This window comes from Ruegeria sp. HKCCA5426, assembly GCF_013034585.1.
Taxonomy (GTDB): Bacteria; Pseudomonadota; Alphaproteobacteria; order Rhodobacterales; family Rhodobacteraceae; genus Ruegeria.
This window is the reverse complement of record NZ_WQGH01000013.1, coordinates 1-96,486: the sequence shown is the minus strand read 5'-3', so window position 1 is coordinate 96,486 and position 96,486 is coordinate 1. Positions and strand designations below refer to the sequence as shown.

The following is a 96,486-nucleotide window of genomic DNA, read 5'->3' as shown; positions in this document are numbered from 1 at the left end:
GTTGCCCCGGCTGTCAAGAATTTCACGGGCGTGGATGTCGATGATTGTGCTCATTAGGCCGATCCCTGTGGCTGCATTCAGTTGCACGCCTCATAGCATCACGGATTCAAAAGTAAACCGGACCCGTTATCGCTAACACCCGTATTTCCACAGGTTTAGGGCTAACAGCCAATTGTTTGGGCTAACGTGCGACGATCCGTCAGGCGGCAACGGCCAATTCGCGCGCCAAACGACGCTCACGGATAAAAGTATACATGCCAGACAGGATAATCAGAGAGGCCCCGGCAAGTGTCATTACGTCAGGACGTTCGCCGAACATCAGCATCCCCGCAGCAATCGAAAAGACAAGGCGCGTATAGCGGAACGGTGTCAGCGCCGAGGCCTCTCCGATCCGCATTGCCGTTACGATGGCGTAATACGCCAAAACGCCAAAGCCGATCGCACCCAGATAAGGTCCAACTTGTCCGGTCTGCAGCGGAGCGACGGGTTGCGCCGACAAGACCATAAGGGCTGCACCCGCCAGCGCGATCGCCACATAAGCCTGCAACGCCACAACGGACGACGCCACACGCGCATCAAGCTTGCGCGTAATCAAATCGCGCGCAGCGATTGCGACAACGGTTGCCACAACGAAAAGCGATTCGGGCTGAAACCCCGCCAAACCAGGGCGAATAATCATCAGGATGCCGACAAAACCAATTCCGATTGCACTCCACCGCCGCCAGCCGACATGTTCCCCCAGAAACAGCGCGGCCCCCATGGTTACCGCCAAAGGCATGGCCTGAAAGACCGCAGCGACTGTTGACAGTTCCACCAGCGACAATGCCGTGACAAAAGTCACCGCCCCGAATGCCTCGGCCCCTGCCCGCGCCATCGGCAACGGTTGCCATGCCAGCGGATCAAATATGCGCTTTCGGGTTACCAGCGACATACCTGTAAACAGGAACCCGCAGCTTACCCCCAGAACAATCATGATCTGACCGGTAGGAACACTGGTCGACAGGTGCTTGATGAACATATCCTCAAGCGCAAAGGCCGCCATCGACCCGATGATCAGCAAAATGCCGTGTACGTTGTTCATGCGCGTTTCCAAAGAAAGGGGCAGGTAAATGCCAAGCCCTCAGATCAGGAAAACCGTAACATCCCAAACGCCGCAAGCGATATTGCGACGTGTTTCATGAAATCGCGTGCGACTGCCAATCGCGTTTCGTGATGGGTCAGTCCTGTTCCAGCGGAACACCGTACAGTTCTAGCCGGTGCCCTTTCAGCTTGTATCCCAGCTTTGCCGCGATCTTCTCTTGCAGCGCTTCGATGTCGGGGTCTACGAATTCGATGACTTTGCCCGACTGCATGTCGATGAGGTGGTCATGATGATCCCTCTCAGCGTCCTCATAGCGCGCGCGGCCGTCGCCAAATTCCAGACGTTCCAGAATTCCCGCCTCTTCGAACAGTTTCACGGTGCGGTACACGGTAGCTATCGAGATCCCCGAATCCACCTCTGACGCGCGCGCATACAGCTCTTCGACATCTGGGTGATCCTCACTTTGCTGCAGCACATGTGCAATGGTACGGCGCTGACCTGTCATGCGCAGGCCCTTGGCCTCACAACGGGCGATGATCGTATCGGACATGAGTGACCCTCGGGGCTTTTTCGGTTCTCTGTCTTAATACGTCTGTGCGGCTGGCGCCACAGGGGATTTGCATTCTATGCGGCGCGCCGAAGATCAGCCCATATCGGTAAATGATCCGAAGCGATATGCGCTGGCCGAGCGTCATGGACACCATGCAGGATGGCCTCTAACCCGTCGCCCAGCGCAATCCTGTCCAACGCGCCCAGCGGCTGCGCGGCGGGAAAGCTGGGAACTGGTGGCAGAAACCGCATGTCCGGCGCCAGATGATCCAACACCGGCTGCCGCGACCATTCGTTGAAATCGCCTGCCCAGACCGTCGGCATCTGATCGAGATCATCATCGAACCGCCGCAGATGAGTGATCTGCTGACGTCTGGACGCAGGCAACAGGCCCAGATGCATCCCCATAACCCGCAGTGGGCCGATTTGGGTATCAAACTCGACCCGTACCGCGCCCCTAGGCTCTAACCCCGGCAGGTCGTGGTGACCTTTCTGGCGTTCCTGAATTTTATCGCCACGCCAGATGACAGCGTTGCCGTGCCAGCCCAGACTGCCCGCACCGCCCAGATCAACGATCTGCCAACCCGCTTCATCCAACATAAAATGAGGCAGAGCCGCCGGTCGTGGAGGCAGGCGTTTGTCAGCCTCTTGCAACACCACGATATCGGCTTCCATGCTTTCGATCACCTGCAGGATGCGCTGAGGCTGGCGACGAAAATCAAGCCCGACGCATTTCTGGATATTGTAACTCGCAATGCGCAGGGTTGAATGAGTTTGCATTTGGACCTGATCAAACATGTGGACCAAGAGTGCCACGATGGTTGTCAGGTGCAACCCCCCGACGCCCGAATGATGCGCTTATACAGAATTTTGAAGGCGGCCTCGTTCAACAGCCCAAGATTTCCGCGTTTCAAGGCCGGAGATGGACCGACGTAAATGTTCCACTTGATCCTCAGCCAACGTTCCCTCTATCCCGACAACAGGCCAGTGTTGCTTGCCGATTTCCGAGGACGTTTATGACTTCCAACTCAGTTCACACGGACAATACCACTCGCGCCAGCGTCATCCTTGTCATTGGCGGAATGATGTGGGGACTGTATTGGATTCCGGTCCGGTTCTTCTATGACCTTGGCTTGACAGGTCCGTGGCCGGGTATCGCGATGTATAGCTCGGCCCTGCTTGTTTTGATCCCTCTGGTTTGGCGCGAGCGTCTGGCGCTGGCCTTACAATGGCGCAATCTCGCCCTTAGCGGGATGTTCACCGGGGCAGCGTTCAGCCTGTATTCCCTGAGTCTTGTCTACACGGACGTCGTCCGCTCGATCCTTCTGTTCTATTTGACGCCAATCTGGGGGACGATGCTTGGGCTGGCTTTCCTGGGCGAGCGTCTAAGCTGGGGTCGCTTTGCCGGGCTGGTCTGCGGGATCGCAGGGTTGTTCGTTGTGCTGGGCGGCGACGGCTTTGTGCCATGGCCGCAAAACGCAGGCGACTGGCTGGCGCTGGCGTCGGGCATCTGTTGGGCGCTGGGGACCCTTGGGCTGTATCGGGCCAGCAGTATTTCCGTTTCCGGGCAGGTGTTTGCCTTTGTGTTGGGCGCACTGATCCTGTCTTTTCTCAGCCTCGCCCTTATTCGCGGCCCGGTTCTGCCCGCCCTCGCCCAAGGCGACTATCTTTGGGTCCTTCAACTTGCCCTTCTGTCCGCCCTATACACGCTGCCCATGGTCTATATGACGATCTGGCCCGCGACCAAGCTGTCGCCCGCGCGGGTCGGCATCCTGTTGATGAGCGAGGTTGTGGTCGGTATCGCTTCGGCTGCTGCATTTTCGGGCGAACCCTTTGGCTTGCGCGAACTGTTGGGTGCCGTCCTGATCGTCAGCGCAGCAGTCTTGGAAATCGTGCGCAAATAACAACGAACGTTTACGTCCCACAGAATGTCGCATGCACCACTTCGCTCTGAGTCGGCGGGCGTTTGAGGTCGGCCTCATCGGGTTGTTCCTTAAACGGCTGCGCCAGAACCCGGTTCAAGCGATGGAACGGGCCATAGTCACCCTGCACAGCCGCCTCAATCATTTGCTCAACCCTATGGTTACGTGGAATGAGGGCGGGGTTCGCCGCGGCCATGACCGGGATTGGATCGTCTTCCCGCCGTAACCGAGCCTTCCAACCCTCAGCCCATGTGTCAAACGCAGCCGGGTCCGTGAATTGATCGCGGGCTGTATCGCTGCCCAGCGCACGGAACGTATTGGTGAAGTCGGCCTGATTTTGCGCCATTCGTACTAAGAGATCGGTAATCAACCCCTCATCGCCCTCTTCCGAGGTCGACAGTCCCAACTTGGTCCGAAAGCGCGCTTGCCAGTTCTCTTGCAGCAAGTCCGGCATGGCATGAACGATCTCGGTCGCCTCTTCTACTGCGGCCTGCTTGTCCTCGACCTGCTGGATCAGGGCGGTGGCAAGCTGCGCGGCATTCCAAACGGCAATCTCAGGCTGGTTGGAATAGGCGTAGCGGCCCATACGGTCGATTGAGCTGTAGACCGTATTCGGGTGATAGGTGTCCATAAAGGCGCAGGGTCCATAATCTATGGTCTCGCCCGCGATCGAGCTGTTGTCGGTGTTCATAACGCCGTGAATGAAGCCCACGCTCATCCATGCGGCGATCAGTTCGGATTGTTTCTGGACAACGGCGCGCAACAGACCCATTGGCCCTTTGGCCTGAGGGTAGTGCCGTTGAATCGCGTAGTCCGTCAGTTGGCGCAGGCTGTCAAACTGGCCGCGCGACGCAAAGACTTGAAACGTCCCCACACGCAGATGGCTTTGCGCAACCCTTGTAAGCACAGCGCCGGGCATAGGCCCTTCGCGCAGGACAACTTCACCGGTTTCAACCGCAGCCAGCGCCCGCGTCGTTGGAATGCCCAGCGCGTGCATCGCCTCGGACACAACGTATTCCCGCAAGACCGGACCCAGCCAGGCCCGTCCGTCGCCCTGTCGGGAAAACGGTGTTGGGCCCGAGCCTTTGAGCTGAATGTCCCGGCGCACCCCGTCGTTTCCAACGGTCTCCCCCAACAGCACGGCGCGACCGTCACCAAGTTGAGGGTTGTAGTTTCCGAACTGGTGCCCAGAATAAAGCTGCGCGATCGGCTCTGACCCATCGGGCAGCGTGTTTCCCGCAAACGCCTCGGCCATTTCATGCACATCGCCCGGAGTGACGCGCAAAACACGCGCAAGGTCTTCGTTGAACGCGATCAGTTGCGGCGCGCGTACGGGGATCGGAGCCTGCCGTGCATAAAAGCTGTTGGGAAGCCGGGCATAGGTGTTGTCGAACGGGATCATCAGGGTCATGCGGCAAACATATTCCTGATCCGGCCGAATACCATAGCGGATCACGCAAACCCGTGCATAATCATTCGCAACCACGAGGCACCAATGACTGCACAAGACATCATCGACCACCTGAAACTGCAACAACACCCCGAAGGTGGCTGGTTTCGCGAAACCTGGCGCGCGGAAAACGAAGGCCGCGCCACGGGCACCTGCATCTATTTCTTATTGGCAGAGGGCGAGCGCAGCCACTGGCACCGCGTCGACGCGACCGAGATTTGGCTATTCCACGCTGGTGCGCCGCTTATCCTGTCCATCAGCGATACAGATACCGGGCCTGCCGTGGATCACGTGCTGACCCCTGACCTTTCCAAAGGCGCGCCCCAACTGATTGTGCCAAAAGGCCATTGGCAAGCCGCCCTGTCCACCGGGGCTTACACCTTGGTCAGTTGCACCGTGTCACCGGGGTTTGAGTTTGACGGTTTTGAACTGGCCGCCCCCGGCTTTGACATTCCCCGAGGTTGAAGAATGGATCACCGAGCCCTCATAGCCTCGATTCCGCCAGAGGAAAAAGACCGCCTGCAAGAGCGTTCGAACATCGCAGGATTGCGGCACCTTTCCCTATATGTCCTGCTGCTTTTGGTTACGAGTTTAGGCATTGCCTTACGGGTCCCGCTCTGGCCACTTCTGCTGCTGCCTCAGGGTCTGCTTCTGGTGTTTCTGTTTACACTCAGCCACGAGTGCACGCATAAGACGCCCTTTCGCACCGGCTGGCTGAACGACGCGGTTGGTCACCTTGTTTCGGTGCCTACTGCCCTGCCCTTCACGTGGTTTCGGTACTTTCATCTGGCCCACCACAAATGGACCAATGACCCGGACAAAGACCCGGAACTGGACGGCAAACCCAGACCGGAGCGCTGGCCTGACCTTATGATCTACCTCAGTGGCTGGCCGTACTGGAAAGGCATGGCGCTCGTTCTCTTTCGCAACGCGACCGGAAAGATCGACGCGCCCTACCTACCCCAGCGACAGCATCGCGCCATACGGATTGAGGCAGTTATGTTGCTGGGCCTCTATACGCTTGCTGGCATCAGCCTGATCTTCACACCGATCCTGTTCTGGCTATGGCTGCTTCCGGTCCTAATGGGCCAACCATTTCTGCGCCTGTATCTTTTGGCAGAACACGGCCTCTGCCCACCGGTCGCCAATATGCTTGAGAATTCACGCACCACCTTCACCAACCGGATAATCCGGTTTTTGGCGTGGAACATGCCCTTTCACGCGGAACATCATGCGTTTCCGAATGTGCCTTTTCACCAATTACCGTCCCTGCACGGCTGGACGAAAGCCCATCTGCAATCCACCTCGGACGGATATTCTGAGTTTACGGCAGACTACGTGCACGCGCTGGAGCGCTGATCATACCACCGCCAACAAGCGCCCTGACTCCGGTCGTTCCCGGGCACGAGGTCGGCAAACCCTTGGCCACGCGGACGGCGAGATAGGCGAAGGCCTGCGCTTCCAGCATGTCTCCGTCCAGACCCACGGCTTCGACCGGTTCGACCGCGCAGTCGAGGCCCGCGCGCAGCATTTCCATCAAGACCGGATTGCGGCGGCCTCCGCCCGTGACCAGCACGCGCGCGGGGGGCTTGGGGCAATGCTCCATCCCCTGCATCACGCCTGCGGCGCACATGCCCGTCAAGGTTGCCACGGCATCGGAGTCGGACAGTTCCTGCACCAAACCGATCATTTCCGCGAAATCGTTCCGGTCCAGCGATTTGGGCGGCACCTTGTTAAAGAACGGCTCGGCCAGAAACAATTCAAGCGCACCCATCTCAACCGTTCCGCCGCGCGCAACTGCGCCATCCCGGTCCATCGGCAAACCAAGCCGTGTTTGCATTAGGTCATCGACCGGCGCGTTGGCCGGACCGGTATCAAAGGCCAGCAGCGCGCCGGGGGCTTCGGGGCCATCAAAACTGGGGTCCACGTAAGTCAGGTTCCCCACCCCGCCGAGGTTCAGAAAACACAGAGGTTCCTTAGCTCCGATCCATTTGGCACAGGCGAAGTGAAAGAACGGCGCGAGCGGTGCGCCCTCACCCCCCATCGCCACGTCGTCACTGCGGAAATCCCACACGACGGGAACACCCAACGCCTGAGTCAAACCGTCTCCGTCGCCCACCTGCAAGGTTCCCCGCCCACCCGGTTCATGTGCAAGGGTCTGGCCATGAAAGCCGATCAGATCGATCTCATCGAATTCAGACAATGCTTCGGCATGGGCGATGGTCACCAGTTCAGCGGCGGCATCGACTTCGGGACCATGCCAATGGCCCAGCGCAGACCTGAGTGTGGCACGTTCTTCGTCGGAATAAGCGCGATAGCCGCTGGGACCGAACCCCATGATGCGCACCCCGTCGGTTTCGACCACGGCTGCGTCCACGCCATCCAAAGACGTGCCCGACATTGCGCCCAGTGCTTTGACCGTATCCGTCTTGCCTATTACCCGGCTCATGCCTTACCTCTTGCGTCTTTCGCGCCCGTTGGATCAGCGCGTTGGCCACAACCTGCACGGTAACGTAAACACAACGCAAGCCACATAAGGCGCACCGCGTGCATTTCCTGCAAAAGGTGCCTTTTCCTTGCCACCCCCACCGCCTATACACTGCCCCGCAACACAAACCCAAAGGGCACGGATATGACCTACCACCCCAAATCGGATTTCATCGCCACGATGATCGAGCGCGGCTTTCTTGCCGACTGCACCGATTATCAAGGCCTTGACGACGCGCTGATCAGTGGGGTGCAAACAGCCTATATCGGTTATGACGCAACCGCGCAGTCGCTGCATGTCGGTCACCTGATGAACATTATGGTTCTGCGCTGGCTGCAAAAGACCGGTCACAAGCCGATCACCCTGATGGGCGGCGGCACCACCAAGGTGGGTGACCCCTCATTCCGGTCGGACGAACGCCCCCTGCTGGGCCCCGAACAGATCGACGCCAACATCGCCGGGATGCAGAAGGTTTTCGCCAAGTACCTGTCCTATGATGACGGCGACACCAGCGCGTTGATGCTGAACAATGCAGAATGGCTGGACAGCCTGAACTACCTCGATTTCCTGCGCGATATCGGACGGCATTTCTCGGTCAACCGGATGCTGTCCTTTGAATCCGTAAAATCCCGTCTGGACCGCGAACAATCGCTGTCTTTCCTCGAATTTAACTACATGATCCTGCAGGCCTATGACTTCCTTGAGCTGAACCGTCGCTATGGCTGTGTTCTGCAGATGGGTGGCAGCGACCAGTGGGGCAACATCGTCAACGGGATCGACCTGACGCGCCGGGTTCTGGATCAGGAGATTTATGGCCTGACGACGCCTCTGCTGACCACCAGTGATGGCCGCAAGATGGGCAAATCACAGGGCGGAGCGATCTGGCTGAACGGAGATATGCTGTCGCCTTATGAGTTCTGGCAGTTCTGGCGCAACACCACCGACGCCGACGTTGGCCGCTTTCTGAAGATTTTCACAGAACTGCCCGTGGACGAATGCGACTGTCTGGCCGCGCTGCAAGGGTCCGAAATCAACGAGGCCAAAATCCGCCTCGCCAACGAGGTCACCACCCTGCTGCACGGGTCCGAGGCCGCCGCGACCGCGGAAGCCACAGCGCGCGAAGTGTTCGAGAAAGGCGGCGTGGGTGACGATCTTCCGACCCTGACCATCGGTGCGGATGAATTGCCTGCCTCAATCGTGCAGTTGATCGTTAAGTCCGGCCTCGCCAAATCCGGCAAGGAAGCCAAGCGCCTGATCGCCGAAAACGGAGCCAAACTGGACGACGCACCACTGACCGACGCGGGATTGATGATCGACGCAGGTGCGCTGTCATCGCCGATCAAGCTGAGCGCAGGAAAAAAGCGGCACGCGCTGGTGCAACTGGGCTGAACGCTCGATTGAACCGATAGGCAACACAAGAAAACGGCCACCCTATTGGGCGGCCGTAATTTTTTGGAAAGCTGGTTTTGAGGCCTCAGCGTTTCCCGCCGTTGCCGTTTCCGCCACCATTGCCGTTTCCACCGCCTTGGCCGTTGTTGCTACCGCCGTTACCGGTCCCGGGGCCTGAGCCTCCGGTGTTTCCACCGCCATTACCAGAGTTGCCGCTGTTCCCGTTTCCATTTCCGGGGCCACCGTTGCTACCGCCGTTGCCGTTTCCGCCGCCCTGGCCGCCGCCATTGCTGCCACCGTTGCCGTTTCCGCCGCCTTGGCCGTTGTTGCTGCCGCCGTTACCGGTTCCGGGTCCCGAGCCTCCGGTGTTACCACCACCGTTACCAGGATTGCCGCCGTTGCCGTTGCCGTTGCCGGGGCCGCCGTTGTTTCCACCGTTGCCGCCGCCGTCGTTGTTGCCGCCGCCGCCGTCATTGTTGCCGCCGCCGCCGTCGTTGTTGCCGCCGCCGTCATTGTTGCCGCCGCCGTCATTGTTCCCGCCGCCGCCGTCATTGTTCCCGCCGCCGCCGTCATTGTTCCCGCCGCCGCCGTCATTGTTCCCGCCGCCGCCGTCGTTGTTGCCGCCGCCGCCGTCGTTGTTTCCGCCGCCGTTATTGCCACCCGGACCAGATCCCGCTTGATTCCCTTGATCGTCGTTCGGGTTTTCACCCGAATTGGAAGTTGCCCCAATCGACGCCGTCGAGAAATCTGTCAACAATGCGGCCAAAGCGGGGCATTGCTCGCCTGTGACGGCTAAAGTTGCTTCGAAATCCGACCGCCGCTGCAGGCGCTCTATGAAGCTTGGCGTCACTTGCGTACAATCACACAGGGCTTGATAGTCGCCCGCGTTGGCCGCGATCCGTGCCGTTCTTGCGTTGCAAACTTCTGTCGAAGCCTGCGCAGTTGTTGCCATCAACACCCCGACGAACGGGGACACCACCAAGGCTGAAACGCTTGATTTCAGTCTTATCCGCATCATTAATCTCCTTGCGCCCTAAAAACCCAAGTCCTTCAGGATCTTCGATTACAAAGTGGAAGCCGCAGATGAAGCGCGGTTAAGCGCATGCTGAAAATGCGTTAACAAAGGGCTCGCCACCACTCATCACACTCGACCAGAACACCAGTTGTGACGGTTATGGCGCATGGATATACAATATGTACCTGCGCCACCAATCAAATGTGGTCACAATGTGTCAAAATTAAGGAGAGGTTACCGAAATGCAACTACCCTCAACCGGCGCCATAGTCACAGGCGGCGCATCCGGGCTTGGAGAGGCAACCGCTCGGTACTTTGCCGAAAACGGAGCACAGGTCACTATTCTGGATCGTGACGCCGAGCGCGGAAATGAGGTTGCGGCCGAAATCGGCGGGCACTTTGTCGAGACGGATGTGACGGATGAGGCGTCGGTCGCCGCTGCGGTTGATTATGCCGCAGACAAGATGGGCCGGATCACCGCTGCGGTGAACTGTGCTGGCATAGCCGTAGGCATCAAGACGGTTGGGAAAGAGGGCCCTCACCCACTGGACCCATTTCAACGCACGATCGACATTAATCTGGTTGGAACTTTCAATGTTTCGCGTCTTGCAGCCGAACAGATGGCAAAGAACGCACCCGAGTCGGACGGCGCACGGGGCGTGATCATCAACACGGCGTCGATTGCGGCGTTCGATGGTCAGAAAGGCCAAACCGCCTATGCCGCATCCAAGGGTGGCATTGTGGGTATGACGTTGCCCATGGCCCGTGACCTGGCCTCATCCGGTATCCGCGTGATGGCCATTGCACCGGGAATTTTCATGACGCCCATGCTCGCTGGCCTGCCGGAAGAAGTGCAACAGCAACTGGCGGCGGATGTCCCGAACCCTGCCCGCCTTGGCGACCCGCGTGAATTCGGGCGGTTGGCCGGGTTCATCGTCGAAATGGGCTATCTGAACGGTGAAGTGATCCGTATCGACGGCGCCCTGCGGATGAGGTGACCGTCAGACGCCTTCGGCCTTTTCTTCCAGCATCAGCCATTCTTCTTCGGCTGCTGCTAGCTTCTCTTGCCGTTCAACCAGCGCCTCGGTCGCTTTCTGGAACTTGACCGGCTCGCGGGTGAACAAGTCGGGATCGGACATGAGCTCTTCGAGCTTACCGATCTCGGCCTCAAGCCGTTCCATTTCAGCAGGCAGCTTCTCCAGACGGTGTTTTTCGGAAAACGACAGGCCCGATTTGGGCTGATTTTCCTGCTTTACTTTAGGTTTTGAAGGCTTTGTTTTATCGGCCTTCTTTTCAAATACATCACCGCGCTGCGCAATATAGTCGGACCACCCGCCCGCATAGACTGTGGCGCGGCCATTGCCCTCCATCGCGATGGTGGTCGTGGCGACGCGGTCCAGAAAATCCCGGTCGTGACTGACCAACAGAACGGTCCCGTCATAATCGTCCAGCAGTTCCTGCAGCAGGTCTAGCGTTTCCACATCCAGATCGTTGGTCGGTTCGTCCAGCACCAGCAGGTTCGAGGACTTTGCCATCAGCTTGGCCAACAAAAGCCGCGCTTTTTCTCCACCTGACAAGGACTTGACGGCAGCCCTTGCCTGCCGTTCGTCGAAAAGGAATTCCTTGAGGTAGCCGACAACATGCTTGGGCTGGCCGCCCACCATCACCTGATCAGCTTTGCCGGAAACGCGCATCTCGGGGTCACCAGTCAGGCTGTCCCACAGGGTCATTTCCGGATCCAACTGCGCGCGGGTCTGATCAAAAACGGCAACCTCAAGGTTGGTTCCAAGCGACACAGAGCCTTCGTCCGGTTGCTCCTGCCCCAGCAGCATTTTCAGCAGGGTCGTCTTCCCCACTCCGTTGGGGCCGACAAAGGCCACTCTGTCCCCGCGCTGCACCAACAGATCAAAGTTCCGAACGATCTGCTGCGCCCCGAAAGATTTGGCCAGCCCCTTAGCCTCGATCACTTTTCTGCCTGACTTGGGTCCGGCTTCCAGCGTCATCGCAGCCGAGCCCTGACGCTTGATCTGCGCTGCTTTCTCGGCCCGCAGCGCCTGCAACGCGCGAACCCGACCCTGATTGCGCTTACGCCTCGCACTGATGCCTTCGACGGCCCATTTCGCCTCGGATTTGATCAGGCGGTTCAGTTTGTGACGCTGCTGATCTTCTTCTTCCCAGACTTTGTCGCGCCACGCCTCGAATGCTTCAAAGCCCTGTTCTTGCCGCCGAACAACCCCACGGTCGATCCACAGGGTCGCGCGGGTCAAAGCGCGCAGAAATGCACGGTCGTGCGAGATCAGGACATAAGCCGCACGGGTCGACCCCAACTCGCGTTCCAACCAAGCAATCGCCTCGATATCCAGATGGTTAGTCGGCTCATCCAACAGCATCAGGTCGGGCGCTTCGGCCATCAGCTTGGCCAGCGCTGCACGGCGGCGTTCACCGCCCGAGGCTGTCTCAACAGCGCGCGACGGATCAAATTTCAAACCCTCACCCGCGCGTTCGACCTTGTAAAGCTCTCCGGGCTCCAACCCGCTGGAGGCATAATCGCCAAGCGTGGCAAACCCCTCCATCCCCGGGTCCTGCTCCATATAACCCACAGATTTTCCAGGGGGGATGACGATGTCGCCTTGATCGGCCTCAACCAGCCCCGCCATCACTTTCATTAGTGTCGACTTACCGGACCCGTTCCGCCCGACCAGCGCAACGCGGTCGCCCGGCTGAACCACCAGATCCAGCCCCGAAAACACCGGGTCGCCCCCAAAGGTCAGGGAAATACCGGCCATCTGCAACAAAGGAATTCTCGCCATGCCCGCCAGCTAAACCGGCAGGGCCAAGGCGTCAACGGCGATTACCCGACAACCGCGCGCAACAGCCGCTTTCGCGCCGGAGGGATCGCCCTGATCTCAAGCCCGGTAAAGACGTGGAGCGTATTCATGTGGCGATCGACGACAGCGTGATCGCTGACCCAGCCGCCCATCATCAGATAAGTGCGCAGCAACGGCGGCATCCGCAGCATTGCCTTCTTGGCATCGGGCCTGCGTCGCAGCCTTGCGGCAAAGCGGAACACATCGGGCGCCTTCACGCGCGGCAACCAGCGCTTTGGGGCCAGGTGGCGATGTTTCAGCATGGCAAACGCGTCCAGATATTCGGAAGTTTCTGTCCCGGCAAACGATGAACAACCGAACAGCATTTCCACATTGTTTTCGTCCACATAGGCGGTCATTGCCCCCCATGCGACGCGCAGGATATCGGGGTCAGTCCAGTCAGGGTGAACGCAGAATCGCCCCATCTCGACCATACGTCCGGTGAATCCTTCAAGCGCCGAGAGGTCATAGAACTGGGCGGAATAGCTGCGGCTGATCTCGGACCCCTGATCCATCGTTAGCATCCGAAAGCAGCAAACCAATTGCCCCTCGGCGCGCGTATCCTCGACCAGAATATGTGCGCAGAGGGGATCGAAACCGTCCTGATCCACCTGTTCTGTTCCAAAGGCCAGCGTCCGCAGTCCCTGCGCCGCCGCAATATCCTGCGGCGTTCGCGCCAGACGCGCGCGATACCGGCCCTTGCCGAGCAATAGTGCCATGGTCGCACCTCCGCGGTTGCAGACCCGTTTCTTCCTGCTGCGTGACTATCACACTATGTGTGACCATCGTGTGACTGCGACAAGAACTGGCTTCAAATTAATTGGTCGCGCCGGGAATGTTCGCAGGGTTGAAGTTGCCAATGTTGCCAAGCAGTTGACGCAGGAAGCCCCGACCCTCGATACTGGAATCGGTCACGCGGCGATCCAACTGAACGACAACTCCGTCCTCAAGCCCGTAGCGCTCGATGTTGCGGACGACGCCGCGCTGATCAAAGCTGATCGCGACCAGTTGACGTTCGACGACTTCGGGGCGTTTAGGGCCGTAGTGACGGACTTTGGAACGCACATAGTAATAACCGGAATCCCGCACCACGCCGGACGACGTTGGCGCGCCGACGGCTTCGACCACGCTGTCGCGGGTGTCTACGCCGACTTTGATCTCGGCCAGTTCTTCTGGTGTGGGGACATACCCGTGATTCTCGAAAACAGGCGTACACGCACCAGCGACAACCAGACACGCCCCAAATACAAGCGCTTTGGACGCTGGTTTCAACCTGTTCACAACCTTCAACATTCACACCCTCTTGCCTTGGCCCCTTGCGGACCCTATCCGATTACATCAAACCGCAGCCCCGGTTCAACACAGGAAAGGGTCACGAATGAGCAACCAGACTTCTCTGCGGGTCGCAGACCTGCCCCAGAACACGCCAACCGCCTTTGATCTGCGCCCGGATGCCAGATGGCTGGACGTGATCAAAGAGGATCTTGGCCTGCTCGGATTGCGCAAACTCAGCTTCGTGGGCGAACTGCGCGCGCAGGGCAAACGGGACTGGGTCTTGACCGGTAAATTGGGTGCAACGGTCATTCAGCCGTGCGTCGTGACATTGGAACCGGTCACGACTAGGATCGACACGCCAGTATCCCGCATGTTTCTGGCAGATTGGTCAGACCCGGACGAAGAAGAGTTCGAGATTCCCGAAGGCGACGACTCGGAACCTTTGGGAGCAGAGATCGACCCGGCGCAGGTCATGATCGAGGCGCTGTCGCTGGCGCTGCCGCAATACCCGCGCAAGGACGGTGCGGAACTGGAACAAGCCGACTATACTGAACCGGGCAAACAGGCGATGACAGATGAAGACGTCAAACCCTTTGCCGGGCTTGCCAGTTTGCGCGATGCGATGAAAAAAGACGAGTGACACCGCGCAGATTTCCTGTCATAGCACGCCCTCAGAAAAATCGCTTGAACATGTCGAGAATCGCAGTATTTTCGCGCGCTCATCGGAATTTGGGTTGGACATTGCGGGGCTCGTCCCCTAAACGCGCGTCAAACCACGAGAAAAACGAACAATGAAACCCGGCCCACAGCGAATCTGTTGGCCCTTAGTAGACAAAGGTTGAGACCATGGCTGTCCAACAGAACAAAGTTTCCAAGTCGCGCCGCAACAACCGCCGCGCACATGACGCTCTGGTTGCTGCAAACCCGAACGAATGCCCCAACTGTGGTGAGCTGAAGCGCCCGCACCACGTCTGTGCGTCCTGCGGCCACTATGATGACCGTGAAGTCGTCGCTCAGGCCGACGAAATCGACCTGGACGAAGACGCGGCCTAAGCCTTTCTTAGTGCAGGCCAAGGCATGACAGATAAGCCCAAGCACGCCGGACGGATTACCATTTCGGTTGACGCAATGGGCGGAGATTCGGGGCCTGCCACAGTTGTGGCAGGCATTGCGCAATCAGCGAACAAGAACCCCGACATTGCCTTCATCCTGCACGGGCCCGAAGCCCTACTGCGCAAACTTGTCGCCAAACGACGTGTCCTGAATGGGCGCGTCGTTTTTCGTGATTGCCCCGATGTGGTCACGATGGAAGACAAGCCTAGTCAGGTTGTTCGCAACGGCAAGCAGACCTCGATGTGGTCGACGCTGGAATCGGTCCGTCAGGGTGAGGCGCATGGCGCCGTGTCCTGCGGCAATACCGGCGCGCTTATGGCCCTATCCATGATGCGGCTTCGCAAACTGCCGGGCGTGAACCGTCCGGCGATTGCGATTCTGTGGCCTTCTCGCAACCCGCAGGGCTTTAACGTGATGCTGGATGTCGGCGCAGATGTACGCGCCGACGCCAAGGACCTGCTGCAATACGCGCTGATGGGCGCGTCCTATGCCCGCAACGGCATGGCGTTGGAACGACCACGCATCGGATTGCTCAACGTCGGAACGGAAGAGCACAAAGGCCGCGCCGAATTGAAAGAAGCGCATTCGATGATCGCGGACTTCGCGGATCAGGCCAGCTTTGACTTTGTGGGCTTTGTCGAGGGCAGTGACATCCCCGGAGATAAGGCGGATGTCGTTGTAACCGATGGGTTTACCGGCAACGTCGCCATCAAAACCGGAGAAGGTACCGCAAGCCTAATCGGTGACCTGCTGCGCGAGGCGTTCAAGTACTCTCCGTTGTCCCGCCTGGCCTCTGTGCTTGCAATCACTTCGCTGAATCGCCTCAAAAAGCGTATCGACCCGCGCCGTGTGAATGGCGGAGTTTTTCTGGGTCTGAACGGGACAGTGGTCAAGTCACATGGCGGCGCTGACGCGACAGGGGTATCAGCGGCGGTAAAACTGGCCTTCACCTTGGCCCAATCGGGCTTTGCTGAAAAATTGGCGGCACGGGTTGCATCCACAGCCGAGCTTGCACAAGATGCCGCGCACGCACCGCCGAAAGCGGGCGAATAACAAAAAAGGCAGTACCTCAGGATGGCAGGCCGTTCAGTTGTAGTTGGTGTCGGACATTATTTGCCAGAGCGCATTGTTCCGAATTCCGAGTTTGAAAAGACGCTCGATACGACGGATGAGTGGATCAGAACCCGCTCGGGTATCGAACGGCGCCACTTTGCCGCAGACGATGAAACAACGTCGGATATGGCAACCAAGGCCGCCGAAGCCGCGCTGGCAGATGCTGGCCTGACGGCTGACGACATTGATGCCATCGTTCTGGCAACTTCGACGTCGGACCTAACCTTCCCTTCTGCCGCCACCATGGTGCAGTCGCGGCTGGGTATGACCAGGGGTTTCGCCTTTGACGTTCAGGCCGTGTGCGCCGGGTTTGTCTATGCCCTGACCAACGCCAATGCCCTGATTCTTTCGGAACAGGCCAAGCGCGTGCTGGTCATCGGGGCCGAGACATTTTCGCGCATCATGGACTGGACTGATCGGTCGACCTGCGTGTTGTTTGGCGACGGTGCAGGCGCGCTGATCCTGGAGCGTCAGGAAGGCAAGGGAACCTCGGACGACCGGGGCATTCTGGCCACCGATCTAAACTCTGACGGGCGCTACAAGGACCTGCTTTATGTCGATGGCGGTGTTTCCACTCAAACCACCGGCTTTCTGCGGATGAAGGGTAACCAGCTATTCCGCCAAGCTGTTGAACGTTTGACGTCAACTGCCGAAAATTGCTTGGAAAAAGCCGGTTTAGGTCATGAGGATGTGGACTGGATCGTCCCTCATCAGGCAAATATCCGCATCATTCAGGGCACCGCCAAGAAGCTGGGCGTTCCGATGGATCATGTCGTTGTTACGCTTCAGGACCACGGCAATACTTCGGCCGCTTCGATTCCGCTTGCGATGTCAGTGGCAAAGCAACGCGGTCAGTTCAAACCGGGCGATCTGCTTGTGACTGAGGCAATCGGTGGTGGATTGGCATGGGGTTCAGTCATCCTGCGGTGGTAACAGGCGCAAAACGGCTTACACACACGACTGCAATTCATTGATATTGACAGTGAATTTGCCCTGACTCTATGCTTTACCATCAATAGGGGAATAGGCATGGGCGACAAAACACTGACCCGAATGGATCTGAGCGAGGCCGTCTTTCGAGAAGTTGGCCTTTCACGCAACGAAAGCGCGCAACTGGTTGAAAGCGTTCTAAACCATATGTCCGACGCGCTTGTGCGTGGTGAGCAGGTCAAGATTTCGTCGTTCGGCACGTTCAGTGTGCGCGACAAAACTGCCCGTATCGGCCGCAACCCCAAAACCGGTGAAGAAGTTCCAATTCAGCCTCGCCGCGTGCTGACCTTCCGCCCGTCGCACCTGATGAAGGATCGCGTCGCCGCAGGAAACCGTAAATAAGATCAGGACAGCAGGGTCATGAGCAAGTCCCCAGACGCCTTTCGCACAATCAGTGAAGTTGCGGATTGGCTGGGTGTGCAAGCTCATGTGCTGCGATTCTGGGAAAGCCGTTTCAGCCAGGTAAAACCGGTAAAGCGCGCGGGCGGGCGTCGGTACTATCGTCCGAATGACATGCGGCTGCTTGGTGGTATCAAGAAACTGCTGCATGAGGATGGCATTACCATCAAAGGCGTTCAGCGCATCCTTCGGGAACAGGGTATAGCGCATGTCGCTTCGCTGTCGCAGGGTCTCGACGAAACGGCACAACCCGATCCGATCGCTGACAACAACGTTGTTGTTCCATTTGCAACCAAGCCAGCCCCTGCCCAAGAGCAGATTACGCTGGATCTGGAGGCGGCCAAGCCACCTGAACCTGCGCGACCGGAACCGGCTCCGGTCGTCGAAACATCACAAAATGACGCCCCTCAACAATCCGAACCAGAATATCTGGATGAAGCACCACTGATGGGGGGCATTGCGACTCAGGCGTGGAACAGAACGGATTTCGACGACAGTCTGTTGCGCCAAATCGCACCGGTCGCCAAAGAGCTGCGGGCCGTGCTGGATCGAATTGAAAACCGATCGGCGGGATAAGAAAAAAGGCGATGATTTCCTCTTGCCCCTGCCGGGAAAGTCTTTATGAACACCCCAACGTCGGGCTATGGCGCAGCCTGGTAGCGCGTCCGTCTGGGGGACGGAAGGTCGCAGGTTCGAGTCCTGCTAGCCCGACCAAATCACACCGACGTTTATGGCAGACAGGCCAGATCCCGCTCTGGCAACAGGGGGGATCGGAATGACAGGCGTATGTCCAAACCAGCAGATCGAAGGCATGATTGCGCGCGGTGAGATTACCGCCGAGCCCGCGATCATCGACCCGCAGGTGCAGCCGGCCAGCCTGGACTTGCGCCTGGGAACAGTGGCTTACCGCGTACGCGCATCCTTTCTGGCGGGCGAAGGACGCTCAGTCGCCGACCGTTTGGCCGAGTTCGAGATGCACCGGATTGATATCAGCCATGGTGCAGTTCTGGAAAAGGGCTGCGTTTATCTTGTTCCGTTGATGGAATCACTTGCCCTGCCCGACAGCATAACCGCAGTCGCCAATGCCAAAAGCTCGACCGGGCGACTGGACTTGTTGACCCGCACCATCACCGATGGCGGGACCGAGTTTGACCGGGTGCCCGCAGGGTATTCTGGCCCCTTGTATGCCGAAATCTGCCCCCGCTCGTTCTCGGTTCTTGTGCGGCCGGGTATGCGGCTGAATCAGATTCGCTTCCGCGAGGGTCAAGCGGTGCTGAGCGACGCGGAACTGACTGCGCTGCACAATGACTCGCCACTTGTCGATGGGCCTGCCGTCATTCAGGACGGGTTGGGTTTTTCGGTCGATCTGCAACTGCCGGACACCGATCTGGTCGGCTATCGCGCCAAACCGCATACTGGTGTGATCGACCTTGACCGGATTGGAGAATACGACCCACAGGAATACTGGGAGGAGGTGCGTACCACCGATGGCCGCATCATCCTTGATCCCGGTGCGTTCTACATTCTGGTCAGCCGCGAGGCGGTTCATATTCCGCCCATGTACGCTGCGGAAATGGCCCCCTATCTGGCCATGGTTGGCGAATTCCGCGTGCATTATGCTGGTTTCTTCGATCCCGGGTTCGGACATGCCGCTGCTGGCGGCGCGGGATCGCGCGGCGTTCTGGAAGTGCGCTGCCACGAAGCCCCCTTCGTGCTGGAGCACGGGCAGGTTGTCGGACGGCTGGTGTATGAGAAAATGGCCGAAATGCCCACTCAGCTTTATGGAGCGGGTATCGCCTCAAACTATCAGGGACAGGGCCTGAAACTGTCCAAGCATTTCAAAGCAGTCAGCTAGAACTTTATGAAACGGCGCATCTGACGGGTCATCCGCTGCGCCTGCTTCATATTCTGTTTCTGCCGATTGGCGTTCTGTTGCATGTGACGCTCAGCCGTTGGGTCAGCTTTGGCGTTTGGCTGTTTTCCGGATCGGCGCCCCATACGACCTGCCATGTCAAAGCCTTTGTCCACACCCTTACTGACAAGGCGGCGCATAACCTGACGCACAATCATGTCGATCAGTCGATTGGCATTCATCGCTTAACTCCGTCTTCCAGATCCGAACATAATCCTTTGGCGCCGCGACAAAAGGGACGCTCGATCACTCTTCCTCGAACAGTTCGGTCTGATCTTCGTCATCTTCGCCATCCTGCCCTTCCCCCAAGGGCATTGCACCCGGTGGTGGTCGGTTTTCCAGAAGGCCCGCAGCGCGCAATTCCTTGAGCCCTGGCAGATCGCGCGCATTCTCCAGACCGAAGTGGTCCAAGAATTGCGGGGTCACAACAAAGGTCACCGGACGCCCGGGGGTCATGCGGCGACGGCCCAGCCTGATCCACTCCATCTCGAGCAACTGATCAATGGTGCCGCGTGAAACGGAAACACCACGGATTTCCTCAATCTCGGCCCGTGTACAGGGTTGATGATACGCGACAATCGCCAATGTCTCGATTGCGGCACGGCTGAGTTTCCGCGTCTCGACCGTTTCCTTTTGCATCAGGAAACCCAAGTCGGGCGCTGTGCGAATCGCCCAAGCCTCGCCCACACGGACCACGCGGACGCCGCGCCCTTCGTATCGTTTATGCAGCAGTTCAACAGCTTGCGCCGCGTCGCTGCCATGGGGCATCCGGGCCTCAAGATCGGCAATCGTCACCGGTTCGGCGCTCGCGAACAGCACAGCCTCGACCATCCGCTCCTGTTCGGCCAACGGCGGGGCCTCGAACAGGGTGCCGGTGCCTTCGTCTTCGGGGGCGTCAGTCACGTGTTTCGGTCCTCTTACGCAGGTGGATCGGAGCAAAAGTCTCGCTTTGCTTGATCTCCATATGTCCTTCTTTCACCAGCTCCAGCGAGGCCGCAAAGGTCGCAGCCGTGGCCGAGCGTCGGCGCACTGGATCCGCATCCCAGCCATCGGGCAGGTAAGTCTCCATATCCGTCCATGTCCCGGCAAAACCGATCAGCGGGCGCATCCGTTCCAGCGCCTGCTCCATCGTGAAGACGGCGTCGCGGTCCATGACAAAGGGGCGGAACTCATCCCGGGTGCGGATACGGGCATAACCCTGCATCAGATCCAACAGCGTGGCCGAGTACGTCACGGTACGGATACGCGTGATATCCTCGCCCTGCCCGCGTTTGAAGAAATCGCGCCCCAGTTGGTCCCGCGCCATCAGACGGGCGGCGGCGTCGCGCATCGCTTGCAGGCGTTCCAGTTGGAAAGCCAGATGGGCGGCCAGTTCCTCGCCCGACGGTCCTTCGTCATCCGGGTCGGGTGGCAGTAAAAGGCGGGATTTCAGAAAGGCCAGCCACGCGGCCATGACCAGATAGTCCGCCGCCAGCTCGATACGCAGCGCACGCGCCTTTTCGACAAAGGCCAAGTACTGCTGCGCAAGAGCCAGAACCGAGATCTTCCGAAGATCAACCTTTTGCGTCCGCGACAGGGTCAGCAAGACATCCAACGGGCCTTCAAACCCGTCGACATCAACGATCAGGGCTTCGGCCGCAAGGCGATCCGCGACCGAGACCCGGTCTTCGCTGAAAAGGTTATCGTTCATACACCTGCCCGCCCATTAGGGCAGATAGTTCAGCCTCAGCCGCAGGGATGTCAAGTTCCGCTGGCTTCTGCCGCATCGACAGCGCCTTTTCCGCTCGGGATTGTGCCCGGTCGGTCATGTCTCCGGCGGCCTCCAGTACGCGTGCCCGGGCGTCGAACGATCCGTTACAATGCAGAACGACGTCACACCCGGCGTCCAGCGCCTGACGCGCGATATCCTCTGGCGCGCCGCTCAGAGCTTTCATCGAGATGTCGTCAGTCATGATCAGCCCGTCAAAGCCAATTCGGTCGCGGATCAGTTGGATCATCACGGATGAAATCGTCGCTGGCTGGGGATCAATCTGATCATAGACCAAATGAGCGGTCATACCCATCGGCAGGTCGTTCAAAGCGCGAAACGGGGCAAAGTCGTCGCGGTCCAACGCATCCAAAGGCAAATCCACGTGGGGCAGATCATGATGGCTGTCCATGGTTGAAAGACCATGGCCGGGCATATGCTTGATCACTGGAAGCACACCACCATCAAGATGCCCTTTGGCGACGGCGCGCCCAATTCTGGAAACCTGATCCGGATCGGAACCATAGCAGCGGTTTTGCAGGAAAGGATGAGTATCCTCGCGCGCCAGATCGACCATAGGGGCACAGTTGCTGTCGATCCCCAGCTCGAATAATTCCTGCGCGATCAGCCGATACCGCAGATACATTGCACGCTCAGCCTGTTCGCCAGAACGTGTGGTGTGATCCAGTGGCGGCATCCATTCGCGGGCGATTGGGCTTCGAAGGCGCTGCACGCGGCCACCTTCCTGATCAATGGTAATAGGACAATTGCGGCCCACCGCCTCTCGGAAGTCGTCACATAGGGCGCGTACCTGATCAGCCGTGTCGATATTGCGGGCGAACAAAATGAACCCAAACGGGTTCATCTCGCGGAACAGGCTTTTTTCTTCATCCGACAGGCGCAGGCCTTCTGCGTCAGTGATTGCAGCGCCAAACGTCAACGGGCGGCAACCGGGATGCAGTCAGCGCCTTCCGCCTGGAGGGCCGCGCAGAATTGACGCGAGTCGCTCAGGTCATCGAACCCCAATACACGAAGCCGGTAAAAGGTGCGCCCACCGCTTGAGGTTTTCTGTATAACACGCTGTTTTCCTGCCATATATTCGCCAAATCGGCCGTTCAGACGATCCCATTCGGTGCGGGCCACATCAGAACTTTCATATGCACCAAGCTGGGCAAGGCGCGTTCCCTTTGACAGTGCGTCGGGGTCCACATCCAGACCAACCGCCGCTTTGACGGCTGTGTTGATTGCGTTCTCGGTTGTACTGTTCGGTGTAATCGCCGCCGGTGTCGTCCGCGCCGGGCGCGTAATCGGGCGCAGCGAACGCCGGACGCCGGGCAAGGCCGCCAATTCCGGGTCGGGTAGCTGCGCCGCCAGATCGGCGGGGTCAATCGCAGGCTCTTCTTCCGGGATAACCAGCGATGCCAGTTGCACGCCCTGCTCTGCCGGGGTGTCGGTTGCAGTATTTTCATCTGCAAGTTCTGCAACCAACGCGTCCACCGCGCTCTGGCGCATTTGGGCAGCTTCCTGATCAGAAATCTCTTCCTCAACCAGATGCACGGCTTTGGTCGGCTTCAACGCTTCGACCGGTGTGTCTTCATCAGCAAGCGAAACCGGGCGCGGAGCAAGGATCAGTCGATCCGCAGGCGGTGCAGCCGTTCCAACCGCAGCAACAGCATTGACGGCCAATCCCTGATGATCCGCCGGAGTTCCGCCGGGGTTTTCCGGCTGAATTCTCATCGGCCCTTCCAGAGCGCGCACAACGGGCACACCACTCACGTCCCGCATTACAAGCTTGTAACCCCAGATGCCGATACCTGCGACCAAAGCCAGCGACGCGACTGCGCCCAGCGTATTTACGATACGCCCCAACCCCGCTGTCTGCGGTGCCGCTTCATATTCCAGCATGTCATCGGAATATTCGGACCCATCCTGAGGATGCGGTTGATTCGTGTAATGCATCTGCTCGGGGCGCATTTGCCCCGAGTAATCGTAATTCGCCATGTCCGCCTCACTGCCCGTTTCGCGCCAGAAAGTAAGGCGCGCGGGTCATTTCTTGCCTACCTCGTACCGGCGGTTCGGGCGATATTTGTTACCGCATCTCCTGCGCCGGAGTAACGCCAAGAATACCCAAGCCCGCTGAAATCACAACAGAAACGGACCGAGCGAGTGCGATTTTTGACTGACTTGTGTCAACATCGCCATCCTGAATGAACCGAAGCTGAGTTTCGTCGTTCCCCTTGTTCCACAAAGCGTGAAAATCCCCAGCTAATTCATACAGATAGAAGGCAACGCGGTGCGGTTCGTTGGTTCGCGCGGCAATTTCGACCAGACGTGGCCATTCGGCCAGCTTCTTGGCAACAGTCAATTCCGAAGCATGATCAATCTTGCTCAGGTCCGCGCCTGCAAGGGCGGTATCATCGGCGTCAATCCCGGCCTCAGCCGCGCGACGCAGAACGCTCATGACGCGGGCATGGGCATATTGCACGTAGAACACAGGGTTCTCTCGGCTTTGCTCCAGCACCTTGTCGAAATCGAAATCCAAAGGCGCGTCGTTCTTGCGGGTCAGCATGACAAACCGGGTCACATCCGGCCCTACCTGATCGACCACGTCGCGCAGGGTCACAAAATTCCCTGCCCGTTTGGACATCTTGAACGGCTCGCCATTCTTCCACAGCTTCACCAACTGCGTCAGCTTGATATCCAGCGGTACCTTGCCATCGGACAGCGCTGAAACGGCGGCCTTCATACGTTTGACATAGCCGCCGTGATCCGCGCCAAACACGTCGATCAGCGCGTCGAAACCGCGGGTTACCTTGTCATAGTGATAGGCGATATCGGGCGCGAAATAGGTCCACGCGCCATCGGATTTCTTGACCGGACGGTCGACGTCATCGCCATGCTCGGTCGATTTGAAGAGGGTTTGCTCGCGCGGTTCCCAATCCTCGGGCTTTTTACCCTTGGGCGGCTCCAGAACGCCTTCATAGATCAGGCCCTTGTCGGTCAGCGCTTGCAGCGCAGATTCAATCCGGCCCGTGCCATAGAGCGACTTTTCCGAGAAGAACACGTCCATCTCAACGCCCAGCGCCTTCAGGTCTTCGCGGATCAGGTCCATCATCGCGTCGGTGGCAAAGTTGCGCAGATCGTCCAGCCATTCGCTCTCGGGCTTGTCGATCAGGCTGTCGCCGTATTTCTCTTTCAGCGCTTCACCGATCGGGATCAGATAGTCACCGGGGTATAGCCCCTCGGCGATCTCGGGGCTCAGGCCATTGGCCTCGCGATACCGCTCATAAGCGGACCGTGCCAGCACATCCACCTGCGCCCCGCCATCGTTGATGTAATACTCGCGCGTCACGTCGTGGCCGGAATAGGCCAGCAGGCTTGCCAAAGCATCACCGAACACAGCCCCCCGCGTATGGCCCACATGCAGCGGGCCGGTCGGGTTGGCCGAGACATATTCTACGTTCACCTTCTGCCCGGCCCCCATGGTCGAGCGGCCATAGTCAACACCCTTTTCAAGCACAGCAGCAAGCACGCCCTGCCAAACCGAAGATGCAAGCCGCAGGTTCAGGAAACCCGGCCCGGCCACCTCGGCACTGGTGATCCGATCGTCGGCTGCCAGTTTCCCGGCCAACACCTCGGCAATGTCGCGCGGCTTCATCTTGGCCGGTTTCGCCAGCACCATCGCCGCGTTCGTGGCCATATCGCCATGCGCCGCATCACGCGGAGGTTCAACCGCCACGTTGTCGAAGTTCAACCCCTCGGGCAGAGCACCTTCGGACTGCATCTGCGCCAGCGCGTCCAACACAAGGCCGCGGATCTCGGAAAACAGGTTCATTTCGGATGTCCTTTTGCTTGCCCGGCGGTTTATCACGCAACACAGCAAGGTCAATGGATGCCTAAAGTTTGACCTTGGTTTGGACGCAATCCTCGCTACAGTCGGCCCGAAACGTCCAATCGGAGTCCATTCATGCGCCTTGCATTGCCCCTGACCCTGCTTTTGTCCTCAGCTCTGCCCGCCTTGGCCGAGATGCCAGCACCCCAAGGTCATGTGCTGGTGACACTGGGCGGCGCAGTAAGCGTAACAAACCTGCCCGCCCGGGGCGAAAACGACGGCGGCCTTCTTGGGTTTCTTGAAGTGACCCATGATGGGGCTGCAGGCTTTGATGCCGCCTTGCTGGACAGCCTGCCTCAGGTCAAGATCTCCATCCCCTACGGCCCGCCCGAACATCAGCGCGACTTTACCTTCAGTGGCCCCCTGTTGTCAGAGGTCATGACAATGGCTGGGGCCGAAGGCAAAACCGCACGCCCCATGGCGATGGACGGGTATCAGGCGGAAATCCCGTGGGACAGCATTTCGACTTACCAACCCATATTGGCCACCCACGCCGATGGCGCACCGATGGGCATTGGCGGATACGGCCCCACCATGATCGTATTCCCGCCTTCACAGAACCAGGACGTCGCCGACGAGCAAGCCGGTCAACAGGTCTGGGCATTGGCTTACATCGAGGTTGAGTGAGCCGCAGTCAAAGGTTTACCCGTCAGCCGTGCATGATCCTGAATCGCAAACCGGTCCGTCATTCCTGCGATGTAATCTGACACGATCCGCGCCAGAGAGGTCTCATCAGCCGCAGCCTCGATATCTGCATGCCATCGTTCGGGCATCTGCTTGGGGTCGTTCAGGTAAATTGGGAACAGTTCTTCTACAATCCGGCTGACTTCGGCGCGCACCTCCATCACCGAAGGCGCTCGATACATTCGGGTGAACAAAAACGCCCGGATTTCTTTCAACTGCGCCCATAGCCCGTCCGAGAACCGGACAACTGGGCGGCCCAGATCGCGAATTTCTTCCACGGACTGCGCCCCTGACTCGGCGATCAGCATCGCAGAGGTGTCGATGACGTCCGACACCATCACGCCAAACACACGCCGCAAAGCCTCATGCCTGCGCCGGTAGGGATCAAGCGTTGGGTATTTGCGATCGACCCCGGCATAACACTCACCCACGATTGGCAGGCATTGTATTTCCTCATCGGTGAACAAGTCAGCCCGCAGGCCATCCAACAGGTCATGGTTGTTATAGGCGATATCGTCCGAAAGGGCGGCTACTTGTGCCTCGGCGCTGGCGTGGGTGTGCAGTTCCAGATCGAACGCCTCAGTGCATTCAGCCAACGCCCAGGGCAACGCGCCCGATACGGGGCCGTTGTGCTTTGCGATCCCCTCCAACGTCTCCCACGTCAGGTTACAACCATCGAACTCGGCATAATGCCGTTCCAATTTGGTGACGATCCGAATGGCCTGCGCATTGTGATCAAACCCGCCATAAGGCTGCATGATCGCGTGCAATGCGTCCTCACCCGTGTGCCCAAACGGAGTGTGACCCAGATCATGGGCCAAAGCCACTGCTTCGGTCAGTTCCGGGTTCAACGCCAAAGCCCCGGCAATGGTCCGCGCCACCTGCGCGACTTCAATGGAATGCGTCAATCGCGTGCGATAGCTATCCCCTTCATGCTCAACGAAAACCTGCGTTTTGTGTTTGAGCCGTCGAAACGCGCTAGCGTGAATGATCCTGTCCCGATCCCGCTGAAAGCATGAACGGAAACTGCTTTCTTCCTCTGGCACCAGACGCCCTCGTGCGCGCGCTGGGTCAGATGCAAAACCTGCTCTTTCCAAAGGTCTTGTCCTTGTCGCCTGCCATTGCGTTTTCTATATGGTAGAGTGAGAAAGAAATAAACCTTTGGAGTGCGGCATGAATCTGCCCCCAACAGTCACTGAACGCGCCTTTGAACGTCTGGCCGAAATCGGCGCCGCCGATCAAGGACAAGCTTTACGCGTCGCGGTGGAAGGCGGCGGCTGTTCCGGGTTCCAATACGAAATTGCACTGGATGAGCCGAAGGATGACGACCTCATCCTTGAAGGCAAAGGTCAGAAGGTCATCGTTGATTCTGTTTCTCTGCCGTTTCTGGAAAACGCCGTCATAGATTTTACCCAGGAACTGATCGGCGCGCGGTTTGTAATCGACAATCCCAACGCCACTTCATCATGTGGCTGTGGTACGTCTTTTTCGATGTAATCGCCGGTGGGGGCTTTGCCCCCACACCCCCAGGATATTTTCAGCCAGATGAAGCAGGGATCCGCTCTCCGACCCTTCCGCCGGAGAGCTTCACCTGGCGCGGCCATCGGCGTCCCCGCCTGTTCCGCACGGCACTAATCGCAGAAATTGGTTAACGATCCGTTTCTTCATCTGGCTTAAAATATCCCGGAGCGCGAGGCAGAGCCTCGCATCCCTCGCCCTCCGACTTGCCGATGGGTTCATTCTGCGCAATAGGTTGCCAAAGGCTTCGGAGGATCGCGTATGAAAATCGCCACGTTCAACATCAACGGCATAAAGGCGCGGGCCGAAGCTCTTCCACGCTGGTTGGATGACGCTCAACCAGACGTTGTGCTGCTGCAAGAGATCAAATCTATTGACGAAAACTTCCCGCGCGAAATGTTCGAGGATCGCGGCTACAACGTCGAAACCCACGGCCAGAAAGGCTTTAATGGCGTTGCGATCCTATCCAAATTCCCTCTGGAAGATGTGACTCGCGGATTACCCGGTGATAACACCGATGAGCAGGCCCGTTGGATAGAGGCCACGGTTGTCGGGAAGAAAGCGTTACGCATCTGTGGGCTGTACCTGCCGAATGGAAACCCTGCCCCCGGGCCAAAATACGAGTATAAACTGGCTTGGATGGAACGCCTTTACCACCGGGCGCAAGAACTGATTGCCAGTGAAGAACCCGCGTTGATGGCAGGTGATTACAATATTATTCCGCAAGCTGAGGACGCAGCACGCCCCGATGCCTGGCGTGAGGATGCCCTGTTTCGACCCGAAAGCCGTGAGGCATTTCGAAAAATCTTGAACCTTGGATTTACCGAGGCGTTCCGTGCGCGAACTCAAGGCCCAGGACATTATTCATTTTGGGATTATCAGGCAGGCGCGTGGAACCGGAATGACGGAATACGCATCGACCACTTTCTACTGACGCCCCAAGCAGCCGATCTGATGCGGGATTGTCAGATCGACTCGGACATTCGTGGGCACGAGAAACCATCTGACCACGTTCCGGTGTGGGTAGAACTCGACCTCTGAAGGGCTAGCTGGTCGCGTCGTAGCTGTAAATCCATTCATATTTGCGGGCCAGTTTTGGACCCGCAACCTTCAACGCCATTTGCGCGGCCAACCGCATTGGTCCGCGCAAATGAAAGTTTCGAGCGTTGGAACCGGCCGCTGCAACGACCTTGCGCGCTCTGGACCGGCGTAGCGTCTCATAGGCCTGCAGCGCCTGCGACACGTCGGATTGTTCGTCGAATGACCGGGCTAATATCCAAGCATCCTCTAAGGCCAGACACGCCCCTTGTGCCATGAACGGCAGCGTTGGATGCGCAGCGTCGCCCAACAGAGTCAGACGTCCGTCTTGCCAATTTTCGGCAACAGGGCGTAGGAACAAGGCCCACAGATGGGTTTCTGTCACCTTCTCGAATAGATCGCGAACGCCGCCCCCAAAATCCGAAAAACGCGCACGCAAGTCTTCTGGGTCGCCTTGCAGCCGCCATCCTTCCTGCTGCCAGTCCGACCGCTCTTCGACTGCAACGATGTTCATCAGGGACTGATCCCGCAATGGATAGATCACCACGTGACGCCCCGGCCCCATCGTCAAAGACGCGCGCGGAACGTTGTCTTGTGAGGACCACGGGATCGTTGCGCGCCAGGCGACTTGGCCCGTGAATTGCGGTATTTCGGCCCCGTTCAGGATCGGGCGGAGAATACTGCGGCCTCCATCACTTGCTATAGCGCACTCGCATCGCAGGCGCTCGCCATCGTTCAGTACGACTTCAGCCTCGGCCGGGTGCTTTGTGACGCTCGAAACCCGAGCGCCCAATCTTATCCTCACGCCAGCACGCACCGCTTCGCTGTGCAGAATGTCCAGAAGATCAGCGCGGTGAAAATAATAAGTTGGACCCGATGCCGGGCCCGGAAGGTGGCTGATCACGCGGCCGTTTCGATAGTCCCTAAGGGTTGTGCCTTGCGACAACTGCCCGATCTCCAGCGATTTGCCTGCAACACCCAGTGCACGCAGAACGGCCACGCCATTGGCGCTGATCTGAAGCCCCGCGCCGACCTCTGTCAGCGCTGGCGCCTGCTCAAGCACCGTAACATCTGCCCCGCGCTGCCGCAGCGCCAATGCACTGGCCAGGCCGCCTATTCCGCCGCCGATCACAACAAAACTGAGACCGTCAATATTCATGTTCAACGCTTAACGCAAAAACGCCGGAGCGACAGGCCCCGGCGTCTGAGATTATTGAATTCTTCAGCGATTAATCGTCGCGGTGGACTTTCTCGCGTCGCTCATGACGCTCCTGCGCTTCCAGCGTCATTGTTGCAATCGGACGCGCATCCAGACGCTTCAACGAGATCGGATCACCGGTCATCTCACAATAGCCATACTCGCCTTCGTCAATCCGGCGCAGGGCCGAGTCGATCTTGGCAACCAGCTTGCGCTGGCGGTCACGGGTACGCAGCTCCAGCGCGCGGTCGGTTTCCTCGCTTGCGCGGTCGGCAACATCAGGGATGTTTCGGGTGTTGTCTTGCAGCCCCTCAATGGTATCACGGCTGCCTGCCAAAAGTTCGCTTTTCCAGTCCAGCAACTTACGGCGAAAATACTCCAGTTGCTTGTCGTTCATAAATGGTTCGTCTTCGGCTGGACGATAATCTTCGGGCAGAAATACTTCCTGCTTCATTTTTGCTCCCTCGGTGTGGCCTGCAACGCCGAGTGCTCTCTCTTCACCAGACATGAGGCATTCCCTTCTGCGGAGCGTTTATCTGACGGCGCGAGGATTGTCACTATGCAAACGTGTCGGCGGCGCCGTGTGACCCTGTGTCGTCTAAATATGAGACATAAAACAACAAAACGTTGTTTTTCTGTGAAACTCACCGGGCGACTTCGTGGCGTAAGTTAAAAATTTTCCACGACCTGAAAGGCACCGAATCGTGCCAAGCATTTAAGTTGCTTGGAAATTTGGCGGCACGCGACGCTGCGACCTGCCTTGTCAAAATTCCTGTGCCGCGATAACCCCATGTTGCAATTACCGCGCGACACTTGATGAGGGGCCGATGACCGCACGATTCCAAGGAACAGCAGAATATGTTGCCACTGACGACCTAACGATTGCGGTGAACGCCGCCGTGACGCTGGAACGTCCGCTGCTGGTCAAGGGCGAGCCGGGCACAGGCAAGACTGAACTGGCCAAACAAGTCGCCGGGGCGTTGGGCCTGAAGATGATCGAGTGGAACGTTAAATCGACCACGCGGGCGCAGCAGGGTCTGTACGAATACGATGCGGTAAGCCGTCTGCGCGACAGCCAGTTGGGTGACGAGCGGGTTCACGACGTGTCCAACTATATCCGCAAGGGCAAACTGTGGCAGGCGTTTGAAGCCGATGAAAAGGTCGTGCTGCTGATTGATGAAATCGACAAGGCCGATATCGAATTTCCCAACGACCTGCTGCAGGAACTCGACAAAATGGAGTTCCACGTCTACGAGACTGGCGAAACGATCCGGGCCAAGAACCGCCCTATCGTGATCATCACCTCGAATAACGAAAAGGAACTGCCCGATGCGTTCCTGCGCCGCTGTTTTTTCCACTACATCCGGTTCCCCGACGAAACCACGATGCGCCGTATCGTCGAAGTGCACCATCCCGGTATCAAAGACGGGCTGCTGACCACCGCCCTGACACAGTTCTACGAAATCCGTGAAACGCAGGGGCTGAAGAAAAAGCCGTCGACCTCCGAGGTACTGGACTGGCTCAAGCTGCTTCTGGCCGAGGATCTGACGGCCGAGGACCTCAAGCGTGACGGTGCCAACGCTCTGCCCAAGCTACACGGCGCGCTGCTGAAAAATGAGCAGGACGTGCATTTGTTCGAACGTCTGGCGTTCATGGCCCGCAGCAAACGCTGAGAGATGTGAAGTTCCGCTGATCGACGCTTGCCTTATAGAAGGCCGGGTGTCAGCATCAGCGCAGAGGCGCCCGGGTCTGTCCGGGCGCTTGCTCACGTTACGAATGGGACATGTTGCTTGCCTGATACTCTTACAATTCGCGCATTGCGGCACGAAGATCTCCCGGAATGGCAAGAGATGTGGCACGACTATCTGGCGTTCTATGAAACAACTGTTTCAGCCGAGATTTACGACAGCACCTTTGCACGTCTGCTGGCGGACGATCCGCACGATTTTTCCTGTTTCGTCGCCGAAAAAGACGGCCACCTGTTGGGCCTAACCCACTACCTTTTTCACCGCCACGCGTGGAAAGTGGAAAGCGTATGTTATCTGCAGGACCTCTTTGCCCGACCAGAGGCGCGTGGGACAGGTGTGGGACGGGCCCTGATTCAGGCCGTTTATGACGAGGCCGACAGAGAGGGTGCTCCGTCCGTTTACTGGCTGACACAGGAATTCAACCATACGGCGCGCAAGCTGTATGACCGTATCGGCAAGGAAACGCCCTTTATCCGGTATCAACGCCCATGATGCGATGGGCGGTAATCCTTTTTGGGCTTGCCCTGGTCGGGTGTACTGCGGTTCCCCCGCCCCAACCGCCGACACGTGTGAACGCGGTTGAAGAAATCCTACCGCCGGTCAAGGCCTTCACGGCGTCGTACCCCACCGCCCCATCGCGGTCGAACACCAATATCGCGTCGGACTTCATCAACCTGCATTTCGCGTTGGAAAGCGGCACCCCGCTGCCCGTGTTGACGCGGTTCGAAGGACCGGTAACGCTGCGTTTGACGGGCACACCGACCCCGTCCATGCAGCGTGATCTGACCCGGCTTCTGACCCGTCTGCAACGCGAGGCCAGGATTGACATCCGCCAGATTTCAGAGGGTCAGGCCAACATCACGGTCGAGGCCGTCAGTCAGGACCAGATTCACGATATTCTGCCGAACGCGGCCTGTTTCGTTGTCCCCAACTCATCCAGCTTTGAAGAGTACAGCCGCGATCGCCGCAAACGGAAAAGTAGTTGGACCGCCTTGCGCAACCGGGAACGGATAGGAATTTTCATACCATACGACGTCAGCCCGCAGGAAAAACGGGATTGCCTGCATGAAGAGATCGCGCAAGCACTGGGGCCGCTGAACGACCTGTATCACCTGCCAGATTCCGTCTTTAACGACGACAACATCCACACCGTTCTGACCGGTTTCGACATGTTGATCCTGCGCGCAACTTATGCCCCCGAACTGCAAAGCGGCATGACGCGTGAACAGGTCGAGGCCGCCATCCCCGGTATCCTGTCGCGGCTGAACCCGCGCGGGGATGCGATCCAACCGCAACCCATCACTGAAACCCCGCGCGAGTGGGTCAACGCCATTCAAAAATCCGTCGGTCCGGGGCCCGGATCGCGCAAACGCTTTCGCGCCGCGCAAAAGGCTGCGCTGATTGGTCAGGAACAAGGATGGACGGACCACCGCCGCGCCTTCCCCTATTACCTGATGGGACGCATGGTGCAGTTCGACGATCCGCAGCAGGCTTTGCTGCACTATGACGTCGCCCTGCAATTTCTCCGCGCCAACCCGGGCACCGAGGTACACCGCGCCTATGTCACGACCCAAACCGCCTCTTACGCGCTGGCGCAGGGGAAGGGTTCCGAGGTTCTGCCCGAGTTGGACAAGGCCATCGACGTGATGACACGCGCTGAGAATGCTTCGCAACTGGCCACTTTGTTGCTGCTGAAGTCAGAAGCGCTCAGTCAGACTGGGCGGCTTACGCAGGCACGCTCCGTCAGGCTGGACAGTCTGGGATGGGCGCGCTACGGCTTCGGCTCAGAAATCGTGGTCAGGTCGCTGGTGCAGGACGTTGCCGAAGCCCCTGCAAACAACAAAGGCGGGTAACGCATGGTAGTGGTTCTGGGCATGGCAATCCTTGGGGCTATCCTTGGGGCATTGACCGCGCGCAAGCGCAACGGCAGCACGGCGGATATTGCCCAATACGCATCAGGTTACGGCATTGCCTTTGCCTTGGTCGGCCTTGTACTTTCCCTCATCCTTGTTCGTTTGGTGGTTTGAGCCATGTTCCTGCCCTTCTTCGAAAATCTCCGCAAAGCCGGTATTCCCGTTTCACTCCGCGAGTACCTCACTTTTCTGGAGGGTATGAAAAAGGGCCTCGCGACCTATGACGTCGAGGCGTTCTATTATCTTGCCCGCGTGTCGATGGTGAAAGACGAACGCAACATCGACAAATTCGACCAGGCATTTGCCGCAAGTTTCAAAGGGCTGGAAGAAATCAGTTTTGATCAGGTTTTGGAAGCCGTCGACATCCCGGCCGAGTGGTTGGCGAAGATGGCCGAAAAGCACCTGTCAGACGAAGAAAAGGCCGAGATCGAGGCACTTGGCGGGTTTGACAAGCTGATGGAAAAGCTGCGCGAGCGGCTCAAGGATCAGGAAGGCCGCCATCAGGGCGGCAACAAGTGGATCGGCACCGCAGGAACATCACCGTTCGGGGCCTATGGCTATAACCCCGAGGGCGTGCGTATCGGCCAGAAGGAAAGCCGCCACCAGCGTGCGGTCAAGGTCTGGGACAAGCGTGAATTCAAGAACCTGGATGACACGGTTGAACTGGGAACTCGCAATATCAAGGTGGCCCTGAAGCGCCTGCGCCGTTGGGTCCGCGAAGGTGCGGCGGATGAGCTGGACTTGGACGGCACCATCCGCGCCACGGCCGAGCACGGCTATCTGGACGTCAAAACCCGGCCCGAGCGTCACAATGCAGTCAAAGTCCTACTGTTTCTGGACGTAGGCGGATCAATGGACCCGCATATCAAGGTGGTCGAAGAACTGTTCTCGGCTGCGCGGACCGAGTTCAAACATCTGGAATACTACTACTTCCACAATTGCCTGTACGAAGGCGTCTGGCGGGACAATGTACGTCGTTGGGACCAACAAACCCCGACCCACGAGGTGCTGCGGACCTATGGCCCGGACTACAAGTGCATCTTTGTCGGGGATGCATCCATGAGCCCGTATGAGATCGCCTATCCTGGCGGCGCGAGCGAGCACTGGAATCAAGAACCCGGTCAGGTCTGGCTGCAACGGGCCCGCGAACAGTGGGCATCGCATCTTTGGATCAATCCGGTGCCCGAAAAGTATTGGCAGTACACCCACTCGATCAATATGGTCCGCGAGATATTCGAAGACCGCATGGTGCCAATGACATTGGCCGGGCTGGAACAGGGAATGAAGGAACTGACACGATAGGTCTTTTGGACTTTCGTTCCCAGCCGATGCGGTTTCTAATCCCGAAACAATACGGCAAATTCCAGGAAAAAATCCGGAAATCGCAGCCCCTGTAGAAACAATCCCCCTTAGTCCGGCCAGGATTCCCAAATCCGTGGTATATTGCGAAGTGGTTAAGGCTGGGGGGCTAAAATGACCAAGTTTCGTTTCCGCGCATTTCTTACGACCATTGTTACATCCGCTTCTTTGATCCTGACATCTGGGGCCGTTGCCACGTTTGCACTTGCCCCAGACGCTGCATTTGCCAAAAGCGACAAGGCAAAAGGCGCAGGGAAAGGTCGCGGCAAAGGCAGCGGAAAAGGAAAAGCTGGAAAAGGCAACAAAAACAGCAAGACAAGCGAATACGGGAAAAGCCGGGATAAAGCCCGAAAGAACAATTCCTTTCAGAACTTGTTCAAAAAGAACAACGGCTCGAATAAAGCCAAAAGCAAGCCTAAAAACGGAACCACGCAAAGGGTTTCGTTTTCAGAATTCGGACGCGAGTTCAAACGGGACGTAGAAGAATTGTTTGGAACGCGCTCAAGCTCTCGGTCGAATCGCGGTTCGAAACCGGTCAAAAAGTCATACCGACAAGCCTCGATAGACCCGGTAGATCGGTCGCCGCGCCCGGTGGCACGGTCCACGGGGGCATATACATGGCATCAGGATGACGGGGATCTGAAACCGCCAAAACGGCGCAAGCGCGATCCTCTTGTTGCGTCGATTACTGATCCGTATGGCTCGGACAAGTTGCGCAACTTGAACGCTTCAAATGCGGCAGCGCCTGCTTTCCGAAATGCGTCACCGAACAGTAATGTCGGAAAGATCGCGACCTATCAGGCCGAAGCAACCGAGTATTACGATCTGCGCGCCGACCTATACGAGGCGCGCCGTGATTTGCGCGACCTCAACGAAGGATATGATGGCCGTTCGAGCTATGAAATTGCTGATGACATCGCCGGGCTTGATCCAAGTGACCCGGACTATGATGAGCAACTAGATGAGCTGGAGGCTGAACTGCGCGAAGCTGAATTGTACGAGGAAACACGCGACGACCTTCGGCAGGATGTCAAAGACTTGTCATACGAGACCAAGGATGCGTTGGCCGACGCAGAATCCGCCTTTTTCGAAGCATCAAAAGGGCGCACTCTGACCCGCAGCGCGTTGGGTGAGTTTCACGAAAATCTTGATCTGCCACAACCAATAGATCGCCTTCAGGACGACGTGACGATTCAGCCGGTGCCCTACGACCCTGACTATCACCGCTATTCTGATAACCATGCGTATTTTGCCAAAGACGCCGCTTATATTCTGCGCTACGACGACGTCGAATACCCGCACAAAAAGGGCTGGAACCGTTACAAACGCGATCCGCTTGTCGCCGCGATCACGGACCCTTACGGATCGGACAAGTTGCGGAACCTGAACGCCTCAAACGCGGCGGCTCCTGCGTTCCAGAATGCGGCACCCAACAGTAACGTCGGAAAGATTGCGTCCTACCAGTTTGAGGCATCCGAGTATTACGAACTGCGGGCTGAGCTATACGAAACAAGGCGCAACTTGCGGGCATTGAACGAAAACTACGGCGGTCGCAGCAGCGATGAGATTGCAGACGACATTGCCAATCTCGACCTTGGTGATCCGAATTATGACGACAAGCTGGATACTCTGGAACGAGAGTTGCTTGAAGCGGAGGCGTATGAGGAAATTCGGGACAATCTGCGTGCTGATCTCAAAGACCTGCGGGTCGATACATTGGTCGCGCAGAAAGAGGCCGAGTATGCATTCTTTCAGGCGTCCAAGGGCGAGGCGTTGACCACAGACACTCTTTCCGACCTGCATGATAACCTAGACCTACCCACGCCCGTCGAGTGATCGGACACACAGCTATGGTCCCAAACCGGCAAAGCAGGAACTTGTGGCTTGTCTAGTTCGCGCGCGCGGCCCATATCTGAACTATGCTTCGCCTAACCCCAATATTGCTGGCAATCGCCTATGCCGTTGTCATGTATCGAATTTCCGTCTGGCGCACCCACCGGGAACTGGACGCCAAGTCAACCGAACTGGCCGACCCCGCTCTCAAACGCATGACGGATCGGCTTGCGGCGGCGCTGGGGATCGACCGCGTGCCGGTTTATATCTACGAGATTGACCCGGTGAACGGGCTTGCCGCACCGGATGGGCGAATTTTCATAACACGCGGATTCTACCGTAAATTCAGCAATGGTGAGGTTTCGGCCGAAGAAATGGCCAGCGTGATTGCGCATGAACTTGGCCATGTTGCGCTAGGTCATGCCCGGCGCCGCATGATTGATTTCTCGGGGCAGAATGCGCTTCGGGCGGCGTTGATGATGTTGCTGAACCGTTTCATCCCATTCATTGGAGCGTGGATCGCAAACATGCTCACCCATCTTCTGGCATCACGACTGTCGCGGGGGGACGAGTATGAGGCCGATGAATACGCCGCCGCATTGCTGACCAAGGCCGGAATCGGGATCGAGCCGCAAAAGTCCCTGTTTCACAAACTCGAAGATCTGACGCAACAACGCGCAGGTGTGACCCCCGCTTGGCTGATGAGCCATCCCAAAACCGATGAGCGTATTGCGGCGCTTGAAGTGCTTGAACAGCGTTGGGGCGCGGGCGGATAGGCTGGATCCTTATCTAGTTTGCGAGCGCCTTGCCCAGACGCGGAAGGCGGGCTTTTTTCATCAGGGCACGGAGGTTCCATTGGTCGCCCGACAGACGGTTGGCTTCGGCCAGAACCCTGTCGGCGAGCTCTGCCATGTCGACCGGATTTTCCGACCAGAACCCGTGAAGCAGCGCGTCGGGATCGCGGCGCTCAAGCCCTTCTTCCGAAAGGACGTTTCTTGGGAAATCCCTTGCGTTCACGGTAACGATGACATCCGCAGACGAGGAAACAGCCGTCGCCAGAACATGAATATCCGCCGGGTCGGGCAACCAAAGTCTCTGCGCTAGCCCTGGGTTCTCCGCGTGTTCGGCTTTTGGCCAGTTTGCCTGTGTCAAAGCAATTTCAGCGCGAGCTTGCGCCTCACCTTCCGGACCGAGTTTACGGGCCGCGCGCGCCCATTCTTCTAGAATGCGCGCGGACCAGACCGGTGTAAAATGACCAAGTTTGGCCGCCCCCAGCAGCATCTCTCGCATCACCGTCGGGTAAATGACGCAGGTATCAAGAACGGCCTTCACAGCCGATAAAACACAGCTTTGAGGTAACCGCTTTCGGCCAATTGCGGCAATTGCGGGTGATCGGGTCCGGCAAACCCGGTATGGATAAGCTGCGCCTGCCGCCCTGCCCGACCAATTCCTCGCGAAGAAGCATCGCGGAACCGACCAAGGTCAGCCGCGTGCGAGCAAGAACACAGGCCAAGATAACCGCCCGCCTTCACCAGCGGTGCGGCCAGTCGCGCCACACGTTCATACGCGCGCAGCCCCGCGTCCAGTGCCTGTTTCGACGGGGCAAAGGCCGGCGGATCACAGATAACGACGTCGAATTGGGCACCCTCCTGCCCCAGTTGTGTCAGAACATCGAAGGCGTCGCCTTGCCGGGTGTCGAACCTTCCGTCAAACCCCGAGGCTTGCGCACCCTTGGTGGCCAGTTCCAGCGCAGCGGCTGAGCCATCGACGGAAAGCGCGCGCGCCGCACCCCCGGCCAGCATCGCAAGACCAAACCCACCAACGTGGCTAAAAACATCCAACACTTGTGCGCCGGGTTGCACCAAACGCGCGGCAAACGCGTGGTTGGGGCGCTGATCGTAGAAGAGACCGGTCTTTTGCCCGCCGGTCAGATCGGCCATGTAGGTCGCGCCATTCATTGGAACCGGCAGCGGGTCATCGGGGGCCTTGCCCCTCAACGTGAGGTTAGCATCATCCAACCCCTCAAGGCCGCGTGTCCGGCCCGAAGCATTTTTCAAAACGACCGAAACGCCCGTCACAGAGACCAGAGCATCGGTCAGAGTCTCAAGGTGTTTTTCAGCCCAAGCCGCATTTGGCTGAATAACGCAGGCATCACCGAAACGGTCGATGATCACGCCGGGAAATCCGTCCGCTTCGGCATGGATCAGGCGATAATATGGCGCGTCAAACAGCCGTTCACGCATCTGAAGCGCGCGGCGCAGACGGGTCTCAAACCAATCGGAATCCAACGTGGCCTCCAGATCACGGTCCAGAACGCGGCACATGATCTTGGAGTTCGGGTTCACCGCGACCAGCGCAATGGGCGAGCGCTTTTCATCTTCGAGAACCGCAAGGGCACCGGCCTCGATCTTCCGCGTCCGGCGGTCGGTCACGATGTCATTTGCATAGACCCAGGGAAAGCCATGGCGCAGCCCGCGTGCGTTGGCTTTGGGTTTCAGGCGAATACGGGGGCGATCGGCGGCTTGGGTCATGGCGCCCTCTTAGTGCCGATTGCCCGCAGGGAAAAGCCCTAGCGCGAACGCGAACGCCATCCGCCCCGTCTTTTAGGGGTTTTGGCGGCTTGCAGACCTTCGGCCAGAACCTGCGTCATAGGATGATCCGCTGCCTGCGCTGAATAGGCGGCGTGTAGGTCGACCAGCGCCAGAGCCTGATCCCGTTCCGCAGGCAGGCTGAGCGCCCAGTCCAGAAAGATAGAGCGGCATTCCGGCAAAGTGATGCCATCAATGCGATAGGCTTCGCGGATAAGACCTTTGTGGTCGTTCGGATCGTCACTGCGCGCCATTGCCGTCCTCCTTGATCACGCTGGCGATAATTTCGGCAGCGCTTGAATACCTCTGCTGCAGCGCGGCCTGAAGCTGTTCAACCTGTTCGAACCCAGTGGCCCGGCACAGGAAATCTGACCCGCCCTGGCCTATTTTGTCCGCTTCGATCATCTTACCGGACAGCAGCCGAGCCGCACATTGTACAGACCAGAATAAATCGTAGCATTCTTTGAGTGTTTGCGCCTGCGCGACGTCCAAAAGCCCGGCAGCGACCGCGCCGTCCAACCCTGCGTGAACATCGTGCTTGGTCTCACCCGACAACAAGGCTCCGGTTTCGGCCATCAATTCAATATCCATCATGCGCCCTGCGCCGTTCTTGGCGTCCCAAATACCAGACGGGGATTTCGCCGCCGCCAAACGGATGCGCATTTCTGCCACATCGTTCAATATCTGCGCTTGGTCTCGGGGGTGGGACAGGAGTACTGCGCGAAACGCCTCAATATCCTCGGCCAGTCCCGGATCGCCCGCTACGACCCTGGCACGGGTCAGGGCGAGATGTTCCCAAACCCACGCTTCATTTCGTTGATAATTGGTGAAACTCGCCCAACTCGTCGCAACGGGACCCTGATTGCCAGAAGGGCGCAGGCGCATGTCCACCTCATACAACCTGCCCTGAGACATAGGGGCAGACAGCGCCGTAATCAGCGCCTGCGTGAACCGGGCATAGTAAGTCCGGGTTGCTAAAGGTCGCGGGCCGTCAGACATGTCCTGATCCAGCGGATCGTAGATCAGGATGATATCCAGATCGGATTGCGAGTTTATTCGGCCAGCGCCAAGCGACCCCATGCCCAGAACGGCGGCCCCACGTCCCGGCGCGGGGCCGTGTTTCAGGGCGAATTGTTCTTCCACGCATGGCAGGATCGCGGCGATCACAGCCCCTGCCAGTTCCGCATATTGTTGTCCGGCCTGCGCCCCGTCGATCAATCCACGCAAGTGATGCACACCGACCCGAAAGTGCCACTCTTTGCACCAACGCCGCGCGAGGTCCAACTGGCTTTCATAATCCCCTTCCTGCGCCAGTGCCTGCTGCAAATCGGCTTGCAGAGCAGATTGCCCCGGCCAGTCGTCAAAGAAACTGCCCCCAATCACCGCATCAAACACCGAAGAATTGCGCGACAGGTGCGCCGCCAACGCATGAGAGGTTCCGACAATGTCGATCAGCAGGTCAATCAGGTGAGGGTTGGCTTCGAACAACGAAAATAGCTGTACGCCCGCCGGCAAGCCCGAAAGAAACCCGTCCAGTGCCAACAGCGCCTCATCCGGTTTCGCAGTTTTCGAAAGGCGCGACAGAAGCTCGGGCTTAAGCCTCTCGAAAATATGCGCGCCCCGTTGCGATCGCAACGCCGGATAGGTGGGCCAGCGGGCCAGAATGCTTTGATCAAACCCGGCCTCTCCGGCAGGTTTCGGCGTAGACGGGCCGGGCGCAAAGAACCCTTCGGTCAGCTCGTGAACTTCGGTCAGGCGGCGGGTCAAGTCCGCCGTCAGTTCGGCGCTGTCGATCCCCATGAGGCAGGCGACACGTTCGATCCCATCAGGCGACTGAGGCACCTTGTGGGTCTGGGCATCGTGGATCATCTGAATCCGATGTTCGACATCCCGATGGGCGCGATAATGGTCCGTCAGCTTTTCCGCGACATCCCGTGGAACCCAGCCCTTGTCAGCCAAGGCTGCCAACCCGGGCACCGTACCACGAACCCGCAAATCTGGGTCGCGCCCTCCGGCGATCAACTGGCGGGTCTGTGTAAAGAATTCGATCTCACGGATGCCGCCCTGCCCCAGCTTCATGTCATGGCCCGGTATGGTCAACGCGCCGCCGGTGCCTTTGTTCTCGCGGATACGCAGACGCATGTCATGGGCATCCTGAATGGCGGCAAAATCCAGATGCCGCCGCCAGACAAACGGACGCAGCGTGTCCAAAAAGCGCTGTCCTGCCTCGATATCACCTGCGCAGGGCCGCGCTTTGATATAGGCTGCGCGCTCCCATGTGCGGCCAAGGCTTTCGTAATACCGTTCGGCGGCCTCAGCCGCGATGCACACAGGCGTCACCCCCGGATCGGGACGCAGACGCAGATCGGTGCGAAACACATAGCCATCTGCCGTCTTGTCGCTGAGCGTCGCGCAGAAATTCCGTGTGGCCCGGACCATTCCGTGTCGCGCATCATAGAAATCGTCCGGATCAAACCGGGTTTCATCAAACAGAACGATCAGGTCGATATCCGAACTATAGTTCAGCTCGTGCGCACCCATCTTTCCCATGGCCAGAATGATCATCCCGGCAGCAGTTTCCACATCGTCCTCGGTCATGCCCGGCAGTTTGCCCCGCCGGATCAGCGCGGCGATCTCAGCTTTGGCCGCAACGTCGGCCGCTAGTGCGCCCAAATCCGTAAGGGCCGCCGTAACTTTCTCCAACGGCCACGCACCAGCCAGATCAGCCAGAGCGGTCAGAAGCGCCACCCGCCGTTTGGCCTGTCGTAATCCGGGCTTCAACTGATCCGCTGGCAGATTTTGTACGCCCTGCATCACATCTGCCAGTGCCTGATCTGGCTGGGTTAAAGCCTGCGCAAGCCAGTCCTTTTCTTGCGCGACAAGCCCATTCAGATAAGGGCTCGATCCGGCGGCCCCAGCGATAAGTTCGCCGGCTTCAGGTGCGAGATCAGTGACAAGCGCACGCGCCTCTGCCCCCAACGACAGATCGAAAGGTCGAGGCATTCGTTGGATGGCGAGTGGTCCTGACATTAACCCTCCGGCGGAAAGTCTATACAAGGGATTCAAGCCCCAATTAGGAGATGGCGTAATTTCAATGCCTTGCGCAAGCGGAAACTAACCTTTTCCCGACGCTTTGCTATGCACCGCCCATCCAAGATGTAAATCTTTTTCACATTCACCCCTTGCAACCTGCCGCATACCCCCCATCTAGATGATGTGAACACAATTTACATTAACCCGGAGACCCCAAATGACCGCACTTTCCGACCACGCCGTCCCTGAAAATCCGGGATGGCTCTACCGCGCCGAAGCCTGGCTTGATGATAAGGGAAAAGGGGCCTGGATCGCTGTAATGGTCCTTGGATTCATCTTCTTCTGGCCCGTAGGCCTGGCCATTCTGGCCTATATGATCTGGAGCAAACGCATGTTCAGCAAGTCCTGCAGCCGCCGCAAAACCTGGCACAGCCACATGAGCGCCATGAAACCCTCGGGCAACAGCGCCTTTGATGCATATAAGGCCGACACCCTTGCCCGTCTGGAGCGCGAACAACAGGATTTTGAAGCGTTCCTGCGCCGCCTGCGCGAAGCCAAGGACAAGGCCGAGTTCGATCAGTTCATGGACGAACGCGCCCGCGAAAACCGCGATCCAAGCGAAAACGGCGAGAACGCCTGATCCAGACTTGCCCTGCCCCGCCTGATCGGGACAGGGTAAACCACACAACAACTCGGAAATTCCCTACATGACCCATTTGCCTGACCCTGACCGCCAACCGGAGTTCTATCAGTCCGTGGCGATCAAACGCTTTGTCGCGTGGTTGTTTGACATCGCCTTTGTCTCACTGCTCTGCACAGTTGCGATCTTTCTGACCTTGGGCATGGGCTTGTTTATTCTTGCCCTGATCTACGCGGTCGTAAGCTTTATCTATCGCGTTGTGACCATCGCAAATGGCTCAGCCACTTTGGGTATGCGGTTCATGGGCATAGAATTGCGCGATTCCTTTGGGGCCCGCATGGATACCGGCAAAGCCTTGGCACACACCACGGGCTATTTCGTCAGCATGGCTTTCCCAGTCCTGCAGATCATCTCGGTCATCATGATGCTGACCAGCGCGCGGTGCCAGGGGCTAACAGATGCTTTCCTTGGAACGGTCATGATCAACCAGCGCGCGTAAAAATTATCCAACTGCTTGAATCACTTGGCGATACCGGGATCGGTTGTTATCATCCGTTTCAGGAAACCTGGAACATTCATGCGACACACGCTGCCAATAGCGCCACAATTCTATGTGACGGCCCCACAACCCTGCCCTTATCTTGAGGGCAGGATGGAGCGTAAGTTGTTCACCGCCCTACAGGGCGAAGGCGCGGATCAGCTCAACAACTCGCTGTCTCAACAAGGATTCCGCCGGTCCCAGAACGTGCTGTACCGCCCGTCTTGCGCCGATTGCGCAGCCTGCCTGTCCGCCCGGATAAACGTCTCCGAGTTTCGCACCAGCAAAAGCCAGAAACGCGCCATCAAACGCAACGCCTACCTCCAGCGCAAGGCGAACTCGCCTTGGGCAACAGATGAACAATACGAACTGTTCCGCCGATATCTGGACACGCGCCACGCGGATGGCGGCATGGCCGATATGGATGTATTCGAATTTGCCGCGATGATCGAGGAAACTCCGATCCGCAGCCGGGTCGTGGAGTACGCGGACCCGACCACCGGTGACCTGATCGCCGTAAGCCTGACGGACGTCTTGGATGACGGGCTTAGCATGGTCTATTCTTTTTACGACCCGAACCAGCCGCAAAGCTCTTTGGGGACGTACATGATCCTCGATCACATCGACATCGCCCGCGAAGCTGGCCTGCCATACGTCTATTTGGGGTATTGGGTACCCGGAAGCCCCAAAATGGGATACAAGGCCCGCTTCTCCGGGCTCGAAGCGTACGTTCGGGGCGAATGGATCAATGTCGGCAATCCGTCGGAGTTGCCGGACTCCAGTCATCATCCACTCTCCACTGCCCCCATTGCCGAACAGGTAGCCAATATCCAACTACCTGACCGCCACCCGACCAAGGGCTGAGGCAACATGCGCCAAAGCCTTCACGCGGTGACGCTGGTGGTCCCGGATTATGACACAGCCATCGCTTTCTATACGAAAACGCTGAAATTCACCGTGCTGCAGGATATTGACCTGGGCGCAGGAAAGCGATGGGTCCGCATCGCACCGCCAGGATCAAAGCAGGGATCGCTACTGCTCGCCCGCGCGGACGGACCTGACCAATCCGCAGTAATCGGCAACCAGACCGGTGGGCGCGTAGGCTTCTTTCTGGAAACCGATGACTTCGACCGCGACCACGCCAAAATGAACGCCGCAGGTGTTCACTTCGAGGAAGCCCCCCGACACGAGCCCTACGGAACGGTCGCCGTCTGGCGCGATCCCTTCGGAAACCGCTGGGACCTCATTCAGTTCACCTGATCCATCCCTTCATCTGGCCAAAAATATCCCGGGGTTGAATTGGCCGCAGGCCAAGAAGGGGCTGGCCCCTTCCCAAAACGCCAAAGCAAAGGGGGCCAGCAGGCCCCCTTTTCATTTTCACTGAATGACACCCAAAGATCAGTTCGGGATCAGATCCGGAACGATTGTCACAATAGACGGGAAGAACCACAGGATCGCGATTCCGACCACCTGGATCAGCACGAAAGGAATGATCCCGCGATAGATATGCCCCGTCGTGACCTCCTTCGGTGCAACCCCCCTCAGATAGAACAAGGCAAATCCGAACGGTGGCGTCAGGAACGAGGTCTGCAGGTTCACCGCGACCATGATCGTGACCCATTTCGGATCAAACGATCCGCCATAGATCACCGGGCCTACGATGGGGATCACGATGTAGATGATCTCAAGGAAATCCAGCACGAACCCAAGGATGAACAAGACCAGCATCACGATCAGGAAAACCGTAAACTCGTTGTCAAAGCTCCTGAGGAATTGCTGAATGTAATGTTCCCCACCAAACGAGATCACCACAAGGTTCAACAATTGCGACCCGATCAGGATGGTGAACACCATCGAGGTCACCTTGGCTGTTTCCCGTACCACCGGTGTCAGAACACCACTGGTAAACAGAACCCAGCACCCATAGATCAGGCCGAACAGGGCGAACAGGTAAGCGCCATACGCGATGAAGAAGGCAATCCAGGTTTCCACCGTCACACCGCCCTGGTTGATGCGCAGGTCAAAGTTGACCCCCATGAGCAGGGCAATGATCACGGCAAATGTCGACCAGATGATCACCTTGCCGGATCGTCCCTGATCCTGCAGTTTGCGATAGGCCGCCAGCATGATCGCACCACCAGCCCCCAGCGCAGCCGCCGGAGTTGGGTTCGTCACACCACCCAGGATCGAGCCGAGAACCGCGATGATCAGAACCAGCGGTGGGAACACCACACGGATCAGATCATTAGTCGCGCACCGCGCCGCAGCTTCCTTACAGCCATACATGGCCAGCGCAAACGGCACCGCCAACAGCAGGAAGGTTGCCCCGGACGATGTTGTCGGCGCGATCAGAAGCACATCCACCAATAGCATAAGCAACAGGCCAATGGCCCCAACGATCAGGGGCTGCGTAGACTGCGACGGTGCAATTCCCCGTCCCATGACCAGCGTCAGACCCAGCAGAACAACCATCACGGCGACACCTGTTCCGATCGGTGCAGCCGCTGCGATTTTGGCTTCCTGAGCAGCGGCCAGTTCCTCTTCGGTCAGTCGTGTGGCTTCGCTGGTTCCTCCTGCAGCGTCGATGGCCTCCTGCTCGGCCAAGGCCTGATCCCAGGCGGATTGACCATGCAGGTCGATCATCGAGGCCTTACATTCCGCAGACACGTTGGTGCGCAGGGATGCGCCCTCGCCAATGTCAGAGAACGCCGAAACGCTGATGTTCTGGCTGCCGATGATACCGGCGCTACTTAGCATTACCGCGCCCACGATCAGGGCGACCGGCGCGCCCAACAACCAGGTCAGACCTTCGGCGCGAGTAATCACTTCGCCACTGCCGCCCGACAGTTCAACAGCCGGAGCCTTATCGGGGTTGAGCAACGCATATCCGAACGCATAGAGCGCATAGAGCAACGCCAGCATGATCCCCGGCAGCAGCGCCGCCTGGAACAACGTGCCGACCGAAACCACCGCCGGCTCACCCAGATAGGTCAGCGCGTCGGTACAGCCCGCTTCAACTGCGCGGGTTTCCTGAGCGGTTGAATACAAATCTCCCGCCAGAGTTCCCAGCAGAACGATCACGATCGAGGGCGGAATAATCTGCCCCAACGTACCCGAAGCGGCGATCACACCCGTCGCCAGTTCAGGCGAATAGTTGTTCCGCAACATCGTCGGCAACGCCAGCAGACCCATGGTCACCACGGTGGCCCCGACGATCCCGGTCGAGGCCGCAAGGAACGCGCCCACAACAACAATCGACACAGCCAGACCGCCCGGCAGCGGTCCGAAAACGCGCGCCATCGTCGTCAGCAGATCGTTTGCAATCTTCGAGCGTTCAAGCGTGATGCCCATCAGGACGAACATCAGCACGGCCAGCAGAGTTTCGATCGACTGCCCCGCCAGAACACGTTCATTCATGCGGTTCACGATGAACGAGACGTTGCGGTCAAGGGCCGTTTCCCAGCCCGATACAAAGACCGGCTCAGCTATGCGCGGTAAGTCCGGGTATCGGAACACCGATATCACATCTGGCTTGATCCCAGAATTCACCACATCCCGATAGGCTTGTGAGCTGGTATCAATCGCCTGATGTATCAGCAGCCCGGCACTGTCCAGCGCCGCAATTATCCCAAATGAGATGATTCCCGCCCCACCGATGGCAAAGGCCACCGGAAAGCCGGACAGAATGCCTCCGAAAAGGCAGAAGAACACGATAATGAGGCCTATCTCGACGCCATCAAGTCCGAATAACATAGTCTGGGTCCCCGTCCCTAATGTGCGCCTTCGTAGGCTTCTTCACCCTCACCAAGGCTGTCCTTGTCGAGGTATTTTCCAACGCTGTCTGGCCCTTCCACATATTCCAGATACGACCGGTACAGGAACGCGATGGCGTGCAGGAACACCATGCCCGCGAAGGCCACCAGAAGGATCTTGAACAGGAAGTAGGCGTTGAACCCATTCGGGCTGAAGCCGATGGTTTCCACGTTCCAACGCAGCGCGCGGGATTTCAGAACCAGCTTGTCCAGCGTATCGCTGGCCGAGGGCTTCGGCACGATTAGGTGCCGCCACATGAAGTACCATCCGTACATCCATGTCAGCACCGCCATCGGCATCATGAACAACAACGCACCCAGCATGTCGATCACACGTTTGGCCCGGTGGCTGATGCCTGCATAGATCAGGTCAACCCGAACATGTCCGCCCTGCACGAAGGTATAGGTGCAGCACAGGCACACGACCATTGCGTTATAAAGCTTCAGTTCTTCGGCATACCAACTGATATCCATCTGGATCGGGATACCGAAACCAAAGGCCATATCGGGCCGCGCGAACACCCGCTGCATGAAAACGATGACGATTTGCTGGATGACCATCAGCAGGCCCGCCCACGCAAAGAAGCGTCCGGTTGTGTTGGCGAACCCCTCAAGGCCGCGCACCATGCCCCACATGAAGTTCCGATAATACAGACCGATGGCGGTCAGAACCAAAAAGATGGTGAAGATCACAAAGAAGAACTCGACCGACCCGCCATAATAGACAAAGCGCATGATGGCTTCTTTGTCCGACCAGTTCAGCCAGAGTTGCGGATGCGTGATGGCATATCCGAAATTATAGAAGGCTTCGGCAATGTTCTGAATGAACCAAACCAGTCCATTCCACAGGGCGCCGAAGAACGAGATACCGTTTTCGTCCTGCATGTTGTCCCCAGGTCGCGTCAGTTGCACCGCAGCTTATTGTTGGCTTGTCCGAGCCCTGCATGTGCAACGGGAAAGGTTTCCCCGCACTAGGCGGGGAAACCAATTGAGTTTAGTTCATGCGATTAGCCGCGAACGCGGTCGCGCTGTGCAGTGTAGGCACCCGACGACAGGTTCAACCAGGCCGAAGACGCCGCCATCGAAGCCATCGCGCTGTCGTGGATCTTCTTGAACAGCTCGTCGCCCATGTTTTCGTCCAGAACTTCCTGGCTGGCGGTGCCGAAGGCATCCCAAACGCTGTCCGGGAATTCCATGACCTTCACGCCGCCCGACTGCAGACGCTGCAGGGCGGCACCGTTGTTGGCCAGGAATTGCGCCAGGTTCCACTGGTGCGCTTCGGCGGCAGCGATCTCGATGATCTTCTGCTGTGCGGGTGTCAGTTCCTCGAACACGTCGCGGTTGGTCGCCAGCGACAGACCTGCGCCCGGCTCGTGGAAGCCAGCGGTGTAGTAGGTCTTGGTGATTTCCTGGAAACCGGCCTTTTCGTCGGCCCAAGGTCCGATCCACTCGGTCCCGTCGATCGCGCCGGAGGACAGTGCCTGATACACTTCCGAACCCGGGATGTTCTGAACGGACGCGCCCAGTTTACCCAGGGCTTTACCGCCCAGACCCGGCATACGGAACTTCAGCCCGTTAAAGTCTTCGGGGCTGTTGATCTCTTTCGAGAACCAGCCGCCCGCCTGCGCACCGGTGTTACCGGCCAGGAACGACTTCAGGCCAAAGATCTGACCCAGCTCGTCATGAGCTTCCATGCCGCCATCATGGTAGTACCAGTTCACCAGTTCCTGCGCGGTCATGCCGAACGGAACAGCGGTGAAGAAGGCATAGCCCGGGTGCTGACCCACAAAGTAATAGTCCGCCGCGTGGTACATGTCGGCCTGACCCGACGATACCGCGTCGAAAACTTCGAACGCGCCAACCAGTTCACCGGCTGCTTTGATGTCAACGGTCAGGTTGCCGTCAGACATTGCGGTGATGCTGTCGGCGCAACGCTGCGCGCTGTCGAAAACACCTGCCAGACCACGACCCCACGAGGTCACCATGGTCAGAGTGCGCTTGCCCTGCGCGTAAGCCGGAGCCGCCAGCGTGGTGGCCGCAGCTGCCGAGCCGCCCAGAGCAGATGTTTTCAGAAATGAACGACGATCCATATGAGTGTTCCTCCCCTACATATCCAATACCCCAGCCGATGCCGGGGGCAGTCGTTGTCAGTGCACGCCAGCCTAATGACCCCGAATTGAATGTGAATACCTACTACTACGTAGGAACCTCGTTTTTTTGGCGGCTTGGGTCGTGAATTTGACGCCAAACACCACAATTTTCTGACCTATGGCCGGGAAGAACGATCAAAAGTCCAAAAATTTTGCAATTTGCTGCAGGCTTGCGTATCGATTCGACCATGAGGGGATTCCGAAATCTGATTTCGCTGACCTATGGCCAGAAATTGTCGCTTGTCGCGGCGATTCCCTTGGTCGTGGCCGTCGCTGCGATCGCACTGTTCGTGACGTATGAATCCCGTGCAACGGCCGAGCGCGAGATTCAGGCGCTGGAACGCAGGCTGATCGAGGCCAAGAAGGAAGAACTGCGCAACTATGTAACCCAAGCCCGCAACGGGTTCGCTTACATCTATGGCCGCGCATCAACTGACGACAAGGTGGCGCAGAACCTTGTGACGCAAATCCTGTCGGCGATGATCTACGGCAAGGATGGGTTCTTTTTCGTTTATGACTATGACGGTAACAATCTGGTCAGCCCGCGCCAAACCCAGTTCATCAACCGAAACTGGGAAGGTCTAACCGACAGCGACGGCACGCCCATTGTTGATGAGTTCATTCGTCTCGCCCGTCAGGGGGCCGGATGGCACAGTTTCATGTGGCAAAAGCCCTCAAACGGGGAAGAGGCGCAGATGATCGCCTATGTCGTCGGCCTGCAAGACTGGCGCTGGGCCGTGGGCACCGGCGTTTTCATCGATGATATTGTTGCAACGGTGGCCAATGCCCGCGCCGAGGTCGAGGCCCGCGTGCAGCGTACCTTCATGTATATCGGCGGCATCGTACTGGCCGCCGTGCTGATCGTCTTTGCCTCGGGCATGTTGCTGAACTTCCGCGAACGCAGGCTGGCCGACGCCAAACTGAAAGAGCTGACCCAGCGTGTGTTTGACGCGCAGGAAGAAGAACGCGGTCGCGTGGCCCGTGAGCTGCATGACGGGATCAGTCAGATATTGGTCGGAGTGCGCTATGCTTTGGACAACGCCCGTCGCCGCTTGGCGCGGGGTGATGACGCAGGCGCACGCGATCCGTTGGAGAAAGGGATCGACCACCTTGGCACTGCCATCACCGAGGTCCGCCGCATCAGCCGCGACCTGCGCCCGGGCGTTTTGGACGATCTGGGGCTTGGCCCGGCGCTCAAGGCGCTAACCGACGATTTCCGCGAACGCACCGGGATTGAGACCGAGTTTTCAACCGTTGTCTTCCGTAACCGTCTGGATCAGGACAGCAAGATCGCGCTGTATCGCATCGCCCAAGAAGCCCTCACCAATATTGAGCGTCATTCGGGGGCAACGCGCGTTACAATTGATTTGCGCGGCCATAAGAAAGGCGCGACAATGCGCATTACCGATAACGGTCGTGGTCTGCGTAGCGACCCCGGACAGGCAAGCGCCGGGATCGGATTGCGGAATATGCAAGAGCGTATCGAACAGCTTGACGGCTCATTGCGTATTCTGTCATCACGCGGCCCACGCAGCGGCACGGTGATCGAGGCCAGCCTGCCCCTGAGTCATTTGTTGCCACCACGCGAAGACGCGACCCCAAACCGAAAGGCCGGTACATGAGCGACCAAACGATCCGGGTCCTTATTGTAGATGACCACCCGATGGTTGCCGAAGGGATTCAGTCGATCCTTGAAAGCTATGACGAAATTCAGGTCGTCGGAACGCTCAGTAGCGGACAAGAGGCGGTGGAAAAGGCGACAGACCTGGCCCCAGACGTCATCCTGATGGACCTGAATATGCCGGGGCTTGGCGGGTTGAGCGCCACCGAGATCATCCTGGAACGCCTGCCCCGGACCCGCATCCTTATCCTGTCAATGCATGACAGCCCGGAATACATCTCGACCGCGCTAAGTCATGGCGCCAAGGGATATGTCCTCAAGGATGTCCCAACCGAAGAGATCAAACAGGCCATCGACGCCGTAATGCGCGGGGAACAATACCTTTGCACGGGTGCCAGCGGCTCGTTACAGCCCAAGGGCGAAAGCACCCGTGAGGCGCTGACTGGGCGCGAACAGACAATCCTGCTGGAGCTCGCCCAAGGCAAGTCGAATAAAGAAGTCGCTCAGGCGCTGGATATCTCTGTTCGCACCGTCGAGACGCACCGCAAGAACATCAAACGCAAACTGGGCATATCATCGACAGCCGGTCTTACACGCTATGCGCTGGAACACGGCGTCCTACAAGGCACAAGCCCCGGATTTTGATCCCGCAGCGCGCAGCGCAGCCACGCCCAACCAGCGGAGGCGCGCCAAAGGCGCGTCGACAATGGGCGGGAGGGCCTTCCGCCGACCAGCATCAGTCAAGCAGACTGTCTCGCCTTACCCCTTCCCGATCCAGGTGATGCGGCAAAACACGGCCATATAATTGCCGAGTTCGTTCGACCCCGCCGCACATACCTTCGGCCTCGACAAATGAAAAAATCCCCACATACCGGCTGGACGACCCTTTGACAGGCGCAACGCGGTGTAGGGAGTAGCGCCCTTTGAATATCTGCAGGTCGCCGGGTTGCAGTTCAAGCTTGCGCACCCGCGCTCTGTTCCCGTCCAACACCGAAGCGACCGTGTCAAAATTCTCGTCCGAAGAACTGCGCAGGTTCGGCACATACTCGAACGCGCCGCCCTCCTCTCCGTTTTGGATGGCCAATGTCACGGTGTAGTTGTTGGTGTCGAAATGCCAAGGGAAGCCCTGCCCTTCCTCAACGACATTGATAATGACGTCCGCCAGCGGGTCATCATAGCGAAAGAACCGATCCTCGGCCTCATCCAAGGCCGCGCGGATGAAAGGTAGAAAGCCCTCAAATTCATAGATTCGGCGCAAAGGTCCGGATGTTTTGAAATTATCAGCCGGCACAAAGGCATTGGACCGATCATAGAACCGCCGGACAGGATGATCCGCCGCCAACCCAGGATCATCCTTCGTGAAATAGGCGTTTGTTCGATTGAACGAGCGATGCGCTTTTGGGGCGGTCGCCCGCGCCTCTTGCAGCAATTGCGCCAACCCTTCGGCGTGCACAAAACCCGGCAGGACGGCGCATCCGTCCTGATCCAGTTCACGCCGCAAATCGCCGATCAATTGATCATACGCCCGCGAGCCCGGACAATCGATCGGATACCGTCCCAGATCCACAAGATCGTGCAACATTTCCCGCCTCCTCTGCCTGCAAAGACAAAGTCAGCGTACTCAACCCAATCGGCCGATCATGCTTGTTTGGGACATTGCCATGACGCTTTCCGACACTGTTATTTTTGCGATGCACATGCAGACGACAGGAAATCTTCTCGAATCTTCCGGCCAGGCGCCAATACGCGCAATAAAATGTCGCAAAATTCACCGCTCAAGATACAAAATTGGTACGATTGCCTGTTGACGCCCCCTTTTACCGCCCATAATGTCCCTGCACGCAAAAAAGGAGCCTCTGGCGATGAAAGCGCTAGTCGTAATCGTAGGAAACACGCGCATGGGCCGGTAACGGTAAACCATAATCCAACCCATGCGCCTCCGAAAATCTCGGGGGCTTTTTTTTGGCAAAACGCAAGACACATGTCGCGAACGGAGCAAAGCAGATGACACGTGAGATGACCGGCGCAAAGATGGTGGTTCAGGCCCTCAAGGATCAGGGCGTGGACACGGTATTCGGATACCCCGGCGGCGCCGTGCTACCAATCTATGATGAGATTTTTCTGCAAAACGACATTCGCCACATTCTGGTGCGTCACGAACAAGGGGCCGTCCACGCCGCCGAAGGCTATGCCCGGTCAACCGGCAAGCCCGGCGTTGCGCTTGTGACCTCGGGTCCCGGTGCCACTAACGCGGTGACCGGCCTGACCGATGCGTTGCTGGATTCGATCCCGATCGTTGTTTTGACCGGTCAGGTACCGACCTTCATGATCGGCTCGGACGCGTTCCAAGAGGCTGACACCGTTGGCATCACCCGCCCCTGCACCAAGCATAACTGGTTGGTGAAAGACACGGATTCGCTGGCCGAGACCATGCACGAGGCGTTCCACGTCGCCACCTCGGGCCGCCCCGGTCCGGTGCTGATCGACATTCCAAAGGACGTGCAATTCGCATCGGGTGAATATACCAGCCCGAAACCCTCGACCTCGCATTACCAACCGGTAATGAAAGGCGATCTGGAAGAGATCACCGAACTGGTCGCCGCGATGGAGACCGCCAAGAAGCCCGTCTTTTATACTGGCGGTGGCGTGATCAACTCAGGCCCTGCGGCCAGCCAGTTGCTGCGTGAACTGGTGGATTCGACCGGCTTTCCCATCACCTCGACCCTGATGGGTTTAGGTGCATATCCAGCTTCGGGTGAAAACTGGCTGGGCATGCTGGGCATGCACGGCCTTTATGAGGCCAATCTGGCGATGCATGATTGCGACCTGATGATCAATATCGGCGCTCGGTTTGATGACCGGATCACGGGGCGGATTGATGCCTTTTCGCCGAATTCGAAGAAGGCCCATATCGACATTGATCCATCGTCCATCAACAAGGTGATCCGTGTGGACATCCCGATTGTGGGCGACGTCGCGCATGTTCTTGAGGATATCCTGAAGGTCTGGAAAGCGCGCGGTCGCAAGACCGATGCTGCGGCAGTTTCCAAATGGCAGGAACAGATCAGTGACTGGCGCAAGGTCAACTGTCTGGCTTACACCAACAGCGAAAAGACGATCAAACCGCAATATGCGCTGCAACGCCTTGAAGAGCTGACCAAAAAACACGACCGCTATATCACCACCGAGGTCGGCCAGCACCAGATGTGGGCCGCGCAGTATCTGGGTTTTGAAGACCCCAACCGCTGGATGACATCCGGTGGTCTGGGCACCATGGGCTATGGCACCCCGGCCTCGATCGGTGTGCAGATGGCCCACCCGGACGCGCTGGTGATCAACGTCGCGGGTGAGGCTTCGTGGCTGATGAACATGCAGGAGATGGGCACCGCCGTTCAGTACCGCCTGCCTGTGAAACAGTTCATCCTGAACAACGAACGTCTGGGTATGGTCCGCCAGTGGCAGGAACTTCTGCATGGCGAGCGGTACTCGCATTCGTGGTCCGAAGCCCTGCCCGACTTCGTTAAACTCGCCGAGGCCTTCGGAGCCAAGGGCATCCTGTGTTCCGACCCCGCAGATCTGGATGACGCGATCATGGAGATGATCAACTATGACGGCCCCGTCATCTTTGATTGTCTGGTCGAAAAGCACGAGAACTGCTTCCCCATGATCCCATCAGGTAAGGCCCATAACGAGATGCTGCTGGGCGAGGCCGAGACGCAGGGCGTGATCGACTCCAAAGGTTCGGTTCTGGTTTAACAAAATTCGTCGAATTTTGTCGGGCGCCCCGGTGCCCGACCTTCGCAGGATGATGAAAGGGACGTAAATGTCTGCCCTACATATCAAAAAAGGCGCCACCCGCCATTCGGCCTATAACCTACGGCCCACCTTTTCAGACGTTCAGGAACGTCACACGATAGCAGTTCTCGTCGAGAATGAGCCCGGTGTACTGGCGCGTGTGATCGGGCTGTTCTCTGGTCGCGGCTATAACATCGAAAGTCTGACCGTGGCCGAGGTTGATCATACCGGCCATCTCAGCCGTATCACCATCGTCACCACCGGCACCCCACAGGTGATCGAACAGATCAAAGCGCAGTTGGGTCGGATCGTGACTGTGCACGATGTCCACGACCTGACTGTCGAAGGCCCCTCGGTCGAGCGGGAATTGGCGATCATCAAGGTCGTCGGTGAAGGCGACAAGAGGGTCGAAGCCCTGCGTCTAGCCGATATTTTCCGCGCCAACGTGGTCGACAGCACCTTGAATTCGTTCATTTTCGAAATCACCGGCGCACCGGACAAGATCGACGCCTTTGCCGATCTAATGCGCCCGCTGGGATTGGTCGAAGTGGCCCGCACCGGAGTCGCAGCCTTGCTGCGCGGTGACTGATAATATCCACCCTGCCCTTGGACGACCCCGTGGGCGGGGTATCTGTTTCCAAAATCCGCACCTAGCAGGATTTCGGGATTCCCTTTTCCGCCCTCTGCGGAAAACCGCCATAAAGATCAAACAAAACGAACTAAAGCCTATTGCGTTTACGCTTTTGCACGCTAGCCTCATGGAGTAGCGTGGCGTTGGGATCCGCCCGTTAGCGTATTCAGTGAGATTAAGCGCAATACCATTCGTTGGGCCGTGCGCTGTTTGTTACCCTGAAAAGTCACAATAAGAACCTGGGACACAAATGACGAATAACACTCGCAGCCCGGCGGAACTGCGCAAGATGTTCGGCGCAAATCTACGGCGATTGGCAAGGCAGTACCCCTCGGTTTCCGAACTCTGCCGCCAGCTTGGAATAAACCGGACGCAATTCAACAGATATCTCGGCGGTGAAAGCTTTCCGCGCCCGGACGTTCTGGACCGGATTTGCAATTTCTTCGAGGTCGACGCGCGCATTCTTCTGCGCCCTATTGACGAGATCGACTTACCCCCGGTCCACCCAGCAGCCTCGGCGCTGACTGAATTTCTGGGTTCCGGCCCCGGGACACTTACGGAAAACCTGCTTCCGGCGGGTTTCTATTTTGTCTCCGAGACAGGGCTGGACGAATCCCATGCGACCCGGCACAGGGTCCTGCATGCGCGCAGGCTACCGCAATGCACACTGGTCCGAAGCTATGAACCACCCTCAGGAGAAGATAGCGTTGCGTCCAACCTGCGTGAGGTTCAGGGTATTGCAGCATGCGCTGGCCGCCAGATCTATATCCTCATGTCCAGCCGCGCATCGCAGAACAGTCGAATTTACCTCGTGAAACGCGGGAACGACGCGCAATCTGATCAATGGCGAGGCGTTGCGATTTGTCTGTCAAAAACCACCGCGAATGACACAACAATGCGCAGGCTTGCGCTGCGCTATCTTGGCCCCAAACCCAAGGCGGCGCTTTCAGCGGCAAGGGCCGCCCGACGCGCGGAACGAACAGCCGAAGAAATAGTGGCCTGAACTGGGAACTTAATCCGGCTCTACCGTTTCTGCCTGAGTAATCAAGCGGTAGAGATGCCAACTTGCATGGCCAAGCAGAGGCAACACCAAAAACAAGCCCAGAAACCAGGGCACCATCGCGACAAAAGTCAGAACAGCCACGAACACGCCCCACCCCAGCATGACTGGAAAATTTGCGCTGACATAGCTGTAACTGGCAATCATGGCGGTCACAAAGTCCAATTCCCGATCCAAAAGCATCGGAATCGACAGCACTGTGATCATGTAAAGAACGGTTGCGAAAACCGCCCCGACCACCGATCCCACTGCCAGCATCGTAAGTCCATTGGGCGTCAGATACACCTCAAGCGAGGTGGATACGTTGGTCATGGTGGACAATCCCATGAACAGGGCAAAGATCATATGACCCAGAAAGAACCAAAACAGAAACATCACGACGATGATCGCACAGATAGATGGCAGTTGACGCCGACCTTGTTGTGCAACCACCCCAAAGATTGCCCCGAATCCCAGCGGCTCATTCTGCTCTAGCCTGTGCGACACCTCATACAATCCAACAGCGGCAAACGGACCTAGCAGAGGAAACCCAATCGCGGCCAACACAAGCCAGTAAGACGTTTGCGTCTGAATCGTGACCCAGGCAATGGCCCAACCCGCCACCACGTAGACCCCGGCAAACATCAACCCGAACATCGGCGCGCGACGAAAATCCACCCAGGCCCGGCGCATGGCCTCGCGCAGCATGTCCGTCGTGACGGGCCCCATCTTCGGAACGCCAAAAGGCTTTTCCATTCTCAGTCTCTCCTCCCCTTATTCCACCCGAATTCGTCAGGCGGGTCGCTTCTGCGGCCATTTCGTAGCTTCGTGATACGCAGCCCCAATGGACAAAACACGCGCGTCCGTACCACGAGGTCCAAAAACCTGCATACCCATCGGCATCCCGTCGGGTCCAAACCCGGCCGGAACTGACAAACTTGGAAGTCCGATCAGGCTGACGGGCACAACGACTTGCATCCACCGATGGTAGGTATCCATCTTTTTCCCGGCGATTTCGGTGGGGTACGGCGTATCCAGATTAAAAGGCCAAACCTGCGCAGAAGGCAGGGCTAAGACATCAAATTCGTCAAACACCTCAACTGCGCGACGGAACCAATCCGACCGCACGAGGCTTGCCCGATGCACCTGCATTGCAGTCAACCCCAGCCCGCGATCAAGCTCCCACTGGGCTGTATCCTTCAGCATCGACCTGTGCTCGGTAAGCGGTGCAAGACCCGCGGCCACACTCCATGATCTCAGAGTCTCCCAGCTTTTCCACATCCTCTCAGATTCGAATGGCGCATCTACGGCTTCAACAGTGGCCCCTAAGCGCGAGAAAACCTTCAGCGCATCCTCACAAAGATCGAAAATTCCATCCTCATACGGAAATGCGCCGCCCCAATCCCCCAACCAGCCGATGCGCACCCCTTTCAGATCAGCCGGTGTAACCGGTGATACGGCCTGAACTGGCGCGCTCAGAGGCTGCAGCTTATCGGGGCCGGAAATCACGTCCAGCAAAAGCCCAAGATCCTCAGGGCTTCGGGCCATCGGCCCCAATGTCGATAATTGGTGCAGAAACCCATCCCCAATGGGCTGCGCGGGTACGCGCCCCCACGACGGGCGGAACCCGTAGACATTATTCCACGCAGCCGGGTTGCGTAGGCTGCCCATCATGTCCGACCCATCCGCCAACGCGACCATCCCGGTGGCCAACGCAACAGCAGCGCCTCCGGATGATCCACCGCAGGATCGTTCCGAGTCATAGGGGTTTCGTGTAGCCCCGTAGACAGGGTTAAACGTATGCGACCCAAGCCCAAATTCGGGCGTGTTAGTCTTACCGATCAATATCGCACCAGCATCCCGCATCCGCGCCGCGATCAGATCGTCCTCGTCAGGCACATCATCCTTGAATAATGGCGACCCCTGCGAGGTCGGGATCCCCGCCACATTCACAAGGTCTTTGACAGCGACGGGCAACCCATGCAGCGGTCCTTTGATCGGCCCCTCATCCAAGGCCCGCGCCTCTGCCATCAGATCATCTTCGTCGCGCAAAGCAACGATAGCATTCAAGGCTCCGTTGACCTCAGCGATTTTGTCCAGGGTTGCGCGCATAACGGCGACTGCTGAAACACGTCGCCCGGACATCTCTGCCAACAATGCAGTCGCGCTCGTTTGTCTTAGGTCCATTCGGGGCTCTTTGGCATTCTCATCACTCTGTAGTGGTCAGCCTAGCGGGGGTGCCCTGTCAATAAAACCCACTGTTTAGATGTATCTTTCCCGGCCACCCGCAACCTGGGGATCCCCTTCATCTGGCCCAAAATATCCCGGGGGAGTCGCGGCTTGCCGCGGCGGGGGCAGCGCCCCCTACCCAGCTTAATCGCTCTGCGCCTCGGACCGGCTTTTGCCCGCCACGTTCAGCGCCAGCGTCGCCGCCATGAACTCATCCAGATCACCATCAAGTACACCTTTGGTGTCCGAAGTTTCGTGGTTCGTCCGCAAATCCTTGACCATCTGATAGGGCTGCAACACGTAAGACCGAATCTGGTTACCCCAGCCTGCGTCACCCTTGGCCTCGTGCGCGGCGTTGATATCGGCGTTCCTGCGATCCAGCTCTTGCTGGTACAAGCGCGATTTCAGGGCCTTCATCGCAATATCGCGGTTCTGGTGCTGCGATTTCTCGGAACTCGTCACAACAATGCCAGTTGGGATGTGCGTAATCCGCACGGCAGAATCCGTGGTGTTCACGTGCTGACCACCTGCGCCAGAAGACCGATAGGTATCAATTCGAATATCCGACGGATTCACCTCAATCTCGATATTGTCGTCCACCACCGGGTAAACCCAGACCGAACTGAACGAGGTATGCCGCTTGGCCGCCGAGTCATAGGGCGAAATCCGCACCAACCGATGCACACCGCTTTCCGACTTCAGCCAGCCATAGGCATTGTGGCCGGAAATCTTGAAAGCTGCGGACTTAATCCCCGCTTCTTCTCCGGCGGTCTCAGATTGTAGCTCGACCGTGTAACCCTTCTTCTCGGCCCAACGCACATACATCCGCGCCAGCATTGACGCCCAGTCGCAGCTTTCTGTGCCGCCCGCGCCCGAGTTAATCTCGAGAAAGGTGTCGTTGCTGTCCGCCTCACCGTCCAACAGCGCTTCAAGCTCTTTCTTGGCGGCTTTGGCCTGCAAGGACTTGATCGCAGACTCGGCGTCTTCGACAACCTCGTTGTCCTCTTCCATCTCGCCCAGTTCGATCAGTTCGATATTGTCGCTCAAATCCGTCTTGATCGACTCATATGTCTCGATCGCGTCTACCAGCATCTGACGCTCGCGCATCAGTTTCTGCGCATTTTCCGGGCTGTCCCAGAGGTTGGGATCCTCAACCCTCGCGTTGAATTCCTCCAACCGATGCGGCGCAGTTTCATAGTCCATGCGCTGCGCAAGCAGCTCCAGAGACTTTTCGATTTCCGCCACGATATTCTGGGTTTCGGCGCGCATGGTTACGTCCCAACTTGCTCAATCAGGCCTGCGTGATAGCAAGTGCGTGGGGTCACCACAAGACGGCGTGACCCCGAATACTGCGCATCGTTAATATAGCCCGCCGCCCTGCAACTCACCCTGGCTGGCATTTGGGCCGACGGTGACTGTGTTGCCTGTCGATGTGGTCACCTGACGGCCTGAGCTGTGGACCTCTTCAAACAAAGGCAGATCTGATCCCATTGCAAAACCGCCGTCGTAAACGCGGTCGATAAAGCCATCTACGCCGTCACGGAAATACTCGGCCACAACGTATTCGCCGGTTGCATCCGCAGGCAGGCGCGCGCCGCTGAAGCGGTCAATCTTGATGAAATGCCCACCCGGGGGAACTTCGAACGGGCCTCCACCATACTTTTCGACAGCTTTTTCCATAAAGCTCTGGAACACCGGGCCGCACATCGTGCCACCGTACGCCCCCCGCCCCATCGGGCGCGGGCGGTCATATCCAATGTAGCAACCAGCGACGATGTTTGATGTAAAGCCAATGAACCAAGCGTCCTTGGATTCATTGGTCGTGCCGGTTTTGCCAGCCGTCGGCACCGGAAGATTGACGTGGCTCGACGCTGTACCGCGATCGACAACGCCCTTCATCATCGAGGTCAACTGATAAGCTGTAATCGCATCCATGACCTGACTACGGTTGGTTTCGATGGTGGGCGACTCGTCCGGTTCCAGCCAGCTTGAGTTACAATCCAGACATTGCCGGTCATCGTGGCGGTAGATTGTCTTGCCGAACCGATCCTGAATCCGGTCAACCAGTGTCGGTTCAACCCGCTCGCCCCCGTTTGCGAACATCGCATAGGCTGCGACCATCTTGTAAAGCGTCGTTTCCTCGGACCCCAAAGAGTTGGCAAGGAACGCACCCATCCGGTCATACACACCAAAGCGTTCAGCGTATCCGGCTACCACCGGCATCGTGACCTCTTGCGCCAGACGAATGGTCATCAGGTTCCGCGACTGTTCAATCCCGGTGCGCAGCGGAGTCGGGCCGTAGAACTTGTTGGACGAGTTCTTGGGCCGCCACAAACCTTGCGGGGTATTCACCTCAATCGGGGCGTCCACAACGATCGTTGCCGGGCTGTATCCGCTGTCAAGCGCTGCGGCATAGACGAAGGGCTTGAAGCTCGACCCCGGCTGACGTTGCGCCTGCGTCGCTCGGTTGAACACAGAGTCCTGATAAGAGAACCCGCCCTGCATCGCCAGAACACGGCCCGAGTTGACATCCATCGCGACGAAACCGCCCTGCACCTCGGGCACCTGTCGGGCGGACCATTGGCCCTCTTCCCCGGCCATGACCAGAATGACATCTCCGCGCTTGAAATTATCCTGAAAATCACCCTGCATCCACTGAATGTCAGAGCGCGGGACAGTGCCGTCTGCCGGGCCATTTTCAATACCCACGGTCAGTGACTGATCGGCGACATTCAAAACGACGGCAGGATACCATTGCGTTGGCAGGACCACGTCACGCGGGACTTCGGTGATGGCCAGCGCCTCGCGCCACTGCACCTCATCCGTCAGTTTGTCTACAGGGATCACCTCGCCCGTGCCACGCCATTTACCGCGGGAACGGTCGTATTTCTGCAATGCTACGCGCAAAGCTCGGGCCGCCTCGACCTGCATCTCTTCGTCAACCGAGGCGCGGACGGTAAAGCCACCGGTGAAAAATTCGCCCTCACCAAAATCCTCACTCAATTGGCGGCGGATTTCGTCGGTGAAGTAATCACGCGGCGGCAAAGCGGTGCGGAAGCTTTCGAAATCACCGTTCTGGACCGAGCGCAGAGGCATGTTGGTTTCTGCCTCATAGGTCGCCTGATCAATATACCCGTTCTGGTTCATCTCACGCAGCACATAGTTGCGGCGGGCCAACAGGCGGTCTTTCTCGCGCACCGGGTGGAAATCGGACGGTGCCTTGGGCATGGCGGCAAGGGTTGCCGCCTCATGCGGGGCAAGTTCCTGCAAAGTTTTGTTGAAATAGGTCTGGGCCGCTGCGGTCACACCATATGAGTTCTGACCCAGAAAGATTTCATTCATATACAGCTCAAGGATCTGTTCTTTGTCCAGCGTATCCTCAAGCCGCGTGGCGAGGATGATTTCCTTGATCTTTCGCTCGGCCCGACGGTCGCCGGACAGCAAAAAGTTCTTCATCACCTGCTGGGTGATCGTGGACGCCCCGCGCACATTCTCACCCTTGGATTTCACCGCTTCGACACCCGCCGCAATGATACCGCGCGGGTCATAGCCCTGATGGGTGTAGAAATTCTTGTCCTCGGCCGAGATAAACGCCTGTTTCACCAGATCAGGGATTTCCTCGGACGGTGTGAACAGGCGGCGTTCCTGCGCGAATTCGTCGATCAACTGACCCTCGCCGGAATAAATCCGGCTGATCGTCGGCGGCTTGTACTGCGCCAGCGATTCATGGCTGGGCAGATCGCGCCCATACATCCAAAAGACCGCACCAATCACCAGCGCGGCCATGAAAATGCCCAAGGTCACGAGGCTAAAGATCGCCCCGAAAATGGATAGAATGAAACGGATCACGTTACTGCCTTTTGCTCGCGGTGCCGCCTATATAGTGATGCCCCTGCCCGGGGTCAAAACACGATGGCCAATATTAGCCGTTTTGCGCCGCAGGGTCACTGCCCAATAAGCGACCGTCTGACCAGATCATCCTGACGCCAGCGCTCCAGCCCGTCGCGAATGCCGCGCGCCATACCGGTACGCCATTCAGGGTTTCGTATGTTCTCAAGGTCTCTGGGGCTGGACAGAAACCCCAGTTCAATCAGAACAGATGGGATGTCAGCCGCCTTTAACACCGAAAACGAGGCCGTTCGGATCGGGCGGTTGTTCATCGGCCCGCCCTGCTGTGTCATCCCGTCAGCCAAAGCTCGCGCAAGCGCGTCGGTGCGCGGCTTGGTTTCCCTGCGAGCCATGTCCAACAAAACATCCGCCACTTGATCGTCAGAACCGCTCAGATCAATTCCAGATATCAGATCGCCGCGATCATGACGCTCCGCCAGTCTGAGGCTGGCCACATCCGACGCATCCTCGGACAGAGTATAGACGGCAGCACCGTGCGCCCGCCCCTCGGACAGAATGTCTGCATGCAACGAGATAAAGACGTCAGCACCGGCCCGATGCGCCAGCGTGATGCGGCGCTCCAACGACACGAACTGATCGTCGACGCGGGTCATGACCACGTCGTATCCCCCAGCACGCAACAGCATTTCGCGCAGCTCGCGCGCAAAGGTCAGCATGAGGGTCTTTTCGTTGAGCCCGCCAACCTCGGCACCGGGGTCGATCCCGCCGTGCCCGGGATCCAGCATCACCCGCAGCAAGCGCGTTCCGTCCTCATCCCGCGCCGGAGGGGTAACCGACGCTTCCGGCAGATCCCAACCGGGCTGGCGCGGCGCGCCCGCACTGGCGGAAAACGTATCAAAATCAGTCCCTTTCAAGTCCAAAATCAACTGCGCCTTACCCGTTACCGGATCGACGCGCATATCCGAAGTCTCAACCGCCAAAGGCGCGCCAAGCTCCAGAACCATGCGCGACCATCCAGGCACATAGGCCCCATACTGCACCCCACTGACGCGATCCGTTTGCAAAAAGCTGTCGCGGTCCAGGCCGGTCCAGTCGACCTCCTGGAATTCCAGAACCATTCGATAGGGATCACGCAGGGTGAATACCCGGTATGGCACACCCTGACTGAGACCAAGCTGCACCTGAACTCCGGCGCGCCCGTTATCAGCGACACGGCTGTCATCGGGCAACACGCGTGCAAGCGCGCTGAAATCATGCGCAACGGCAGCACCGTTCAGCGCCCAGATCAGCGCAATAGCGAATAGAATCCTGCTCATGGCCTCAAGTTTTCCCGAGATCGTTTGACGCCCAGCTTAGCCGAACAACGCCCGCTTGTGAACGCCCCGCGCTCAACCCACCGACACAGAGCGTTCAGCCATGAACCGCTGCAGACGCAACAGGCCTTCTTCTATGTCTGCCGTCGATCTGGCGTAGGAAAACCGCAATGTCGTATGGCCACGCACAGGATCGAAATCGAGACCCGGAGTGACCGCCACACCCGCCTTTTCAAGGATTTCCGCAGCAAAGCTACGGCTATCATGCGTCAGGTCGGACACATCGGCATAGACATAAAATGCCCCGTCAGGCGGTGCGATGTTCGTGAAGCCTGCCTTGGGCAACCCCTTAAGCATCAGGGTGCGGTTGGCGCGGTAGACATCAAGGTTTGCCTGCAATTCATCTTCGCACTCCATCGCGGCCAAAGCCGCAACCTGACTGGCGTGCGGCGCGCAGATGAACATGTTCTGGGCGATCCTCTCGACAACGCGTACCTGATCTTCGGGCACAACCATCCAGCCCACACGCCAGCCCGTCATCGAGAAATATTTCGAGAACGAATTGATCACATAGCAGTCATCCGTCACCTCCAACGCTGTGACGGCCTTGGCCTCATATTCCAGCCCATGATAAATCTCATCACTGATGAACGAGGCGCCCTGCTCGTGCGCGGCCCCGATAAGCGCCTGCATAGCCGTATGAACCAGCATTGTCCCAGTTGGATTGGCTGGCGACGCCACCATAAGTCCCTGCAGATCAAGCCCCGAGAAATCTGACGGCACAGGCTGGAGACGGTTTTCCGGCGCGGTTGGCAGATCGACCGGCACAAGCCCCAGAGCCTTCAAAATCTGCCGGTAGGACGGATAACCCGGCGCGCCTATACCGACACGATCGCCGCTGTCAAATAGCGCCGTGAAGGCCAAAAGGAATCCGCCTGATGAGCCCGGCGTGACCACAACACGCTCGGGGTTGAGGTCGACGTTATACCATTCACCATACATCCGCGCGATCCGCTGCCGCAGAGCCGGAAGGCCCAGAGCAACCGTGTACCCCAGTGGCCCTTCTTTCATGGCCTTTGCCAGAGCATCAGTCGCCCCTTGCGGCGCACCGGTTCCCGGTTGGCCAACCTCCATGTGAATGATGGTGCGTCCGGCCTCTTCAGCCCGGCGCGCGGCCTCCATAACGTCCATCACGATAAAGGGATCGACCCCGGACCGGGTTGAGTTTCTCATGCCCATCTCCCATGTTGCAGCCATGGCTTTTGAACGCGTATCCAGGCTGGCGTCAATCCCGGCCCTGTTGCTGATCGCAGTGACATGGTTTTCAAGCGCCATTCAAACCGCAGCGCAAAGCCTGATCCGTGACCCCGATATCGAATACGGGCTGCGTGAACTGGCATTTCCCGTCTTGCGCGCAGCGGGGCTGAACACCAATCGTGTGCAAATTCTGGTGGTGAATGACAGCACGTTCAACGCCTTCGTCATCGACTATAACGCGATCTACCTGAATTACGGTCTGATCCTGACGGTCGAAAGCCCGGAAATGCTGCAGGCGGTGATTGCACACGAAGCCGCGCATATCGCCAATGGCCATCTGGCACGGCGGGTGGAGAACCTGAAAGCCGCGCAAAGGAACGCGCAGTTGGGAACCGCACTTGCCCTTGTGGTGGCTGCTGCGGGCGGTGGCGAGGCTGCTGCTGGCATCGCGGCGGGCACCTCCGGCTCGGCCCTGCGCAGTTTTCTGGCACATACCCGTGCCGAAGAATCTTCGGCTGATCGCAGTGCTGCCAGCTACCTCAGATGGGCGGGTATCTCGCCCAGCGGAATGGTTGCGCTGCACCAGAAATTTGCGGGACAGGAACTGTTAAGCACAATCAATCAAGACCCCTACATGCGCTCGCACCCCACCAGCCGTGAGCGCCTGCGGGCTGCCGAAGCTTTCATGGAAGAATTCGGAGATAAAGCGCAACCCAACCAAAGTGCTGATTACTGGTTCGCGCGCACAAAGGGTAAACTGTCGGCCTTTCTACGGTCACCGACCTGGACCATGCGCCGGGCTAAGGAAGAAAGCGCGCGGGACATCCGCCTCATGCGCGAAGCGGCGGCCTATCACCAGAACCGCGATCTGGCGAACGCCAGAGCCGCAGTCAACCAAGCACTGGATATTCGGCCCGATGATCCGTTCTACTACGAACTCAAAGGGCAAATATTGTTGGAAAACCGCAAGGTACAAGACGCGGTTGCTGCATATGGCAAGGCAGTGGATCTGGCCCCCAACAATGCGCTGATCCTTGCCGGATACGGTCGGGCGCTCCTGGCGCAAGGTCAGACCAATAACGCCTTACAAGTCCTTGAAAAGGCAAGAAATAGAGACTACCGAAACGCCCGATTGATGCAGGATTTGGGCGTTGCATATGCGAAAGTCGGCAACAAAGGCATGGCCTCGGCCGTGACGGCCGAAAGATATGCCTTGCAAGGTCGGCTGGCAGATGCAGGTATTCACGCAAGACGGGCTGTCGGGCAATTGCCCGAAGGCTCACCTGGTTGGCAACGTGCACAGGATGTGCTGATTGCTTCAGAACAAGCTAAGAAAACAAAAAGGAAACGAAAATGATCCTCAGACACGCTGCGCCAGCCCTGCTGGGGCTTTCGTTGATCACAGGCCCCGCTCAGGCATTGGACCTGAACGCCATGACCGAGGCTGAAAAGCAACAATTCGGAGAACAGGTTCGCGAGTATCTTCTGGAAAACCCGGAAGTGATCATCGAAGCCATCAATATCCTTGAGCAGCGAAATGCAGTGGCCGAAGCACAGGCCGACAAGGAGTTGGTGAGCGCCAACGCCGATGAGTTGTTCAATGATGGATATAGCTGGGTTGGCGGCAACCCGGACGGCGATATCACCCTGGTCGAGTTCATGGACTATCGCTGTGGCTATTGCCGCCGGGCCGTCCCCGAAGTGGCCGAGCTTTTGTCAGAAGACGGCAATATCCGGTTGGTTATCAAAGAGTTTCCGATTTTGGGCGATGCATCGGTCCTGTCATCACGCTTTGCCGTTGCAACCAAACATGTGGCTGGCGACGACGCTTACAAACAGGTTCACGACGCACTTCTGGAATTCGGCGGCGAGCCGTCCGAAGTGACCCTGCGCCGTATCTCGGACGGGTTGGGTCTGGACAGCAACGCAATCCTCGAAGCGATGAACAGTGATCAGGTGACGAATGAGATCAACCAAACGCGCGAGTTGGCGCGGCGCATGCAGATTTCCGGCACGCCTTCGTTTGTTCTGGGAACCGAGATGCTGCGCGGATACCTGACGGCTGACCAGATGCTGCAAATCGCAGACGCTGTGCGGGCCGAACAGGGCTGAATTTGAATAGTGGCGGTGCGCATCTGTGCGCCGCCCTATCCCTTACCGATCTGCTACAGCCATCGGAATTTCACGCAGCAATTTGCGCCGAAGGGCTGCGGCATAATCCTCGTAACCCGCGGCAATTTCCACAAACGCGCCCTGCCCTGAAATGACGTGGTCGACGTAATAGGCCAGCACTTCGGGCTCGGCCCCCTCAATCACAAGCGCGTTCACGGTGACACCCTGCATCACCTGCATCTCGCGCGCGACATGGGGACGATAGCCGTTATTGTGTTTGCCGTCCCCCGACACATCAATAACGCGCCGACGGCAATCCGGCCCGTAGTCGAACATCAACGCCCCGAACGCCACCGCCGGACCGATGCCGGTTCCACCCGTTGCACTTCGAGGGGCCGCCAGCACCTCGGCGGCGATCGCTTTCAATTCGTTTAGCCCTCGGACCAGACGCCAGGCCGAAATCTGCGTCTGTTGCCGCGAGTCTGACCACTCATACACCATCAAGGCCACACCACCGGGTTGGGCAGATATCGCCGTCACCACGTCAGGGTCCAACAAGGCTGCGGCGACGCCATCGCGTTGCAACTGATGTTCGCTCTCATTGACGCTGCCCGACACATCCAACGCAAAGGCCAAGGCCAATTCACACGCGCGCGCCGCGCCAAAGGGGGCGGTCCACATCAGTAAAACAAGGACGAGTAAAGCCTTCATAGGCCCGACTTGGCCCCAGAACAGCGCGGCCTGTCAACACAGACCTCTTCACCCTGTCGAGAACCCGGCCCTGCCCAGAGCCGTGTGCTTGCGCTATTCCGCAGCCTCGGCCGCTGCGTCCAGTTCAGCCGCTTTCTTTTCGACCTGTTCAACGATGTGGTCGATCATCTGATCGTTAGACATCTTGTGACTGGCCTTACCCGCAAGATACACCATGCCAGAACCGGCTCCACCGCCGGTAAAGCCAACATCAGTCATCAGCGCCTCACCCGGCCCGTTCACGACGCAGCCGATGATGGATAGGCTCATGGGCGTCTTGATGTGTTCCAGTCGCTGCTCCAATGCTTCAACTGTCTTGATCACGTCGAATCCCTGCCGCGCACAGGATGGGCACGAGATGATGTTCACGCCGCGATGGCGCAGGCCCAGAGATTTCAGGATCTCATAGCCCACCTTTACCTCTTCGACCGGGTCGGCGGACAGGCTGACACGGATCGTATCACCGATCCCCATCCACAGCAGGTTCCCCAGCCCGATGGCGGACTTGATGGTGCCGCTGACCAGCCCTCCGGCCTCGGTGATGCCCAGATGGATGGGGGCGTCGGTGGCCTCGGCAATACCCTGATAGGCGGCGGCTGACAGGAACACGTCGCTGGCCTTTACGCTGATCTTGAAGTTGTGAAAGTCGTTGTCTTGCAGAATGCGGATATGTTCCAATCCGCTTTCGACCATCGCGTCGGGGCACGGCTCGCGATATTTTTCAAGCAGGTGCTTTTCCAAAGACCCAGCGTTAACCCCGATGCGGATCGAGCAATCGTGGTCACGCGCGGCCTTGATAACCTCCTGCACGCGTTTTTCATCACCGATGTTGCCCGGATTGATCCGCAGGCAGGCGGCACCTGCCTCAGCAGCCTCGATCCCGCGTTTATAGTGGAAATGGATATCGGCAACGATCGGAACCGGGCTTTCGCGCACGATTTCCTTCAGGGCCTTTGAGGACGCCTCATCAGGTACCGAAACCCGCACGATATCCGCTCCTGCCTCGGCCGCCGCCTGAACCTGCGCCACGGTCGCCGCGACATCCGTCGTCAGGGTGTTCGTCATCGTCTGCACGGCGATGGGCGCATCGCCCCCGACCGGAACACTGCCAACCATGATCTGTCGGGACTTGCGGCGATAGATGTTTCGCCACGGGCGAACGTGATTAAGGGACATGGGATCGGGTCCAAGGCAGCCTGAGTTGCAGCTTTAAATAGTTCGCCTGCCAAGGCTCCGCAATGGCAAGATCACTCAGCCGGGTCTTGCAGCGCCTCAGCCTGCAATTCGGCGACCAAACGCTTAAGGGCGCTATTCTGTTCAGCCTCAAGATCGGCAACATCGTAACGCTCAGCCACGGCATCCTTGGACAGGATTACGCCTTTTGCGACCGTTCCAGGATTTCCAACAGGGCCAAAATGTTCACCGTTCATCGAGAAATATACCGAACCGGACGCCCCGGCGCGCAGTTGCGGAGGTTCTTCTGTAAGCGGAACTTCGAACGTGTTGCCCTGCTCGACCGTGCCAAGAGTGCCTTCGAATATGATACTGCCATCCGCGGCTGTAACCCGCATCCATGCCGGGTTGACGGCTACGATTTTGAGCGTCGTGTCCAGTTGTTCAACCACCTGCGGCAGTGCCGGGCGTTCGACAGTGTGCACCTCGGCCACTTCGATCTTTGGCGGCTCTGGTGGAAGGAATGTTCCGACCGAACGCGGATCAAGTGTCGAAATCGGTGCGTCACGTGCAACAAGCACGGGAACATCCAGGGCCTGTGGCCGATACAAACGATCCAATGCTTCGGCGCTGGGGGTTTGAATGGTCGCCACCTCTTCCACTGACCCGTCAGCACGCGCGACATTTAGCGGGTCAAGGTCGGACAGAACGACAGGGGCTTGTTCAACCGGGCTAACCTGCACTTGCTGGATTTTGTTCAGAACTGCCCACCCGCCGTAGCCAATACCGCAGATCAAAGCCAACAGCACGGCGGACGATCCAATCGCACGAGGTTCAATTTGGCTGACCAGAGACTCTTTGCCTGGAATATACGGCGTATTCGGCGAAATGAACGGGTCGCGGCCCATCGGACCACGGGCAGGCAAGCCGCCCACCGGTTTGCGGACAACGGACGCCTCTGCGGACATGCCGTGCGCGACCTCAAATCCGCTTTCTTTGCAGAAGGCCGCAAATGTCTCATCAGGGTTCATACCCAGATAACGCGCGTAAGAACGCACATACCCGGCGATGAAGCCGGGTGTGTCGAAGGCATCTGGATCAGAGTCTTCTATGGCTGCGATGTAATTGGCTTTGATCCGCAATTCTCGCTGAACATCCAGTAGAGATTTGCCCATGGTGGCGCGTTCGCCGCGCATCATATCACCAAGTCGCACCTCATAATCGTCATAGCCTTTCGGCCGGACGTCAACGTCGTCTTCGGATTCGCGCTGAGATCTGCGCCCAATCATCCCTGCTGCCCCATTTTGCCTACGCGTGTTTTACGCTAGCGCCGAATCACTGCCTAAATGATTCGAACACTGATTTTGTTAGCGTAAGCTTAACACGCGACAAACAAGTTGCACACTTTGGCGTGAGGTTAACCAGCAAGTTCGGCGCGATTTAGCGCACAATGTGACCAAAGTTCGTCCATCGCGACCACCAGACGGTTCATTTCGTCGGGCCCATGCACCGGCGACGGGGTGAATCGCAAGCGCTCGGTTCCACGCGGAACCGTCGGGAAATTGATCGGCTGAACGTAAATTCCATGGTCGTCCAGCAACCGATCGCTCAGGATTTTGGTGTGGACCGGGTTACCGACGATCAGAGGAACGATGTGGCTGCCGTGGTCAATCAAAGGCAGTCCCAGCCCCTTGAGGCGCAATTTGAGGATCTGTGCCTGAGTTCGATGCAGTTCGCGCAGTTCTGTCGCACTCTTCAGATACGCGACAGACGCCGCTGCGCCTGCTGCCACCGCAGGCGGCAGAGAGGTCGTGAAGATGAAGCCCGGCGCGTAAGAGCGTACGGCGTCGCACATCTTTTCACTCGCGGCAATGTAGCCACCCATCACGCCAAAAGCTTTTGCCAATGTACCGTTGATGATGTCGATACGATGCGCCAAACGATCCCGCTCTGTCACACCGCCTCCGCGCGGGCCGTACATGCCGACAGCGTGGACCTCATCAATGTAGGTTAACGCGCCGAATTCATCCGCCAAGTCGCAGATTTCTTCGATCGGACCAAAATCACCGTCCATCGAATACACGGATTCAAATGCGATCAGCTTGGGCGCCTTGGGATCGTCAGCCTCAAGCAACTCTCGCAGATGGGCGACATCATTGTGGCGGAATATGCGCTTGGCACCTCCATTGCGGCGCACACCTTCGATCATTGAGGCGTGGTTCAATGCATCAGAATAGATGATCAGACCCGGAAACAGCTTTGGCAGCGTGCTCAGCGTTGCGTCATTGGCGATATAGGCGCTTGTGAACAGCAGCGCCGCTTCTTTTCCGTGCAGATCAGCAAGCTCGGCTTCAAGCTGGTTGTGATACACAGTCGTCCCCGAGATGTTACGCGTGCCGCCCGAACCAGCTCCGGCGGCGTCAACGGCCTCGTGCATCGCGTTTAGTACGACCGGGTGTTGCCCCATACCCAAATAGTCGTTGCCACACCATACGGTGATATCCTGCTGCGACCCGTCAGGACGCGTCCGAACAGCATGAGGAAAGTGGCCATTGCGCCGTTCGATATCAATGAAAGTCCGGTAGCGGCCTTCGTCATGTAGCCTTGCGATCGCTGAATCAAGCTGAGCAGTATAGTCCACCGGTTTCTCCTTACTTGCCCGACCTTGTTCACAACGGTCGAACGTCTTTCATGGCACCGATTCCGGAAGATCCGAAACTGCACCGATGCACTCAATTTAAGCTCACGACATATAACGAGCTAAGAGAATGCGTATTTGATTTGCATCAAATATCTTTTTGCATCCCACTCGACAAGTAAAGTTTCGGCAAACAGACGCGGGGAAACGACGCAGGCAATACGGAAAATCCACCTACTATTTTCGCCTCCCGCCCTACGATCGTCAAAAGCGCACTGGACGGCGCCGATAGCGCTGATAGGGTTCCGCCAAATCATCATGGCAGGAGACCCCCAATGTCGCTGGACTCTGTTCTGGACCGTATCGACACCGATCTTCAAACCTCAATTGACCGCCTGATGGAACTGCTCCGCATTCCTTCGGTTTCAACGGATCCGGCCTATGACGCTGATGTCAGTCAGGCCGCCGACTGGTTGGTCTCGGATTTGAAATCCATCGGAGTTGCGGCGGAAAAGCGGGAAACCACCGGGCATCCCATGGTCGTGGGACATATAGGTGAGGGCAGCGACGCGCCGCATGTGCTGTTCTATGGTCACTATGACGTGCAGCCCGTCGACCCTTTGAACCTGTGGAATCGTGACCCGTTCGATCCAGCGATTGAAGAGACCGAAAATGGCCCTGTTATCCGGGGCCGAGGCTCATCCGATGACAAAGGTCAATTGATGACCTTCGTCGAAGCATGCCGCGCCTGGAAAGCCGTTCACGGCACCCTACCCTGCCGCATCACGTTCTTCTTTGAAGGTGAAGAGGAATCCGGCTCACCCTCACTGGTCCCGTTCCTGCGCGAAAACGCGGCTGAACTAAAGGCAGATCTGGCCTTGGTCTGCGACACGTCAATGGTGTCGCGTGGCGTTCCCTCCATCGCATCTCAACTACGTGGAATGCTCAAAGACGAATTCACAATCAGCGGACCCCGGATTGACCTGCATTCGGGTCACTATGGTGGCCCCGGCCTGAATCCCCTTCGCGAATTATCTAAAATTGTGGCGTCCTTTTACGATGAAGAAACTGGCCGCGTCGCCGTTGACGGTTTTTATGAAGGTGTCCACGACGTTTCAGCCGAACAGCTTCGCCAATGGGAAGGCTGCGGGTTTGATGAGGCCGAATATCTCAACTCAGTTGGATACACGCAGCCACACGGCGAAAAAGGGTTTTCCGCGCTTGAACAGCAATGGGCCCGCCCAACGCTTGAGGTAAACGGGCTTTGGGGTGGATACAACGGTGCCGGGTCAAAAACGGTTATCCCGTCGCGAGCCCATTGCAAAATCACTTGCCGTCTTGTCGGCGAGATGGATCCGGATGACTTGCGCGACAAGATTCGAAAACATGTCGAACAACGCCTGTCGACGGATGCAAAAATCGAATGGGATAACGACCTAGAAGGCTCGCCCGCTTCTGTCATGAATCTGGACCGCCCCGAATTCGAAGCAGCGCGGGGTGCCTTATCCGATGAATGGGGCCGCGAGGCCGTCTTCACAGGTATGGGCGGCTCTATCCCGGTCGTCGGCTATTTCAACACTGAACTCGGGCTGGACTCGATGCTGGTTGGTTTCGCCAACGACGATGACGCGATCCATTCCCCCAATGAGAAATACGACGTCAAAAGCTTCCACAAGGGCATCCGATCGTGGGCGCGCATTCTGGACGCTCTGACCAGATAGACTTTAATGCGAGGCTCTGCCTCGCGCTCCGGGATATTTGGGGCCAGATGAAGTACGGATCCTCCGCTTCATCTGGCTAAAAATATCCCGGGGGAGTCGCCCGGTACGGGCGGCGGGGGCAGAGCCCCCATGCTCGGCCCATCACATATGGATTACCCGGTCATAGGCGTCCAGTACGCTTTCATGCATCATTTCCGACAGTGTCGGATGCGGGAAGACCGTATTCATCAGGTCTTCTTCGGTTGTCTCCAACTGACGCCCGACAACATACCCTTGAATCAACTCCGTGACTTCAGCGCCGATCATATGTGCACCCAAGAGCTCTCCGGTCTTGGCGTCGAAAATAGTCTTGATCATCCCTTCAGGTTCGCCCAACGCGATCGCCTTGCCATTGCCGATGAAAGGGAAGCGGCCAACTTTGATATCATAGCCTAGCTCTTTGGCTTTCGCCTCGGAATATCCCACTGACGCGACCTGCGGCTGGCAATAGGTACAGCCCGCGATGCTTTCTGGCTTGACCGGGTGCGCGTGCTTGCCCGCGATCAGGTCGGCAACCATGACCCCTTCGTGGCTGGCCTTGTGCGCCAGCCATGGAGCGCCTGCGATATCACCAATGGCGTATAGGCCATCGACCCCGGTCCGGCAGTATTCGTCCGTCACCACATGTGTCCGGTCAATCTTGACGCCCAATGCTTCGAGGCCCAACCCCTCGACATTGCCAACGATTCCGACCGCTGAGATTACAGTGTCAAAGTCGTGCTTTTCCACTTTTCCTTTGACCTCAATATGTGCGGTCACCTTGCCCTTGGCACGGTCCAACTGCTTGACCATCGCCTTTTCCATGATGGTCATGCCCTGCTTGGTAAATGCTTTTTTGGCAAAGGCGCTTATTTCTGCATCTTCAACGGGCAACACGCGATCCATCACCTCGACCACTGTCGTATCTGCCCCCAACGTGTTGTAGAAGCTGGCGAATTCGATACCGATCGCACCGGACCCGATGACAAGCAGTTTCTTGGGCATGCGCGGCGGCTGCAATGCGTGCTTGTAGGTCCAGACCAGATCGCCGTCCGCCTCAAGGCCCGGCAATTCACGAGCGCGGGCGCCTGTGGCCAGAACAATATTCTTGGCCGTCAGCTCTTCGGTTCCCTTGTCGGTTTTAACTGAAACCTTGCCTTTGGCAGGGATTGTCGCCTCGCACATCACCACGGTGACCTTGTTCTTCTTCAGCAGATGACCAATGCCGCCGGACAACTGCGCGGCAACCCCGCGTGAGCGTTTGACAACAGCGTCCAGATCATAGCCGATCTTGTCCGCCTTCAGTCCGAAATCCTTGGCCCGTTCCATCAGGTGAAATACCTCTGACGACCGCAGCAGCGCCTTGGTCGGGATACATCCCCAGTTCAGGCAGATGCCGCCAAGATGTTCACGTTCTACTACAGCGGTTTTCAGGCCTAGCTGGGCCGCGCGAATAGCAGCGACATACCCGCCGGGACCGGCGCCAATTACGATCAGATCAAAAGATTGTGCAGCCATGTTTCCCTCTCGGCGCAGGTCGATTCAGAAATTAGTTTACCATTAAACTAATTGCTTTAACGCATCAATACATTGCCCCCGCGACAAAAGCGACGCAGGGTCAAGTGACGCCAAATGCACTGATTTGAGCCTATACCCAGCGGCCTTCTATGGCTAGAAGTTAGGGGCCAGTCGTCGATGGCAATTGTTTAACCCAAGAAATTCAAGAGGCTTATCATGGCCAGAACGCTTAAAGATCTGTTGCTTGCATTGCTGAACGCCACACTCATCCTGGTTGCCCTGTGTCTGTTTCTGGGGTGGAAATTGGCCTCAACGGTCGAAGGCATCACGACAGCCTTCGCTGAGAATATCCAGATTGTTGCGCCCCTCAAGCAGGAACTCCAGGGGGTACGAGGTGAGTTGGCGGCTTTGCGCAGCGACTTGTCCTCGATTCAAATTGGCGAAAGCCTTGCGAATAGCGCGGCAGCACAGAAAATCTCGACCGCTTTAGCCAAGCTCGACAATCTGGAAAAAGAGCTACAGGCAAAGCAGGCCCGGATTTCGGAACTGACTGAATCACCAGACGAATTGATCAATACGGCCATTGAGGCCTCGGCCGACGCAATCGCCGACCGGATCATTGAAATACGTGGATGCGTGCCTGCGTCTTAACCGGCGGCCTGCAACTCTCGGACCGTCGCGCCATAGCCGCCCATGTCCACATACGCCGCTTCAGGCTCGGTCATTGGCCGCGACAGCGCTTCGTTGCGGTATGGGAACCGCCCGAATTGCCGGATTACCTCACGGTGTGCACGCGCATGTAAAAGATTACTCGAATCCTTGCTGACATTCTGACACATCAACCGCACACAGCGTTCCTGATCACACAGATTTTCCGAATGCATCAGGGGAAGATAAAAGAACTGCCTTGCGGGCTCGTCGATCTTCAGATCCCACCCCTTGTCCACAGCGCATTTGGCCGCTGACAAGGCCGCACGGTCAGATGCAAACGCCTTGGCGCTGCCTCGGAACATGTTGCGTGGAAATTGATCCATCAGGATGATGTACGCCAACGCACCACTGGGATAGGTCAGCCAAAGGGAAAACTTGCCCTCATTTGCTGCCTCCCACATGGTTTGGAATTTTTCGCGGATTTCAGCGTCAAGCGCATCGTCCTGCAAATACCAACCCTTGGGACCGACTTCATCCAACCAAAAACTCAGTACGTCTTCAGGCCCTGCCATTGCCCTAAACTCCGTCTGTTCGCCTCCCCCAAGGACGTAACGTCATTTAAGGACGTTTTACAGGTTTGTTACAGTAACATATTGCAACACTTGCGACATAAATCCGTGTCTTAGGCAATATCTTGCGTGTCCTGCTCGGCTTCCGCCGCCTCGATGGCCACTTCCTGCGCTACTTCAAACGCAACGGGTGAGGCTGTGGGGTAAAGCGGAGACATCGTACCCGTTTCGTCGACCGGGATCGCGGCGCGTTGTGTCATGCGATACATTGCGTACCCTGCGGTTATGACCAGCAACATCGCAATGAACAGGAAAAACCCCTGAGGGCCAAACACGGCGTCGCCCATTAACCAACCGGTGATCAGCGGCCCGGCAATCGCACCCAACCCGTTGATAAAAACCAGACCGCCTGAAGCGGCCGCCATATCCTCATGCTCGAGGAAGTCATTGGCATGCGCAATCAACAGGGAATAGAGCGGATTCGACATCCCACCGATCACGAAAGCGGCAATCAGCAGGATCGGAAATGTCGTTCCGAACAACATGCCGGCAATCGACCCTCCGGCCCCGGCGATGGCGACCAGCATGATAAGAAACCGGCGATCCATGCGGTCGGAAAACCAGCCAAGCGGATACTGCAAGACGACGGCCCCGACGTAGAACGCGGCGATAAAGGTCGAGATTTCGACCAACGTCAGCCCAGCCCGTGCACCATACACCGACGCCATACCGAACTGAGCCGAGAACACGCCGCCCAACAGGAACATGCCGACACAGCCGAGCGGTGACTTACCCATCAATTCGCGCAGGGTCATCGGCTTGGTCGTGTCAAAGGCTGGTGTAGGTGAAATTGACAACAGGATCGGCCCGAAGGAAATCGAAACCAGAATCGACGCGATCACGAAAGTCTCATAGCCCGCGGGGTCTCCGACCAGCATCAAGCCTTGCGCCGTAATGATCCCGGTCATCTGGACGATCATATACAACGACAGCGCCTGCCCCCTGTTTTTGTTGCTGGCGGCGTTGTTCAGCCAACTTTCGGCCGTAACGTAAACACCGGAAAAGCAAAACCCGATTACGACACGGCCCAGAATCCAAGCCACAGGTTCGGTCAGCGTTGGATACATGATCATCACGGCCGAAATGAACGAAGCCAGCGCCGCAAAGACACGGACGTGCCCCACGCGCCGGATCATCTCGGGCGCCAAGCGCGATCCGCCGAGGAAACCCACGAAATACGCCGACATCACAAAGGACATCTCGAGAGTCGAGAACCCCTCAATCTCGCCGCGAACACCAAGGATCGTGCCTTGCAAACCGTTGCCGACCATAAGCAGGCCCACGCCAAGAAGAAGCGCCCATGCGCTGGACAGGACCTGGATCATTGGGACCTCCGCGAAAAATCGGTCTGAATTACGGATTCGTTTTGATATGAAAAACGGCTCTAGGCATGCTTGTCTACGACATAACCGTAATGCGATCCCGACAACGCGGCGGTCACGGTATCAAAAGCGACGCATCTCCGTAGGAAAAGAACCGATATTTCTGGTCGATTGCGTGGGCGTAGACATCGCTCATGCGAGTCTGCCCCATCAAGGCCGACACCAGCATAAGAAGTGTGGATTTCGGCAAGTGAAAGTTGGTCATCAGCGCGTCGGTGACGTGAAATTGGAAGCCGGGATAGATGAATATGTCTGTCTCGCCTTCCCACGGTTCGATCCGGCCAGAGCGCGCGGCGCTTTCGATCAGGCGCAGCGCAGTGGTTCCAACTGGTATGACCCGTCCGCCAGCGGCCTTGGTCTTTTGGATTTCGTGGGCAGCCTGCGCGCTGACCCTGCCCCATTCAGCGTGCATTTTATGCGTAGTCACGTCTTCGACTTTCACCGGCAGAAAGGTCCCAGCACCGACATGCAGTGTGACATGAGTGATTTGCACACCGCGCTCGTCCAACGCGCGCATAAGCGCGTCGTCGAAATGCAGCGACGCGGTCGGTGCAGCCACCGCACCCGAATTTCGGGCCCAGATTGTCTGGTAATCTGTCTTGTCTTGATCGTCCGCCGGACGCTTGGCCGCAATATAGGGCGGCAAGGGCATCGCACCGGCATGTTCCAGCGCGGCGTCAAAATCCTCTCCGGTCAGATTGAACCGCAGAAACGCCTGCCCGTCATCTACCCGCTCCAAAGTGGCGCTGAGTTGGTCCGAGAACCTGATCTCTTCGTGCAGCTTCACCTTCTTCAGCGGTTTGATCAGCGCGGCCCACGTTCCATCGGCTTGCGGGTCTAGCAGGGTTGCTTCGATCGCCGCTGAAACGGGGCCCTGTGCGCTGTCACGGTGCCGCCGTCCGTTCAGGCGCGCCGGGATCACACGCGTATCGTTAAGGACAAGGCGATCCCCGGGCTGCAACCAATCGGGTAGATCAAACACATGCGCGTCCGAGATTGCGTCGCCATCGACCACAAGGAACCGCGCCGACGAACGCGGCGTTGCCGGGCGCGTGGCAATCAGATCTTCGGGCAGGTGGAAATCGAAATCGCTGAGTTTCATGCGCGCGTCATACAAGGCCAGACCGGATTCAGCAACAGCCCAGATCAATGATCCTTCGGAGGGGAACCAAAGGTCTTTTTCGGCTCATCGGGCTTTACAGGCAGGGAATTCGGGCCGTCGGTCACAGTGGGAGCCGGGGCGCGCAAGAGGTTGCGCAAGAACAACGGCGCAAGGCCCGACAAGGGGTTCACAGACACTTTGGGCGAAGTCAGTGGGCCCGTTAGATTATAATTGAAGCCAATAACGCCCTCACCCTTTTTGGTGAAAACGCTGCCGATCGCGTTGACCAGATAAATCGGCGAAATCGCACCCCGCAGATTCAGCATTCCCGCGACCGTATCTATCGTCCCATCAAAAGACAGACCCATGGACGGGCCAACCGCGCTTCCGCTGAGGACTTTGACCTCGGTCGGCGTAATGCGCATCCGGCTTTCAATGGTCGAGAAAAAGATACCCTGCCCCGCCATTTCATCCAACAAACCAACAAGGCTGATCGCGTTCAGCAAGGCGGCCATCGCAGGGGCATCCGTGATCCGCGTATTCACGATCTTTAGGTTAACGTCATAGTTCCCGGGCGCGCCAACGGGCTCGAGGCTCATATCAAGCGAGCCGCCACGTGCCTGAGTGATGACCCCTGCCGATCGCAGCACCTCACCGGCATCGGACGACTTTAATTCCACGGCGCTGCGCCCACCGCGCGGAGTGACCTGTCCGCGAACCGACGCGCCTCCGTTCACGCCGGCTGTGAATGCGCCAGTGATGCCGCCCGACGTCTGGAATGATCCGTTGAATCCCGTCAGCGCGACCGATTCTGTGACCTGCAAGCGGTCCAGCACGACGTCCAGTGCAGGCCCGCGCCCGCCGCCTCCACCACCGCTGCTACCTTCGCCGAAAGTGGCACCACCCAAATTCATGACACCGCCCAGCACGCGGATATCCGGCAAGGACGAACCACGATTCACCAGCTCGGCGGGGACGGCCAGCCAGTTGCCCAGATCGAAAGAGCTGAACTGAACCTTGTCAAAATCCCCCCCTTCGCGAAACGAGATCGAAGCCGTGGTACGCAAACCCGCCGCATCCAGCTTTAGCTCATCCACACGCAACTGATCGCCCAGCGTGGCGTCGACGTTCAATATTCCGGCGGTCTGTCTGCCTTTGCGCCAGCCAAGTTCGGGTATGGCCAAGGCAACACCAACCAGATCAGAGGTCGCTGCCAGCTTTATTGGGTCGCCTGCTCCGATGCCGATAGAGACCTGTGCGGTTCCCTGCCCCGTCAGCATACCCTGCGGTAATCCGGCTTTCAGCTCGGTCATCAGACGGGGCGACAGTTCGATTTCACCGGTAACCTCGCTGCGTTGTGGGCCTGAACCACCGATGGGTTGGCGCCATGTCACGTCAACCGGAACATCACCAAACAGACCATACCCGCCAATCTCGACCGAATTCTGATCGCCCTGTACATTCAGGCGGTCTGAACTGACCGAGAATCCCGGCACCAACCGGTCGCTTGCAACGTTGTCGATTTCGCCGGTGAAGTGGAACTCTGTTTCTTCGAATTTCAAACCTTTCTTCATAGGCAACGCCAGAGTACCCGACAGGTTGACTTCACCCTGAGCCATATCCACAGGAAGCCCGGCTTTCGTCAACAACTCCAGAGGCTTACGATCCAGCAGCGACAGCGCCGCAGTCGCTGAACCCCGCGCTTTTATCCGGGCAATGGCCGGTGACGGGCCCTTGATTGTTGTATCGGGAATGATGAACGACGTGCCCGAAGCATCGACCGCCCCGCCAGCATCGGCGATCACCACCCCGCTTTCGGCAGATGCGGTAAACCGATCGTCAAGCAAGCTGACCCGACCCTGCGCGTCCTGAATGGGGGGTAAGGTCTTGGCGTAGCGGATTTTGGCGTTTTCGAACCCAAGCCCCAAGTAAATGTCCGGCTTGCGCCCCGGTTGCAGTCGCAATGCAAACTCGACGTTCCTAAATTGGCCTTCATACAGGTTTTCAGACACCCAGAGCCGTGGTTTCGGGGCCAGAATTTCAGGCCAGTAATTCAGCAACCGGTCGGCAGTCATTGTATCCAGATGCGCATCCAGCGCCGCCACCCATCCATCCGGGCGGCCGATCAAATTACCCGAAGCACGCAAAGTGTGGTCTGCGTCGACCAGCGTCAGTTGCCCCAATCGCACCTCGAACGGTGCCAGCTTCAGTTGGAAATCAAGATTTGCCCGTGCGGATTCAAGTGACTCGGGGAAAAGACCACCGGGATAGATATCAATTTTGTTCAGATCCAGTTGCGCCGTCAGGCTTTCCAATGTCCCGTCGTCAATCCCCTGCAGATAAGCCGAGCCGCTGGCCTGAACCGACCCCAGATCGGAAACGATCGAGACTTCGTTGAAATCCAGCACCTGCGCAGCGGGATCATAGGTGAAATAGGTCCGCGCAGAGTCAAATCGAATGGGTTGTGTCTCGGGCGTCGGCTGGATGACACCTGCGGCAATATTCAGTGTCGCGAACAGGGGGCCCAATGCGGCCTGATCGTCGACGCTGCCGCGAAGGGCGCCGGAAATCGGCGCGTCAAGCTCTTGCAACCACGCCAGCGCAAGGCTTTGTCCTGCGATATCCTCAGCGGGCAGATCGGTGATGGAAATGCCGAAACTTGCCTCGGGCGTGCCCAAAACGCTGGAATAATTGGCCTCGATCGAGCTGGCATAATCCCGGCCGGTCAAAACCGAAAACCCGGTGGCAAGGCGCATTTCGTCCCCGCTGCGCGCAATCGAAATATGCCCTCCGTCGAACACCCAGGCACGGCCCAGGCGCAAATCCTGATAGTCCAACGTCAGGTTCTGCAACTCAACCGATCTAAGGCCCGACAGGATCGGAGAAAGAAATACATCGTCGGATTCTTCGATCAGTTCAGCCAGTGTGGGTGCCTGCTGTACGGGCGAGCTGCCGGTGCCGACCGTCAGCGATAGCGCGCCATCTTCGCCGCGCGTCAGGGCGATCTGGACATCTTGCAGGACTATTCGCCTTGGCCGGATTTGCCCCCGCAAAAGCCCCCGCATCGACAGGCGTGTGCGCAAGTCCGACACTTGAGCGATCTGCTGTCCGGCGGCATCGCTAATGGTCACATCCGTCAGGCGAAGCCGGGGGCGCCACTGCTCATTTACAAAAAAGGTGGCATCCCCGAAGCGGATTTTCAGCCCGCCCAGCGTTTGATCAAGCCGCTTTTCAGCCTGAACCCGCATCCAGTTCGGGGCGTGCAGTTGCTGACCAATCAGAAAGAACCACCCTGCAAAAGCCATCGCAGCAAGCGCAAGAGCGAACCACATCGTCCAGCGAAGGGCAGTACGACGACGCGACCGACCGCGCCGGGGTTTGCCCGGATGGTCTGCACTTTTGTCTTCGTGCTGCACCAATTTTCTATCCACGCCTTTCAACCCGCTCGCGCCGCCCTATGATGACGGGCAGCACTTAAAAAACCTTTAACGGAGTTTCCAATGCCCGACGTTACAGACACTGCCCCTGATTTCACGTTGCCCCGCGACGGCGGTGGCGAGGTCACGTTGTCAGACCTGCGCGGCGGTGCCGTCGTTCTTTTCTTCTATCCTCGCGATGATACGCCGGGCTGCACCAAGGAATCCATCGGTTTCTCGGAACAACTTCAAGCCTTTGCCGAGGCGGGCGCTCAAATTTTCGGCATTTCGCGGGACACCATTGCCAAGCACGACAAGTTTGTAGCCAAGCACAACCTGACGACCCCTCTGCTATCCGACGAGGGGTCAACCGTTTGCGAGGACTATGGCGTCTGGGTGGAAAAGAACATGTACGGGCGCAAGTCGATGGGGATCGAACGCTCGACCTTTCTGATCGACGCCGACGGCAAGATCGCCCGCGTCTGGCGCAAGGTCAAAGTTCCCGGTCACGTGGATGAGGTACTTGAGGCTGCGCGCGCGCTCTGACCCTCTTTTCTGCAACCGCCATCCAGTCTAAGACCCGCGCAAACGCAAAAGCGGAGAAACCCGGTGTCGAAAACACTGACCCAGATGGCGACCGAAGTCCTGACCACTGCAGAAGGGCGCGCAAAAACCGCCCTTTCCAAACGCTATGCCGCTGAATGGTTCGCGTCGCGCAAGGGTGATGCACCTGAGATTGAGATTGGGACAGCGACCCCACCGCTTTACCCGTCGCGGCCAGAAAAGCCTGAATTGCTGTCGCCCCGCGATGTTCCAAAACGCCGACCAGGAACCGAGGCCGGGCGGATTGCCCTGCTGCACGCCGTGGCTCATATCGAACTGAACGCCGTTGATCTGCACTGGGACATCATCGCCCGGTTCGGACATGTGCCGATGCCAATCGGTTTCTACGACGACTGGGTGAAATGCGCAGAAGAAGAGTCACGTCATTTTGAGATGGTTTGCGACTGCCTTGAGCAGATGGGCAGCTATTACGGTGCCCTGCCCGCCCATTCGGGAATGTGGCGCGCGGCCGAAGATACGGCTGAGGATTTGATGGGACGGCTGGCTGTGGTTCCGATGGTGCTGGAAGCCCGCGGGCTGGATGTAACCCCCGGAATGATTGACATCTTCCGCAAGGCGAAGGCTGAACAGGCTATCGCTGCACTCGAGGTGATCTACGCCGAAGAAGTCGGGCACGTGGCCTATGGATCAAAATGGTTCCATTTCCTATGTGGGCGTGAGAATGCCGACCCAAAGGATGTGTTTCACGAATTGGTCCGGCGGTATTTCCACGGCGTCCTGAAGCCCCCTTTCAACGAGGAAAAACGCGCCGAAGCGGGGTTGCCGCCAGATTTCTACTGGCCTTTGACTGAAGACCTGCCTCAGCCCGGACACGACCATTAAACGTGCTCAAGTTGACGTTATCGGCAATTTCCCGCCGAGAATTGGCGGGAAAAACCTACTTTGTTGGGTAAACTGGTTAACAAACTTGCCCAAAACCTGAGCTCCCTCTATGCACTTCGGCCAAGGGACGGCTATCACTCACGACCGATCCCGATCTTGGGGATGAAGAGGGAAGACGCGTGCGAACACGTCTGGCAATCAAACTACACTCGCTGCTTGAACGGCATTTTCCGGAACGCAGGGTTTTTCTGAAATCCGACAACGACACACGGTTCATCCGGCTCAGTTCGGAAACGCAGGTCGCTGCTGTTGCTGGCGTTGCGGTGATTGTTGGCTGGACCGCTGTCGCGACCGCGATCTTGCTGATGGACAGCATCGGATCGGGCAATTTCCGCGAACAGGCGAAACGAGATCAGGCCACCTATCAGGAACGGCTGAATGTTCTGTCGGCCGAACGCGATGTGCGCGCGCAAGAAGCGTTGATGGCGCAGGACCGATTCAACGCAGCGCTGGAACAGATTTCCGCCATGCAGTCCGAGCTGCTGGCCTCGGAAAACCGCCGCCGCGAGCTTGAGACCGGGATCGAAGTGATCCAGACGACCTTGCGCGCGACAATGAAGCAGCGCGAAGAAGCCCGCACTGAGCTGGCCAAGATGAACCAAGAGGCAGGTTCGGGCGAGGTGCAGATGGCATATGCCACTAACCCTGCCCAAATGAACTTCATGACCGAGGCATTGGTCAGGACCGCGATGGAACGTGATCAGATCGCGGCCGATGCCAAGGATGCGCTGGATCAGCGCGACGAGCTGGAACTGGAAATCCAGCTAATGCAGGAACGCAGCGACGAAATTTTCCGTCAGCTAGAAGAGGCAATGGTCATCTCTGTCGAGCCGCTCGACAAGATGTTCCGCAAAGCAGGAATGCCCACCGACCGTATCATCGAAGAAGTACGGCGTGGGTACAGTGGCATGGGTGGCCCCCTAACCCCCATATCCTTCAGCACGCGCGGTGAGGAACTGACCCCCGACGAAATCCGCGCGAATACCCTGCTGCAGCAGATGGATCAGCTGAACCTCTATCGCATTGCTGCAGAAAAAGCGCCGTTTGCAAGCCCGGTAAACGCGGTTGTCCGCTTCACCAGTGGCTACGGGACACGCCGCGACCCCAAGACCGGAGGTCGCCGCATGCATAACGGTGCTGATTTTGCAGGTGCACATGGAACGGATATATTTGCGACCGCTGACGGAGTGGTCACCCATGCAGGCTGGCAATCCGGGTTTGGACGGCTGGTAAAAATCAAGCATGCCTTCGGAATTGAGACACTTTACGCCCATAATACCAAGATCAAGGTAAAGGTTGGTCAAAGGGTCTCGCGCGGGGATCATATTGCTGATATGGGTAGCACCGGACGGTCGACCGGCACGCATCTGCACTATGAAGTACGCGTGAACGGAAAACCTGTTAACCCAATGACTTACATCAAGGCTGCGAGAAATGTTTTCTAAGAGCAAAATCAACGAGCCCGGTTCGAATGCACCAGAAGCGGCAAAACCCGCCGCACCAGCAACACCGGCTGCCCCTGCACCGTCAGAAAACAAGGCGAGCACCGCGCCCAAGCCCAAGCCTCCGGCGTCGGTTCTGTCTTCGGATTTGCACATCACCGGCAACCTGAAAACCTCGGGCGATATCCAGGTTGAAGGAACTGTCGAAGGCGACATTCGCGCGCATCTTCTGACGATTGGTGAAACCGCGACCATCAAGGGCGAAGTCACCGCAGATGACGTGGTAATCAATGGTCGCATCGTTGGCCGTGTGCGTGGTCTGAAAGTACGCCTAACCTCGACCGCACGTGTCGAAGGCGACATCATCCACAAGACCATCGCCATCGAAAGCGGCGCGCATTTCGAAGGTTCGGTCCAGCGTCAGGACGACCCGCTGAACCCTGGCCGCAGTGCCAAGGGCGGCGCAAATCCGGCGGCGGAAGTCAAGCAGTAACACCTGTTTCGCCCGGATTGAAAATTCAACGCCGCAGGGAAACCTGCGGCGTTTCTTTTTTGCCTTGGACCACGGCGCACTTTCAGGTTCCAAGACGCAACCCGCCTGTATAAGCTTGTGAAATGTGGATTTTCTTTGCCTTAGTTCTGTTGATCGCAGGCTTTTTTACCTATCGCCATTGGGCCAGAACACAGGAGCGCAAGGCCCTGCTGTCCACCCCACTTACCCCTGAACAGCGCGCCATAATCGAAGCCCAGGTTCCCTTAGTGCGCCGTTTGCCGCCTGACCTGCGCGTAGGCCTCGACGGCAAGGTGAACCTGTTTCTGAATCAGGTCCGGTTTTTTGGTTGTGACGGTCTTGAGGTCACGGAAGAAATGCGTCTGGCCATCGCCGCGCAGGCATGTCTCCTGATTATCAACAACACGCTCTGGTACGATCACCTCACCACGATCCTGATCTACCCCAACGCCTTCAAGTCCCGGCAACGCAGGCAGGACGGCTATGTGGTCAGCGAAAAGGAAATCATCCGCACCGGGGAAAGCTGGGATCGGGGGCCGGTCATTCTGTCGTGGTCTCACAGCAGGCAAGGCGCATTGGATGATCATGATGGACAAAACGTAGTCCTGCACGAATTCGCACATCAGATCGACGATCTGTCGGGCGGAACCAACGGCGTTCCAATCCTCAGCGAAGGCCAGACCTTCGCCGAGTGGGAACGAGCATTTCTGGCGGCATACGATGCCCATGTTCAATCCGTAGAAAAAGGGCGGCACACGGTCATCGACCCATATGGCGCCGTCGGGCACGAAGAGTTCTTTGCGGTATCGGTCGAGGTCTTTTTTGAACGGCCCCGCGCCTTGAAGTCCGAGGCGCCCGGCATTTACGAGCAGTTGGCCAAGCTGTTCCGGCTGGATCCCGTAACCTGGAATTAACCTGCCTTGGCGGAACCGGGTTCCGTAAAAATTTCACAAAACAGGTTTTTTGAATTACACTGAACCCATTGTTTTTCGGAGGGCTTTTCATGTCATCAAAACTCATGGCCGAATTCTTCGGCACGTTCTGGCTGGTACTGGGCGGCTGCGGCAGCGCCGTCTTAGCGGCAGGCGTCGCCGATGTCGGCATCGGCTGGCTGGGTGTATCTTTCGCTTTTGGCTTAACCGTTCTGACAATGGCATACGCGGTCGGCCATATTTCGGGCGGGCACTTCAATCCTGCCGTCAGTCTTGGCCTGATGATCGGTGGAAGGTTCCCGGCAAAAGACCTTATTCCCTATTGGATCGCCCAGGTCGTCGGCGCAATTGCCGCAGCGGTCGTCCTGTACCTGATCGTAAGCGGCGCACCCGAATTCACTGGGGTCGGAAGCTTTGCCAGCAACGGCTATGGCGAAGCGTCCCCCGAAGGGTATTCGATGATGTCCGCCTTGATCATCGAGATCGTACTGACGGCGTTTTTCATCGTAATCATTCTGGGCGCGACGTCTGAGGGTGCTCCAGCTGGTTTCGGCCCCATCGCCATCGGGTTGGGCCTGACGCTGATCCACCTGATTTCGATCCCGGTGACGAATACATCCGTAAACCCGGCGCGCTCAACCGGTGTTGCGCTGTTTGCCGACGGCCCGGCCCTTTCACAACTCTGGTTATTCTGGGTGGCCCCGCTGATCGGCGGTGCGATTGGGGCCGTGATCTGGAAAGCCATGGGCGACGACTAAGCCCCGTCTAACAAAAAGGCCCCGGCGCAATCTGCGTCGGGGCCTTTTTTGTTACTCGGTTACAGTAACTTTTTTCATCACGTCGGGCTGTCCGATGACTGCTCCGTTGGGGCCATCGCCACGCTTGATCGCGTCGACAATGTCCATCCCGTCGGTCACCTGTCCAACAACAGTATATTGGCCGTTCAGAAACGGACCGGGCGCAAACATGATGAAGAACTGCGAATTGGCACTGTTGGGGTCTTGCGCCCGTGCCATGCCCACGACACCGCGGTCGTAATTGAAGTCCGAGAACTCGGCAGGCAGGTCAGGCCGGTCCGACCCACCGGTGCCAGCACGACGCAGATCGCTGCCCAGACGGCCATGTTCCACGTCGCCGGTCTGTGCCATGAAGCCATCGATCACGCGGTGAAAGACCACACCGTCATACTTGCCTTCGGCGGCAAGGGTGCTGATCTGTTCAACGTGCTTCGGAGCCAGATCGTCAAACAAATCAACGGTTACGGTGCCATTAGCCCCCTCGCCCTCGATCTCGATCTGCAAACCAGTGGCCAACGCGGGGCTGGCCAGCAAAGCAAATGCGGCTGCCAGCTTATACATCGGCTGCCACCTTAACGCTGATCATACGGTCGGGACTCATCGGCGGCTCACCCCGGACGATGGCGTCCACGTGCTCCATCCCGTCGATAACGCGGCCATAGACGGTGTACTGGCCGTTCAGGAAGTGATTGTCCTTGAAGTTGATGAAGAACTGCGAGTTGGCCGAGTCTGGGTTCTGCGAACGTGCCGCGCCCAATGTGCCGCGATCGTGGGGCAGTTTCGAAAATTCTGCCGGAACGTTCGGCAGCGACGACCCACCTGTACCGGCCATGCGGATGTTGAATCCGTCTTCCATATCGCCGTGCTGCACGTCGCCTGTCTGCGCCATGAAACCGTCGATCACACGGTGGAAGGCCACGTTGTCATACTCACCACCACGGGCCAGTTCCTTCATCCGGGCCGAGTGCTGGGGGGCCACATCGGGCAGCAGCTCGATGACGACATTGCCGTCTTTAAGTTCGATGATGATGGTGTTTTCGGGATCCTTGATCTCGGCCATGAGGCCCTCCTGTCGTTTATCTTGCGCAAATAACTATGACGCGGACGCATGAATGCCAAGTGACGCATTGACCTGAGGGCAAAATGCAGGAAAAGAACCGCCTAAAGCGGTTGTAACGACAAGGATGAAACGATGGGCTGGAAAACGCTGGATGATATGGACCTGAACGGCAAGCGTGTGCTGGTACGCGTGGACATCAACGTACCAGTTGTTGACGGCGTTGTGACCGACGCGACCCGCATCCAGCGCATCGTGCCCACGGTACGCGACATCCTTGCGGCGGGCGGCAAACCGATCCTGCTGGCGCATTTTGGACGCCCCGGCGGTGAACGCCGCGAGAACCTGTCGCTGAAGCAACTGGTCCCGACGCTTGAGACCGCTTTTGGCTCGACTGTCCTATTCGCCGCCGATTGCGTCGGCTCCGAGGCGGAACTGGCCGCCGAACAGTTGCAACCCGGTCAGGTGCTGCTTTTGGAAAACACCCGCTTTCACGCAGCGGAAACCAAGAATGACACTGATCTGGCTGCCGGTATGGCGCGTCTGGGCGAAATATATTGCAACGACGCATTTTCCGCCGCGCACCGCGCTCACAGCTCGACCGAGGCTATTGCCCGCATGCTGCCTGCCTGCGCTGGTCGGCTGATGCAGGCCGAGCTTGAGGCGCTTGAGGGCGCTTTGGGCACGCCCAAACGCCCTGTGACAGCCGTTGTGGGCGGGGCCAAGGTCTCGACCAAGCTGGAACTGCTGGGCAATCTGATCGACAAGGTGGACTACCTGGTTATCGGTGGCGGCATGGCCAACACGTTTCTGGTGGCCAAGGGTCTGAACGTGGGCAAATCGCTGGCGGAAACAGCGATGAAGGACACCGCAGCCGAGATCATGACCAAGGCCAAAACCTCGGGCTGTACCATCGTCCTGCCCACCGACATCGTCGTGGCCGAAAAGTTCGAAGCAGGTGCCCCTCATCAGGTTCTGCCCGCCGATCAATGTGCGGATGACGGAATGATCCTTGACGCAGGCCCCGACAGCGTGGCGGCGATTTCAGACATCTTCGGACAAAGCCAGACCCTGATCTGGAACGGGCCGCTGGGCGCGTTCGAGATTGAGCCCTTCGATACCGCAACCAACGCGGCAGCGCTGAAAGCCGCGGCACTGACGCGGTCCGGGCAATTGGTCTCAGTCGCGGGTGGGGGTGACACGGTCGCGGCTTTGAATGCGTCGGGTGCGGCCAAGGATTTCTCGTACATCTCGACTGCAGGCGGCGCGTTTCTGGAATGGATGGAAGGCAAAACCCTACCCGGTGTTGCGGCGCTAGAGCAATAAATCCACTAGCCCGTGCGTTTTTGTCGAATCAGGGGATTCACAACCCGAATCACCTGTGACATAGTGCTTTCAGAGGTCCAAAAAGGACCCGTTATTGAGGCAGACTTCATACGGCGGTAAACAGAGTGTCCCGTTCCAATCGGCCCGGTTTGGGCGCAGTCGCATTCTTTATGGTGGCGTTTATGCTGGGTGTTTATTTCACCTTTGCCGCCGTGCAAGGTGACTATGGCCTGTTCCGACGGGTCGAGATTGCAGCGGAACGGGACGCTCTGTCGCGCGACCTCGACAAGCTCGAGGCTGAAATTGCAGAGATGGAGAACCTGACCCGCCGTTTGTCGGATACTTATCTGGACTTGGATTTGTTGGACCAGCAAGCACGCTCTGTGCTGGGAATGATCCGCTCAAATGAGGTTGTCATCCGTTGATCCTCCACTGAATTGATCGATTTTGAAGCAAGCCGCAACCCGATTTTCGCGAGATCGGACGCTGCGTCACATTTACCCTCGCCAGAAAGCGGCAAATGCTTTATGAGATAGTTTAACGCTAAACTATCTTGCCGAGAGGGGGAGATCGCCACAATGGCTGCGCGAAAAACCGCAAAGAAACCAAATGTTTCGTCGGAAGAACTGACCACCTACTACCGAGAGATGCTGCTGATCCGCCGATTCGAAGAAAAGGCCGGTCAACTTTATGGCATGGGTCTTATTGGTGGATTCTGTCACCTGTATATTGGCCAGGAAGCCGTTGTTGTGGGCCTCGAGGCCGCAGCCAAGGACGGCGACAAGCGGATTACTTCTTACCGCGACCACGGTCACATGCTGGCCTGCGGCATGGATCCGGGCGGTGTGATGGCCGAACTGACCGGACGTATTGGCGGCCTGTCCAAGGGCAAGGGCGGCTCGATGCACATGTTCTCTAAAGAGAAGCACTTCTATGGTGGGCACGGCATCGTTGGCGCGCAGGTCCCGTTGGGCGCAGGTCTGGCCTTTGCCGACAAGTACAAGGAAAACGGTGGAGTCACCTTTACTTATTTCGGTGATGGTGCGGCCAACCAGGGTCAGGTTTACGAGACATTCAACATGGCCGCCCTGTGGGAATTGCCCGTCGTATTCGTGATCGAAAACAATCAATACGCTATGGGGACCTCTCAGGCGCGCTCGACCTCGACCAAAGACATCTACCACCGAGGTGAGGCCTTCGGTATCCCCGGTGAAATTGTCAATGGCATGGACGTACTGGCCGTCAAAGAGGCCGGTGAGAAAGCCGTCGCCCACTGTCGCGCTGGTAAGGGTCCCTACATCCTCGAGGTCAAAACCTATCGCTATCGCGGCCACTCGATGTCCGACCCGGCCAAGTATCGCACCCGCGAAGAGGTTCAGAAGGTCCGCGAGCAAAGCGATCCAATTGAGCATGTGCGCGAATTGCTGCTGACCGGCAAACACGCGACCGAGGACGACCTGAAGGCGATCGACAAAGAGATCAAAGAGATCGTCAATCAGGCTGCCGAATTCTCGAAAGAAAGCCCCGAGCCTTCTGTGGAAGAGCTCTGGACAGATATCTACGCCGAGGCCTGACAGATGCCGCATTTCGAAATTCACGTCAGTGACGTCGAACAGGCCAAGGCGTTCTATACCGGCCTATTCGACTGGGCGTTCACACCAATGCCCGGCGGCGAAGAAGTCGGCTATCATCTGATCAGTGGCGACCAGATCGGCGGCAGCCTAGGGCTGACCGGTGGCCTGATGCAGCGCCATGGCGAAGCGCCCGCTGCCGGTAGCCCGGTGCGCGGCGGCACCATGACCTTTGAGGTCGGAGATTGCGACGAACGCTATGCGTGGGCATTGGCAAATGGCGGCGCCGAAGCGCTGCCGCCGACCGATTATCCTGGCATAGGCCGCTGCGCCTATGTGGAAGATGGACAAGGAAACATCGTCGGGATGATTACCCCGGCCCCGTAAGGAAACTGAGACATGGCAACCGAAATTCTCATGCCCGCCCTTTCGCCCACGATGGAAGAGGGCACGCTGGCCAAGTGGCTGGTCAAAGAAGGCGACACCGTATCCTCGGGCGATATCATGGCCGAGATTGAAACCGACAAGGCTACGATGGAGTTCGAGGCCGTTGACGAAGGCATCGTCGGCAAAATTCTGATCGCGGAAGGTACCGAAGGGGTCAAGGTGAACACACCTATCGCGGTCCTCGTGGAAGAAGGCGAGGACGCCTCTGCCCTGCCCACGGCTGCGCCCGCAGCCGCAGCGGTGGCTGAGGCCGCCCCTGCGGCGGTTGAGGCCCCCGCTCCTGCCGCTGCCCCTGCTGCACCGATGGTCGATCTATCCCCGGACTGGCCTGCGGACGCCGAGATGAAATCCGAAACCGTTCGCGAAGCCCTGCGCGACGCGATGGCCGAAGAAATGCGCGGCGATGAAGACGTCTACCTGATGGGCGAAGAGGTCGCCGAATACCAGGGGGCATACAAGATCAGCCAAGGCCTGCTAGACGAATTCGGCAGCAAGCGCGTGATCGACACGCCCATCACCGAACACGGTTTTGCCGGGATCGCAGTTGGTTCGGCCTTTGGTGGGTTGAAGCCGATTGTCGAGTTCATGACCTTTAACTTCGCCATGCAGGCGATTGACCAAATCATCAACTCTGCTGCCAAAACGCTTTATATGTCCGGCGGTCAAATGGGTTGCCCCATCGTGTTCCGGGGGCCCAACGGTGCTGCCGCCCGCGTGGCCGCACAGCATTCTCAGGACTATGCCGCCTGGTACATGCAGATCCCCGGTCTGAAAGTGGTCATGCCCTACTCGGCTGCTGATGCAAAAGGGTTGCTGAAATCGGCGATCCGCGACCCCAACCCGGTGATCTTCCTTGAAAACGAGATCCTTTACGGACGCTCTTTCGATGTCCCGCAAGTGGATGATCTGACCATCCCGCTGGGCAAGGCGCGCATCTGGCGCGAAGGCTCGGACGTGACCATCGTGAGCTTTGGCATCGGCATGCAATACGCGCTGGAAGCCGCTGACAAGCTGGCCGAGGAAGGTATCAGCGCCGAGGTGATCGACCTGCGCACTATCCGCCCGATGGACACCGGCGCGATCATTAACTCGGTGATGAAAACCAACCGTCTGGTGACAGTCGAAGAAGGCTGGCCGCAAGGCTCGGTCGGCAGCTATATCAGTTCGGTGGTGATGCAAGAGGCGTTCGACTATCTGGACGCTCCGGTCATCAACTGCACCGGCAAGGACGTTCCGATGCCTTATGCAGCGAACCTCGAAAAACTGGCACTGATCACCACCGATGAGGTGATCGCAGCCGTCAAACAAGTGACCTACCGGTAAGGAGCGACACAGATGCCCACAGAAATTCTGATGCCCGCCCTTTCCCCCACGATGGAGGAAGGCACCCTTACCAAATGGCTGGTGAAAGAGGGCGACACGGTGTCGTCCGGCGACCTGCTGGCCGAAATTGAAACCGACAAAGCGACGATGGAATTCGAGGCCGTAGACGAAGGCACCATCGGCAAGATCCTGATCCCCGAGGGCACCGAAGGAGTCAAGGTCAACACCGCCATCGCAGTTCTGCTGGAAGATGGCGAAAGCGCTGACGACATCAGCGCGGCAGCTACCGCAGCCCCCGCGGCTGCTCCGGCAGCCGCCGCGGGTAACGAGGCCGCCTCTGGGGCGTCCGAGGCACCTGCCCCTGCTCCGGCGGCACCGGCCAAAGCCGACGGTGGCCGTATCTTCGCCTCGCCGCTGGCCCGTCGTATCGCTGCGCAAAAGGGTCTTGATCTGGCGCAGATCACCGGTTCGGGACCGCATGGCCGTATCGTCAAAGTAGATGTGGAAGGCGCTACAGCCACCGCGCCTGCTCCGGCCCCTGCACCTGCAGCAGCGGCTCCGGCAGCGGCAGCCCCGGCTGGCCCGTCGGCGGATGCCGTGGCAAAAATGTACGAAACCCGCGATTACGAAGAAATCAAGCTGGACGGGATGCGCAAAACCATTGCCGCGCGCCTGTCCGAGGCCAAGCAGACCATCCCGCATTTCTACCTGCGTCGCGATATTAAGCTGGATGCGCTGCTCAAGTTCCGCAGCCAGTTGAACAAACAGCTTGAAGGCCGTGGCGTGAAGCTGAGCGTCAACGACTTCATCATCAAGGCTGTCGCAAACGCGTTGCAGCAGGTTCCGGCCTGCAACGCGGTCTGGGCCGGTGACCGGGTGCTGCAACTGAAACCCTCGGACGTGGCCGTGGCTGTCGCTATCGAGGGCGGTCTGTTCACCCCGGTTCTACAGGATGCCGACACCAAGTCGCTGTCCGCGTTGTCGACCGAGATGAAAGACCTTGCCGGTCGCGCTCGTGAACGCAAACTGGCACCGCATGAATATCAGGGCGGCACATTCGCAATCTCGAATCTGGGCATGTTTGGCATCGACAATTTCGACGCCATCGTGAACCCGCCGCACGCTGGCATTCTTGCAGTGGGTACAGGCGTCAAAAAACCAGTTGTAGGCGATGACGGAGAGCTGACCGTTGCAACAGTGATGTCCGTAACGATGTCCGTGGACCACCGCGTGATCGACGGAGCGCTTGGCGCGGAACTGCTGCAAGCCATTGTCGAAAACCTTGAGAACCCCATGGTCATGCTGGCCTAACACCAAGAGAAACCGCAACAGCCGCGCCCGCACGTTCTGGCGCGGCTTTTTCGTGTCTGGCCGGGAAGTGAGGAAACGTGATCCGGCCAACTGTTGTTTGAGCACGCGCGGGGCGTCAAGTTGTTTGCAAATCAGACACGGATGCAAAGGTGCCCCATGACCTCCACACGGCTTACTCGGACAGGTTTGATTTTGTTGATGCTGGCTGCAATTGCACCTGCGGATGCCTATGCCAAGCCCAACAGCTATCCAGGTGAAAACTCGAAGTTCAATTCCAAAAGCGCGGTCTCCAAATGGGAAGCCGAGCGCAACAAACGGATTGAAGAGCGAAAGAAACGGCGGGAAGAAAAGCGGCTCAAGCGGTTGAACGAAAAGAACAACCGCCCGAACTGAGTGTGAGTTACTGATCTTTGCCCAGCATGTGGTCCATTGAAATTGCAGGCTGATCACAACCTGCTTCGCCGACAATCTTTGCAGGAATGCCCGCAACGGTTTTGCACGCAGGCACGGCCTGCAAGACAACCGATCCGGCAGCAATTCGGCTGCAATGACCCACTTCAATATTGCCGAGCACCTTGGCACCTGCACCGATCAGAACACCGTCACCAATTTTCGGATGGCGCTGTTCTTCTTCCTTGCCGGTCCCGCCAAGCGTGACGGAATGCAGCATCGACACATTGTCACCGACAACCGCAGTTTCGCCGATTACGATGGAATGGGCGTGATCAATCATGATCCCTTTGCCTATTTTCGCGGCCGGGTGGATATCAATCCCGAAAATCTCGGATGAACGCATCTGGAAGAAATACGCCAGATCGTAGCGCTTCTTTTGCCATAGCCAATGCGCCACGCGATAGGCTTGCATTGCCTGATAGCCCTTAAAGTACAGAATCGGCTGCAGCAGGCGATGGCAAGCCGGGTCGCGCTCGTACACAGCCATCAAGTCGGCACGGGCCGCCTCGATCAGCGAGTGATCATCCGCATAAGCTTCGTCCACGATCTCTCGTAATACCATCATGGACATTTCATTCGAGCACAGCTTGGCCGATACCCGGTAGGACAATGCCCTATCTAGACTGCGGTGGTGCAGAATACAGGCGTGCACCAACCCGCCCATCAACGGCTCATTCTCAACGGCCAATTGAGCTTCGGTCGTGATGCGATCCCAGACGGGGTCGACGGGTGTAACGTGACTGCGCGTTTCCAACATGGCTTTTGATCCTTTGCTGCGCCTAGAATGCCATTTAGAGGCAAAAACGCCAAACGCAAACCCGTGATCAGCAGGATAACGAAAATGAATGCTTCTTTGATGGCCGAATTCGAGGCCCGAATACGCAGTCGTTTAGCGGAACTTGCTGACAATTCGGAAGCAGGAAAGAAGGCGCAAGCCATTGTTGAACTGGACCAACAAGCCATAGGGCGCCTTAGCAGGATGGACGCGTTGCAGAACCAGGCAATGGCCAAGGCTCAGCAAGCCAACAGGGACGTCGAAATGAACAGATTAAAGGCGGCATTGCTTAGGATCGACGAGGGAGAATACGGATTCTGCGAAGACTGCGGTGAAGAGATCCCAATTGGTCGCCTGAACTTGGATCATGCGGCCACCAAGTGCGTTAGCTGCGCATCCGGGTGAGCCGTTTACTTGGTTATTTTTGCATTCTCACCACTCTGTCGGTGATTTTGCCTCGCTCACCATACAGGCGAAATGGCGATGTCGTGTCGCAGGCGGCGCCTTTTGTTGCTCGCGTCGCCTGAGAAGGCTTCTAAGAAGAAGGCTAATTACTTAGCCATCTAACCTACCGTAAGAAATGCTTGCAGACCGGGACCATAGCTGGCCGAAACCTGTGCCACCTGGACTGTGTAGGAACCGGACACACCGTCGGCGAGTTTTGCAGCCGACGTATATGTCCAGCGGGAAATTTGAACCAATTCCTCACGCACCAATGACCCTTCGGCCCAAATCTGTATCAGATAAGCTTCGGACTCTTCGCCCAACGGGACGTCGATTCCGGCCCAGTCGTCACCATCAACTCGGGTTCGACGCACCCACGAAAGCGTATCACCCGCCCCTGATCTACGAACACACAGATGCGCCGGGGCGTAAGGGCGCTGAGCAGCCTCATCTGACTGGTCCAAATTGATTGTTAGTGCATCGTCGGCCTGTA

General features: G+C 57.9%; 94 protein-coding genes and 1 tRNA gene. 50 read left to right on the top strand and 45 right to left on the bottom strand.

Going from position 1 to position 96,486, the window contains the following annotated elements:
- Window positions 1–199: 199 nt before the first annotated feature.
- From GOV87_RS18320 to GOV87_RS18310, 3 genes are all read right to left on the bottom strand, one after another.
- Window positions 200–1,081: a DMT family transporter gene (locus GOV87_RS18320; RefSeq protein WP_171212732.1), complete on the bottom strand. Its 882-nt coding sequence runs from the start codon at window positions 1,079–1,081 to the stop codon at window positions 200–202.
- A gap of 136 nt (window positions 1,082–1,217) precedes the next feature.
- Entirely contained in the window at window positions 1,218–1,631 is a 414-nt protein-coding gene (locus GOV87_RS18315) for a Fur family transcriptional regulator (protein ID WP_171122310.1), read from the bottom strand.
- Window positions 1,632–1,705: 74 nt separating this feature from the next.
- Window positions 1,706–2,410, bottom strand: coding sequence for an endonuclease/exonuclease/phosphatase family protein (locus GOV87_RS18310; protein ID WP_171122308.1), 705 nt, complete (start codon window positions 2,408–2,410; stop codon window positions 1,706–1,708).
- A 236-nt stretch (window positions 2,411–2,646) separates the two neighbouring features.
- Between GOV87_RS18310 and GOV87_RS18305 the strand changes: the two genes are divergently transcribed.
- Entirely contained in the window at window positions 2,647–3,534 is an 888-nt protein-coding gene (locus tag GOV87_RS18305; protein ID WP_171212731.1) for a DMT family transporter, read from the top strand.
- Between the two features lie 10 nt (window positions 3,535–3,544).
- Here GOV87_RS18305 and GOV87_RS18300 read toward each other — a convergent pair whose 3' ends face one another.
- Window positions 3,545–4,963, bottom strand: coding sequence for a YdiU family protein (locus GOV87_RS18300; RefSeq protein WP_171212730.1), 1,419 nt, complete (start codon window positions 4,961–4,963; stop codon window positions 3,545–3,547).
- Between the two features lie 84 nt (window positions 4,964–5,047).
- On the opposite strand from GOV87_RS18300, the gene GOV87_RS18295 reads away from it, so the two are divergent.
- Window positions 5,048–5,467, top strand: a complete 420-nt coding sequence (locus tag GOV87_RS18295) for a cupin domain-containing protein (RefSeq protein ID WP_171212729.1) — start codon at window positions 5,048–5,050, stop codon at window positions 5,465–5,467.
- A 3-nt stretch (window positions 5,468–5,470) separates the two neighbouring features.
- Window positions 5,471–6,361, top strand: coding sequence for a fatty acid desaturase (locus GOV87_RS18290; protein WP_171212728.1), 891 nt, complete (start codon window positions 5,471–5,473; stop codon window positions 6,359–6,361).
- On the opposite strand, the gene GOV87_RS18285 is transcribed toward GOV87_RS18290, so the two are convergent.
- Entirely contained in the window at window positions 6,327–7,451 is a 1,125-nt protein-coding gene (locus tag GOV87_RS18285) for an anhydro-N-acetylmuramic acid kinase (protein WP_171212727.1), read from the bottom strand. The two genes, GOV87_RS18290 and GOV87_RS18285, sit on opposite strands and share 35 nt — an antisense overlap.
- 183 nt (window positions 7,452–7,634) lie before the next feature.
- Between GOV87_RS18285 and tyrS the strand changes: the two genes are divergently transcribed.
- Window positions 7,635–8,879 (top strand): tyrosine--tRNA ligase, encoded by a 1,245-nt coding sequence (gene tyrS / locus GOV87_RS18280; RefSeq protein WP_171212726.1) that lies wholly within the window; start codon window positions 7,635–7,637, stop codon window positions 8,877–8,879.
- Between the two features lie 85 nt (window positions 8,880–8,964).
- Here tyrS and GOV87_RS20335 read toward each other — a convergent pair whose 3' ends face one another.
- Complete coding sequence (locus GOV87_RS20335; protein WP_174828532.1) at window positions 8,965–9,894, bottom strand: hypothetical protein; 930 nt, start codon at window positions 9,892–9,894, stop codon at window positions 8,965–8,967.
- Window positions 9,895–10,136: 242 nt separating this feature from the next.
- On the opposite strand from GOV87_RS20335, the gene GOV87_RS18270 reads away from it, so the two are divergent.
- A complete protein-coding gene (locus GOV87_RS18270; protein ID WP_171212725.1) occupies window positions 10,137–10,892 on the top strand; it encodes an SDR family NAD(P)-dependent oxidoreductase in 756 nt (251 codons plus the stop codon).
- 3 nt (window positions 10,893–10,895) lie between these two features.
- Here GOV87_RS18270 and GOV87_RS18265 read toward each other — a convergent pair whose 3' ends face one another.
- The 3 genes from GOV87_RS18265 to GOV87_RS18255 all read right to left on the bottom strand — a co-directional run bounded on the left by GOV87_RS18265 (window position 10,896) and on the right by GOV87_RS18255 (window position 14,054).
- Window positions 10,896–12,704: an ABC-F family ATP-binding cassette domain-containing protein gene (locus GOV87_RS18265; protein ID WP_254447411.1), complete on the bottom strand. Its 1,809-nt coding sequence runs from the start codon at window positions 12,702–12,704 to the stop codon at window positions 10,896–10,898.
- A 41-nt stretch (window positions 12,705–12,745) separates the two neighbouring features.
- Window positions 12,746–13,480: a GNAT family N-acetyltransferase gene (locus GOV87_RS18260; protein WP_171212724.1), complete on the bottom strand. Its 735-nt coding sequence runs from the start codon at window positions 13,478–13,480 to the stop codon at window positions 12,746–12,748.
- Between the two features lie 97 nt (window positions 13,481–13,577).
- Window positions 13,578–14,054, bottom strand: coding sequence for an outer membrane protein assembly factor BamE (locus GOV87_RS18255; protein ID WP_171122288.1), 477 nt, complete (start codon window positions 14,052–14,054; stop codon window positions 13,578–13,580).
- An 85-nt stretch (window positions 14,055–14,139) separates the two neighbouring features.
- On the opposite strand from GOV87_RS18255, the gene GOV87_RS18250 reads away from it, so the two are divergent.
- From GOV87_RS18250 to GOV87_RS18215, 8 genes are all read left to right on the top strand, one after another.
- Window positions 14,140–14,676 (top strand): DUF177 domain-containing protein, encoded by a 537-nt coding sequence (locus GOV87_RS18250; protein WP_171212723.1) that lies wholly within the window; start codon window positions 14,140–14,142, stop codon window positions 14,674–14,676.
- A 206-nt stretch (window positions 14,677–14,882) separates the two neighbouring features.
- On the top strand, window positions 14,883–15,089 hold the full coding sequence (gene rpmF, locus GOV87_RS18245; RefSeq protein WP_008756996.1) for a 50S ribosomal protein L32: 207 nt from the start codon (window positions 14,883–14,885) through the stop codon (window positions 15,087–15,089).
- Window positions 15,090–15,113: 24 nt separating this feature from the next.
- Window positions 15,114–16,202, top strand: a complete 1,089-nt coding sequence (plsX, locus tag GOV87_RS18240; RefSeq protein WP_171212722.1) for a phosphate acyltransferase PlsX — start codon at window positions 15,114–15,116, stop codon at window positions 16,200–16,202.
- 21 nt (window positions 16,203–16,223) lie between these two features.
- Window positions 16,224–17,195: a beta-ketoacyl-ACP synthase III gene (locus tag GOV87_RS18235; protein WP_171212721.1), complete on the top strand. Its 972-nt coding sequence runs from the start codon at window positions 16,224–16,226 to the stop codon at window positions 17,193–17,195.
- Between the two features lie 96 nt (window positions 17,196–17,291).
- Window positions 17,292–17,594, top strand: coding sequence for an integration host factor subunit alpha (gene ihfA / locus GOV87_RS18230; protein WP_008755922.1), 303 nt, complete (start codon window positions 17,292–17,294; stop codon window positions 17,592–17,594).
- 18 nt (window positions 17,595–17,612) lie between these two features.
- Window positions 17,613–18,227 (top strand): MerR family transcriptional regulator, encoded by a 615-nt coding sequence (locus GOV87_RS18225; protein ID WP_171122280.1) that lies wholly within the window; start codon window positions 17,613–17,615, stop codon window positions 18,225–18,227.
- Window positions 18,228–18,288: 61 nt separating this feature from the next.
- Window positions 18,289–18,365 (top strand) — tRNA-Pro (locus GOV87_RS18220).
- A gap of 61 nt (window positions 18,366–18,426) precedes the next feature.
- The gene (locus GOV87_RS18215) at window positions 18,427–19,506 is read left to right on the top strand and encodes a 2'-deoxycytidine 5'-triphosphate deaminase (RefSeq protein WP_171212720.1); all 1,080 of its coding nucleotides are present in this window, start codon (window positions 18,427–18,429) and stop codon (window positions 19,504–19,506) included.
- Here the strand turns inward: GOV87_RS18215 and GOV87_RS18210 are convergent.
- The 6 genes from GOV87_RS18210 to argS form a co-directional block, all read right to left on the bottom strand.
- The gene (locus GOV87_RS18210) at window positions 19,503–19,745 is read right to left on the bottom strand and encodes a hypothetical protein (protein ID WP_171212719.1); all 243 of its coding nucleotides are present in this window, start codon (window positions 19,743–19,745) and stop codon (window positions 19,503–19,505) included. The genes GOV87_RS18215 and GOV87_RS18210 overlap by 4 nt on opposite strands.
- Before the next feature lie 64 nt (window positions 19,746–19,809).
- Window positions 19,810–20,466, bottom strand: a complete 657-nt coding sequence (scpB, locus tag GOV87_RS18205) for an SMC-Scp complex subunit ScpB (protein ID WP_171122275.1) — start codon at window positions 20,464–20,466, stop codon at window positions 19,810–19,812.
- Complete coding sequence (locus GOV87_RS18200) at window positions 20,459–21,253, bottom strand: ScpA family protein (RefSeq protein ID WP_171212718.1); 795 nt, start codon at window positions 21,251–21,253, stop codon at window positions 20,459–20,461. Before GOV87_RS18200 ends, scpB begins: the two co-directional genes overlap by 8 nt.
- Entirely contained in the window at window positions 21,243–22,250 is a 1,008-nt protein-coding gene (gene nagZ / locus GOV87_RS18195) for a beta-N-acetylhexosaminidase (RefSeq protein WP_171212717.1), read from the bottom strand. Before nagZ ends, GOV87_RS18200 begins: the two co-directional genes overlap by 11 nt.
- Window positions 22,247–23,311 (bottom strand): SPOR domain-containing protein, encoded by a 1,065-nt coding sequence (locus GOV87_RS18190; protein ID WP_171212716.1) that lies wholly within the window; start codon window positions 23,309–23,311, stop codon window positions 22,247–22,249. The genes nagZ and GOV87_RS18190 overlap by 4 nt, the downstream gene beginning before the upstream one ends.
- A gap of 88 nt (window positions 23,312–23,399) precedes the next feature.
- Window positions 23,400–25,145: an arginine--tRNA ligase gene (argS, locus tag GOV87_RS18185; protein ID WP_171212715.1), complete on the bottom strand. Its 1,746-nt coding sequence runs from the start codon at window positions 25,143–25,145 to the stop codon at window positions 23,400–23,402.
- Between the two features lie 132 nt (window positions 25,146–25,277).
- On the opposite strand from argS, the gene GOV87_RS18180 reads away from it, so the two are divergent.
- Window positions 25,278–25,829: a hypothetical protein gene (locus GOV87_RS18180; protein ID WP_171212714.1), complete on the top strand. Its 552-nt coding sequence runs from the start codon at window positions 25,278–25,280 to the stop codon at window positions 25,827–25,829.
- Here the strand turns inward: GOV87_RS18180 and GOV87_RS18175 are convergent.
- Window positions 25,811–26,983, bottom strand: a complete 1,173-nt coding sequence (locus GOV87_RS18175; RefSeq protein ID WP_171212713.1) for a deoxyguanosinetriphosphate triphosphohydrolase — start codon at window positions 26,981–26,983, stop codon at window positions 25,811–25,813. The two genes, GOV87_RS18180 and GOV87_RS18175, sit on opposite strands and share 19 nt — an antisense overlap.
- 76 nt (window positions 26,984–27,059) lie before the next feature.
- Between GOV87_RS18175 and GOV87_RS18170 the strand changes: the two genes are divergently transcribed.
- Complete coding sequence (locus tag GOV87_RS18170) at window positions 27,060–27,383, top strand: iron-sulfur cluster assembly accessory protein (RefSeq protein WP_171122261.1); 324 nt, start codon at window positions 27,060–27,062, stop codon at window positions 27,381–27,383.
- A 282-nt stretch (window positions 27,384–27,665) separates the two neighbouring features.
- On the top strand, window positions 27,666–28,445 hold the full coding sequence (gene xth, locus GOV87_RS18165) for an exodeoxyribonuclease III (protein ID WP_171212712.1): 780 nt from the start codon (window positions 27,666–27,668) through the stop codon (window positions 28,443–28,445).
- A 4-nt stretch (window positions 28,446–28,449) separates the two neighbouring features.
- Here the strand turns inward: xth and GOV87_RS18160 are convergent, their stop codons facing one another.
- On the bottom strand, window positions 28,450–29,601 hold the full coding sequence (locus GOV87_RS18160; RefSeq protein ID WP_171212711.1) for an FAD-dependent monooxygenase: 1,152 nt from the start codon (window positions 29,599–29,601) through the stop codon (window positions 28,450–28,452).
- A gap of 70 nt (window positions 29,602–29,671) precedes the next feature.
- On the bottom strand, window positions 29,672–30,094 hold the full coding sequence (dksA, locus tag GOV87_RS18155; RefSeq protein ID WP_171122255.1) for an RNA polymerase-binding protein DksA: 423 nt from the start codon (window positions 30,092–30,094) through the stop codon (window positions 29,672–29,674).
- Between the two features lie 373 nt (window positions 30,095–30,467).
- On the opposite strand from dksA, the gene GOV87_RS18150 reads away from it, so the two are divergent.
- The 7 genes from GOV87_RS18150 to GOV87_RS18120 all read left to right on the top strand — a co-directional run bounded on the left by GOV87_RS18150 (window position 30,468) and on the right by GOV87_RS18120 (window position 37,269).
- On the top strand, window positions 30,468–31,313 hold the full coding sequence (locus GOV87_RS18150; RefSeq protein WP_171126578.1) for a MoxR family ATPase: 846 nt from the start codon (window positions 30,468–30,470) through the stop codon (window positions 31,311–31,313).
- 117 nt (window positions 31,314–31,430) lie between these two features.
- A complete protein-coding gene (locus GOV87_RS18145) occupies window positions 31,431–31,880 on the top strand; it encodes a GNAT family N-acetyltransferase (protein ID WP_171212710.1) in 450 nt (149 codons plus the stop codon).
- Window positions 31,877–33,241: a DUF2927 domain-containing protein gene (locus tag GOV87_RS18140; RefSeq protein WP_171212709.1), complete on the top strand. Its 1,365-nt coding sequence runs from the start codon at window positions 31,877–31,879 to the stop codon at window positions 33,239–33,241. Before GOV87_RS18145 ends, GOV87_RS18140 begins: the two co-directional genes overlap by 4 nt.
- Before the next feature lie 3 nt (window positions 33,242–33,244).
- Window positions 33,245–33,415: a hypothetical protein gene (locus tag GOV87_RS18135; protein ID WP_171212708.1), complete on the top strand. Its 171-nt coding sequence runs from the start codon at window positions 33,245–33,247 to the stop codon at window positions 33,413–33,415.
- 3 nt (window positions 33,416–33,418) lie between these two features.
- A complete protein-coding gene (locus GOV87_RS18130; RefSeq protein ID WP_171122245.1) occupies window positions 33,419–34,603 on the top strand; it encodes a VWA domain-containing protein in 1,185 nt (394 codons plus the stop codon).
- A gap of 171 nt (window positions 34,604–34,774) precedes the next feature.
- Window positions 34,775–36,496, top strand: a complete 1,722-nt coding sequence (locus GOV87_RS18125) for a hypothetical protein (RefSeq protein WP_171212707.1) — start codon at window positions 34,775–34,777, stop codon at window positions 36,494–36,496.
- Between the two features lie 83 nt (window positions 36,497–36,579).
- Complete coding sequence (locus GOV87_RS18120; protein ID WP_171122241.1) at window positions 36,580–37,269, top strand: M48 family metallopeptidase; 690 nt, start codon at window positions 36,580–36,582, stop codon at window positions 37,267–37,269.
- A 13-nt stretch (window positions 37,270–37,282) separates the two neighbouring features.
- Here GOV87_RS18120 and GOV87_RS18115 read toward each other — a convergent pair whose 3' ends face one another.
- Genes GOV87_RS18115 through GOV87_RS18100 form a run of 4 tightly spaced genes read right to left on the bottom strand, consistent with a single transcriptional unit; the run spans window position 37,283 to window position 42,111 of the window.
- Window positions 37,283–37,825: an RSP_2648 family PIN domain-containing protein gene (locus tag GOV87_RS18115; RefSeq protein ID WP_171122239.1), complete on the bottom strand. Its 543-nt coding sequence runs from the start codon at window positions 37,823–37,825 to the stop codon at window positions 37,283–37,285.
- Window positions 37,822–39,024 (bottom strand): RSP_2647 family RNA methyltransferase, encoded by a 1,203-nt coding sequence (locus tag GOV87_RS18110; RefSeq protein ID WP_171126572.1) that lies wholly within the window; start codon window positions 39,022–39,024, stop codon window positions 37,822–37,824. Before GOV87_RS18110 ends, GOV87_RS18115 begins: the two co-directional genes overlap by 4 nt.
- Window positions 39,025–39,062: 38 nt before the next feature.
- Window positions 39,063–39,335 carry a hypothetical protein gene (locus GOV87_RS18105; RefSeq protein WP_171212706.1) on the bottom strand — a complete coding sequence of 91 codons (273 nt, stop codon included), beginning with the start codon at window positions 39,333–39,335 and terminating at the stop codon, window positions 39,063–39,065.
- The gene (locus tag GOV87_RS18100; protein ID WP_171212705.1) at window positions 39,322–42,111 is read right to left on the bottom strand and encodes a glutamine-synthetase adenylyltransferase; all 2,790 of its coding nucleotides are present in this window, start codon (window positions 42,109–42,111) and stop codon (window positions 39,322–39,324) included. The genes GOV87_RS18105 and GOV87_RS18100 overlap by 14 nt, the downstream gene beginning before the upstream one ends.
- 220 nt (window positions 42,112–42,331) lie before the next feature.
- On the opposite strand from GOV87_RS18100, the gene GOV87_RS18095 reads away from it, so the two are divergent.
- The 4 genes from GOV87_RS18095 to GOV87_RS18080 all read left to right on the top strand — a co-directional run bounded on the left by GOV87_RS18095 (window position 42,332) and on the right by GOV87_RS18080 (window position 44,552).
- Entirely contained in the window at window positions 42,332–42,754 is a 423-nt protein-coding gene (locus GOV87_RS18095; protein WP_171122230.1) for a DUF2852 domain-containing protein, read from the top strand.
- A 67-nt stretch (window positions 42,755–42,821) separates the two neighbouring features.
- Window positions 42,822–43,253, top strand: coding sequence for an RDD family protein (locus GOV87_RS18090; protein ID WP_171212704.1), 432 nt, complete (start codon window positions 42,822–42,824; stop codon window positions 43,251–43,253).
- Between the two features lie 78 nt (window positions 43,254–43,331).
- Window positions 43,332–44,156, top strand: a complete 825-nt coding sequence (locus GOV87_RS18085; RefSeq protein WP_171122227.1) for an arginyltransferase — start codon at window positions 43,332–43,334, stop codon at window positions 44,154–44,156.
- Window positions 44,157–44,162: 6 nt separating this feature from the next.
- Window positions 44,163–44,552 (top strand): VOC family protein, encoded by a 390-nt coding sequence (locus GOV87_RS18080; protein ID WP_171212703.1) that lies wholly within the window; start codon window positions 44,163–44,165, stop codon window positions 44,550–44,552.
- Window positions 44,553–44,690: 138 nt separating this feature from the next.
- Here the strand turns inward: GOV87_RS18080 and GOV87_RS18075 are convergent, their stop codons facing one another.
- The 3 genes from GOV87_RS18075 to GOV87_RS18065 all read right to left on the bottom strand — a co-directional run bounded on the left by GOV87_RS18075 (window position 44,691) and on the right by GOV87_RS18065 (window position 49,194).
- Window positions 44,691–47,045, bottom strand: coding sequence for a TRAP transporter large permease subunit (locus GOV87_RS18075; RefSeq protein ID WP_171212702.1), 2,355 nt, complete (start codon window positions 47,043–47,045; stop codon window positions 44,691–44,693).
- A 17-nt stretch (window positions 47,046–47,062) separates the two neighbouring features.
- Window positions 47,063–47,989 carry a TRAP transporter small permease subunit gene (locus GOV87_RS18070; protein ID WP_171122221.1) on the bottom strand — a complete coding sequence of 309 codons (927 nt, stop codon included), beginning with the start codon at window positions 47,987–47,989 and terminating at the stop codon, window positions 47,063–47,065.
- Window positions 47,990–48,111: 122 nt separating this feature from the next.
- Window positions 48,112–49,194 (bottom strand): TRAP transporter substrate-binding protein, encoded by a 1,083-nt coding sequence (locus GOV87_RS18065; protein WP_171122219.1) that lies wholly within the window; start codon window positions 49,192–49,194, stop codon window positions 48,112–48,114.
- Window positions 49,195–49,442: 248 nt separating this feature from the next.
- Here GOV87_RS18065 and GOV87_RS18060 point away from each other — a divergent pair, with 248 nt between their 5' ends.
- Window positions 49,443–50,876 (top strand): cache domain-containing protein, encoded by a 1,434-nt coding sequence (locus GOV87_RS18060; protein ID WP_171212701.1) that lies wholly within the window; start codon window positions 49,443–49,445, stop codon window positions 50,874–50,876.
- Window positions 50,873–51,520 carry a response regulator transcription factor gene (locus tag GOV87_RS18055; RefSeq protein ID WP_171122217.1) on the top strand — a complete coding sequence of 216 codons (648 nt, stop codon included), beginning with the start codon at window positions 50,873–50,875 and terminating at the stop codon, window positions 51,518–51,520. The genes GOV87_RS18060 and GOV87_RS18055 overlap by 4 nt, the downstream gene beginning before the upstream one ends.
- A 91-nt stretch (window positions 51,521–51,611) precedes the next feature.
- Here GOV87_RS18055 and GOV87_RS18050 read toward each other — a convergent pair whose 3' ends face one another.
- Window positions 51,612–52,457 carry a 2OG-Fe(II) oxygenase gene (locus GOV87_RS18050; protein ID WP_171212700.1) on the bottom strand — a complete coding sequence of 282 codons (846 nt, stop codon included), beginning with the start codon at window positions 52,455–52,457 and terminating at the stop codon, window positions 51,612–51,614.
- 422 nt (window positions 52,458–52,879) lie between these two features.
- Between GOV87_RS18050 and GOV87_RS18045 the strand changes: the two genes are divergently transcribed.
- The 3 genes from GOV87_RS18045 to GOV87_RS20475 all read left to right on the top strand — a co-directional run bounded on the left by GOV87_RS18045 (window position 52,880) and on the right by GOV87_RS20475 (window position 56,304).
- Window positions 52,880–54,631, top strand: a complete 1,752-nt coding sequence (locus GOV87_RS18045) for an acetolactate synthase 3 large subunit (RefSeq protein ID WP_171122215.1) — start codon at window positions 52,880–52,882, stop codon at window positions 54,629–54,631.
- Window positions 54,632–54,698: 67 nt separating this feature from the next.
- The gene (ilvN, locus tag GOV87_RS18040; RefSeq protein WP_171122214.1) at window positions 54,699–55,259 is read left to right on the top strand and encodes an acetolactate synthase small subunit; all 561 of its coding nucleotides are present in this window, start codon (window positions 54,699–54,701) and stop codon (window positions 55,257–55,259) included.
- A 292-nt stretch (window positions 55,260–55,551) separates the two neighbouring features.
- Complete coding sequence (locus GOV87_RS20475; RefSeq protein ID WP_254447410.1) at window positions 55,552–56,304, top strand: helix-turn-helix domain-containing protein; 753 nt, start codon at window positions 55,552–55,554, stop codon at window positions 56,302–56,304.
- A 9-nt stretch (window positions 56,305–56,313) separates the two neighbouring features.
- Here the strand turns inward: GOV87_RS20475 and GOV87_RS18030 are convergent, their stop codons facing one another.
- From GOV87_RS18030 to GOV87_RS18005, 6 genes are all read right to left on the bottom strand, one after another.
- A complete protein-coding gene (locus GOV87_RS18030; RefSeq protein ID WP_171126566.1) occupies window positions 56,314–57,096 on the bottom strand; it encodes a DUF2189 domain-containing protein in 783 nt (260 codons plus the stop codon).
- 36 nt (window positions 57,097–57,132) lie between these two features.
- Complete coding sequence (locus tag GOV87_RS18025) at window positions 57,133–58,527, bottom strand: amidase (protein ID WP_171212699.1); 1,395 nt, start codon at window positions 58,525–58,527, stop codon at window positions 57,133–57,135.
- Between the two features lie 186 nt (window positions 58,528–58,713).
- Window positions 58,714–59,838, bottom strand: coding sequence for a peptide chain release factor 2 (prfB, locus tag GOV87_RS18020; protein ID WP_171212698.1), 1,125 nt, complete (start codon window positions 59,836–59,838; stop codon window positions 58,714–58,716).
- A gap of 90 nt (window positions 59,839–59,928) precedes the next feature.
- Window positions 59,929–62,418 (bottom strand): PBP1A family penicillin-binding protein, encoded by a 2,490-nt coding sequence (locus tag GOV87_RS18015; protein ID WP_171212697.1) that lies wholly within the window; start codon window positions 62,416–62,418, stop codon window positions 59,929–59,931.
- A 95-nt stretch (window positions 62,419–62,513) separates the two neighbouring features.
- The gene (locus tag GOV87_RS18010) at window positions 62,514–63,734 is read right to left on the bottom strand and encodes an N-acetylmuramoyl-L-alanine amidase (RefSeq protein WP_171212696.1); all 1,221 of its coding nucleotides are present in this window, start codon (window positions 63,732–63,734) and stop codon (window positions 62,514–62,516) included.
- 72 nt (window positions 63,735–63,806) lie between these two features.
- Window positions 63,807–64,964, bottom strand: a complete 1,158-nt coding sequence (locus GOV87_RS18005; protein ID WP_171212695.1) for a pyridoxal phosphate-dependent aminotransferase — start codon at window positions 64,962–64,964, stop codon at window positions 63,807–63,809.
- Between GOV87_RS18005 and GOV87_RS18000 the strand changes: the two genes are divergently transcribed.
- Window positions 64,963–66,345 carry a M48 family metalloprotease gene (locus GOV87_RS18000; RefSeq protein ID WP_171212694.1) on the top strand — a complete coding sequence of 461 codons (1,383 nt, stop codon included), beginning with the start codon at window positions 64,963–64,965 and terminating at the stop codon, window positions 66,343–66,345. The two genes, GOV87_RS18005 and GOV87_RS18000, sit on opposite strands and share 2 nt — an antisense overlap.
- Window positions 66,342–67,100, top strand: a complete 759-nt coding sequence (locus GOV87_RS17995) for a DsbA family protein (RefSeq protein WP_171212693.1) — start codon at window positions 66,342–66,344, stop codon at window positions 67,098–67,100. The genes GOV87_RS18000 and GOV87_RS17995 overlap by 4 nt, the downstream gene beginning before the upstream one ends.
- A 42-nt stretch (window positions 67,101–67,142) precedes the next feature.
- On the opposite strand, the gene GOV87_RS17990 is transcribed toward GOV87_RS17995, so the two are convergent.
- The 4 genes from GOV87_RS17990 to hemA form a co-directional block, all read right to left on the bottom strand.
- Window positions 67,143–67,811, bottom strand: a complete 669-nt coding sequence (locus GOV87_RS17990) for a DUF1194 domain-containing protein (protein WP_171212692.1) — start codon at window positions 67,809–67,811, stop codon at window positions 67,143–67,145.
- A 93-nt stretch (window positions 67,812–67,904) separates the two neighbouring features.
- Window positions 67,905–69,026, bottom strand: a complete 1,122-nt coding sequence (gene ispG, locus GOV87_RS17985; protein ID WP_171212691.1) for a flavodoxin-dependent (E)-4-hydroxy-3-methylbut-2-enyl-diphosphate synthase — start codon at window positions 69,024–69,026, stop codon at window positions 67,905–67,907.
- Window positions 69,027–69,097: 71 nt separating this feature from the next.
- Window positions 69,098–70,312, bottom strand: coding sequence for a helix-turn-helix domain-containing protein (locus GOV87_RS17980; protein WP_171122203.1), 1,215 nt, complete (start codon window positions 70,310–70,312; stop codon window positions 69,098–69,100).
- 128 nt (window positions 70,313–70,440) lie between these two features.
- Window positions 70,441–71,664: a 5-aminolevulinate synthase gene (gene hemA / locus GOV87_RS17975; RefSeq protein ID WP_171212690.1), complete on the bottom strand. Its 1,224-nt coding sequence runs from the start codon at window positions 71,662–71,664 to the stop codon at window positions 70,441–70,443.
- Between the two features lie 332 nt (window positions 71,665–71,996).
- Between hemA and GOV87_RS17970 the strand changes: the two genes are divergently transcribed.
- Window positions 71,997–73,382, top strand: coding sequence for a dipeptidase (locus tag GOV87_RS17970; protein ID WP_171212689.1), 1,386 nt, complete (start codon window positions 71,997–71,999; stop codon window positions 73,380–73,382).
- A gap of 141 nt (window positions 73,383–73,523) precedes the next feature.
- Here GOV87_RS17970 and lpdA read toward each other — a convergent pair whose 3' ends face one another.
- On the bottom strand, window positions 73,524–74,918 hold the full coding sequence (gene lpdA / locus GOV87_RS17965) for a dihydrolipoyl dehydrogenase (protein ID WP_171212688.1): 1,395 nt from the start codon (window positions 74,916–74,918) through the stop codon (window positions 73,524–73,526).
- 216 nt (window positions 74,919–75,134) lie between these two features.
- Between lpdA and GOV87_RS17960 the strand changes: the two genes are divergently transcribed.
- Window positions 75,135–75,569 carry a hypothetical protein gene (locus GOV87_RS17960; RefSeq protein WP_171212687.1) on the top strand — a complete coding sequence of 145 codons (435 nt, stop codon included), beginning with the start codon at window positions 75,135–75,137 and terminating at the stop codon, window positions 75,567–75,569.
- Here GOV87_RS17960 and GOV87_RS17955 read toward each other — a convergent pair.
- From GOV87_RS17955 to GOV87_RS17940, 4 genes are all read right to left on the bottom strand, one after another.
- The gene (locus GOV87_RS17955) at window positions 75,566–76,141 is read right to left on the bottom strand and encodes a DUF924 family protein (protein ID WP_171212686.1); all 576 of its coding nucleotides are present in this window, start codon (window positions 76,139–76,141) and stop codon (window positions 75,566–75,568) included. The genes GOV87_RS17960 and GOV87_RS17955 overlap by 4 nt on opposite strands.
- Before the next feature lie 110 nt (window positions 76,142–76,251).
- The gene (locus GOV87_RS17950) at window positions 76,252–77,523 is read right to left on the bottom strand and encodes an MFS transporter (protein ID WP_171212685.1); all 1,272 of its coding nucleotides are present in this window, start codon (window positions 77,521–77,523) and stop codon (window positions 76,252–76,254) included.
- A 112-nt stretch (window positions 77,524–77,635) separates the two neighbouring features.
- Window positions 77,636–78,682: a tRNA preQ1(34) S-adenosylmethionine ribosyltransferase-isomerase QueA gene (queA, locus tag GOV87_RS17945; protein ID WP_171212734.1), complete on the bottom strand. Its 1,047-nt coding sequence runs from the start codon at window positions 78,680–78,682 to the stop codon at window positions 77,636–77,638.
- Window positions 78,683–78,726: 44 nt separating this feature from the next.
- Window positions 78,727–82,113 carry a DUF3971 domain-containing protein gene (locus GOV87_RS17940; protein WP_371813541.1) on the bottom strand — a complete coding sequence of 1,129 codons (3,387 nt, stop codon included), beginning with the start codon at window positions 82,111–82,113 and terminating at the stop codon, window positions 78,727–78,729.
- 69 nt (window positions 82,114–82,182) lie between these two features.
- On the opposite strand from GOV87_RS17940, the gene GOV87_RS17935 reads away from it, so the two are divergent.
- The 6 genes from GOV87_RS17935 (at window position 82,183) to aqpZ (ending at window position 87,247) form a co-directional block, all read left to right on the top strand.
- Window positions 82,183–82,644, top strand: coding sequence for a peroxiredoxin (locus tag GOV87_RS17935; protein ID WP_171126549.1), 462 nt, complete (start codon window positions 82,183–82,185; stop codon window positions 82,642–82,644).
- 63 nt (window positions 82,645–82,707) lie between these two features.
- A complete protein-coding gene (locus GOV87_RS17930) occupies window positions 82,708–83,544 on the top strand; it encodes a ferritin-like domain-containing protein (protein WP_371813540.1) in 837 nt (278 codons plus the stop codon).
- A gap of 179 nt (window positions 83,545–83,723) precedes the next feature.
- Complete coding sequence (locus tag GOV87_RS17925; RefSeq protein ID WP_171212683.1) at window positions 83,724–85,049, top strand: DUF5930 domain-containing protein; 1,326 nt, start codon at window positions 83,724–83,726, stop codon at window positions 85,047–85,049.
- Window positions 85,039–85,539 (top strand): polymer-forming cytoskeletal protein, encoded by a 501-nt coding sequence (locus tag GOV87_RS17920; protein ID WP_171122193.1) that lies wholly within the window; start codon window positions 85,039–85,041, stop codon window positions 85,537–85,539. The genes GOV87_RS17925 and GOV87_RS17920 overlap by 11 nt, the downstream gene beginning before the upstream one ends.
- A 122-nt stretch (window positions 85,540–85,661) precedes the next feature.
- Entirely contained in the window at window positions 85,662–86,471 is an 810-nt protein-coding gene (locus GOV87_RS17915; RefSeq protein WP_171212682.1) for a zinc-dependent peptidase, read from the top strand.
- An 89-nt stretch (window positions 86,472–86,560) separates the two neighbouring features.
- The gene (gene aqpZ, locus GOV87_RS17910) at window positions 86,561–87,247 is read left to right on the top strand and encodes an aquaporin Z (protein ID WP_171122191.1); all 687 of its coding nucleotides are present in this window, start codon (window positions 86,561–86,563) and stop codon (window positions 87,245–87,247) included.
- Between the two features lie 51 nt (window positions 87,248–87,298).
- On the opposite strand, the gene GOV87_RS17905 is transcribed toward aqpZ, so the two are convergent.
- Window positions 87,299–87,847 (bottom strand): peptidylprolyl isomerase, encoded by a 549-nt coding sequence (locus GOV87_RS17905; RefSeq protein WP_171212681.1) that lies wholly within the window; start codon window positions 87,845–87,847, stop codon window positions 87,299–87,301.
- Entirely contained in the window at window positions 87,840–88,346 is a 507-nt protein-coding gene (locus GOV87_RS17900; RefSeq protein ID WP_171126544.1) for a peptidylprolyl isomerase, read from the bottom strand. Before GOV87_RS17900 ends, GOV87_RS17905 begins: the two co-directional genes overlap by 8 nt.
- A gap of 132 nt (window positions 88,347–88,478) precedes the next feature.
- Here GOV87_RS17900 and pgk point away from each other — a divergent pair, with 132 nt between their 5' ends.
- From pgk to GOV87_RS17865, 7 genes are all read left to right on the top strand, one after another.
- Window positions 88,479–89,669 (top strand): phosphoglycerate kinase, encoded by a 1,191-nt coding sequence (gene pgk / locus GOV87_RS17895; RefSeq protein WP_171212680.1) that lies wholly within the window; start codon window positions 88,479–88,481, stop codon window positions 89,667–89,669.
- Between the two features lie 125 nt (window positions 89,670–89,794).
- Window positions 89,795–90,094, top strand: coding sequence for a septum formation initiator family protein (locus tag GOV87_RS17890; RefSeq protein WP_171212679.1), 300 nt, complete (start codon window positions 89,795–89,797; stop codon window positions 90,092–90,094).
- Between the two features lie 153 nt (window positions 90,095–90,247).
- Window positions 90,248–91,243 (top strand): pyruvate dehydrogenase (acetyl-transferring) E1 component subunit alpha, encoded by a 996-nt coding sequence (gene pdhA, locus GOV87_RS17885; RefSeq protein WP_171122186.1) that lies wholly within the window; start codon window positions 90,248–90,250, stop codon window positions 91,241–91,243.
- A gap of 3 nt (window positions 91,244–91,246) precedes the next feature.
- Complete coding sequence (locus tag GOV87_RS17880) at window positions 91,247–91,627, top strand: VOC family protein (RefSeq protein ID WP_171212678.1); 381 nt, start codon at window positions 91,247–91,249, stop codon at window positions 91,625–91,627.
- Between the two features lie 12 nt (window positions 91,628–91,639).
- Window positions 91,640–93,010, top strand: a complete 1,371-nt coding sequence (locus GOV87_RS17875) for a pyruvate dehydrogenase complex E1 component subunit beta (RefSeq protein ID WP_171212677.1) — start codon at window positions 91,640–91,642, stop codon at window positions 93,008–93,010.
- 12 nt (window positions 93,011–93,022) lie between these two features.
- A complete protein-coding gene (locus GOV87_RS17870) occupies window positions 93,023–94,321 on the top strand; it encodes a pyruvate dehydrogenase complex dihydrolipoamide acetyltransferase (protein WP_171212676.1) in 1,299 nt (432 codons plus the stop codon).
- 156 nt (window positions 94,322–94,477) lie between these two features.
- Window positions 94,478–94,714, top strand: coding sequence for a hypothetical protein (locus GOV87_RS17865; RefSeq protein ID WP_171212675.1), 237 nt, complete (start codon window positions 94,478–94,480; stop codon window positions 94,712–94,714).
- Window positions 94,715–94,721: 7 nt separating this feature from the next.
- Here GOV87_RS17865 and cysE read toward each other — a convergent pair whose 3' ends face one another.
- Window positions 94,722–95,531 carry a serine O-acetyltransferase gene (cysE, locus tag GOV87_RS17860; protein WP_171122181.1) on the bottom strand — a complete coding sequence of 270 codons (810 nt, stop codon included), beginning with the start codon at window positions 95,529–95,531 and terminating at the stop codon, window positions 94,722–94,724.
- Between the two features lie 84 nt (window positions 95,532–95,615).
- Here cysE and GOV87_RS17855 point away from each other — a divergent pair, with 84 nt between their 5' ends.
- Window positions 95,616–95,954: a TraR/DksA C4-type zinc finger protein gene (locus tag GOV87_RS17855; protein WP_171122180.1), complete on the top strand. Its 339-nt coding sequence runs from the start codon at window positions 95,616–95,618 to the stop codon at window positions 95,952–95,954.
- Between the two features lie 158 nt (window positions 95,955–96,112).
- Here the strand turns inward: GOV87_RS17855 and GOV87_RS17850 are convergent.
- The coding region (locus GOV87_RS17850) for a hypothetical protein (protein ID WP_171212674.1) at window positions 96,113–96,486 on the bottom strand (374 nt) is incomplete at its 5' end.

Excerpts from the sequence above, each read along its gene's own strand:
- GOV87_RS18320 (WP_171212732.1), bottom strand. The coding sequence starts at position 1,081 with ATGAACAACGTACACGGCATTTTGCTGATCATCGGGTCGATGGCGGCC.
- GOV87_RS18315 (WP_171122310.1), bottom strand. The coding sequence starts at position 1,631 with ATGTCCGATACGATCATCGCCCGTTGTGAGGCCAAGGGCCTGCGCATG.
- GOV87_RS18310 (WP_171122308.1), bottom strand. The coding sequence starts at position 2,410 with ATGCAAACTCATTCAACCCTGCGCATTGCGAGTTACAATATCCAGAAA.
- GOV87_RS18305 (WP_171212731.1), top strand. The coding sequence starts at position 2,647 with ATGACTTCCAACTCAGTTCACACGGACAATACCACTCGCGCCAGCGTC.
- GOV87_RS18300 (WP_171212730.1), bottom strand. The coding sequence starts at position 4,963 with ATGACCCTGATGATCCCGTTCGACAACACCTATGCCCGGCTTCCCAAC.
- GOV87_RS18295 (WP_171212729.1), top strand. The coding sequence starts at position 5,048 with ATGACTGCACAAGACATCATCGACCACCTGAAACTGCAACAACACCCC.
- GOV87_RS18290 (WP_171212728.1), top strand. The coding sequence starts at position 5,471 with ATGGATCACCGAGCCCTCATAGCCTCGATTCCGCCAGAGGAAAAAGAC.
- GOV87_RS18285 (WP_171212727.1), bottom strand. The coding sequence starts at position 7,451 with ATGAGCCGGGTAATAGGCAAGACGGATACGGTCAAAGCACTGGGCGCA.
- tyrS (WP_171212726.1), top strand. The coding sequence starts at position 7,635 with ATGACCTACCACCCCAAATCGGATTTCATCGCCACGATGATCGAGCGC.
- GOV87_RS20335 (WP_174828532.1), bottom strand. The coding sequence starts at position 9,894 with ATGCGGATAAGACTGAAATCAAGCGTTTCAGCCTTGGTGGTGTCCCCG.
- GOV87_RS18270 (WP_171212725.1), top strand. The coding sequence starts at position 10,137 with ATGCAACTACCCTCAACCGGCGCCATAGTCACAGGCGGCGCATCCGGG.
- GOV87_RS18265 (WP_254447411.1), bottom strand. The coding sequence starts at position 12,704 with ATGGCGAGAATTCCTTTGTTGCAGATGGCCGGTATTTCCCTGACCTTT.
- GOV87_RS18260 (WP_171212724.1), bottom strand. The coding sequence starts at position 13,480 with ATGGCACTATTGCTCGGCAAGGGCCGGTATCGCGCGCGTCTGGCGCGA.
- GOV87_RS18255 (WP_171122288.1), bottom strand. The coding sequence starts at position 14,054 with ATGTTGAAGGTTGTGAACAGGTTGAAACCAGCGTCCAAAGCGCTTGTA.
- GOV87_RS18250 (WP_171212723.1), top strand. The coding sequence starts at position 14,140 with ATGAGCAACCAGACTTCTCTGCGGGTCGCAGACCTGCCCCAGAACACG.
- rpmF (WP_008756996.1), top strand. The coding sequence starts at position 14,883 with ATGGCTGTCCAACAGAACAAAGTTTCCAAGTCGCGCCGCAACAACCGC.
- plsX (WP_171212722.1), top strand. The coding sequence starts at position 15,114 with ATGACAGATAAGCCCAAGCACGCCGGACGGATTACCATTTCGGTTGAC.
- GOV87_RS18235 (WP_171212721.1), top strand. The coding sequence starts at position 16,224 with ATGGCAGGCCGTTCAGTTGTAGTTGGTGTCGGACATTATTTGCCAGAG.
- ihfA (WP_008755922.1), top strand. The coding sequence starts at position 17,292 with ATGGGCGACAAAACACTGACCCGAATGGATCTGAGCGAGGCCGTCTTT.
- GOV87_RS18225 (WP_171122280.1), top strand. The coding sequence starts at position 17,613 with ATGAGCAAGTCCCCAGACGCCTTTCGCACAATCAGTGAAGTTGCGGAT.
- GOV87_RS18215 (WP_171212720.1), top strand. The coding sequence starts at position 18,427 with ATGACAGGCGTATGTCCAAACCAGCAGATCGAAGGCATGATTGCGCGC.
- GOV87_RS18210 (WP_171212719.1), bottom strand. The coding sequence starts at position 19,745 with ATGAATGCCAATCGACTGATCGACATGATTGTGCGTCAGGTTATGCGC.
- GOV87_RS18200 (WP_171212718.1), bottom strand. The coding sequence starts at position 21,253 with ATGAACGATAACCTTTTCAGCGAAGACCGGGTCTCGGTCGCGGATCGC.
- GOV87_RS18190 (WP_171212716.1), bottom strand. The coding sequence starts at position 23,311 with ATGGCGAATTACGATTACTCGGGGCAAATGCGCCCCGAGCAGATGCAT.
- argS (WP_171212715.1), bottom strand. The coding sequence starts at position 25,145 with ATGAACCTGTTTTCCGAGATCCGCGGCCTTGTGTTGGACGCGCTGGCG.
- GOV87_RS18180 (WP_171212714.1), top strand. The coding sequence starts at position 25,278 with ATGCGCCTTGCATTGCCCCTGACCCTGCTTTTGTCCTCAGCTCTGCCC.
- GOV87_RS18170 (WP_171122261.1), top strand. The coding sequence starts at position 27,060 with ATGAATCTGCCCCCAACAGTCACTGAACGCGCCTTTGAACGTCTGGCC.
- xth (WP_171212712.1), top strand. The coding sequence starts at position 27,666 with ATGAAAATCGCCACGTTCAACATCAACGGCATAAAGGCGCGGGCCGAA.
- GOV87_RS18160 (WP_171212711.1), bottom strand. The coding sequence starts at position 29,601 with ATGAATATTGACGGTCTCAGTTTTGTTGTGATCGGCGGCGGAATAGGC.
- dksA (WP_171122255.1), bottom strand. The coding sequence starts at position 30,094 with ATGAAGCAGGAAGTATTTCTGCCCGAAGATTATCGTCCAGCCGAAGAC.
- GOV87_RS18150 (WP_171126578.1), top strand. The coding sequence starts at position 30,468 with ATGACCGCACGATTCCAAGGAACAGCAGAATATGTTGCCACTGACGAC.
- GOV87_RS18140 (WP_171212709.1), top strand. The coding sequence starts at position 31,877 with ATGATGCGATGGGCGGTAATCCTTTTTGGGCTTGCCCTGGTCGGGTGT.
- GOV87_RS18135 (WP_171212708.1), top strand. The coding sequence starts at position 33,245 with ATGGTAGTGGTTCTGGGCATGGCAATCCTTGGGGCTATCCTTGGGGCA.
- GOV87_RS18130 (WP_171122245.1), top strand. The coding sequence starts at position 33,419 with ATGTTCCTGCCCTTCTTCGAAAATCTCCGCAAAGCCGGTATTCCCGTT.
- GOV87_RS18125 (WP_171212707.1), top strand. The coding sequence starts at position 34,775 with ATGACCAAGTTTCGTTTCCGCGCATTTCTTACGACCATTGTTACATCC.
- GOV87_RS18120 (WP_171122241.1), top strand. The coding sequence starts at position 36,580 with ATGCTTCGCCTAACCCCAATATTGCTGGCAATCGCCTATGCCGTTGTC.
- GOV87_RS18110 (WP_171126572.1), bottom strand. The coding sequence starts at position 39,024 with ATGACCCAAGCCGCCGATCGCCCCCGTATTCGCCTGAAACCCAAAGCC.
- GOV87_RS18105 (WP_171212706.1), bottom strand. The coding sequence starts at position 39,335 with ATGGCGCGCAGTGACGATCCGAACGACCACAAAGGTCTTATCCGCGAA.
- GOV87_RS18100 (WP_171212705.1), bottom strand. The coding sequence starts at position 42,111 with ATGTCAGGACCACTCGCCATCCAACGAATGCCTCGACCTTTCGATCTG.
- GOV87_RS18095 (WP_171122230.1), top strand. The coding sequence starts at position 42,332 with ATGACCGCACTTTCCGACCACGCCGTCCCTGAAAATCCGGGATGGCTC.
- GOV87_RS18090 (WP_171212704.1), top strand. The coding sequence starts at position 42,822 with ATGACCCATTTGCCTGACCCTGACCGCCAACCGGAGTTCTATCAGTCC.
- GOV87_RS18085 (WP_171122227.1), top strand. The coding sequence starts at position 43,332 with ATGCGACACACGCTGCCAATAGCGCCACAATTCTATGTGACGGCCCCA.
- GOV87_RS18080 (WP_171212703.1), top strand. The coding sequence starts at position 44,163 with ATGCGCCAAAGCCTTCACGCGGTGACGCTGGTGGTCCCGGATTATGAC.
- GOV87_RS18075 (WP_171212702.1), bottom strand. The coding sequence starts at position 47,045 with ATGTTATTCGGACTTGATGGCGTCGAGATAGGCCTCATTATCGTGTTC.
- GOV87_RS18070 (WP_171122221.1), bottom strand. The coding sequence starts at position 47,989 with ATGCAGGACGAAAACGGTATCTCGTTCTTCGGCGCCCTGTGGAATGGA.
- GOV87_RS18065 (WP_171122219.1), bottom strand. The coding sequence starts at position 49,194 with ATGGATCGTCGTTCATTTCTGAAAACATCTGCTCTGGGCGGCTCGGCA.
- GOV87_RS18060 (WP_171212701.1), top strand. The coding sequence starts at position 49,443 with ATGAGGGGATTCCGAAATCTGATTTCGCTGACCTATGGCCAGAAATTG.
- GOV87_RS18055 (WP_171122217.1), top strand. The coding sequence starts at position 50,873 with ATGAGCGACCAAACGATCCGGGTCCTTATTGTAGATGACCACCCGATG.
- GOV87_RS18050 (WP_171212700.1), bottom strand. The coding sequence starts at position 52,457 with ATGTTGCACGATCTTGTGGATCTGGGACGGTATCCGATCGATTGTCCG.
- GOV87_RS18045 (WP_171122215.1), top strand. The coding sequence starts at position 52,880 with ATGACACGTGAGATGACCGGCGCAAAGATGGTGGTTCAGGCCCTCAAG.
- ilvN (WP_171122214.1), top strand. The coding sequence starts at position 54,699 with ATGTCTGCCCTACATATCAAAAAAGGCGCCACCCGCCATTCGGCCTAT.
- GOV87_RS20475 (WP_254447410.1), top strand. The coding sequence starts at position 55,552 with ATGACGAATAACACTCGCAGCCCGGCGGAACTGCGCAAGATGTTCGGC.
- GOV87_RS18030 (WP_171126566.1), bottom strand. The coding sequence starts at position 57,096 with ATGGAAAAGCCTTTTGGCGTTCCGAAGATGGGGCCCGTCACGACGGAC.
- GOV87_RS18025 (WP_171212699.1), bottom strand. The coding sequence starts at position 58,527 with ATGGACCTAAGACAAACGAGCGCGACTGCATTGTTGGCAGAGATGTCC.
- prfB (WP_171212698.1), bottom strand. The coding sequence starts at position 59,838 with ATGCGCGCCGAAACCCAGAATATCGTGGCGGAAATCGAAAAGTCTCTG.
- GOV87_RS18010 (WP_171212696.1), bottom strand. The coding sequence starts at position 63,734 with ATGAGCAGGATTCTATTCGCTATTGCGCTGATCTGGGCGCTGAACGGT.
- GOV87_RS18000 (WP_171212694.1), top strand. The coding sequence starts at position 64,963 with ATGCCCATCTCCCATGTTGCAGCCATGGCTTTTGAACGCGTATCCAGG.
- GOV87_RS18005 (WP_171212695.1), bottom strand. The coding sequence starts at position 64,964 with ATGAGAAACTCAACCCGGTCCGGGGTCGATCCCTTTATCGTGATGGAC.
- GOV87_RS17995 (WP_171212693.1), top strand. The coding sequence starts at position 66,342 with ATGATCCTCAGACACGCTGCGCCAGCCCTGCTGGGGCTTTCGTTGATC.
- GOV87_RS17990 (WP_171212692.1), bottom strand. The coding sequence starts at position 67,811 with ATGAAGGCTTTACTCGTCCTTGTTTTACTGATGTGGACCGCCCCCTTT.
- ispG (WP_171212691.1), bottom strand. The coding sequence starts at position 69,026 with ATGTCCCTTAATCACGTTCGCCCGTGGCGAAACATCTATCGCCGCAAG.
- GOV87_RS17980 (WP_171122203.1), bottom strand. The coding sequence starts at position 70,312 with ATGATTGGGCGCAGATCTCAGCGCGAATCCGAAGACGACGTTGACGTC.
- GOV87_RS17970 (WP_171212689.1), top strand. The coding sequence starts at position 71,997 with ATGTCGCTGGACTCTGTTCTGGACCGTATCGACACCGATCTTCAAACC.
- lpdA (WP_171212688.1), bottom strand. The coding sequence starts at position 74,918 with ATGGCTGCACAATCTTTTGATCTGATCGTAATTGGCGCCGGTCCCGGC.
- GOV87_RS17960 (WP_171212687.1), top strand. The coding sequence starts at position 75,135 with ATGGCCAGAACGCTTAAAGATCTGTTGCTTGCATTGCTGAACGCCACA.
- GOV87_RS17955 (WP_171212686.1), bottom strand. The coding sequence starts at position 76,141 with ATGGCAGGGCCTGAAGACGTACTGAGTTTTTGGTTGGATGAAGTCGGT.
- GOV87_RS17950 (WP_171212685.1), bottom strand. The coding sequence starts at position 77,523 with ATGATCCAGGTCCTGTCCAGCGCATGGGCGCTTCTTCTTGGCGTGGGC.
- queA (WP_171212734.1), bottom strand. The coding sequence starts at position 78,682 with ATGAAACTCAGCGATTTCGATTTCCACCTGCCCGAAGATCTGATTGCC.
- GOV87_RS17935 (WP_171126549.1), top strand. The coding sequence starts at position 82,183 with ATGCCCGACGTTACAGACACTGCCCCTGATTTCACGTTGCCCCGCGAC.
- GOV87_RS17920 (WP_171122193.1), top strand. The coding sequence starts at position 85,039 with ATGTTTTCTAAGAGCAAAATCAACGAGCCCGGTTCGAATGCACCAGAA.
- GOV87_RS17915 (WP_171212682.1), top strand. The coding sequence starts at position 85,662 with ATGTGGATTTTCTTTGCCTTAGTTCTGTTGATCGCAGGCTTTTTTACC.
- aqpZ (WP_171122191.1), top strand. The coding sequence starts at position 86,561 with ATGTCATCAAAACTCATGGCCGAATTCTTCGGCACGTTCTGGCTGGTA.
- GOV87_RS17905 (WP_171212681.1), bottom strand. The coding sequence starts at position 87,847 with ATGTATAAGCTGGCAGCCGCATTTGCTTTGCTGGCCAGCCCCGCGTTG.
- GOV87_RS17900 (WP_171126544.1), bottom strand. The coding sequence starts at position 88,346 with ATGGCCGAGATCAAGGATCCCGAAAACACCATCATCATCGAACTTAAA.
- pgk (WP_171212680.1), top strand. The coding sequence starts at position 88,479 with ATGGGCTGGAAAACGCTGGATGATATGGACCTGAACGGCAAGCGTGTG.
- pdhA (WP_171122186.1), top strand. The coding sequence starts at position 90,248 with ATGGCTGCGCGAAAAACCGCAAAGAAACCAAATGTTTCGTCGGAAGAA.
- GOV87_RS17880 (WP_171212678.1), top strand. The coding sequence starts at position 91,247 with ATGCCGCATTTCGAAATTCACGTCAGTGACGTCGAACAGGCCAAGGCG.
- GOV87_RS17875 (WP_171212677.1), top strand. The coding sequence starts at position 91,640 with ATGGCAACCGAAATTCTCATGCCCGCCCTTTCGCCCACGATGGAAGAG.
- GOV87_RS17870 (WP_171212676.1), top strand. The coding sequence starts at position 93,023 with ATGCCCACAGAAATTCTGATGCCCGCCCTTTCCCCCACGATGGAGGAA.
- GOV87_RS17865 (WP_171212675.1), top strand. The coding sequence starts at position 94,478 with ATGACCTCCACACGGCTTACTCGGACAGGTTTGATTTTGTTGATGCTG.
- cysE (WP_171122181.1), bottom strand. The coding sequence starts at position 95,531 with ATGTTGGAAACGCGCAGTCACGTTACACCCGTCGACCCCGTCTGGGAT.
- GOV87_RS17855 (WP_171122180.1), top strand. The coding sequence starts at position 95,616 with ATGAATGCTTCTTTGATGGCCGAATTCGAGGCCCGAATACGCAGTCGT.